Raw genomic sequence first — 105409 nt, 5'->3', positions numbered from 1 at the left:
CCCCCACGACTCAACGATGCCGTAGGCGGTGGCTTGGGATGCCGTGTTCGTTCTCCAGCGCAATCGTGGACTCCACCAAACGCGACCACACGATCAGGGACCCCAAGGAACTGCCCATGGACGCGTTCCTGCCCGTCACGTCCTGACCGGCGGCCATGCTCCCGGAGCGCCGACCCGGGCAGAGATGAAGATTGCCCTGCCCGCCACGGCGGCCGACGCCCGCGGCACGGCGAGCACGGCACCCGGTGACGGCGCCGCGTCGATACGTGACACGTCAGCGAGCACGCGCCTCCAGGACGTCGACGGCGAGGTCGCGCACGACCGTCTCGTCGACCTCGACGCCGAGCCCCGGGCCGTCGGGCACGTGGGCGACGCCGCCCTCGATCCGGACGGTGGGGCCGGCGTACGGGGACTCGATGAACTGCCGGCCGTTAAGGTCGACCGGGGTGTCGATCCCGAAGGCGGCGAACAGGTGGAGTGACGCGGCCAGCCCGAGGTCGGAGTCGGTGAGGCCGGAGCCCATGAGCTGCACGCCGCTGTCCTCCGCGAGCGCGCACAGCCGCCGCGACAGGGTCAGGCCGCCGCTCCGCTGCACCTTTGCGATCGCGATGTCGACCGCCTCGAGGCGGACGAAGGTCGCGAGGTCGCCGGGATGCCGCAGGCTCTCGTCGAGCGCGACCGGCACCGGCGAGGCGTCGCGCAGGCGGCGGAGCCCGGCGATGTCGTTGGCGGGCAGCGGCTGTTCGAACGCCGTGACCCCGAGCTCCTCCAACCGGCGGGCGACTCGCAGTGCCGCCGGGACCTGGTAGCCCTGGTTGGCGTCCACCCACAACGGGGCACCGGGCGCGTGGTCGCGCACCGCCGCGACCACGGCCAGGTCGGTCTCCTCGTCGTGCAGGCCGATCTTCACCTTGAAGGCGCGGTAGCCGAGCTCCCGGCCCTCGGCGACGCTGTCGCCCACCTCGGCCGGCGACTGGCCGGAGACGATCCAGCCGAGCTCGATCGTCTCGCTGCGGCGCCGTCCCCACAGCACCCCGAGGGGCACTCCGGCCGCGCGGCCGAGCAGGTCGTGCAGTGCGGTGTCCACCGCGCTCTTCGCCAGTGGCGCGCCGATGGTGAAACCACGGTTGATCGCCCGGTCGAAGGCCGCGTCGACGCCGTCGAGGTTCCACGCGGGCCGGCCGATGACCGCCGGAGCGAGGTAGCGGTCGATGGTCGTCACGATCGACTCGGCCGTCTCGTACGTCCAGGCGGGAATCGGGGTCGCCTCACCCCAGCCGTGGACGCCGTCGGCGCTGACCTTCACCAGCACGCGGACGCTGGGCCGGCCGGCCACCGCGACCGAGCCACCCGAGACACCGAAGGACCGGCGGGTGGGGAGTGCGACGGCGAACGTCTCGATTCGTTCGATGGTCAGGTCGGCGAGAGAGTACGTCATGCGGTGCGCTCCTGAGGGTTCATGAACCATCCAATCGTGATCATGCAGTTGTTCGCGCCCCGCCGCGCGAACAACTGCATGATCACGGCGGGGGCGGGGCCGGGGGTCAGGGTGGGCCGGTGCTGGCACGCAGCACCACCTCGCCGCCGAAGCGCGTGACGCGGGAACGCCGGCCACGCGGCTCCCGCAGCGCCAAGGCCATGACGGCCTGGCCCATCTCGGCGAGGGGCAGTGCGACCGTCGTCAGCGGAGGGCTGAGGTCGCGGACGATCGGGATGTCGTCAAAGCCGGCGAGGGACACGTCGGCGGGCACGCGCAGCCCTTGGTCGCGCAACGCCGCGAGTGCGCCGATCGCCATCACGTCGGTGATGGCGAACACGCACGTCGCCCGGAGCCCGCGCTGGAGCAGCTCGGCGCAGGCGTCGTAGCCGCCGTCGCGGGTGAACGCGCCCTCGACGACCTGGTCGGGGGAGAGTTCGACACCGGCCTCGGCCAGCGCGTCTCGGAAGCCGCCGAGCCGGTCCGAGACCGTGGTGAGCGCGCGCGGACCGCTCAGCACGGCGAAGTCGCGGTGGCCGAGGCCGAGCATGGCGCGCGCGAGCGCCGCCCCGCCCGCGCGGTTCTCCGGCAGGACCGTGTCGACCCGCAATGTGCGGTGCCGGCTGACGACGGCCACCCGGCCGCCGCCGCGCAGGTACGGTTCCAGCTCCGTGTTCATGGCGCGCTCCCACGCGCGGTCCTGGAAGCCCGAACTGATCAGCAGGATCGCACGGGCCTGCTGCGCGCGGAGCGCGGACACGTAGGCGATCTCGCGGGCCGGGTCGCGGAACGTACTGGCCAACATCATCAGCAGGTCGTGCTCGGCGGCCGCGCGCATGACGCCGCCGGCGATCGCGGCGAAGTAGGGGTCGGCGACGTCGTGGCAGATGACCCCCACGAGCCGGCTGGAGGCGCTGGCGAGGGCTTGCGCGTGGGCGTTCGGGATGTAGCCCAGCAGGTCCGCGGCGGCGACCACCCGCTGCCGCAGATCCTCGCGGACTCTCGCGGTTCCGTTGAGCACGCGCGAGGCCGTCGCCTGCGAGACTCCGGCGGAGCGCGCGACGACCTCCAACGTCACGTGGGCCGTCGCTTCGCGCTCGCTCACGGTGCGCCCCCGTTCAAGGCAGTGACACGTTGTCGAACCACGGGCTCGGGCTATTGACCTAACCAGAAGCGGTCTCTACGGTATCAGAAAGCGCTTTCAGAATGCGCTTTCCAACAACCGCCCAACAACCGTCCAACGGTGCGACCAGCAGGTGACCAGCAGTGTGACCCGAAGTGACCGGCCCGCTGGCGCGGAGCGGTTCCCGGACCCCGGAGGAGTCCATCGTGGAGCAGGGCAGCACATCGGCGACGCCGGCCACCTCAGCGGCGCCGTCCGCGGCCACCCCTCCGGGGGCGGCGCCCGCGGTCGCCGGGGTGGCCGAGCGGGCCCGGCCGGGCCTGGCCGAACGGACCACCGACACACTCGAACGCTCGTGGCGGCCGGTCGCGCTGCTCTTCGCCTGCTTCGCCGCCTGGTGGGCGATCTCGGCGACCAGGCTCGTGGAGCCCTATCTCGTGCCGTCGCCGGGAACGACCCTGCGGGTGATGGGGGACAAGGCCGGATACCTCTGGCAGCACACCTGGGTGACGACCTACGAGACGTTGCTGGGGTTCGTGATCGCCGTCGTCGTGGGCGTGTTCGCCGCCGTGGTGATGGTCTACTCGTCCACGGTCGAGAGGACGCTCTACCCCGTGCTCCTGTTCGCGCAGGTGGTCCCCAAGATAGCGATCGCCCCGCTGTTCGTCGTGTGGCTCGGCTTCGGCATCGCGCCGAAGATCGTGATCGCCGTGCTCATCGCCTTCTTCCCCGTGGTCATCTCGATGGTCACCGGCCTCAAGGCGGTCGACCCCGAGATGATCGAACTCTCCGCGACCATGGGAGCGGGGCCGCTGCAGACCTTCGCGAAGATCCGCTTCCCGGCGTCGCTGCCGCATTTGTTCGCCGGGCTCAAGGTCGCCGTCACGCTGGCGGTCACCGGCGCCGTGGTCGGTGAGTTCGTCGGCGCGAACAAGGGCCTCGGCTACGTGATCCTGCAGGCGAACGGCAACCTCGACACCCCGATGCTCTTCGCCGGGCTGCTCGTCATGTCGGTGATCGGGGTGGTCCTCTTCGTACTCGTGGAGATCGCCGAGAAGCTCCTGCTGCCCTGGCACGCCAGCCACCGGCGCGACGCCGCCACCACCACCTACTGACCCACCACCTACTGATCCCACCACCTACTGACCCCGCCCCCGCCTGCCGATTCCGCCCCCGACCGGCCCCCGTCCGCACTCCTTTCATCCCGACTCCTTCCACCCGACTCCTTCCACCCCCGCCCCACCCCTGCTCGAGGAGCGCCCCATCATGAAACTCCGGAGAGTCGCCGTCGGCCTCGTACCTCTGCTTCTGCTCACCGCGGCCTGCGGGGGAGGCGGCACGGACAAGAGCAAGAGCGCGTCGGGCAAGGAACTCGACAAGGTCACGCTCACCCTCAACTGGTACCCGTACGGTGAGCACGCGCCGTTCTACTACGGCAAGAAGCAGGGCATCTACGAAAAGCACGGCATCGACCTGCAGATCCAGGCCGGGCAGGGCTCGCAGAAGACCGTGCAGGCCACGGGCGCCGGCCAGACCGACTTCGGCTGGGCCGACACGCCGGCCGTTCTCTCGGCGGTGGGGCAGGGCATCCCGGTCAAGAGCCTCGGGGTCTTCCTGCAGACCACGCCGGCGTCCGTGCAGTTCTTCACCGAGAAGAACATCAAGGCGCCCGGCGACCTCAAGGGCAAGAAGATCGCGGGCACCGCGGGGGACGCGCTGTCGAAGACCTTCCCGGTCTTCCTCAAGAAGAACGGGATGAGCGAGTCGGACGTCCAGATCCAGAACACCGACCCCGCAGGCAAGATCGCGGCGGTGATGTCCGGGAAGACCGACGCGCTTCTCGGCTACGCCAGCGACCAGGGCCCGACCATGCAGAACAAGGCCGGCAAGCAGGTGTCCTACCTGCGGTTCTCCGAGCTCGGGTTGAACTTCTACTCGAACGGGCTGATCGTGGGCACCCGCCTCCTGAAGAGCGACCCTGATCTCGCCAAGCGGGTCGCCGCGGCGACCAGCGAGGCGTGGGCGGCGGCGGAGCAGAGCCCGCAGCCCGCCGTCGACAGCATGCAGGGCGCCTCGGCGCAGCTGCCGCCGGCCGAGGTGCTGTCCGACCAGTTCAAGACCACGGTGACCCTGCTGCACACCGACGCCACCAAGGGAAAGGCGCCCGGCGTCAACACCGAGGCCGACTGGAAGCAGACCATCGACGTCTTCGCCCAGGCCGGATTGGTCCCCGACCCCAAGCAGCCCGCGGACTACTGGGAGACCACCGCGGCGCCGAAGGGATGACGATGGCAGAGGAGACCCTCGCGGAGCCCGCCGCGGCCCGGAGCGGCCCCGGCGACGGCGCCGCGGTGGACCTGGACGACGTGGCCGTCCGCTTCCGTACGAAGAAGAAGGACGTCACGGCGTTGCGCCAGGTCTCGCTGAGCGTGGCGATGGGCGAGTTCGTGGCCATCGTGGGCCCGTCGGGCTGCGGCAAGTCGACCCTGCTCAAACTCGTGGCCGGCCTGCTCAGACCCTCAGCCGGCGACGTACGGCTACGCGGCGAGGCGGTCACCGGCCCCCGGCGTGACATCGGGTACGTCTTCCAGCGGGCCGCCTTGCTGGAGTGGCGCAGCGCCCGGCGGAACATCCTGCTCCAGGCGGAGATGCGCCGCATGCCGGGCGCCGAGGCGCGAAAGCGCGCCGACGAGCTCATCGACATGACCGGGCTGCGCGGCTTCGAGGACGCCTACCCGCATGAACTGTCGGGCGGTATGCAACAGCGGGTGGCACTCTGCCGCGCGCTCCTGCACCGGCCGCCGGTCCTGCTCATGGATGAGCCGTTCGGGGCGCTCGACGCGCTGACCCGGGAACAGATGAACATCGAGCTGAACCGGATCTGGCGGGAGACCGGCACGACCGTGCTGCTGGTCACCCACTCGATCGCGGAGGCGGTCTACCTGGCCGACCGGGTGGTCGTGATGAGCGCCCGCCCCGGAACCGTCGTGGAGATCATCGAGGTCGGGTTGCCCGCCGAACGCGACTACGCCGAGACGATGGCCAGGGAGGAGTTCTCCGCCGCCACGACGCGAATCCGCCGGTTGCTCGGTGCCGCGTCGGGCGCCGAATGACCGGACGCGGGACGGCCGCGTCGGCCGGGGTTCCACCGCGTACGTGGCGCGACTCGGCCGGCGCCTGGCTCGGACTCGGCGCCGCGCCCGGCGCGCTCGTCCTCGGCGCGCAGATCGGCGGGCGGCACGACGGTCACCTGCCCCTCCAGGTGCTCGTGGCCGGTGGCGTCGTGATGGCGCTGCTCCTCGCCGTGCAGGGACGGCTCGGGCTGCGCCCCCCGGCGGGCGAGGACGCGACGCTGTCGCAGCTGACCCCGCGCTACCTGCCGCGTACGGCCGACCGCGCGATCACCGTCCTGCTCGCGATGGCGATGGTCGGCTGGTTCGGCTTCAACGTCGGCCTCGGCGGCGGCGCGGTCGCCGCGCTGACCGGAGTGCCCGATCCGGCCGGCATCGTCCTGCTCGGCCTGCCGATCACGGCCGTGCTGCTCGCAGGCGCCGGCCGGTGGAACGGCGTGGCCGTGGCGACGACGCTGAGCGCGATCGCGTTGATCGCCATCGTGGCCGTCCGGCTGGCGCCACCGGAACCCGTGCTGACCACCGGACACGGCGGCGACGGCCGGTTCGCCGCAGACGTCGCCGGATATCTGGGGTACGTCGCGGTGTTCGCGGTCCGGGCGCCGGACTTCACCGTCGGCTTCGGCCGGCGCCGCGATCTCGCGTGGTGCGTGGCCCTGCTGGTCGGAGCGGCGCTCGCCGCGAGCACGGTGGGCGCCGGGCTGGCGGCCGCCAGCGGTTCCACCGACGTCGTGGCCGTTCTCGCCGGACCGGACGGGCTGGCCGTCGCCAACCTGTTCGTCGCGGCGTCCGTGGTGGCGCCCACGCTGACGACTATGCACTCGGGCGCCCTCGCCGTACGCCGGTTCGGCGCGGTGCCGCACCGTGCCGCCGTGCTCGCGATCGCCGGGCCCGGTCTCGTGCTGGCGCTCTTCCGCGTGGACCGGATGATGCTCGCCTGGCTCTCGCTGCTGGCCGCCGTGCTGCCCGCCCTCGTCGTGCCGATGGCCGTCGAAGCGGCACGGCGCCGCCGCGGTCGCGCCCCGCGTCCGGTGCCCACGTGGACCTGGGCGCCCGCCTCGGCGCTCGCGCTCGGTCTCACCGTGGTCGCGAGCCCGGTGGCCGCCCTCGCGGGCCTGGGCGCCGCCGTCGCCGCGACCGCCGCGCACACGTACGGGGCGCGAAGAGCGGACGGCGGCCGCGGCGAGCGGCCGTAGCGGCGGATGAGGGATCTCGGGGAGGCGGCCGCACGCTCGCACCTCCCCGAGATCCTGGTCCTCGCTCAGCCGAGGCCGTTCCTGACGGCGGTGATCAGTTCACCTCCGGTGGTGTCGCCGCTGAGCTCCCAGAAGAACGAGCCGGCCAGTCCCTGGTTCTTGGCGTAGCTCATCTTGCCGCCGATGGTGCTCGGGGTGTCGTAGCTCCACCACTGGTTGCCGCAGTAGGCGTAGGCGGTGCCGCCCACGGTGCCGGTGGAGGGACACCTGGTCTTGAGGACCTTGTAGTCCTCGATGCCCGCCTCGTAGGTGCCGGGCGCGGCGCCCGTGGCCGAACCGCCCGGCGCGCTCTGGCTCACGCCGGTCCAGCCTCGGCCGTAGAAGCCGACGCCGAGCAGCAGCTTGCTCGCCGGAATGCCCTTGCTCTTGAGCTTCTGGATCGCCGCGTCGGAGTAGAAGCCCGGAATCGGGATCCCGGAGTAGGACGTCAGCGGCGAGTGCGGAGCCGTGGGACCGTCGGCGTCGAAGGCGCCGAAGTAGTCGTAGGTCATCGGCAGGTACCAGTCGACGTACTGCGCCGCACCGGCGTAGTCCGCCGCGTCGATCTTCCCGCCGGACGTGCCGTCGGCGGTGATGGCCGCGGTCACCAGGTTGCCCGACCCGAAGCGGGTCCGCAGCGCCGACATCAGGTTCCGGAACGAGGAGAAACCGCTGGTGTCACAGGACAGGCCGCAGGCGTTCGGGTACTCCCAGTCGATGTCGATGCCGTCGAACACGTCCGCCCAGCGCGGGTCCTCGACCAGGTTGTAGCAGGAGTTCGCGAACGCGGCCGGGTTGGCCGCCGCCTGCCCGAAGCCGCCCGACCAGGTCCAGCCGCCGAACGACCAGATCACCTTGAGGTGCGGGTGCTTCTGCTTGAGCTTGCGCAGCTGGTTGAAGCTCCCGCGCAGCGCGCCGGCGTCCCAGGTGTCGGCGACCCCGTCGACGCTCTCGGCCGCGGTGTAGGCGCGGTCGTAGTCGGCGTAGCTGTCGCCGATCGTGCACTGGCCGTTCTGTACGTTGCCGAACGCGTAGTTGATGTGGGTGAGCTTGGCCGCCGAGCCGCTGGTGTCGATGTTCTTGACGTGGTAGGCGCGCTGGTAGACGCCCCACTGGGCGAAGTAGCCGATGACCTTGTTGCCGCCGGGTCCGCCACCGCCGCCCGGATCGGTGGTCACGCTCACCGCGTTGGAGGCGGCCGAGGTGTTCCCGGCGGCGTCCCGCGCCCGCACCGTGAACGTGTACGCGGTGCTCGCGGACAGGCCGGAGACCGTCGTGGCGGTGCCGGTCACCGAGGTGGTCCTGGTGGCGCCCTGGTAGACGTCGTACCCGGTGACGCCGACGTTGTCGGTCGCGGCGTTCCACGCCAGCGACACGCTGCTCGCGCTCTTGCCGGTGGAGCGCAGGTTCCCGGGGGTGCTCGGTGCCTGGGTGTCGCCGCCACCGCCGTCCGAGCCGTCGCAGGCCGCGCCGTTGACGCGGCAGCCGGAGATCCAGCCGCCGCCACTGCCATTGAACCCGAAGCTCGCGGTCGCTCCCGGATTCACCGTGCCGTTCCATCCGGCGTTGGTGAAGGTGTAGTGGTTGCCGGACGAGGTGCGCACCGCGTCCCAGGAGGAGCCGATGGTGGTTCCGGACGGCAGATCGAACTCGACCCTCCAGCCGTTGATGGCGGAGCCGGTCCCATTGGTGATCGTGCATTTGCCCTCGAAGCCGGTGCCCCAGTCCGAGGTCTTCACGCACGAGGCGGTGACGGCGGCGGCCGATGCCGGCGGCGCCGCGACGATGGTTCCGATGAGGGGCAGCAGCATCGCGCCGAGCAGCGCGACGCCTCTTCTTCGACGCTGGCCTCGCAGGCCTTTGCGCAGCTTGAACATCGTTCTCCCATGACTCGTACCCCCGAACCAATAGGAAACTTTCCTTAAAATAAGCCAAACACGCGCTTCTGACCAGATGTCAGCACGGACATGGCGCCGACGGTCTCCTCGGAAGACCCCGTTTCGCCGGAAGGCGCCGCCCCGTCCGTGTTGAGGCCGCCCGCCCGTGCTGACGCCGCCTGCCCGCATCGACACAACCCGACCCGCGTGATGGGCCAAGGCCGCGCGGCGGCCTCGCTGTGGGAGCAACCGGGGCCGATGCGCTCGCGGTATCTCGCTATGCGGAAATACGTTCTCAAAGTCTTGCGGACTCTGATGCCGGGTCGTAGGGTCGTTGATCACATCGTGAATCCGCAACCCACTATGCGGAGTGATGACTGGTGTTCCGGACGTCCGGTCCGGCGATCGGCGAGATCCACTCCGGCCACAGGCCGGCGCGGGGGTGCCACAGGCGGTCGCCGAGCCACCTGGAGGAGGCCGAATGACCGACGACAGCACAGCGCCGGCGGTTCAGTTGAAGGGCTGCACCCGCCGTTTCGACACCCCGTCCGGTGGCGAGTACGTGGCCGTGCGGGACGTGGACCTGACCATCGCGCCGGGGCGGTTCGTCTCCATCGTCGGACCCACCGGATGCGGGAAGTCCACGTTGCTCAACATGGCGGCGGGACTGCTCGAGCCGTCCAGTGGCGAGGTGTTCGGTTTCGGAGAGCCACTGCGCGGACTGAACCGGCGCGCGTCGTACATGTTCCAGCAGGACGCACTGCTGCCGTGGAAGACGGTCCGGGACAATGTCGCGCTGGGCCTGAAGATGCGCGGGGTGGCGTCGGCCGAGGCGAACGAGAGGGCCCTGCACTGGCTGCGCCGGGTGGGCTTGGAGGGTTTCGCCAACCGCTACCCGTACCAGCTCAGCGGCGGCATGCGGAAGCGCACGACGGTCGCGCAGACCTGGATCGTCGACCCGGACGTCCTGCTGATGGATGAGCCCTTCTCGGCACTCGACATCCAGACCCGCCAGCTCATGGAGAACGAACTGCTCCAGCTCTGGCAGGGCTCGAACAAGGCCGTGCTCTTCGTCACCCACGACCTCGACGAGGCGATCGCGCTGTCGGACGAGGTTGTCCTGCTGGGAGTGGGGCCGGGCAGCCGCGTCGTCGGGCGGTACGAGGTCGATCTCGACCGTCCCCGCGACCTGATGGACATCCGCTCACGACCGGAGTTCGTGCGCATCTACGAGGAGATCTGGTCGCAGCTGAAGGAAGAGGTGATGAAGACGTATGCCAAGGACTCACCCGCCCTCGCGAAGTGACGCCGAGGAGGTTCTCGTGGAGACAAGCCCCGCTCCCGCGGCCGGTCGGCCGGCGGACACATCCGGCACGGTCGTGGAACCGGGCGACGGTCTCCCCGGAACGAGGCGCAGGCGCCGCGGCCGTCGCGGAGCCGTGATCCGGGTCCTGCAGGTCGTCCTCGCCGTCGCGGTGCTGGGCGGCTGGGAGCTGCTCACCTCGCTCAGGGTGATCGATCCGTTCTTCTTCCCCCGGCCCAGCGACATCGCGGTGCGGATCTGGGAGTGGATCTCCACCGGCTACATCCTGGACGACCTGGCCGTGACGCTCGAGGAGGCGCTGCTCGCCTTCGTCATCGGTTCGGTGCTCGGACTGGTGGTCGGATTCCTGCTCGCCCGGGTGTCGCTGCTCGCGGGCGTGCTCGATCCGTACCTGAAGATGTTCAACGCGCTGCCCCGGGTCGTCCTCGCGCCGATCTTCCTACTCTGGTTCGGGCTGGGGATCTGGTCGAAGGTCGCCTTCGGCGTGACCCTGGTGTTCTTCATCGTCTTCTTCAACACCTTCCAGGGCGTACGGGACGTCGACCGGGTGCTCGTCGACAACGTCCGCATGCTGGGCGCGAGCGAGTACCACCTGGTCCGGCATGTGCTGCTGCCCAGCGCACTGACGTGGATCTTCTCCAGCCTGCACATCAGCGCGGGCTTCGCCATCACCGGCGCGGTCGTCGGGGAGTATCTCGGCGCTGCCAAGGGCGTCGGATATGTGATCGCCCAGTCGGAGGGCGTCTTCGACACCACGGGCGTGTTCGCCGGAATGATCATCCTGATGCTCGTGGTGCTCGTCATCGACCTGCTGGTCAACCGCCTCGAGGCGCTGCTGCTCCGCTGGCAGGACCCGGCCAAGACCGCCTGAAGACCCAACGCTCACAACCTCCGCCACATCGTTCGAAAGGTGCCTCCCATGCGCAGGATTCGGCGCATCCGACTGGCCGGGCTGGGTCTCGCCCTGGCCGGGCTGCTCGCCACGGCGGGCTGCAACTCGGCAGCGAAATCGACCTCGAGCGGATCCGACGGGTCCGGCAAGGTCACGATCGGAGTGGGCGGGCAGGTGCTGCTCAGCTACCTGCCGACCACCCTCGCCGCCCAGCTCGGCTACTACAAGGAGGAAGGGCTCAACGTCGAACTGCAGGACCTGCAGGCGGGGTCAAAGGCGCTGCAGGCCATGATCGGCGGCAGTACCAACGTGACCTCCGGGTTCTACGAGCACACGATCCAGATGCAGCAGAAGCGCCAGGAGATCAAGTCCTTCGTGACCATGCTGAAGCTGCCGGGCGTCGTGCTGGCGGTCTCGCCGAAGAACGCGTCGAGCATCGGCTCGCTGAAGGATCTCAAGGGCAAGGTGGTCGGGGTGACCGCGCCGGGATCCTCCACCGACTTCTTCCTCAAGTACGCGCTGTCGAAGAGCGGCATGGCCGCCGGCGACGTCAGCGTCACCGCGATCGGGGCCGGGTCGACAGCGGTGGCCGCGATGGAGGAGGGCAAGGTCGCGGCCGCCGTCATGCTCGACCCCGCCGTCTCACAGCTTGAGAAGCGCGCGGGCAAGTTGAAGACGCTCTACGACCTGCGCACCGTGGCGGGCGTCGAGTCGGTGTACGGCACCGGCTCCTATCCCGCGGCCGTCCTCTACGCCAAGTCGGCCTGGCTGCAGAACAACCCCGAGACGGCGCGGAAGCTGACCCGGGCGCTCACGCGGACTCTGGAGTGGATCGCGGCGCACGACGGCACCGAGATCGCGGCCAAGATGCCCGCCTCGTACGCCGGTGGCGACACCGCGCTCTACGCGCGGGCGATCGAGCACGCGAAGCCCATGTTCACCGCCGACGGGAAGATGCCGCAGGACGGCCCCGCGGCGGTCCTGGAGACGCAGCGCACCAGCAACCCGGAGATGAAGGGTGCCGACGTCGATCTGGCCAAGACCTACACCGACGAGTTCATCGGCTAGCGGTGGCGGCGTGCCGGCCGGCGACGTTCCCGACGAGCGGTCGCCGGCCGGCCCCGACGGCGTCGCCCGCGGCCCGCGGCGCGGCTCAGGGGGCGGGAGTGTCCACGATGCCCGGTTCGAAGCCCATGCGCCGTGAGGCGTCGGCCGCGGCCTCGACCACCAGCGGTGCCAGCCTCGGCACGTCGGCCGGGGTCAGCCGCTGGGAAGGCGCACCGATGCCGAGGGCGGCCACCGGTTCGCCGTGGAATCCGAACACCGGTGCGCTGATCGAGGCGGCCCCGAAGTCGCGCTCCTCGAACGAGGCGGCGTAGCCATCGCGCCGGATCTGCTCCATCTGGGCGGTGAGCACGTCGACGTCGGTCACCGTCATCGGCGTGAACCGGCTGAGGCCGTGCGCGACGGCATCGCGGAAGGCGGCCCGGTCATAGGAGAGGAACACCTTGCCCGCCGATCCGGCGTGCAGGGCCATGACCATTCCGACCCTGAACAGCCGCATGACGACGTGCCGCGTCTCGGCGAGCGCGACGATCGTACGGTAGGGCCCGTCTCGTACGTAGAGGCACGCCGTCTCACCGGTCTCGTCCCGCAGCCGCTGCAGCGCGGGCCGGGTGAGGCGCACCATGTCGAGCCCGTACGTTCCGGGTGCCGACCAGCGGACGAGGCCGAGACCGATGCGGTACTCGTCACCGTCGCGGTCGAGGAAGCCCTCGCGGACCAGGTTCTGCACGAGCCGCTGACAGGTGCTCGCTGGCAGTCCGCTGGCCTGGCGGATCTGCTGCAGCGTCAGCGTGGGCCGCTCGACGCTGAAGCACTCCAGAAGGGTGCGCACCTTCTTCAGCACCAGGATCGGCTGCAGGGCGCTCGCACCGGTCTCGCTCTTCGCCATGGGCTCTACCTCCAGCACGTGCCGCCGATCCTATCGCTCACGCTCCACGTCGTGGGCAGCGAAACCACATCCGGTCGGCCGCCCTCAGCAGGGCGATCATGGTTCGAGGCGCCGCACACCACTCGCGCACCGGAGTCCGACGGTCACCGTGGGGAGGCGGGTGTGGCCGGATGCCCGGGTTCCGCAACCTTGACCCCATCTTGTTCGACCTGCATCATGGGTTATAGATTCACATTATGGGTTCACGGAATTGATGCGGATGTGAAGCGGCATGTGAAGCGGTCAGAGCACGCCACCGCGAGCCGAGATCAGCGAACCCCCCGGCCAGGAGGTCAGCACATGGGCAAGGAGAGCGCCGCCCCACCAGGCGGCGTCGAAGCCGAGTCGGGCGGGTACGGACCGCTCCAGGGCGTCCGGGTGCTCGAACTGGGCAACTTCATCGCCGCCCCCACCGCGGGGCGGCTGTTGGCCGAGTTCGGAGCGGAGGTGATCAAGGTCGAACGCCCTCATACCGGGGACGAACTGCGGCGCTGGCGCCTGCACGGCGGCGACACCTCCCTGCTGTGGCGGGTGATGGGGCGCAACAAGAAATCGGTGACCCTGGACCTGCGGCATCCCCGGGGCCGCGAGATCGCCCTCGAACTGGCTCGGCGCAGTGACGTGGTCCTGGAGAACTTCCGGCCCGGGACGCTGGAGCTGTGGGGGCTCGGGCCCGACCGGCTGCGGACGGTGAACCCGGGGATCGTGCTGGTACGGATCTCCGGCTACGGCCAGACCGGCCCGTACCGCGACCTTCCCGGCTTCGGCGGTGTCGCGGAGGCGATCGGCGGCCTGCGGCATCTGACCGGAGAGCCGGACCGGCCACCGACCCGGGTCGGCGTGAGCCTGGCCGACTCGGTGGCCGGTCTCTACGCCGTCATCGGAGCGCTCATGGGGCTGCGGCAACGGGCTCGACGGGGAACCGGCGAGGTGGTCGACGTGGCGCTCTATGAGGCGGTCTACTCCCTGATGGAGTCGCTGACCCCCGACTTCGACGCCTTCGGCGTGGTGCGCGGGCCCACCGGCAGCTCGCTGCCGGGCATCGCGCCGTCCAACACCTACCGGTGCGCCGACGGCGGCCACGTCGTCATCAGCGGCAACAGCGACGCGATCTTCAAGCGGCTGATGCGGCTGATCGATCGGGACGACCTGGCGACGGACCCCCGCCTGTCCGACAACACCGGACGGGTCGCGCACGTCGACGAACTCGACGACGTGATCGGTCAGTGGGCCCGCGAGAACCGCCAGGAGGATGTGCTCCGGAAGCTGAAGGGCGCCGAGGTGCCCTGCGGGCCCATCTTCACCGCGGCGGACATCGCCAAGGACCCCCACTACCAGGCGCGCGGCATGCTCCAGCGGCAGAGCGTGCGCATCGACGCCGAGGAGGAGGCCGACGTCATGTTCCCCGGGATCGTCCCCAAGCTCGAGCGCGCCCCCGGTCGCACCGAGTGGCTCGGCCCGGAACTCGGCGCTCACACGGCCGCGGTGCTCGGCGAGATCGGCCTCGGCGCCGACGCCCTCACGGACCTGCGCGAAGAGGGAGTGATCTGACATGGATGGACTGCCCGACAGCGTCGTCATCACCGAGGTCATGCTCCGGGACGGCCTGCAGAACGAGGCCACGATGCTCCGTACGGCCGACAAGGCGCGGCTCGCGACCGGCCTCGTGGACGCCGGGCTGCGTTCCCTGGAGGTCGGCGCCTTCGTCAATCCGGCCCGCGTGCCACAGATGGCCGACACCGACGAGTTGCTGCGGCTACTCGGCGCCGACCTGCCCGCGCAGTTGCACACATTGGTGTTCAACGCGCGGGGTGCCCGGCGGGCCATCGACGCGGGAGCACGACAGGTCCGCTTCGTCGTCTCGGCGAGCGAGGGGCACAGCCGGTCCAACACGGGGGCAGGCGTGGCCGAGTCCCTCGACCGGATCGAAGAGTGCGCCGAGATCCTCACCGCGGCCGGCGTACGGCTGGAGGCGTCCATCGCGACCGCCTTCGTCTGCCCCTTCGACGGCGACACACCCGTCGAGCGCGTCACCAGGCTCGCGGCCAGGCTGGTGGCGATCGGAGCCGAGGTCGTCCACCTGGCCGACACCATCGGAGCCGCCAACCCCGGACAGGTCCGCCGCGCCGTGACGGCCGTCCAGGACCAGCACCCCGACATCCCCGTGGGCCTGCACCTGCACAACACCTACGGCATGGCGGCGGCGAACGCGTGGGAGGCGGTCCGCCTCGGCGTCCGGCGATTCGACGCCGCCCTCGGCGGCCTCGGCGGCTGTCCCTTCGCCCCGGGGGCCGCTGGCAACATCGCCACCGACGACCTGGTGCACCTGTTCCACCGAGAGGGCATCCGCACTGGCGTCGACGGCCCCAAGCTCCACCACCTCCGTGACCGACTCGCCGACCTGATCGGCCACCGACTCGGCTCCGCGCTGGCCTCCGTACCGGCCGTACCCTCCCCGCTCCGCGCGAGCTGACCCGGCCGACCCACGCGTGACCCCGGCCCGCACGGCCCCGGCCTGCACGGCCCCGGCTCTCGCACGGCCCGGCTCGCAAGGCACCGGTTCCGGCCGGCGGTCACCACGGCCGGCGTCGACCCCCTCCTGGCGAACAGCGTCCCGGCGTCCGCCTCGGCTTCGGCATCGGCGGCATCCTGGCCTACGGTGATCACGTGACAGAGGCGGAAGAGCTGGCGCGGCGCTGCGCAGAGGTGATGTACGAACGTGACGAGGCGTCGCGGCACCTCGGCATCGAGATCAGTGACGTGGGCCCCGGCCGGGCTCGGGCGCGGATGCGAGTGACGTCCTCGATGGTCAACGGCCACGACATCGCCCATGGCGGGTACGTGTTCCTGCTCGCCGACGACGCCTTCGCCTTCGCCTGCAACACCTATGGCCAGGTGACCGTCGCCGCGTCGGCCGAGGTCGTGTTCGTGGCCCCGGCCCGGCTGGGCGACGAGCTGATCGCCGAGGCCGTCGAACGCACTCGCTACGGACGCAGCGGGATCTACGACGTGACCGTACGCCGAAGCGGCGATGACGCGGTCATCGCGGAGTTCCGGGGGCACAGCCGCGGCCGTGCGGAATCGCTCTTGGACCCGCCCGCCTCACAGATCGGCTGATCCGGCGGACGCCGGGCGTGTTCAACGCCCGGAAGTCCGCGCCGCAGCGCTGAAAGACGGCTCGGCCGGCGGGGCGCCGGGTCTCGCCAGGCGGCAACCGTGGCCGTCCGATGCGTCTACGCCGGGGAACTGCAATGACTGCGGGTCGGTCGGTGCGCGCCATCAGGGCGATCAAGCGGCTCGGCGGGGTGGGTCGTGTTCGTTGAGGGTGCGCCCGTCCGGTGCGGTCGCCGTTGTCGTGCCGTCGGCGTTGAGCCTGATGTTCCAGCCCCAGGTATGCACGGCGATGAGGTGATGGAAGCTGCAGAGGGTGAGCAGGTTCCACAGCGCCGTCGGCCCGTTGCGGGATCTGGGCGTGATGTGGTGGACCTGGGACAGTGCGGCCGGGTGGTCGCAACCGGGGAACCGGCACTGTCGGTCTCTGCGGCGGACGAGCCGCTCGAGCGCGGCCGGGACGGTCCTGCCGTCGGCCCCGGCGTCGAGGACGATGCTCGGCGTGGCCAGCGGGCCGGCGAGCCGGCGGGTGCGGAGATAGGACGCAAGCCCGCCCGGTCCGGACAGCACCTGAATGGCCCAGCGGAGCATCCCTCGGTGCAACTCGGCGAGGTGCTCTTCACCGAGGACGTCCGTCACCGCGCCCGACGATCGGCCGGGGGGACCGCCGGATCCGCCGGCGGCGTGGTGTGCGGCTTCGCCGGGCGGGCGCTCGCAGCGGTGGTCGCGGTCGCCGTTCGGGCTCCAAGGCTCCTCCGAGGTGGGACCGGCCGGGTGCCGGGGTAAATAGTGCGCCAGCCATTGCTCGGTCATCTTCGCCAGCGCGTCGAGGTCGATGGCAGCCGTGACGACGGGCGTGATGACCGAATCACAGGCGAGCGCGCCCGCGAGACCATTTCCGATCGGCCCGACACCGTGCAGGCTCGCGCCGCTGCCGAGCCCGGGCAAGGGCGGTTGGGCCGTCCCGTGAGGCCCGTTCACCGATCCGCTGAGCGACGTATCCCAGGGGTCGCCGGCCGGCTGCCGGAGCGGCCCGTTCACAGTCCCGGTCACTGCTTCGTTCTGCGACCGGTTCACCGGATCGTGCGCAGGCTTCGGTAAACCGTCCGCCATCCGATTCCCCCGCCCGGCTCCGGACCCGTTCGCGATGTCGAACGCGAATGCGTTCGCCGGGTGGCGGGTGGGTGGGTGCTCGGGCTCGGGCGGGTTCGCCGGGTCGAGCGCTGCTGCGGGTGCGTTCGCGGGAAGGCGTGCGGGCGCGTTCCCGGCCCTGGACAAGTTCGCCGGGTCGGGTACGGCCGCGGGTTGGTTCTCGGCCGCGGACGTGTTCGCCGGGTCGAGCGCAGGTGGCTTTGGGGCGTGGGACGCGGGCGGGCCTTCGGTCCCGGATGTGTTTGCCGGGTGGGGCGCGGACGCATTCTCGATCTCGGAGCCGTGCGCTGGATCGGGCACGGTCGCGTTCTCGGTCCTGGCGTTCGCCTGGTCGGGCGCGGGCGCGGGCGCTGGTGCGTTCGCCTGATCGCTCGCGGACCCGTTCTCAGGTGCGTTCTCAGGTGCGTTCTCAGGTACGTAGTCACCGGGCGTCTCGTCGAGAAGTAGTAGTGCACGGACGTCCTCGTCCTCGTCCTCGTCCTCGGCTTGGGCGTCGGCGTTCGCACGGGTGCCGGTGCCGGTGCCGGTGTGCTTTAGGCGGTCGCGGGTCAGCTGGGCGGTGGCGTGCTCGATCCATTCCTCTTCGGCCTGCGCGGACCCCGGCAGGGACAGCAGGGTCGCCAGGTCCATGTCGACCTTCACCTGAGGTTTGGACCCGCCGCGCTCGGGCAGCAGACCCGAGTACGTCAGCCGGCGAAAGGCCTCGACCAACGCGTCATGGCGGCGTTGCGCCTTGGTACGGGTGTCCTCCGGGCCGGCCTTGACGGCCAGCGACTCGATCACCGTCTCGGTCAGCGCCGTGGCCTCGGCGGTCAGATCCCCGTTGATCCGGCCCGCGCCGCCCAGCGTCTTCGACACCGTCAGGTTCCGCTCGCCGTGCCGTCGCGCCGCCTCGTCCTCCAGCCCCGAGGGGCGCAGTCTGCGCAACGCCGCGGTGGCGATCGTGACCAGGTCGTCGAGCGTGGCACCCGAGCTGGCGGCCTCGACCAGGATGCCCTCGACCGCCTCCCGGTCCTCGGCCGGGAACCTCTCCACCGCCTCGGCGATCCACCGGCCGTATGACTCGGTCAGAGTCCCATCGGCCAGCGCCTGCCGCACATGCGGGTGACGACGGAACTTGAACGCCGCCGCGACCTGTCCCCGCCCCGCCGCCGGCGTGCACCGCGTGAACCGCGACAGCCACGCCCCCACCGATCGCTGCCCATCGGCCCGCGGGCCGGAACCGGCATGGAAGGCTCCCACCAGCCCGGCGTGCGCCGCGGCGCCCTTGGCCGCCACCCGCGCCCAGTGCTTCAACAGCTCCGCCAGCGTCGCCACCGGCAACGACGGCACATCCTCCTCGTTCAAGAAATCGAACGCAGCCTCGGCCATCGCCAATGCCTCCGCCGCACACGACGGCGAAGACACCGGAAATGGTTCCGACACGGCGGCCTCCAGCGCGAATAGGGATGGGCGGAGCGGGTCGGGAGCGGGGGTGAGCTGCTTGCCAGTATTAATTTATCGAACTGGAGTTCGAAAAGCAATGGTCCCGGCCAATCGGCGGCCCGGTTTTATGGCCACTCTTGTTTTTATTGATTTGTACTATATTTTGCGATTTGCCATAATTGCGAGAATGATGCTAAATGACGGTTTGGTTCAAGATCCGCGACGCGACGCCCTTCCGTTGCGGGGCCGGGTCGCGGTGGTGACCGGCGTCAGCCGCCGGGCGGGCATCGGATACGCGACCGCCCGCAGGCTGGCCGCGTACGGCGCGGACCTGATGCTGCACCATTACGCGCCGCATGACCGCGAGCAGCCCTGGGGAGCCGATCCCGGTGGGCCCGACGCCGTCGTCGCCGGGGTGGCCGAGGTGCTCGCCGACGGAGCGCGCGTCGAGCACGTGAGTCTCGACCTCGCCGATCCGGATGCTCCGCGACGGCTGCTCGGCGCGGCCGTACAGTCGTTCGGGCACGTCGACGTCCTCGTCTGCAACCACGCCCGCAGCGGCGGTGACGGCCCTCTGCACGCTCAGAACGCGGAGATGCTCGACGCGCATTGGGCGGTGAACGCCCGCTCTGTGATCCTGCTGACGAAGGCCTTCGCCGCTCACCACGACGGGCGGCCCGGCGGCCGCGTGGTGTTCATGACGTCGGGGCAGGATCTCGGCCCGATGCGCGACGAGGTCGCCTACGCCGCGAGCAAGGGCGCCCTCGCCTCGATCAGCCGCACCCTCGCCGACGAACTGGCCGACCAGCGGATCACCCTGAACACCGTCAATCCGGGCCCGGTCGACACCGGTTACGCGCCGCCCGAGTTCGTGCGGCGACTGGCCGAGGAGCACTTCCCGCAGCGCCGCTGGGGAGACCCGGACGACCCGGCCCGGCTCATCGCCTGGCTGGCCACCGACGAAGCCGAATGGATCACCGGGCAGGTCATCAACACGGAGGGAGGCTTCCGGCGCCACGGCGGGCACTGACCCACTCCGGTCAAGGCACAGTGGTTAAGGCACAGCGGCACGATGAAGTAACCGCATCGTCTTGTTCCGGGGTCTTTATCTGTTACCGCCCGTAGGTGATCCTTAGGCGGTGAACCGATTCGAGCGCCGTGATTTCCTCCGTGCCGCAGGTGCGGGAGTCGCGGGTGTCACCGCCGCGGGGTTGCTCGCGGGCCGGGCCGGCGCCTCGCAGACCGCGTACTTCCAGCATGGGGTCGCCTCCGGTGACCCGCTGCCGGACTCCGTGATCCTCTGGACCCGCGTGACCCCCACCCCTGACGCCCTGCCCGGCTCGGGACGCGGGCCGGCCGTCGACGTCGGCTGGCAGGTGGCGGCCGACGCCCGCTTCGAGCAGGTCGTCGCCTCGGGCTCGGTGCGGACCGGTGCCGACCGCGATCACACCCTCAAGGTGGACGTACGCGGGCTCAGCGCGGCCACCGGCTACCACTACAGGTTCACCGTCGACGGCGTGAGCTCACCGGCCGGACGGACCCTGACCGCTCCGGCGCAGGACGCCGATGTCGCGGGTCTGCGGTTCGGGGTCGCGTCGTGCTCGAACTGGGAGGCCGGGCACTTCGCCGCCTACCGCCACCTCGCCGCCCGCGACGATCTCTTCGGGATCATCCATCTCGGTGACTACATCTACGAGTACGGCACCGGTGAGTTCGCCGCCGGGGGCCGGGTGGTCCGCCCGAACGTGCCCGTCCACGAGATCCTCACGCTCGCCGACTACCGGATGCGGCACGGGCTCTACAAGTCCGATCCGGACCTGCGGGCGCTGCACGCCCGTCATCCGTGGATGATCGTCTGGGACGACCACGAGGTGGCCAACGACGCCTGGTCGGGCGGGGCGGAGAACCACGACCCGGCCACCGAAGGTCCGTGGGCGGCCCGGCTGGCGGCGTCCAGGCAGGCGTACTACGAGTGGATGCCCGTCCGGGTGCGCGCCGACGGCGCCATCCACCGGCGGCTCCGGTTCGGGCGGCTGGCCGAGCTGACCCTGCTCGACCTGCGCAGCCACCGCTCGCAGCAGGCGAGTGGCGTCGCGGTCGACGATCCCGCGCGGACCATCACCGGCGACGCCCAGATGGCCTGGCTGAAAGCGGGCCTGTCGGCGAGCCAGACCCGATGGCGGCTGGTCGGCAACTCGGTGATGATCAGCCCGGTCGCGCTCGGTGCGCTTCCCGCGTACCTGCTCGGGCCGCTCGCGAAGCTGCTCGGCATTCCGGACGGCGGCTACGCCGTCAACGCGGACCAGTGGGACGGGTACACGGCCGACCGCAGGGAGCTTCTCGGCCATCTGCGGGACGGCCGAATCGACAACACGGTCTTCCTCACCGGGGACATCCACACCTCGTGGGCGAACGACGTCCCGCTCACCGCCGCGACCTACCCGCTGTCGCCGTCGGTCGCTACCGAGTTCGTCGTCCCCTCGGTGACCAGCGACAACATCGACGACATCCTCAAGGTGCCGCCGAGGTCGCTGTCACCGGTCGCCGAGGGCGTGCTGCGGACCACCAACCGGCACGTCCGCGAGGTCGAGCTGGACTCGCACGGTTACGGCGTCCTGGACGTGCAGCAGGCTCGGGTGCGGATGGACTGGTACGCGCTTTCGGATCGCACCCGCGCGGACACCGATTCGTCCCTGCTCATGTCCTTCGCCACCACCAGCGGTTCGCAGCGGATCGTCCGAGTCTGACTCCCGCGGGCGATCTGACTCCCGCGGGCGGCCGGAACCATGTGAACGGTTCCAATGATGTGAAGGGCGAGCCCGGGGGCGCGAGGCCGCGCGAGCGTGTCTCGAGGTCCCCCGGGCTCGCGTCAGGCGGTGAGACCGCGATTGCCGATCGGCAGCACGTGGGTGGCCGCTCGCGTGATGAGCTCGACCTGTTCGGCCGAGTACGGGGCGTACTTCTGGCGGCGGATCCAGCGGGGGATCTGGAAGGCCCGGATCAGCGAGATGCCGTTCGCGGTGATCCTGCGCCGGAGCCGGCCGCAGTGCACGGCGATCACCGCGGTCGCGAGCACGTCCGTCTCGACGCGCTCTGACAGCAACTCGGCCACCGTGACGGCCATGCCGTGCAGCCCGTCGACCTTGGTCCGGCCGGACTTGCCGTCGATGAAGAGCTTGCCGCCGTACTCCTCGATCTCCGTCTCCGGATGCCACGCCTGGTTGTCGATCAGCCACACGCCGCTCGGGCCGATGACGAGCTGGTCGACCTTTCCGTGGCCCGGGATCGCCCGGGAGTGCAGCACGCGGTATCCCTGCCGCTCCAGAGTGAGGCGCAGCAGGCGGTTCATCCGCTCGTCGCCGGTCAGTCCCTTGCGCCACAGGCTCGCGGAGGTGCGCTTCCACGAGTGGTGTGCGACGTCCAGCCCCGCGACGATCAGGGCGAGCGCCACGCCGAAGACGGGCGTCACCAGATACCCGCCCAGAAGGAGGGCGGCGCCGGCCATGATGGCGCGCAACCGGAGCCGCTCACGGCGTCCTTGGGCCCACAGCTCCTCGTACACGGCCTGCGGCGATCCGCCGGTGAAGGCCGGCCGATCCCTCAGGTAGATGGACTTGCCAATCATTTCCGCTCCCAGGACGCCGAGGGTCATTACTTACCGCCATTCCGTTGGATACCACGTCTGGGCGGGATGTTGAACATCACGGATCAGGCAAAGATTCAAGACGGGGGGCACTGTCGGACTTACCCCGCGGTGAGTCGCCATCAATCACCAGATATCACTCCACATCGCTGCATCCGGCTACATATGGCATCAGCCGGTTGAGATCATCGGTTCGGTGGCGTCTCGTTGACTACGGTCGCCCGCGTTTCTAGGCTGGACGCATACCGACCAGTCGGTATGCTGCCGCCCCGCATCCATCCCGGCCCGGAAGGTCGCCATCGTGAGCGAATCCACCGCCGACGCGGACGACCTCCGCCGTCGCGTCCACGAGTTCCTCGACACCCACGATCCCGGGTCGACCGAGCCGCTGGAGTTCCTCCGCGCCCGGTTCGACGCCGGGTTCGCCTGGGTGCACTTTCCGTCCGGTCTCGGCGGCCTCGACGCGCCCCGGGCGCTGCAGTCCGTCGTCGACGACGCCTTCACCGCCGTCGGTGCACCGCGCAATCAGGCCGAGCGCAACGTCATCGGCCTCGGCATGGCCGCGCCCACCATCCTGCGCTTCGGCACCGACGAGCAGAAGAGCAGACTGCTGCGGCCGCTGTGGACCGGTGAGGACATCTGGTGCCAGCTGTTCAGCGAGCCGGGCGCCGGATCGGACCTGGCGGCGCTCGGCACCCGAGCGGTACGAGACGGCGACCACTGGATCGTCACCGGCCAGAAGGTGTGGACGTCCATCGCGCACGAGGCCCGCTGGGCGATCCTCGTCGCCCGGACCGACCCCGGCGTGCCCAAGCACCGCGGCATGACCTACTTCGTCTGTGACATGACCGCGCCGGGCGTCGAGGTGCGCCCGCTCCGCCAGATCACCGGCGAGGCCGAGTTCAACGAGGTCTTCCTCACCGACGTTCGCATTCCCGACACCGACCGGCTCGGCGACGTCGGCCAGGGGTGGGCCGTCGCGCAGACCACGCTGATGAACGAGCGCGTCGCCATCGGCGGCGGGGCCGCACCCCGCGAGAGCGGCATGATCGGCATGGTCACGGCGCTCTGGCGCGAGCACCCCGAGCTGCGCACCGCGGGCCTTCACGACACCCTGCTGCGGCTGTGGGTCGAGACCGAGGCGGCCCGGCTGACCGGGATGCGGCTGCGCCAGCAACTCGCCGCCGGGCAGCCCGGCCCCGAGGGCTCGGCGGTCAAGCTCGCGTACGCCCGCCTCAATCAGGAGGCCTCGGGCCTGGAGCTGGAACTGCTCGGTGAGGACGGCCTGCGCTACGACGACTGGACCATGCGCCGCCCGACCGGAGTGGACTTCACCCGCCGGTCACCCGGTTACCGCTACCTGCGGGCCAAGGGCAACTCCATCGAGGGCGGCACCTCCGAGATCTTGCGCAACATCGTCGCCGAGCGGGTACTCGGCCTGCCGGGGGAGATCCGGGTGGACAAGGACGTCGCGTGGAAGGACCTGCCGAAATGACGGACCTGCTCTATGGCGACATCGAGGAGGAGCTGCGGCGCGCCGTACGCTCCGTGCTCGACGACCTGGCCCCGTGGTCGCAGGTCCTGGCCGGCGTCGAGGGCGACGACCCGTACGACGCCAAGCTGTGGCGCACTATCTCGGCGGACCTGGGCTGTGCCGGTCTGGCCGTGCCCGAGGAGCTCGGCGGCGCCGGCGCGTCCTTCCGTGAGGCGGCGGTCGTGCTGGAGGAACTCGGCCGTGCGGTGGCGCCGGTCCCGTTCCTCGGCAGCGCCGTTGTCGCCACCGCCGCGCTGCTGGAGGCGGGAGAGACCGAGCTGCTCGCGCAGCTCGCGGCCGGCCGACGGACCGCGGCGCTCGCCGTGCCGTTCTCCACGCCGCCCGGTGCGTCCTTCGCGCCCACGGTACGCGCGGAGGACGTCGCCCCGGCCGGCGAGCGGCCGGTGGCGGGGGAGCCCGGCGGCAACGCGACCCTTACCGGCGTGGTGCGGAGCGTGGCGGACGGTCTCGCCGCCGACGTGCTGCTGGTGCCCGCCGACGGAGTGCTCTATGCGGTCGACGGAGCCGACGTGCGGCGCACCGCGGTGACGTCGCTCGACATGACGCGTCCGCTGTGCGACCTGGTGCTGGCCTCGGCACCGGCGTGGCCGGTGGCCACCGGTCACGCGGCCCGCCGTGCGCTGGAGGCCGCCCTCACCACCGGGGCCGCGCTTCTGGCGTCGGAACAGCTAGGTCTCGCCGAACGGTGCCTGGAGACCACGGTCGCCTACGTGAAGACCCGCTACCAGTTCGGTCGCCCCATCGGGTCGTTCCAGGGCCTCAAGCACCGCCTCGCGGACCTGTGGGTCTCGATCAGCCAGGCGCGGGCGGTGGCACGCTACGCGGCGGCCTGTGCCGCCGAGGGCGATCCGGACACCGCCGTGGCGGTGGCGGTGGCCCAGGCCCACTGCTCCACGGTGGCGGTCAGGGCGGCGGAGGAGTGCGTGCAACTGCACGGAGGCATCGGGTTCACCTGGGAGCACCCGGCGCACCTGTACCTGAAGCGGGCCAAGAGCACCTCCATCGCCTTCGGCACTCCAGACCGGCATCGTGCCGCTCTCGCGGGGCTGGTCGACCTGCCGCTCTAGCGGCCGGCTCACCCGACCACCAGCGGCAGGCTCACCCGATCACCACGCGGGTTCGCGGGCCCGGACGAGTCCGGGCCCGCGAACAACTGCATGATCACGGCGAGGAACGCATCCCGCAAGAGGAATGCCCCCCACCACAGGCGTGATCATGCAGTTGTTCGCGCCCCCTGGCCGGGGGTGCTGCGAACAACTGCATGATCACGGCGGATAGGGGCGATCTGGGGGGTGGGGGTCAGCCGGTCGGTACGCCGTTGGCGGGGGCCTGCGGCTGCTGGACGGTACTGGGCTGGATGGGCCCGTCTCCGGCGTCGGTCACGAGCGGCTGGCCCTCGACCACGACGCTGGTGCCCTTGATCCGGCCGATCTGCGCGCCGGTGTAGCCCGAGTGGGAGTCCTTGCTGTAGGCGAAGGGCACCAGGCCGGGGCCGGTGAACTTCGAGTTCTCGAGCGCGTCGACCAAGCCCTTGCGGGTCGGGTTCTGGCCGGCCGCCTTGAGCGCCTGCGCGAACGTGTACGCCGCCGACATCCCGTAGATGATATTGCCGTTGAAGGGCAGGTTCGGGATGTACTTGGCGTGGATCTTGCGGAAGAGCTCGGTCCAGGTGTTGTCCTTGGCGCCGGGGGCGGGCAGGTAGCTGTTGGTGATGATCCCCTGGATCAGCGGGTTGCCCTCGAGCTCGGTGCCGCCCTTCTTGGCGTAGCTCTCCAGGAGGCCGGTCAGGGTGATCGGGTCGGAGCCGACGTTGCTCACGATGATCTGCGGCTTGTAGTTGAGCTTGAGCGCCGCCAGCCGGAAGAGCGCGGTGTAGGTCGGGATGGTGAACAGCACCACCACGTCGGCCTTGGACTGGGCGATCGCCTGAGCCTGGGCGCCCACGTCGGTGCCGCCCGGCTGGTACGACTGGCGGGCGGCCACCTGGCTCGCGGGGACGTACTTGTCCAGGCCCTTCAGGCCGTCCTGGCCGAAGTCGTCGTTCTGGTAGAAGTAGGCGACCTTCTTGTCCGCGTACTTCTCCTTGATGAACTGGCCGAGGATCTTGCCCTCGCGGATGTAGTCGGGCTGCCAGCCGAAGGTGTACGGGTTCTTCTTCGGCTGATCCCAGCAACCACAGCCCGAGGCGACGAACAGGTCGGGCACTCGCTGGGCGTTGAGGTAGTCGAGGACCTTCGTGTGCGTGGGCGTACCGAGGCCGTTGAAGATGGCGAAGACCTTGTCCTGCAGCACGAGCCGGTGGACGACGTCGACGGTCTGGGTCGGGTTGTAGACGTCGTCGACGACCTTGTAGACGATCTTGCGCCCGTTGATGCCGCCGCTCTCGTTGATGTAGTCGAAGTAGGCCTTGGAGGCGGCGGAGTTGGCGCTGTAGCCGGGGGCCGCCGGCCCGGTCAGGGGCTGGTGGCTGCCGATGGTGACGGTCGTGGCCGTGACGCCCGGCGCCGATGAGCCGCCGGACTGGCCGCCGCCCTCGCCGTCGCCGCCACCGCAGGCGGTGGCCGTGAGTGCCGTCGCGACGAGGACCGCTAGGGTGCGCAGGACCCCGGGTCGTTTCATGTGCTCCTCCTCGGTATCGACCCCCGATGACGTGTTCCCTGTCAGCCGGTTCTCTGTCAGCCGGTTCTCTCTGTCAGCCGCCGCTTCACCTGTCGGCCGACCCACCGGAACCCGCCCTGCATCCCGCGCGGGAACAGCAGCGTGACGACGATGAGGACGGTCCCGAAGATCAACGCGGGCAGGTTCGAGGCGACGTTGTGCGGCAGGTGCGCGGACGCGTCCGGGTCGCTGGCCCAGTTGGGCACCAGGACGAGGACCACCGATCCCCACACCGCGCCCGCCAGGCTGCCGAGGCCGCCCAGTACCACCGCCGCGACGAGCTGCAGCGACAGCGTGAGCGGGAAGGCGCCCGGAGCGGCGAGCGTCGTGACCACGGCGAGCAGGCCCCCGCCGAGCCCGGCGCACGCGGCCGCGACCACGGAGGTGATGATCCGTACCCGGGCGACCCGGATCCCGCTCAGGGCGGCGGCGATCTCGTCGTCACGGGTCGCGGGCAGCGAACGGCCGAGGCGGCTGTGGGTCAGGTTGGCCAGCAGCCACATCACGATGACCGCGCAGAGGCAGGAGATCCAGGCCTGCCAGCGTTCCAGGGGGAAGGTCTCGCCGAGCGCGAGCGGCGGCGGGGAGGGCGAGACGCTCAGGCCGTTCTGGCCGCCGAGCAGCCCGGTGACCGGTTCGTAGCTCACCAGGCCCGGCAGCCCGACCGCCAGCGCGAGGGTGGCTCCCGCCAGGTAGGGGCCGTGCAGCCGGGCCGCCGCGACGCCGACGATGAAGCCGGCCACGGCGGTGACCGTCACCGCGGCGAGCAGCACCGCTGCGAGCGGCCACGCCCAGTGGTTCAGCACCAGCGCCGTCGTGTAGGCGCCGATGGCCATGAACGCGCCGTGGCCGAGGGAGATCTGCCCGCCCAGGCCGGTGAGCACGGTGAGCCCGGCGGCGGCGCAGACGATGTACGCCATGTGCGCGATCTGCAGATCGCGGTAGGGGCTGACCGCGCCCGTGAGGTAGGCCAGTGCCACGACCGCGACGACGGCGAGCAGCGTGTGCCGCAGGAGCGTGTGCCGCCGGAGCATGCGCAGTACGACGCCGGCCCACCCCCGGTCGAGCGGTGCGTGCGCACGGGCATTCTTCGGCTGGGGATTCGTCGTCTGGAGATTCACACTCGTCTCCCGGCGGAGGTGGCGAACAGGCCGTTCGGGCGGACCATGAGGACGGTGATGAGCGCCGCGAGCGCGCCGAGGGTGACGATGTCGGAGCTGATGTAGCCGGTCACGTAGCTGAGCGCGCAGCCCAGCACCAGGCCGCCCACCACGGCGCCGACGGGGCTGTCGAGCCCGCCGATGACGGCGGCGGTGAAGCCGAAGACCAGGACGGCGTCGAACTGGTTCGGGCCGACGAACACCGAAGGCGCGATGAGCACGCCCGCGAGCGAGCCGACGACGGCGGCGAGCGCCCACCCGAGCGTGAGCATCCGGCCGACCCGTACGCCGAGCAACCGGGCCACCTCGGGGGCGAACGCCGAAGCACGCAGCTTCAGCCCGAGGTCCGTGCGGCGGAACAGCAGGATCAGCGCCACCATGACGACCGCGACCGCGCCGATGACGAACAGGTCGAACGGTGACAGCAGCAGCCCCGTCTCGCCCAGCTTGAAGCCCTGGATGGTGAACGCCGGGGGATAGGAGCGCGGCTGGCCGCCCCAGATCATCCCCGCGACGGCCTGGAGCACCACGAGCAGGCCCAGGGTCACGATCACCGCGTTGAGCGGCGGTTTGTTCTCCACCGGACGGATGACGATCCGCTCGACGATCGCGCCCAGCGCGAGACCCGCGATGAGCGCGACGGCCAGCGCCACCCAGTACGAGCCGCCGCGGTCGATGACGCTCCAGGCCAGGAACGTCGTCAGCATCAGCATGCCGCCCTGGGCGAAGTTGACGATGCGCGTGGCCCGCCAGATCAGCACCAGGGCGAGGGCCACGGCGGCGTAGACCATGCCGCTGGTGATGCCGGAGAGCGTGAGGTTGACGAATTCGACCATTAGAACCCCAGGTAGGCGTGTCGGAGCCGGTCGTCGATGGCCTCTCCCTGCGCGATCTCGGCGGCGACCGAGCCGAGGCTCAGCACCACCGCGTGATCGGCGACGGACAGGGCACTGCGGGCGTTCTGCTCGACCAGGACGACGGTGAGGCCCTGCTCGTCGCGCTGCCGGCGTAGCACCGCCATGATCTGGGCGGCCACGCGCGGGGCGAGACCGAGGGACGGCTCGTCCATGAGCAGCAGCCGCGGCCGGCTGACCAGCGCACGTCCGAGCGCGAGCATCTGGCGCTCGCCCCCCGACAGCGTGGCCGCCACCCGGCCCTGCCGGACCCGCAACGGTGGGAACAGGTCGTAGATCTCCGAGATCTGGCGGCGCAGCGCGGCGTTCTCCCGCCGCCACAGCCCGCCGAGACGCAGGTTCTCCTCGACGGTCAGCTCGATGATGACTCCGCCGCTCTCCGGCACGTGCGCCACGCCGAGGCGGGTGATCTCCTCGGCCGGCAGCCGGCCGATGTCACGGCCGTCCAGCAGGACCTCACCTGAGCGGGGCCGTACGAGACCGCTGACGGCGCGCAGCAGCGTGGTCTTGCCGGCGCCGTTGGCACCGAGGACGGCGGTGATCCCGCCCTTCGCCGCCGTGAGCGACACCCCGTCGAGGGCGCGCACGGCGCCGTAGGCGACGACGAGCTCGCGGAGCTCAAGCACGGCGGGCCTCCGATCCGACCCCGCCGCCGTGGGACGGCTGGTCGTGCGTCTCGGTCCCGCCCTCGGTGAGCTCGTCCGCGGCGCTGTCGTCGACCTCGTCGCCGAGGTAGGCCGCGACGACGAGCGGGTCGTCGCGGACGTCGTCCGGGCTCCCTCGCGCGATGAGCCTGCCGAAGTCGAGGACCACGACGTCGTCGCAGACCTCCATCACCAGGTCCATGTGGTGCTCGACCAGCACAACGGAGACCTCGTCGCGCAGCCCGCGGATGAGCGCGGCGAGCTCGTCGATCTCGCCGGCGGACAGCCCGGCGGCCGGCTCGTCCAGCAGCACCAGGTCGGGCTCGGCGACCAGTGCCCGGGCCAGCGCCACCCGCTTCTGGACGCCGTACGGTAGCTCGCCGGGGAACCGGCCGGCGACCTCGGCGACGCCGAGTTCGGTCAGCAGGCGCATGGCGCGGTCGCGCAGGGCCGCCTCGTCCCGGTCCGAGCGCGGCAGCGCGAACAGCGCGGAGAGGAAACCGGCGCGGGCGTGCCGCTCGGCGCCCACCATCACGTTCTGCACGACGGTCAGGCCGGGGAACAGGCCGAGGCCCTGCAGAGTGCGGGCGATGCCGAGCCTGGTCAGGTCGTGTGGCCGGTGGCGGGTCAGCGGTTCACCGCGCCATCGGAGCCGGCCCTCGTCGGGTCGGACGAAGCCGCAGATCACGTTGAAGACGGTGGTCTTGCCGGCGCCGTTCGGCCCGATCACGCCCGTCACCCGGCCCTGCGGCACGTCGAAGGAGACGCCGTCGAGAGCCACCAGGCCACCGAAGCGAACCGTCACGTCACGAAGCTCGAGCAGGGCGGGAGGAGAGGTCATCGTTCCTCGTCTCGAAGGCGACACGTCCAGAACCGGCGATGCAGCGTGTGGAGGTGCAGGGCGTGGATACGTCTCGAAGCGAATGTGGTAGCGGATAGGGGTGTCGTAGCGGATAGGGGTGGATGCTGGAGGACGCGCCTTTATCGAGCGCATACCGTCCAGTCGGTATCGACACCATAGATTGCGTGTCTTACGCCGTCAATGGGGTCGGGTAATGTTCCTCGCCAGTAGAATTCTGGAACGGATTGCCAGGCATTAGGTAGCCTTTTTCCGGGCACAACCAGATCGTTGGGCGCCGGTGCGGCGGTCCACCCCGGCGCGTGCCGGGGTCACGGGTCGGTAGGGTGACCGGCTGGTGCGGACGGTGATCGTGAAGGCCGGCCCGGCCTGATCGCGGGAAGGCGGAGTCATGGCAGGTGTGTCGGAGCGACAGCCCCCGTCCGGTGCCGCCGTGCTCACGGGCCCGCTGCCGGAGCGGCTGCTCGCGGTCGCGACGCGGTTGTTCGCGGAGAAGGGCTTCGAAGGCACTTCGGTGCAGGAGATCGTGGCCGCGGCCGGCGTGACCAAGGGCGCGATGTACCACTATTTCGCCGCGAAGGACGACTTGCTGTACCAGATCTACCACCGGCTGCTCATGATGCAGACCGGCCGGCTGGAGCAGTTCGCCGATGGTCAGGGCACCGCCGAGGAGCGCCTGCGCGCAGCGGCCGTCGACGTCATCGAGACGAGCTTCCTGCATCTGGACGAGCTGACCGTCTTTTTCCGGTCGATGCACCTCTTGCCGAAGAACAAAAGAAGGGCGATAAGGGCCCAACGGCGGCGCTATCACGAGCGCTTCCGATCACTGGTCGAAGAAGGGCAGCAGGCCGGAATATTCCGCTCGGACGTGCCGGCGGATATCGTCACGCATTTCTTCTTCGGTGCCGTTCACCAGGTCAGTACGTGGTATCGCGCGGGCGGACCGCTCGGGGCGCACACGGTCAGTGAGTACTACGTCGGCCTGCTTCTCGACGGTCTGCGCCACACCCCCTCGTGAGCCCCGGCCGGGCGCCGCTCAGAGCCGCTCGACGGTGAGGTCGCCGCCGTGGTACAGCGCCCGCAGCGGCTTCTTGTCGTACTTGCCGACCGTGGTCTTGGGAACCTCGTCGATGAAGGTCCAGTTCTCCGGCACCTGCCACCTGGCCACCTTGCCGTCGAGGAAGGCGGCGAGCTCGGCGGCCGACACCGTCGCTCCGTCGCGCCGGACCACGCAGGCGAGCGGCCGCTCGTCCCAGCGGTCGTCGGGTACGCCGATGACGGCGGCCTCCAGTACTTCGGGATGGGCGACGAGGTGGTTCTCCAGCTCTACTGACGAGATCCACTCGCCGCCGGACTTGATGACGTCCTTGGCACGGTCGGTGATCTGGAAGTAGCCGCGCTCGTCGATCGTGCCGATGTCGCCGGTGCGCAGCCAGCCGTCGTGGAACTTCTCCGGCGCGGGGTCCCGGTAGTAGGACCCGGTGATCCAGGGGCCGCGGACCTCGATCTCGCCGACGCTGACGCCGTCCCACGGCAGGGACGCGCCGGAGTCGTCGACGATGCGCATCTCGACCCCGGCCGCGACCCGGCCCGACTTCATCCGCCAGTCGACGTCCTCGGCCGTGCCCGGCTGCACGTCGGGCGGGGGGAACGCCATGCCGCCCACCGGGCTGGTCTCGGTCATCCCCCAGCCCTGGATGATGCGCAGGCCGTACCGTGCCTCGAACCGCTCCAGCAGCGTACGGGGCGCGGCGGCGCCCCCGGAGGTACCGGCCCGCAGCGACGACAGGTCGAGGTCGTGCTCGGCGCCGTGGTTGAGGATGGCGCTCCAGATCGTCGGCACCGCGGACGCCACCGTCGAGCGTTCGGCGGCGATGAACGCGGTCAGGTGCTCGGGCTGCAGGAACGGGCCCGGCATGTGCAGCGTCGCGCCGGACAGGAACGCGCCGAACGGCAGGCCCCAGGCGTTGACGTGGAACATCGGCACGATGGCGAGCACCCGGTCGGCCTCGATGAGGCCCGCCAGGCTCGCCGACAGCATCGACTGGGCGTGCAGGAACGTCGACCGGTGGGAGTAGACCACGCCCTTCGGGTCGCCGGTGGTCCCGCTCGTGTAGCACATCGAGGCGGCGGCGCGCTCGTCGAGCTCGGGCCAGGCGAAGCCGGGCTCCTCGGCGGCCAGCAACTCCCGGTAGCGCAGCACCCGCGCGCCCCCCGCCTCGAGCGCGGTGGCGTCGCCGTCCCCGACCACGATGTACGCCTCGACCGTGCTGAGGCCGGCCGCGACGCGGGCCAGCAGCGGCACGATGGTGTCGTCCACGATGATGATCTTGTCTTCGGCGTGGCCGATGATGTGCGCGAGCTGGTCGGGGAACAGCCGGAGGTTCAGGGTGTGCAGCACGGCGCCCATGGCCGGGATCGCGAAGTAGGCCTCCAGATGCTCCTGGCCGTTCCAGGCGAAGGTCGCGACGCGGTCGCCCGTGCCCACGCCGAGCCGCCGCAGCGCCGCCGCGAGGCGTTCGGCGTTCTCGGCGATCTGGGCGTACGTCGCCCGCCGTGCTCCCGCACCCGTCCATGTCACGCACTCGCTGCCGCCGTACACCCGGGCACCGTGGCGAAGGATCGCGGTCACGGTGAGCGGGAAGTCCTGCATGGTGCTGGTGATCATGGACGACCTCATCTCCTACGGGGGGCGCGGGAGGTATCCCGGGTGTGAGCTGCGCTACATACCGACCAGTCGGTATTACCGTAGGGTTGCCGGGATATGTCCGTCAACGATGATCTTCTCGGGAGCGCGGAGATGAGCGCGGAGATGCGGAGATGACCGCCGGAGACGTGCCCGGTGTGGACCTGGAGCGGCTGCGCGGCCACCTCGGTCACCGGTCGCCCGATCTGGTGTCCGGCCCGCTGTCGGCGAAGCTGGTCGAAGGGGGGAAGTCCAACCTCACCTATGTCGTGACGGACGGCACCCGCGACTGGGTGCTGCGGCGCCCGCCGCTGGGCCACGTCCTGGCGACCGCGCACGACATGGCCAGGGAGCACCGGGTGATGAGCGCGCTCGCCGGCACGTCCGTGCCGGTCCCGGCGACGTACGGGCTGTGCGAGGACACCGGCGTGCTCGGCGCCCCCTTCTATCTGATGGAGCGCGTCGAGGGAACGGTCTACCGCTTCGAGGAGCAGACCCTCACCCTCGGCCCGGACCGCGCGCGGGCGATCTCACTGGACCTCGTCTCCGTGCTGGGCCGGCTGCACGCCATCGACCCGCAGGAGGTGGGGCTGGCCGGCTTTGGGCGGCCCGAGGGCTACCTGGAGCGGCAGGTCGCGCGGTGGCGCACCCAGCTCGCCGCGTCGCGCAGCCGGGAGATCGATGGTGCCGAGGAACTGAGCGCGGGACTTGCGGCGTCGATCCCGGTGACACAGCGACCCGCGATCGTGCATGGGGACTACAAGCTGGACAACGTCATCGTCGGCGCCGACGACTCGATCGCCGCGGTGGTCGACTGGGAGATGGCGACCCTCGGGGATCCGCTCAGTGACGCGGGGCTGCTGCTGCTCTACTGGGGCGGTTTCGAGGAACTGCCGAACCGGCCCGTACGCCCGGAGTTCGGCTTCCCGCCCGGTGAGGAACTGCTCGGCCTCTATGCCGCCGCGGCCGACCTGGATCTGGCCCCGCTGCCCTGGTACGAGGCGTTCGCCTGCTTCAAACTGGCCGTGATCAGCGAAGGGATCCACTTCCGGCATCTGCAGGGCAAGACCGTGGGGGAGGGGTTCACCGAGATCGGTGGCATGGTCGAGCCCCTCGTCGCGCGCGGGCTCGCCACGCTCAAGCGCCGTTAGCCCGCGCGGGCCGGTCCTACCGCGTCTCGCCGTCCTCGGGCCGCCGGATCACGTCCCCTCGCCGCCGGATCACGTCCCCTGGCCGCTGGACCGCGTCCCCTTGGCGCCCGGCCGCGTCCTCGGGCCGCCCGGTGGCGCCGAGCCTGATCGTGCGCAGCTCCCGTTCCACGGCCTCGGGCGGAGCACCGAGGTCGTGCGTGCTGAGCAGGTGCAGCGAGTCCCCGGTGTCGATCTCGAGCAGCCGGCTCGGCAGGCCGAGCCGGCGGCTCTTGTAGAGCCGGATGTGCTTGATCTCGGCCCAGGGGATCCGCCGCGTGCCCGCGATGCCGGTCACGACCGTGATGCCCTCCTGGTCGGCGGCCAGCCGTACGGGAACGAGGATGTCCCGTACGGCGAGGGCGGTCAGGGCGAGGGCGATGATCCCGCCGAGCAGGACGAAGCCCGCGTCGCCGCGCAGGGCGACCAGCGCGAAGACCACGGCGGCCGCGGCCTTCAGTGCCACCTGCTCGGGCCGGACCCGCCACCGTTTCTCTTCCTCGGCCACACTCCCAGCATGGCACGGCGGCCGCCCCCGAGAGCGTGCGGGCGCGAGCCGCCCGGCCCCCTTCCCCGCCGTGATCATGCAGTTGTTCGCGCCTCGGGGCACCCAAGTGTCGCCGGCCGAGAACAACTGGTCGCTGGCCGAGAACAACTGCATGATCACGGCCATGGGGTGGGAAAGGTGTCAGTTTCGTCCCCTACACGCTGGGTCCGGGTCCGGTCCGGGTCCGGGTCCGGGGGGTCGGGGCGGCGCCGGGTGAAGGGCGTGCGCACCTTCCTGCCGTGATCATGCAGTTAGGCGTGCCTGCGCTGGTCCGCTGGGGTGAACAAGTGCATGATCACGCTAGGGTGGCTGCCCCGGCTGGGGTGGGGCGGCGGCTCCCCTTCCGTGATCATGCAGTTGTGCGCGGGCGCTGCGAATCCTTACGGCGGTGGCGGCGGGCTCGGTCGGGCGTCGCCGAGGCACGTGGCGCGGGCGCGGTGCGTAGGGTGACGGGATGGCGATGATCAAGAGCAATGGCGTGCGGTTCGGCTGCGACGACGCGGGCGCCGGCCCCGTGGTGGTGCTGGTCCACGCCGGCTGCGCCGACCGGCGAATGTGGGAGCACCAGGTCACGGCGCTGTCCGGCCGCCACCGCGTGATCCGCTACGACTGGCGAGGACACGGCGAGTCGGCCGACGCGGTCGGCGACTTCGCTCACCATGAGGACCTGCTCGCGCTGCTGGACTCGCTCGAGGTACAGCAGGCCGCGCTGGTTGGGTGCTCCGACGGCGGCAAGATCGTCCTGGACGCCGCGCTCACGGCGCCCGAGCGGGTGAGCTCGCTGACGCTGGTGGCCGCCGGGCTGTCCGGGCACACGTGGCCGTCGTCGATGCTGGACCTCTACCGGGAGCGGGTGCACAGCGTCATCGGCCTCGACCGCCTTCGGCGCTACCGCGCCGGAGCGGCGGGGGCCGTCGAGACGGCCGACCTGGACGCCCACGCGGCGGCCGAGACAGAGTTCCTCGTCGCAGGCCCTGGCCGGAGCCGCGCCGACCTCGCGCCGGAGGTGTGGCGGCTCGCCCTGGACATGGACCGGCTGGTCAACGAGCGAATGTGGACAGTGCCGCAGGCGCCCGGCCGGCCGCCGACGTCGCCGGCCAAGGAGCGGCTCGCCGAGGTCGGCGTACCCGCGCTGGTGGTGATCGGGTCGGCGGACGTACCGGAGATCCAGGCGGCGTCGGACCTGCTGGCCGAGGGGATCAAGGGCGCGCGGAAGGTGGTGCTGCCCGACACCGGGCACCTGCCGCCGCTGGAACGCCCGGAGGAGTTCAACGCCGCCCTGATCGACTTTCTGGACGGATCTGTGACATAACGGATCTACAATGTAAAGGCGCTCGCCGGTCGCGCCGTACAACGCCGCCGGCTCAGCGCGAGTCGCGCCGGAGCGGGTGGTCGTCGGGTACCTCGACGAGGACGATGCGCACACCGTCCGGGTCTTCGATCCACATCTCGATCAGTCCCCAGTGCTCCCGCCTCGGCTCCCGGGTGACGGTGACGCCGGCGGCGTGCAACCGCGCGTGCTCCGCTCGCACGTCACGTACCTGCATGAAGATCGCGGGTGAGCCGCCAGGAGGTCGCGGGTCGTGCCCCGACACCTCGAGGAATCCGTTGCCGAGGAAGAACACCAGCCCCGGATCGTCCGGCGGGCCGAACTCCCGGTAGACCGCCAGGCCCAGGGTGTCCCGGTAGAAGCGGCGGCTGCGCTCGGCGTCGGTGGGGCGGAGCAGGATCCGGCTGCTGAGTACCTCCATGGTCAGATCCTGTCACCACCGGTCGTCGCCGTCCGGCCGTACGCTCGCGAACGCCGTGCCGGCGGCCGGCCAGGGGTCATCGGTCCGGGATCGCCGCTCTGGGGTCGCCGGTCAGGGTCAGTCGATGGAGGCGAACTCGCCCGAGTCGCCGTAGTCGAAGCCGAACGCGGTGTCGCGCCTGATCGGCAGGCACGAACCGCTGGGCGCCCGGCCGGCGTCGGTGAGCGTCAGCACCTGCTGCTGGTCCTCGCCCGTCTTGATCGACCACGAATACGCTCGTGGCGGGGCCGCGTCCAGGTTCGCGGTATAGCCGCCGCCGGGCAGAGAACGGTTCCGGACCTCAGTGTGGCAGGCGCCGGGCGTCAACTCGATCCGGCCGTCGGTCACTTTGAACGTTCCCGTCTCCAGCTCTTCGGTCCGGGGTGGGGTACCGGTGTTCGCGCCGGGCGCGACTATCGTCCCGAATTTCCACGTGTATTTACCGTTATGGGAGAATTTCCATTGGTAGAGCACGGCCTGGTTCGGCGATGCCCTTTGCCAGGTGCCCACGAGCCGGTCGATGTCGCCGGGCTGGAGGCTTCCCGGCCGCGCGTGCGCCGCGCTCGATGGTGGCGACTGTCGCGGGGTTCCGACCGGGGTGAGCAGGGACGAGACCGCGAGAGCACCGGCCGTGAGCAAGGGTGTGAACATGGCTCATCCGCCTCCATCGGCGACGTCTCGTCGCGATCGGGTCGTCGTGCCGTTCGCTCGTCCAGACGACGGACTCCACGTGTGTGCGGCTAGTGCCTACTGGCCGACCCTAAGGGTCCGTAGGCTCAGACTTCGACCTCGACCCCGCCAATTCGCGGTCAAAATCATGATATAGAGCCATTTTGTGGTATCACTGGCAATCGTCGTAAAGGCTGATATCGCCGGTCAGTGTGGCAGAATCCTGTTCTGCGGCCGGGGGAAAGGGCACACCGGTGCCGGGGACCGGCTCGACGCCTCAGTCCACCGGAGCCCGACGGCTGATCGTTAGAACACGTGTTCGCTCGGCCGCGTACACTCGTCGCATGACCAGTGCGTTCCAGGCGTCCCTGCTGGACTGCGACGACGACGTGGCGCCGGGTCTCCTCGGCTCCTCGGTGCGGCGCACCGAGCTCGATCGCGGGGCCTGGATCGACGTGCGGCCGGGCTGGATCTCCGGCGCCGACACCCTGTTCGACCGGCTGATCGACGCTGTGCCATGGCGGGCCGAGAGACGGCGGATGTACGAGCGGGTCGTCGACGTCCCTCGGCTCCTCGCCTTCTACGCCGAGGGGGAGGCGCTTCCCGACCCGGCTCTCGACGAGGCCAAGCGAGCCCTCGACGTCCACTACGCCGAGGAACTCGGCGAGTCGTTCCGCACCGCCGGCCTGTGCCTCTACCGCGACGGCAGGGACAGCGTGGCGTGGCACGGTGACACCATCGGGCGCGGCAGGAGCGAAGACACCATGGTCGCGATCGTCTCGATCGGCACGCCGCGTACTCTCCTGCTCCGCCCGCGCGGAGGCGGACCGACGCTCCGCCACGACCTCGGCCACGGTGACCTCATCGTGATGGGCGGCAGTTGCCAGCGCACGTGGGAACACGCCATCCCCAAGAGCGCACGCGTCACCGGGCTGCGGATCAGCATCCAGTTCCGCCCCCGTGGAGTGCGCTGAGCTCGCGGTCCGTTGTCGGTGACGGCGGCTGACCTAGGAGACCCTGCCGTCGTGAAGAGTCGTGAAGATAGGTAGGGGGTACTCATGTGCGCTCTGGCGCCGGCCGCTTACGTTGAGGCTCGCTCTTCGCGGGTGTGACGGCGGACGGCCGGCAGGGGGTGTGCACGGAGATGGTCGGCAACATGGGCGGTGCTCTCGCAGTTCTGGTACCCACGACCCCGCCGGACCAGCGGCCGGTGACACAGCCGGCGGGCAAGCCACCGGCTCAGGCCGAGGACCGCCCGGAATGCGCTCCCCGCCAGCGCGGGTGACGGTGGCCCGTACCGGTAAAGATTGTTCACCGAGTGGATCGCGTATGGCCATGGGCGGTACGGGCAACGGGTGATCGGCTCACGCTAGCTTCCTCGCACCATCGCCATGGAGGCTCGCATGCGCGTACGTTCCCTGCTGGCAGCGGGCACCCTCACCCTGGGAGCTCTCGGCACGCCCGCCCTCTCGGCGCCGGCCTGGGCGGACCCGCCCCGCCTCGATGTGCCCGCGTACCAGACCACCGTCCCGGGAGAGTCGGTCGAGGCCGACCGGGTGGACCGCCCGGTGGCACCGGGGATCGTCCGTACCACGTTCGACACCTTCGGCCGCGCCGGCTGGACACGGGTGCACGTGCTCGGCGCCGACCTCCGCGACCGGTCGGTCGGCGTCGACCTGGTCGCCGGCAAGGTCAGCGAGGTGCGGCCGCTGTCGCGGGCCGCCGACGCCCAGCGCTCCGTCGCCGCGGTCAACGGCGACTTCTTCAACATCACCGAGACCAACGCGGCCATCGGCCCGGAGATCCAGAACGGCACGCTGCGCAAGGGCACCACCCAGCCCACGACGGTCGCGGGCGTGGGCACGGACGGGCTCGCCCGGCTCGCCGACCTCATGATCAAAGGTACGGTCACGGTCGCCGGCGCCGAGCGGCCGCTCGGCGCGCTCAACTCCGCCACCGTCGGGGCCGACGGCATCACCGCCTTCACCCCGCAGTGGGGGCCTGCGCTGCGCACGCTCATTCACGATCCGGGCCCGTACACCGAGGTCGTGGTCAGCGGCGGCAAAGTCACCGCGGTCAGCGACCGCATCACCACGGCGCCCGTGCCCGACGACGGACTGGTCCTGCTCGGACGGGGCGCGGCCGCGGGCTGGCTCGCCGACGCCGCGCCCGGCGACGACGCCGCGCTCACCTTCGCGCCGCAGACCGCCACCCCGCTGCGCATGGCGCTCGGCAGCGGCGACGTGCTCGTACGCGATGGCCGCGCGATCGACTTCCCGCCCAGCACCGGCAACGACGCGCTCAAGCCCCGGACCGCCATCGGCTGGCGGGACGGCGGACGCCGCCTGCTCCTGGTCACCGTCGACGGCTCGGCGAGCTTCTCCCCGGGACTGAGCTTCGACGACACCGCGAAGCTCATGGCCCGGCTGGGCGCCACGGAGGCGTTCATGCTCGACGGCGGCGGCTCCAGCGAACTCGTCGCCCGGCGGACCGGCGACTCCGGCGTCAGCGTGGTCAACACTCCGTCCGATGGCGGTGAGCGGCCGGTGCCGAACGGCGTCGGCCTGTTCGGCCGCCGGGGGTCCGGCACTCTGCAGGGCTTGGACGTACGCCTGAACGCCGACCGGGTGTTCCCCGGGCTCACCCGCGATGTGGCGGTCGCCGGATACGACGAGACCTACGCGGCGGTGCCGGTCGGCGGGCGCCGGGTCGACTGGACGGCCGCTCCTGGCGGCCTCGGCCGGGTCAGCGGCGGGGTCTTCCGCGCGAAGTCCCCGGGGTCGGGCCGGCTGCGCGCCCGGTCCGGTCCGGCCGACGGTGCGCAGGAGCTGCGAGTGCTCGGCCCTCTGCACCACCTGGCGTTCACCACGCCGGCCGCCTCGATCGATCCGGGCGAGACGGCGAACGTCGGGCTGACCGGCTTCGACGCCGACGGGTTCGACGCCGCCGTGGCTCCGCGCGACGTGGCCCTGGACTACGACCGTGACGTGATCGACGTGGTTGCGGAGCCCGATGGCCGGCTCCGCGTCACCGGCCGCGCCGACGCCGGCGGCAAGGGCACCACGGTGACCGCCAAGGTGCGCGGGGTGACGGCGAAGCTCCCGGTGACGGTCGGCCTGGTCGACCGGTCGCTCGCCGAGTTCGAGACCGGCGAGAGGTGGACGGCGTCGTCGGCGCGGGCGACCGCGTCGGTCGCGATGGCCGAGGCCGCCGACCGGCCGGGCGCCGCGGTGGGCAACCACGCCCTGCGGCTCACGTACGACTTCACCGGCCAGTCCGGTACCTCGGCGGGATACGCGGTCGCCCAGCCGGCCCCGCTCACCCTGCCCGCCGGCGCGAAGGGACTCGCGCTGTGGGTCAAGGGCGACGGCCGCCGGCACTGGCTGCGCGCCACACTGCGCTCGCAGGGCACCACCAACGTGCCGTTCACCTTCGCGCAGACCGTCGACTGGACGGGCTGGCGGAGGGTCGTGGGTACTCTGCCCACCGGCTTCACCCAGCCCATCACGCTGACCAACATCTACGTCGTCGAGACGGCGCAGGACCGCAAGGACGCGGGCGAGCTGTGGTTCGACGGCCTCGCCGCCCAGGTCGGGCAGCAGACCGAGCCCGGTGAGGCCCCGCCGCCGGACCCCTTCGTGCTGCAGCAGCGCGGTGTCGGGCGCGATCGCTGGACGTTCGCGGTCCTGTCCGACCTGCACGTGAGCGCGGCGGCCGGCCCGGACTCCTTCGCCGCGCGGCAGGCCGCGACGGCGCTCGACCAGGCCGTCGCCGCCAAGCCCGACTTCCTGCTGGTCAACGGTGACTTCGTGGACACCGACAAGCCCGAGGACTTCGCTTTCGCGAACGGTCTGCTGCGCGACCACGTCCCGGCCGGCCTGCCGGTGCACTGGACTCCGGGCAACCACGAGTCCGGCACCTCGGCGAGCGGGACCCTCGACAACTTCGTCGCCGCGACCGGCCGCCCGACCCGCCAGGTGTTCGACCACAGGGGCACCCGCTTCATCCTGCTCGACTCGCACTCGGGCAGCCTGCGCACGTCCGACTGGGACCAGGTGCCCGTGCTGCGGGCCGAGCTGACGAAGGCGTCGTCGGACCGCGAGGTCACGGGCGTGGTGGTCGTCTTCCACCACCCGCCGCACGACCCGTCGGGCACCGGGGCCTCGCAGCTGTCCGACGGGCTCGAGGCAGGTCTTGTGGAGCGCTGGCTGGCGGACTTCCGCGAGGAGGCAGGCAAGCCGGCCGCGGTGTTCAGCGGCCACGCGCACACCGCCTCGGCCACCCGTGCCGACGGGGTGCTGGAGGTCAACACCCCCGCCGTGGGCAAGACGCCGTACAGCTCGGCCGAGAAGGGCGGGTTCTTCGGCTGGATGCGGGTCGGCGTCGACGCCACACCAGGACGCGTCCGGCCCGGCGTTCCCGACCCGGGCACCCGCGACTGGCTGGAGGCCGAGAGCCGGCCGGTCATCGACGGCATCGAGCTGTCGACGCCCGAACGACTCACGGAGGGCACGTCGGGGAACGTCTCGGCGACCGGTGTCACCAGCGGCTTCGGCCTCAGGTTCCCGCTGCGCCATCCGGCCAGCGTCACCTGGAGCGGAAGCGCCGGGCTCGTGGTCGCGGAGTCCGAGCACGAGGCGCGGGCGGCCCGCCTGCGCCACGACACCCGGGCAGTACTCGACCTGACCGCCGGCACGCTCACCGCGGTGCGCTCCGGGACGGTCACGCTCACCGTGGCGTCCGGTGGCCAGACCAGATCGGCGACGGTCACGCTCGACCGGCGGCCCTGACGGGGCCGATCCGCCGACCTGCCCGGCATCGCCGAGCGGGCCGCGAGGGTCGCCGCCCAGATCGCGGCCGCTCGCACTCCGGGCGGCGGCACCGCATCATGATCGTCCGGGAACGTCGGACCGGTCGGACCGGTCGGACCATCGCATGGTTGATCGAACGGGTGGCTGCCTGCGGATAACGATCTGGAGCGCCGAACGCCCCTTTACCGCCGGGCACGGGCAGAGGATGATCGCGGCACGTCGGCATGCGGTCGAAGGGCGTCATGACTCTGGACAGTGCGAAGCGACGGGGACTGCGGATCGACGTGCGGGGCGTCGGCCAGCGGGTGGCCGGCGGGCGCGCCACACTGCACGACGTGTCGCTGACGGTCGAGGCGGGGGAGCTCGTCGCGATCATCGGTGGCAGCGGCGCGGGCAAGACCACGCTGCTCGACGCCATGGCCGGCGTGCGCCCGCCGGCCGAGGGTCAGGTCACCGGCGACGGCGACCGGTCCGCCCCGGCTTACGTCCCCCAGGACGACATCGTGCACCTGGAGCTGTCGCTGCGGCGCACGCTGACGTACGCGGCGCGGCTGCGGCTGCCCGCCGCGACGACCGCCGATGAGATCGACCGGGCCGTACGGGACGTACTGCGCGATCTCGACCTCACCGAACGCGCCGGCCAGCGGGTGGGAACGCTCAGCGGCGGCGAGCGCAAGCGGGCGAGCATCGCCGTCGAACTGCTGACCAGGCCGCGCGTGCTCTTCCTGGACGAGCCGACCTCGGGCCTCGACCCGGCGATCGCGGCCGAGGTGATGCGGTTGCTGCGGCGCTTCGCCGATGGCGGGACGACCGTGGTGCTCACCACGCACAGCCCTTCGGATGTGGGCCACTGTGACAAGGTGACGGTGCTGGCGCGCGAAGGGCACCTTGCCTTCTTCGGCACGCCGGCGGAGGCGCTCTCGTACTTCGAGGCGGACCGGGTCGAGCAGATCTACGAGCGGCTGGCGGGTGAGATCTCGCCGGGGGAGTGGGCGCGGCGGTTCGCCGAGTCCCGTGGCGAGCGGCAGGAGCCGTCCGAGCCGCCGGAGCCTGTGGTCGTGGGGCGCGTGGTCGTGGAACCTGCGATCGCGGGGGAGCGGCGCGGGATTGGGGCGGTGCGCGAGTGGTGGCTGCTGACCAGGCGCGGCGCCGACATACTGACCCGCAACCGCCTGACGGTGGCGATCCTCGCGGGGTCGCCCGTGATGGTGCTGGCGATGTTCGCGGTGCTGTTCCGGCCGGGGGCGTTCTCGTTCGCGGACCCGAGCCCGAGCGCGACGGTGATGATCCTCTTCTGGATCGCGTTCGGCGGGTTCTTCTTCGGGCTGACCTACGGGCTGCTGCAGATCTGCACGGAGATCGCGGTGCTGCGGCGCGAGCGGCTGGCCGGGCTCGGCGTCGGGACGTACGTGCTGTCCAAGGTCGCGGTGCTGGTACCGCTGCTGGCGGCGGTCGACGCGGCCATGCTGGGGGTGCTGCGCGCACTCGACCGGTTGCCCGCGGCGGGGTGGAGCACCTACGGGTCGCTGTGGGTGTCGTTGCTGCTGTCGTCGGCCGCGGCGTTCGCGCTCGGCCTGCTGGTCTCGGCCGCGGTCACCGATCCGGCACAGGCGACGCTGGCGCTGCCGATGCTGTGCTTCCCGCAGGTGCTGTTCGTCGGCGCGATCCTGCCGGTGCCCATCATGGCCGCCGTCGGCCGGTGGCTCAGCCACGCCATGTCCAACCGGTGGGCGTTCGAGGCGCTCGGCCACACGCTGAACGTCGAGCGGCTGTGGGCGGAGGGCGGCTCCTCCCTGGGCCCGCCGCTACTGGCGTCCTACGGCGACACCTTCGGCCGGGCGGTCGCCGTGGACTGGGCCGTCCTCACCGGTTTCACCGCCGTCCTCCTCGGCGCCGCCTGCGTGGTCCTGGCCCGCAGAACCTGACCGGCGGCGTTCAGCAGAACCTGACCGGCGGCGTTCAGCGGACGCGTCGGCGCTGGGCCGCGTCGGCGGCCAGCACGGTGTCGAGCAGGCCGGGGAACAGCGCGTCGAGATCGCGGCGGCGCAGGGCGTTCATCTTGGCCGTGCCGCGGTAGACCTGGCTGATCACCCCGGCCTCGCGCAGCACTCGGAAGTGGTGGGTGACCGTCGACTTGCTGATCGCCAGGTCGATGGCCGAGCACGTGGCCGCCTCGCCTTCGCCCAGGGTGGCGAGGAAGCGCACCACCTGAAGGCGCATCGGGTCGGCCAGCGCGTGCAGCACGGCCTCCAGCCGGATCTCCTCGCGCGCTGGGTGTTCCAGAGGCCTGGCGGTTGCGATCGGCACGGTGTCCCCTCAGAGCAGGTTCCATGATTGTACGGCCGATATCGTAGTTCGATGGATTGCGTAGTACGGTGACTGTCGTACTATTGTGCTGACCTGTGCGTGAGCGCATGGACTGCCACCTTGAGGAGCGCGGCTGTGAGTGCCCTGTTCGAGCCTTTGACGCTGAGGAACCTGACGATTCCCAACCGGGTCTGGATGGCTCCGATGTGTCAGTACTCCGCAGCGGACGAGGGCCCGGAAGTGGGGATGCCGACCGACTGGCACCTCGTCCACCTGGGCACCCGGGCGGTCGGCGGCGCCGGCCTGATCCTGGTGGAGGCCACCGCGGTGACGCCGGAGGGCCGGATCAGCCCGGCCGACCTGGGCCTCTGGAACGACCGTCAGCAGCAGGCCTTCGCCCGCATTGCGGACTTCCTGCGGGAACAGGGCGCGGTGGCCGGCATCCAGCTCGCCCACGCCGGCCGCAAGGCCTCGACCGACCGGACGTGGCGCGGCGGCGGCCCCATCGGCCTCGATGAGGAGCTCGGCTGGCGGCCCGTCGCGCCCAGCGCGCTTCCGTTCACCGGCGCCCACACGACCCCCGCCGAGCTGAGCGTGGACCAGATCCGCGGGCTGGTCGAGGACTTCCGCGCCGCCGCCCGGCGGGCGCTCGCGGCCGGTTTCCAGGTGGTCGAGGTACACGGCGCGCACGGTTACCTCATCAACGAGTTCATGTCGCCGTTCACCAACCACCGCACCGACGCCTACGGCGGTTCGTTCGAGAACCGCATCCGGTTCGCGCTCGAGGTCGTCGACGCCGTACGGGAGGTGTGGCCGGACGACCTGCCGGTGTTCTTCCGCGTCTCCGCCACTGACTGGCTGACCGAGAACCCCGAGGACGGACGCGAGGGCTGGACGGCCGACGACACCGTACGGCTGGCCAAGGAACTGCTGGTGCACGGTGTCGACCTGCTCGACACCTCGTCGGGCGGCAACGCGCCCGGTGCGCGCATCGCCACCGGTCCCGGCTACCAGGTGCCGTTCGCGGCCCACGTCAAGGCCGAGACCGATCTGCCGACGGCCGCGGTCGGGCTGATCACCGAGCCCCGGCAGGCGGAGCGGATCATCGAGTCCGGGCAGGCCGACGCGGTCCTGCTCGCCCGCGAGCTGCTCCGGGATCCGTACTGGCCCAACCGCGCGGCAGACGAACTCGGAGCCACGCCGCGCCGGCCGGACCAGTACCACCGCGCGTTCTGAACCCGGCCGCCGCGCGTTCGCGGGCGGCGGCCGGTCCGCCGGGTCTTGCCCGCGCGGCTCGGGATCGCCGTCGCGAAGGACCTGTGACCCCGTGCGCACGAGACCGGACTCCGCCCCATCCCGCCTCGCCACGAGCCGGTGCTTCGAGGCTCAGACCTTGCGGGCGTACCCGAGGTAGGTGACCAGCGGGTGTTCGTCCGGCGTGAGTGCGAAGTCGACCATCGGCGGGATCTCCTCATCGGTGATCTCGCCGCGGCGGCGCGCGCGGGCGGCCTTCAGCAGGCTGCGCGGGTCCTTGGGCTTGAAGCCGCAGATGTCCTCGTTGCGCAGCCCATGGCGGCCCAGGACCTCGATGAGTTCGGCCGGCGGCCGCAGCCGCTTCGCCGTGTAGCGGCCGGGAGGCATGATCCGGGTCATGGGGATGCCCTGGAACGCGCCGAGGTAGACCAGGCGGGACAGCGGTGTGCGGTTGACGGTGTCGTACATGAGCACACCGCCGGGTCTGAGCACCCCGGCCGCAAGCTCGACCACGCGGTCGAGCCGCGCGGTGATCTCGAAGGTGTCGGCGTAGTAGGCGACGTCGAATACCGCGTCTCCGAGGTCGAGCTCCTCAGCGGACGCGGTCTTGTGCACGACGGCGAGGCGCTCGCGCTCGGCGGACTCCTGTGCCATCGCGGTCGCCGTGGCGGACGGATCGACGGCGACCACGTCGAATCCCAGCCCGGCCAGGCCGTGCGCCAGCAGTCCCCGGCCGCTGCCCACGACCAGGACCCGGCAGCCGGCCGCGGCGAGGCCGAGGCTCTCGAGGGTCCTCCGCACGTACTCGATGCGCACGTCCTGGAAGACGACGGCTCTGATCTGGCGGCCGTCGACCGCTTCGGGCGACCGGCTGTCGAGCTCGATGTGCGGGCCTGGCATCGGTTCTCCCTTGCTCGTACGACCGTCAGCGCTTTGAGTTTCCTCGGGGAACTTAACACGACGAGTTTCTTTGGGGAACTTGGGTAGGGTCATGCCGTGACCAGAACCCCGCTCGCCGATGTGGCCTGTTCGATCGCCCGCGCCACCGACCTGTTCGGTGACGCGTGGACGGCGCTGATCATGCGTGACGTGCTCGCCGGCGTGACGCGGTTCGACGACCTCGTCCACGACCTCGGTATCTCGCGCAAGGTGCTGGCGGCCCGGCTGGCGCGGCTGGTCGAGGAGGACGTCCTCGTCCGCGAGCGGTACCGGGAGCGGCCGGCCCGTGAGCACTACCGCGCGACCGAGAAGGGCAAGGACCTCTTCCCGGTGCTGCTCGCCCTGATGAACTGGGGCGACCGGTGGTGCGCCGGCCAGGCCGGCCCGCCCGCCACGGTCCGCCACCTCGACTGCGGCCGGGACACCACCGCGGTGCCCGCCTGCGCGCACTGCGGTGAGCCCCTCACCATCGACAACACCACCCAGCTCCCCGGCCCGGGCGGGCGAATCGGGCCGGGCACCCGCGTCCTCGGACCGCTGATCGCAGCCCGTCGGCCCGGCTAGCCCGATTTTGAGGTCTTGCCGTGGGGTTCGTGTCGTGTTACCCGATGAGTGTGCGTCGTCGTCTTCTGATCATCGCCGTGCTCGGGGCCCTGCTGGCCGGCTCGGGCACGCTCGCCGTCTGGTGGCCGCCGTCGCGCTCGGCGACGAACGGTGCGGTCGCGGCGCGGCCGCTCACCGCCGACGAGCAGCGCAGCCTGGCCACGCTACGGGTGGTCGACGCCGACCATCCGCTCTTCGCGATGACCCTGTACGGGTCGTACGACCCGATGCGCAAGATCGCAGCGCCGGTCGCGGCGACGGGGCCGTGGGCGTGTTCGCTCTTCCTCGCGGCGAAGGGGCCGAAGGGGCCGCTCTTCGCCCGCAACTTCGACTGGGATCCCAATCCGGCGCTGCTGCTCACCACCCGGCCCGACCGCGGGCCCGCCTCGATCTCCCTGGTGGACATCTCCTATCTCGGCATCGACCGGGCCGAGGCCCGCCGGCTCACCACCGATGCCGCCCTCCAACGGATCCTTCTGCAGGCGGTCGCGCTGCCCTTCGACGGCATGAATGAGCACGGCCTGGCGATCGGCATGGCGGCGGTGGACAGCGCCGAGGCGCCCAAGGCACCCGGCCTGCCGGTGGTGGGCAGCGTCCGGATCCAGCGTCTCGTGCTCGACCGGGCTCGTACGGTGGACGAGGCCCTCGCCCTCTTCCGCGGTCACGTGATCGACTTCTCGAGCGATCCGCCGCTGCACTACCTGCTCGCCGACGCGCGGGGGCGGTCGGCCGTCGTCGAGTTCGTCGACGGGGAGATGCGTGTCATCCCGGGCGCCGGTGACTGGCAGAACATGGTCAACTTCGTGCAGTACGGCGCGACCGAGCGGACCAGGCGGGACGACCGCCGGCACAGCACGATCGCGGAACGGATGGGCAGCACTGGCGGCCACCTCGACCCGGGCGCTGCGATGACACTGCTGTCCCAGGTCGCCCAACCCCACACGCAGTGGTCGGCGGTGTACGAGCTCGAGAACGGCACCGTCCATCTCACCGTCGACCGCGACTACGAGACCCGTCGCGAATTCGTACTCGGGCGACAGGCGTCTTGAACGAAGCGGGTGCCGGCCGGATCAGTGGCGGTGGCGAATGGCGCCCGCCTCCGGGTGATCACGGAGGCGGGCGATGCGGTCGCGGCTCTCGTCGTCGATCGGGATGTAGACGACCATCCGGGTGCCGGGGGCGGACGCGAGCTCCAGGCTGGTGGTGCGCGTCGCCACGTCGCCGACCGCCGGATAGCGGAAGATCTTGTCGCACGGGCGGGGCGGAGCGACGTCGTGGGTGGCCCACAGTCGGGCGAACTCGGGACTGGCCGTGCACAGCCGCTGGATGAACTCCTGCCATCCCGGCTCGCTCAGGTGTCGGCTGTACCGGTACCGGAAAATGGCCACCTGCTCGGGTGCCTGTTCCTCCAGGTTCAGGATCGGATTGCAGCAGGACGGCGTCGTGAACACGAACCAGACCGAGTTTCGCTCGGCGACAGGGGCGTTCACCAGAGCCGGAAAGAGCGCGGCGTAGGCCTGGTTCCAGGCGAGTACGTCGGAACGGGCGTTGACCAGTGCCGCCGGTAGCGGGTCCACACTGTCGAGGATCATGCGCATGTCCTGCGTCATGGTGTGGGTCTCGTCCGTCACCGGCGGCGGCTCCGGTACGTCGGCCAAGCGGTACAGGTGCTCGCGCTCGGCGGCGTCGAGCCGGAGCGTGCGGGCCACCGCGTCCAGTACCTGCGTGCTGACGTTGATGGGCCGTCCCTGCTCCAGCCACGTGTACCAGGTCACGCCGACGCCGGCGAGCTGGGCGACCTCCTCCCGGCGCAGCCCGGGGGTGCGGCGACGAGGCCCTGGCGGCATGCCCACGTCCTCGGGGGTGATGCGCTCACGGCGGCTGCGCAGGAACGACGCCAGCTCGGGCCGGCGCCGCCCGCTGCGCCGTCCGTTCAGGGCGGCCCTCGGCTGGGTGCCGGTCTTCGGCTGGGTCATCGTCACGGCTCCCACCCTGCACGACAGAGACCTCACATGCCAGGTGCTCTCGGTACCAGTATCAGCGGGCTCTCGTTACCAGTATCAATTCGCCCGCAAGCTGATCCACATGACCCAGATGACACAGACAACCCAGATGCGGCGGACTGTTCCCGCGTCCAGGGAACGGGGCGGGTCCGGCGGACTGATTCTCGCCATCGTCCTTCTCGGCCAGTTCATGGCCATCCTGGACGTCAACATAGTCAACGTCGCACTGCCGACCCTGCGAGCGGATCTGCACGCCTCCGGAGCCATGTTGCAGCTGGTCGTCGCCGGATACGTGATCTCCTACGCGGTGCTCCTGATCAGCGGGGCGCGGCTGGGCGACATCGCCGGGCATCGCCGGATGTTCCACCTCGGCCTCACAGTTTTCACCCTCGGCTCGCTGGCGTGCGGGCTGGCTCCGACGACCGGGACTCTGATCGTCTTCCGGTTCCTGCAGGGTGCCGGTGCCGCGCTGATGACACCGCAGGTGATGAGCATGATCCAGCGGAACTTCAGCGGCGCCGCACGGGCCAGGGCGCTGGGCGCCTACTCGACGGTGATCGCGGGTGGCGTCGTCGTCGGCCAGGTCGCGGGCGGGCTCCTCGTGAGCGCCGATCTGTTCGGCGCCGGATGGCGGACGGTGTTCCTGGTGAACGTGCCGATCGGCATACTGCTGCTGGCTGCCGGACCGCGCGTCCTGCCGGCCGACAAGGGACACCGGGGCGCGGGCCTGGATCTGCAGGGACTGCTCGTGTTCACCCCGGCGGTGCTGCTGTTCGTGCTGCCGCTGATCCTCGGACACGAGATGGGCTGGCCGGCCTGGACCCCGGCGTCCCTGGCCGCCGGCATCATGCTCTTCGGCGTCTTCATCACGGTGGAACGGCGCGTCGCGGCCCGCGGCGGGCGGCCCCTGATCTCGGGGCGGGTGTTGCGCGCGCCCGGACTGGCCCCCGCCACCGCCACACTCCTGCTCGGACCGGGCACGTGGGGTGCGTTCCTGTTCACCACGACCCTGCATCTGCAGGGCGACCTGCGGCTGAGCCCTCTTGAGTCCGGACTGGCGTTCATCCCGTGCGTCGCCGCGTTCGCGCTGGTCGGTCTGAACTGGCAACGGCTGCCGGCCCACTGGCACCCCCGGCTGATCCCGGCCGGATTCACGGTCGCCGCGGCGGCGTACCTGTGCGTCGGGCCGCTGGCCGGCGGCGGTGTGCCGTACGAACTCCTGACTGCGATGATCGGCCTGGGGCTCGGCGTGATGCCCATCATCATCACGGTCGCGCTGCAGCACGTGCCGGTCTCCGACGCCGCCGACGGCAGTGGCCTGCTGCTCACGGTGATGCAACTCGGCCAGGTCATCGGTGTGGCGACGGTGGGCACGCTGTTCCTCACCATCGCCCACGACAGCGGCTCGACCCGGCAGGCCGAGTACGGCACCGGCTGGGCGCTGGCGGCCGTCGCGCTCCTGGCGGCGGGCAGCGCCCTGTTCCTGGCCCTGCGGCGGACCAAACCCGCGGCGCCGGTAGCAGACTGCTTGACAAGCGTCCCCTGAACGCGCGCGTGCCGGAAGGCGCGGACGGCGCGCGCACTTCTCGTTCGGTAGGGGAAGACCGGACCAGCGGTGGCGGCACGGCCACACCCCCGGATCGTGCCGCCACCCAGCCAGCGGCCTGATCGCCGGAAGGCGTGGCAGGCCCCGGCGAGCGTCTGGCCGGTCAGCGGGCTCTGGCCGCGAGATGCTCGTCCAGGCGCCTGGTGAGCTTGTCCAGGGCGTACGGCGACATGGCCGGAGCGGCCGCTGCGGCCAGGCCGGCAAGGGCGTGGTGCTCTTCTGCGGTGAGCATGGGCAGCGGCTCCTCGAGATCGGCCTTGCGGAGTGCAGTCGCAGGCACGTGCTGGATCTCGTCGCGCCGGGCCCACCAGGTGGCGTCGACGAAGCCCCGGTGGGCGAGTTCGGGATCCGTGTCGGCGGCCGCGATGAGCGCGGCACGCAGCCGGGACCATCCCCGGGTCTCGCGCAGTACGGTGTAGGCGGCCCTCCGGACCTGGAATCGGCCGGCGTGGCGAAGCAGTTCCTCGAGCGGCTCGGGTGACAACCCGCTCGCCAGAGGGCGCAGCGTTGCGGCCGTCTCCCGTACGACCGCTGCGGATGGATCCGTCAGCAGCGCCACCGCCCGCTCCTTGGGCAGGCCACCGAGCCTGCCGAGCGCGCGTACGGCCTCACGGCGGCCGGCGGCCAGCGGGTGGTCCAGCCAGGCCGCCACTGCGCAGGCATCGGCGCGGGAACCGCACTCACCGAGTCCGGCAAGCAGACCCGGGGTCGGATCAGCACCGGCGGTGAGTCGGCCGCGGTAAAAGGCGGCGCAATTGCCGCCCTGCCGCTGGTGTACGGCCCGGGCGAAGGCGCGGACCAGCCCGGAGGCATCGGCGAGGTGCTCTTCGGCGGAGGCCGTCGGGTCGAGCCGGTCGAGGCCGGTCAGGCCCAGCACCCGTACCGGCGGCGTGGACGAGCGGGCGAGTTTCTCCAGCGGCATGGTGCGCCGGGTCCAGACCGCGTCCCGAGCGACGATCTCGGCGGCCTGGACCCGTATCCGCCACTCTGGATCACTGAGCGCGATCTTCAGCAACTCGGGCTGGGAGAGTGCGCCGGTGGTCACGGCGCAGTCGAACACGAGGCGGCGGGCCCGGCCGCGGACCGAATCCATGACGGCATGGAGCAGAGAAGGGGGAGCGGCCATCAGCACGGAGGTGACCTGACGATGTGCGAAGTGTCCGCGCAGCCGGTCCGCGAGGCGCAACGTCACCGGGATGAGGAGTTCCAGTGTGTTTGCCGACGGCTCGTCCAGGGCCAGGGCAAGCCCGGCCCGCGCGTGGTCGCGCACCTGGGGCACCCAGTCGGCGGCTCGCAGTGCCACGTACGGCAGCAGGTCGGGCCGGCGGAAGTCGAGCAGCGTGTCTACCGCGGCCTCACGGACCCGGCCGTCCCGGTGTGAAGACGCGAGGGCCATGGCGACGACGCCACCGGTCCGGCCCTGCAGCCTGTCGCGGGCGATGTCGGCCCACCCGGCCGAGGGCGTGGACAACGTGCCGCGGGCCGCTTGGTCGAGTGCCAGGAGCAGAGATGGGTTGCGCGCTATCAGCCGGAGCGCGGTACGGCCCGTGGCCGCGCCATCGGTCCGGTCATGACGCAAGAGGATCTCGGCCAGGTCGTTCACGCCGGTGCCGTCCTCCGGCCGAGTACCCGAGATGACCTGCTCGAGGTCGGTGGCGTGCTCTTCGCCGGAGCGGCGTCTGTCGAATCGGGATCTTAGCGACATGGTGAGCATCCTGGCGGTTCAGCCCGGGGGCGGTCACTTGGTCGGTGCGATCACGCCCATGGAGGAGGGCAAGGCGCCTCCAACAGCCACCAGGACACCGTTTCGTCGTTCCAGAGAGTCGTACCGCCCAAGCCGGCGCGGCCGCAGGGAGGGGGCCGGCACAGACACGACGATCGGCAGGTGCCGGCGGCCCATCGCGTTCGTGGCGACGTCGGGCTGCACGTGGCGGCAGATGCAACCGGTGTTCGACCTCACCAGATGAGACGTCCTCCTATGCCGGAGGCTCAACCGGTTCTGGCCAACCCTATTGATCCGATATGGACGCGAAGATACCTTTTGCTCCGATCGATCTTGGAGGAGGCTGGAGTGCCAGTCAGGAAGCACAGGAAGACGGCGCGGGTCGCGGCGCTGACGTTGGTAGTGGTGGTGCCCTGCGTCGTCGCGCAACCGGCGCTGGCGCGGTCGCCGGAGGCGCAGCCGCGCATCACGTCCTATGTGGGAGATCCCGGCCGCCTCGGCGACCCGGCGAGTTGGCGGACCGCTGAGTTCAACCGGGATGCCGGCCTGGTGTCGATCGGAGCGGAGTTCGCTTACGCCGACGGCTATGCCGGCACCGGGATGAACATCGGCATCGTCGACTCGGGCGTCTTCGCCGGGCACGTGCGAGAGCACGGAAGCCTCGACACGAACTACGCGACCGGAGATCGCTTCTTCTCGGTGACAGCCCAGGGCGGCGAGACCGGGCCCACATCGGGTTTCTACGACCCGGCGTTCAACGACAGTCATGGCACGCATGTCAGCGGGACTGTGGCCGCGAGCCGCGACGGCGTCGGCGAAACGCAGCCGGGCGGGCCTGAGGCCAACATGCATGGCGTCGCGTTCAACGCCAACGCGTACAGCGGCAACACCCACAAGACGGATGGCGTGTTCTACGGACTGGTGCCGCCGAACGCGACCGCCGCACAGACGCCGGACAACGCCTATCTGGCCAACGTGTACCGGTCGGTGAGCAAGGCGGAGACGGCGAACGGCAAGCCCATCCGGCTCATCACCAGCAGCTGGGGCAGCGCGCCATCCACGGAGAACTACAACACGCTGGAGCCGCCGCCTGGTAGCCCGAACACCTTTGGCCTGAACGCGGCGTGGCGTTACCTGTCGACTCCAGATGGCGTCGCCGATGCGAACGGCAACACCGTGCATTGGCTGAACGGCGCCATCGAGGTCGCGCGGACCGGCAAGATCCTCCAGTTCACCGCCGGTAACGCCGGCGTCGCGAACCCGACGGCGCGGGCCGCCACGCCGTACTTCCGGCCTGACCTGGAGGGTCGCTGGTACACCACGTCGGGAATCAATCCCAACATCGGGCGCACGTTCAACGCCGACGGTTCGGTGCTGGTCCCGGGGCAGCAGGAGTTCAACCAGTGCGGTGTCGCGAAGTGGTCCTGCGTCACTGCGCCGAGCAGGCTGATCAACAGCACGTGGGTGGAGCTCGTCGACGGCGTACCGCAGCCGCGTTACAGGGCCGCGTCGGGGACGTCGATGGCCGGGCCGCACTCGGCGGCCGCGCTGTCGTTGATCATGCAGCGCTTCCCGTACATGACCAACGAGCAGGCGCTCTACACGATGTTCACGACCGGCCGGCAGAACAACACGATCAGCGACGCGGGCGGCAACGCCGTTGCGAACCCCACCCGTGGCCAGGTCGTGCAGGTTCCCGACAAGCGCAACGGCTGGCACACGGTCAGCCTGCGGGAGGCCATGAACGGCCCGGGCCAGCTCGTGGGGCCGTTCCGGGTCGACACGCAGGGGCGCAGCGACGTGTGGTCCAACGACATCTCCGACGTCGCCATCCAGGCGCGCCGGCAGGAGGATGCCGCCGAGGCGGCCGCCTGGGAAGCGACCAAGGTCGAAAAGGGCTGGACACACGGGCTGCCCGCCAACGCGAGCGATGCCGACAAGTCGGACTACGCCACCGGTACCCGGCGTGAGAAGGCCCGCAACGCCCGCGTCTACGAGGGCAGCCTCACCAAGCGTGGCAACGGAACTCTCTTCCTCGCCGGCAACGAGACCTGGCACGGGACGAGCACGGTCCTCGACGGCAAGCTGTCCATCGTCGGCTCGCACGCCAGCCCCATCGATGTGCGCGGCGGGACGCTCGGTGGCAGCGGCAGCGTGGCCAACGACGTCAACATCGGCGACGGCGTACTGCAGCCCGGTGTCGCGCCCAGAGAAGCGCGGGACGCCGCCGATCAGCACGTCGTTCCCGGCAATGTCCTGAACGTTGGAGGGGACGTGCGCATCGGCCGGAAGGGTGACCTCGCCGTCACCATCTCCGGCGGCAACGACTACACGAGCGTGCGGGCCACCGGTGATCTGGTGTTGGACGGGAAGCTGGACATCGATGTGAACGGAACGCTGACCCGGGGCACCGTGCTGACGATCATGAGTGGCAAGTCGATCAGTGGCAGCTTCCACTCGCTGAGCGAAGGGGATGTCGTGCACGCGAAGGGCCACCAGTTCAGGGTGTCCTACAAGAACAACAGCGTGACGCTGACCGTCATGCGCTAGTGACCTGAGTCAGGATCCCGCTCATAAAGAGCCTTGCTCGTACGCCGTCCGATGCGTTTCCGCGGAAACGCATCGGACGGCGTACTGCCAGGAGGTCAGCTCAGACGTGCCGGCGCGGAGGACAGACCTCCGCGAACACTGACGGCCTTCACAGTGATCGTGTCGGCGTCCGCCTTGATCACCCGGAGCTTCACCTTCTCTGTCCTCCCACCATCCAGGTAGAACTCTGGAGCTCCACCGACGACCCTCGCGCCTTCGACCTCGACGGTGTCAGGGGCGACGATCTTGATTTCCTTCGCCTGCTCCAGCGCGGTGGGGATGCGGCCCGTGTTCGTGACCGTGGCCGCGATCTCGTGCGTCGCACCGTCACTCTGGCCGCCCCTGAGCGCCTTGACATTCACCTGCGAGAGCTTCACCTGCGGCAGCGACTCGGACAGGTAGAGGTTGAAACGCGCCTGGTTCGCAGCCCACTTACCGATCAGATCCGGTGACGGGTTCTGCGACCAGAACTTCGGGTTGATCCCGCCGATCTCGACTTTGCCGAGCTTCGGGTGCTGGAACGTGGTCCACGGCAGGAAGCAGTTGGTACGGCCGTTCTCGGCGCACCACCTTGATCGCTCCCAGTCGGCGAATCTGTCATCGCCGTCGTAGTCGGTGAAGTCGCCGCCGTTCCATAGTTCGTCGCCGTACCAGATCGCGCCGTACTGGAAGTATCCGAAGTCGGGCCCGTGACCGAACAGCGGCTCGGGGTCACCGCCGTTGCGGGTGGCGTAGTCGATATAGACACTGCCGGTATACCGGTAGCCAGTGAACCCGGCGCCTGCCTTGTCGAAGTGCTCGTACAGTTTGCGGTCGCCCGTGTACATGCACTCGGTCGGGTCACACGTTGAGGGGCCCCGCAGGTGCATGGGCACCCGCGTGTCCATGCTGTTCACCACCCCGATGTTGGTGTGCGACATCAGCCAGTTGTACACATGGCGGGTCTCCGGCTCCGACAACGGATACTCGCCGGCACCGCCCTGGGTCAGGTTCCGCCCCGTCTCGTCGGCCTCCGGCATCACGTGCCAGTTGTAGGGATAGTTGCGGTGCAGGTCGAGCCCGCCGACACCGTCCTCGTTGTAGCCACCGTTACCGTCGTTGTCCACCCCCTCGGAGAACATGAGGTGGTCACCCTTACCGGCGCCGACGTTCTGCATGGTGTTCTTGGCCGGGTCACGCTCGTCGATCACGTGCGTTCCCTTGCCTGCCCCGACGTACTGGCGCATCTGGCTCAGGTATCCGTCCCGGTTGAGATCCTCGCCGGGGTCCTCGTCGATCTTGCCGTCCCCGTCGTTGTCATACGGCCGCACCGTCGACCGGTTCGTCTGAGCGGTGTAGAGGTACAGGTCGTGCCCGTCCGGATTGTTGACCGGCCGTATGTAGAAGGCCTTTTCGGCGAGCAGTTTGTCGACCTTTTTGTCCTTGCCGGCCTGTGTGATCAAATGGTGAGCGAGCCACAGCGAACTCTCGGCTGAGGACACTTCGCCGGAATGCCGATTTCCTTCGAAGAAGGCGGCCGGCTTGTCGGTGTCGGCACCGGTGGACTTGTCCGTGATGGTCAGCTGGTAGATCGGCTGACCGCTGAAGCTCTCCCCGACGATGTACAGGTCGACGAGGTCAGGACGCTCATGGGCCCACTTGCGCAGCCACCACGGGATCTCGATGCCGGTGTGGAAGTGGTCGAAGTCCATTTGCCCAGGTGTCTTCGGCTGCACCTGGCTGTACCTGACGACGTCGAATTCGCTTTCACCGTCACGCACACCAGCGATCGTGATGGTGCGAGTCGTCGGTGTGACGCTCTCCGGGAAGGGTCCCGGGTCCTTCGCCGGCTGCAGGCCGATGGCGTACTTCGGGGCCGAGGACAGGACCGTGTCGTCAGTTCTGATGGTGCCGTTCGTTCCGCCCATGGGCGCATTCGCGATGACGACGGCGGCGCCCGCTACCAGGGCCACCAGCACCGAGACCCGGCGCCTTATGCGCCGCCGGGAGCGGTTAGTCGCCCGCTGTGAATGGATGACCGATGTTTCGTGAGAGGACGCTTGTCGTTGACCGGATGGGGATTGCATGTTCTCGGAGGAGCCCACGGCAAATCTCCTGTCGTCACTTCGATGAAAGCCTCACCCACCGGGGCAGGGCAATCACGTTCTGTGTCGGGGGCGCCACCCAACAGGTAATTCACGACGTGATGATCAAGGTAATCCACAGATTTCCACATGTAAAGATCACAGCTGTCCCAACTGGGTGACTTACCCTCGTCCTGGGTACGCCGGCCGGCGGCGCGGGCGATCCTCTCAGCACTCACGCGACTACTCCTCGGATCCGCCGCACCGCCACCTCGGGGTACGCCGGCCCGGCAAGGAGCACCGGCGGCTCCGGGCCGGAAGCTCCATTAGACGGCGGAACCGGCACTGCGGTTCGCCGGGCTACCGCTTCCGGTCACATCCCATTCCGCAATTGACGGGATATGGCGCCGATGCGTCTAATGATGTGCCGGTCCGATCAATCTTGGTCGGTGTTGTTTCGGCAGGGATTATGTTGCCCGCTCGACGTCGGCCATTTATCGAATGGCCATATGCGAGCGGAGCGGCGGGGGGAAAGGAAGCGGAAAGTGAAGCGTGAGAAAACCACGACACACGGCGGAATCGGCCGTGGCGTCGGCGTGCGCCGGGCGTTGGGCCGGGTGCTCGCGGCGTTGGCGGTGGCCGCGGGTGTGGTGGCCGTCGAGGCGCCGGCCGCCGTGGCGGCGCCGTATGGGCCGTACACCTGCAAGAACGGCTTCGTCTGGCGCGAGGCCGTGCCGGGTGACCAGGTCTGCGTGACCCCGCAGATCCGTGACCAGGCGGTGGACGAGAACGCATGGGCCCCGTACCGGCGGGAGCCGAACGGCGGCGCGTGGGGGCCGAACACCTGCAAGACCGGATTCGTGTGGCGCCTGGTCCGGCCGAACGATCTCGTCTGTGTCCCACCGGCCAGCCGAGACCAGGCATATTCCGACAACGTCAACTCGCCGTACCGGCTGCTGGAACCGGCGTCGGTTCCCCGCGGCACCGTGTGGGTGACGACGACCCAGGGCCCGTTCAACAGTGGCGGTCGCATGTTCGCGCGGGGGAGCGCCCTCTGGCCGAACGGTGTCGTACGGTTCTACACGATCCGGCCCGACGGGGCCGGACCGTACCCGGCGGGCAGGGCGTTGCAGGCCGATGCGAACGGCAACATCGTCAGCGCCGACCCCCGGGGTCAGGAGTTCGCCAACATGGGCTGCCTGGGCCACACCAGGGTCTCGACGGTGATCGCCGTGGAGCAGGCCACCGGAATGGTCACCGGAGCGGGCACCACGACCGCCTTCATCTGCTACTTCTGACCGCCGCGAGCGGGCGTTGATCGGCGGGATTCCTGATCCGCCCGCCGGGAACGCTCCCCGGCACCGCACCATCGACGAGCGCCCGGCCGCCCACGGCAGCCGGGCGCACGTTGCCGGCCTGTTGCCACCTACCGCCGTTCACGTTCTGCTGAACCGGCGGTCGGACCGGAGTCGCCGGCATCACCCCCGCTAATCGAAGGCGCGGCCGAGACGAGTCAGCCGATCGGCGTACTCGATGCGCGTCGCCCACTCGGCCGGCCAGGCGTCCATGCCCAGGTATGCGCCCGCGAACGCTCCCGCCAGGCACGCGATCGAGTCCGAATCGCCCGAGCTCGCCGCGCCCCGCCAGATCGCCGCCACCGGGTCATCGGGAAACATCAGGAAACAGAGCAGCGCCGTGGCCAGCGCCTCCTCGGCGATCCAGCCGCCGCCGGTCGCCAGGCAGGGGTCGGCGTTCCGATCGGCCACCGGCAACGCCGCGTCTAGACGGTCGAGGACCTCCAGGCACTCGTCCCAGCCGCGTGCGATGAACTCCGCCGGGGTGCTGACACCCGGACGCTGCCACAGCTCGCCCAGCCAGCGTTCGTGGTAGGTGGTGCGCTGCGAACGGCAGTGTTCGCGAAGCGCGCTCTGCAGTTCCGTGGGCGCCATGCCCTCGCGAAGCCACCACACCACGTACGCGGTGAGCTCGCTGGCGGCCAGACCCGTCGGGTGCCCGTGGGTGAGCGCCGCCTGAAGCTGAGCCGCCCCCGACCGCTCTTCACCGGTCAGGCCGGGCACCAGCCCCACCGGCGTCACGCGCATGTTCGCGCCGCAACCCTTGGAGCCCTGGATCGTCGCCTTGACCCACGGATGCCCTTCGGCCAGGCCGGCGATGGCCCGCATGCACGTGTTGCCCGGCGCCCGGTTGTTGTCCGGGCTCCGCGCCCAGTCGACGAACTTCCGCCGCCAGATCGGGGCCACCAGATCGGGGGTGAACGGCGGATGGGTCAGCGCGTAGACGAGTCCTTCCCCGACGGCGAGCGCCATCTGTGTGTCGTCGGTGACCAGCGCCGGCGCCCCCTCGAGCTCACGCGGGCCGTCGGGCCCGTACCTCTTGACGATCCGCCGCATGTCGAGGAACTCGGTCGGTTTCCCCAACGCGTCCCCGTACGCCAGCCCGAAGATGCTCCCGCTCGCCCGTCCGGTCACCATCTACTCCTGTTCGCCGCTTCCGCCCGGCATTCTCCCTCTCCATCGACGTCATGATCTCGGATCTTGATGAGCAGGGGTTGAGGGCGAGGTCCAGGCTGCTCGCCGCGGCCACGTGGGCCCCACCGACACCGAGGTGGTAGATCGTCCTGGTGGAGTCACGCGGCGACGGGGCAAAGGTTGACAACCCTTTGCATGTGATCTGTTTTGTGGTGGCAGAAGATTCCGGTCCGGCAAAGCCCCGAATTACTTTTTAAGAGATCGATCTTCGCATGGCATCCTCAGTATGCCTCCTTCTTTGCGCGAAGTTTCCGCAGAGGGATGACCGGGAGGATCGGTGCTTAACGCAGCAGCACACGCGGACAGGCGTGCCGGGGGAGAGCGCTTCTTGGTTTATCGATCGTGGGCGCGGGGATAGTCGTCGGCGTAATCGCTCATTTCGGGCGAAACGCAGGAATCCGGGAGGATATTATGAATGGATACCTGCCCTATAGTTCAACCGGTCCGGCTCCCCGCTCTGGAGGCATACGCCGCTGGCAGGAGGACATCCTTCGAGGCGAGTCATAGCTGAGTGAGTCGGGGTACTGCGGTCGGCCAACGCCGCAGTGCCCCGGCCCATGGCAAGCGGGAATACGTCGGAGGGGGCGTTCGTGGCGCGATTGTCCTACCCTGTCGCCCGCCGCGGTGATGTGGTGGAGGATCTGTTCGGTTTCCCGGTCGCCGATCCCTACCGGTGGCTGGAAGACGGGACTGATGCGCGTGTACGGGCCTGGGCCGCGGCTCAGGATCGGCTCTTCCGAGCGTTCCGCGCCGGATGGCGTGAGGAACTGCGATCGTGGGCGTACTTGGTAGATCAGGTGTCATCCTTCGGCGTGTCCGAGCCTCCCATGGTGCGTGGATCGGTCATGTTCCTCGCCGAACAGTTGCGCGGAGATGAGCAACGGCGCCTGCTCGTCATCGACGCCGAGGGGAACAGGCGCGCACTGGTCGATCCGGTGGAACTCGATCCGTCCGGCCATACCGGGCTGTACGCCTGGTGGCCGTCGCGTGAGGGCGAACGGGTGGCCGTCCAGATGGAGGTCGCCGAGCAGCCCGGCAGCGACATCGTGGTGCTGGACGTGCGTACCGGCGAAGTGGTGGACGGACCGTTGCCCCGCGCCCGCAACACCTCGCTCGCCTGGCTGCCGGGAGGAGATGCGTTCTACTACGTCAGCCGCGTTCCTGATGAGGAACTGCCTCCCGGCGACCGGCGTTTGCAGCGGCGGGTGAGGTTGCATCGAATCGGTACGCCGTGGCAGGCCGACACGGTGGTGTTCGGGGGCGACGATGCCCCGGACCACTATTACGGCCTCACGGTCAGCGCCGACGGCCGGTACCTGGCGATCACCGCGATGGCCGGGCCCGCCTCGCACAACGATGTGCACGTGGCCGAACTCATCGATCCGAAGGCCCCGCGTTTCGGCAAGCTCGTGGACGGGTCCGCCGTACGCGCCCGTGTTCTCCCACGCTTCCTCGCGGACGGCGATCTGCTGCTGGTCACCGACTACCAGGCCCCGTGCGGCCGCATCTGCACGGCGCGTCGAAACGATACCGACCCGGCCGCATGGCGCACGCTGGTGGCCGAAGATCCCGAGGCCCCGCTGGACGAGTGTCTGGTCCTGGACGACCCGGCCCTTCCGCGGCCGCTCCTCCTGGTGGCACGCACCCGCCACGGCACCTCCACCGTGACACTGCACGACCTGGCGGGCGGCCGGCAGCTCAGCCGTCTGCCCCTGCCCGGCGCGGGCGTCGTATCGACCCTGCGGACAAAGATCCCGCACGGACATCACGCATGGTTCAGCTACTGCGACGCGACCACTCCGCCCACCATCCATCGCTACGACGCCGTCAGCGGGGAGACGGAACAGGAAACCGGTGCCGCGATGGCCGGACACACTCCAAAGGTCCGCAGCCGCAGCGTTCGCTATCACGCGGGCGACGGCACCGAGGTCACGCTGTTCCTGTTCACCCCGGCCGAGGACCATCAGGGCCCCCGTCCCACCCTCCTGTACGGCTACGGCAGCTTCGGCATGCCCATGCGCCCATGGTTCTTCCCTCTGGCGGCCGCATGGGTCGGCGCCGGCGGCACCTACGCGGTCGCCTGCGTACGCGGAGGCGGCGAAGCGGGCCAATGCTGGCACGACGCCGGGCGCGGACCGCACAAGCACCGGGCGATCAGCGACTTCAACGACGCCGCGGCCTGGCTCATCGACACCGGCCGGACCACCCGTGACCAACTGGCGAGCTATGGCGTATCCGGTGGCGGCCTACTGGTCACCGCCGCCGCGATGCGGCGACCGGATCTGTACGCCGCGGTCATCGCCGCGGGACCGCTCTGCGACATGGTGCGCTACGAGCACTTCGGTCTGGGATGCACATGGACCGACGAATTCGGCACCGCCTCCGAACCCGAACAGCTCCCTTGGCTGCTCGAATACTCCCCGTACCACAACATCACGCCCGGAACCCACTATCCGGCATTCCTCTTCACCGGTGCGGTGACCGACCTGCAGACCGGAGAGGCCCACGTCACCAAAATGTGCGCTGCCCTCCAGCACGCCACCAGCGGTGACCGGCCGATCCTCATGCGCCGAGAACCCGACACCGCCCACGCCGCTTCCCCCGCAAGCAAGGAACGCGCCCTGACCGCGGACATCCTGACCTTCGCCGGAGAACACACCGGTCTATCGCCGGGCGAGGCGACCACGCGTCTGCACGAGTGTGCCGCAGAACCACACTGAGAGCGCCTGCCGCCCGTGACCAACTGGCCGAACCAACTGGCCGAACCCGTCGTCGCGCTCCTGGCATGCCACGTTGGTAAACCCCTGGTCAGACTGCCCAGGTCCACCGTTCATCCGTCGTTAAGCGCCGGTCGACACGCTCCCGAGAGGACAAGATCCACTCAGTCACATGGAGCCCGACCACATGCGCCACGCCATACGAATATTCCGCTCCGGCCCGGTCCGGCACCGGAAACGCTCCACCTCGATCCTGGGGATCATCGCCGGTCTGGCCTTGTCCCTTGCGGCCACCTCGGCGGCCGGCGCGGCCACGTCGACCGCCACCGGCGCGGTCTCGACCGCCGGGGCGCCGGTGCCGGTGCAGCTGATGTCGATCACCGATCTGCACGGCTACTTCGGCGACTACACCACCACCGTGCCCGGGGCGCGGGCCGGGGAACCCGCCCAGCAGGTCGGCGGCGGCGCGTACCTGACCACCCATCTCAAGCAGCTCCGCGCCGGCAAGCGGAACTCGATCCTCTTCTCCGCCGGAGACGACTTCACCGGCTGGCCGAATGAGACCGGCTGGTTCTGGAACGAGCCGACCATCGAGTACCTGAACTCGATCGGGCTGGACTTCTCGACGGTCGGCAACCACGAGATGGACCGGGGCTACGGGTTCCTGCGCCACATGATCGACGGCACCTGCGACGGGCGCCCCGACGACGACCTCTGCTTCGAAGACTCGACCGGGCGGCGGTTCCGCGGCGCGGACTTCGGCTACCACTCCGGCAACCTCGTCGACGAGCACACCCGCAAGCCGAAGCTGCCGCCGTACCACGTGGAGTACGTCGACGACGGGCGCGGCGGCCGGATCCCGGTCGGCTTCGTGTTCGCCACCACCAAGCTCCTCTCTGAGGAGCAGATGTCGTACACGCCGAAGGGGTTCGCCTTCCTCGACGAGGCCGACACGGTCAACAAGTACGCCGCGGTCCTGCGACAGCAGGGCGTCCGGGCCATCGTGGCGGTAGTCCACGAGGGCTTCTCCCAGCAGTCCGGTGCCGGTTACGACGAGTGCGTCAACCCGTTCGGCCCGGCGGTGGACTTCAACGCCCGGATCACCCCGGACGTCGACGCGATCGTCACCGGGCACTGGCACGCGCTGGTCAACTGCACGCTCCCCGACCCGGCGGGCAACCCACGGCCGGTGGTCGAGGCGGCCAACCACGGCCGGCTGATCAACGAGATCAACCTCCAGCTCGACCCGAAGACGGGTGAGGTGTTGCGCGACCGGACCACCTCGGTGAACCACGCCAACACCAAGGACGTGACACCCGACCCTGAGACGCTGCGGATCGCGGAGTACTGGCGGAAGCGGTCGGTGGAACGGGGCAACACCCCGGTGGCGAAAGTGACAGCCGATCTGACCCGGGCGCCGGGAGACGCCGCCGAGTCGACCATGTACAACGCGACCGCCGACGCCTTCCGCTGGGCGGCGAACCAGGACGGGCGAGCCGACCTCGCGGTCGCCATGCCGGGCATCCTTCGCAATGACCTCCGGTACGCCGCCAACCCGGCCAACCCGGCCGACGCTCCGGGCCAGGTGCTCTTCTCCGAAGTCGCCCTGGGCACCGTCTACGACAGCGGCATCGGCGTCGGTCTGGTCCGGGGCGACATCACCGGCGCCCAGCTCGACGCGCTGCTGGAGAGCCAGTGGCAGCAGGCCGCCGACGGGTCGGTGCGGTACCGGCAGATGGCGGTCTCCGGCAACGTCCGCTACACGTACGACCCCGCGAAGCCGGTCGGCCATCGCATCGACCAGGGTGACATCCGGATCGGCAACCGGCCGGTCCGGCCGCACGCCACGTACCGGATCGCCACCCTGGCGAACAACTTCTTCGCCAAGAACGCCACGCCCGGCTTCACCGCCCTCTTCGAGGCGACGAAGCAGGACCGCAGCCTCTACAACGGCGGCGACGCGCTCTGGCGCTACCTGGAGAAGATGTCCCCGGTCCGCCCGCCGGCGCTGGGCCGGGCGACGCCGGTCTCCGGAGACTGAACGGCTGCTCCGAGCGGTCTTCTCAGTGATGAGCGGCCCGTTCGCCGAGACGGCCCGGCCGGAAGCCACCGAGCCGGGCCGTCTCGGCGAAGAGGCTTGTCCGTCTCCGTCGGATCGACCCCATCTTTCCCGAGGCGTTCGCCGTGTTCCGCGGGCACGCGATCGACTTCACGGACGGCCCGGCGCTGCACTTGGGCAATTTCACACCAGAACCAGCTCGAGTTCGGCTGCAACCTCGGTGAACGCTCCTTGAACCGCTCGAAGGAAGCTGTTCTGCTTCGGCTCTGTGGCCGTGGGGATGGGAGCAGCGTGCGTGTATATGTCGTCGGCCATGATGTGGGCGCGCCGGATGGTCGACCCCTTGCCATCTCGTGAACCTCTTGGCGGAGGTCACAGAGCTGGTCCCGAAGGTACAGGCGGGATCAGGGCCCGGATTGCTGATGTCGATCGCCGAGCTTGCGCGGACTGGGGCACTGTCGGTCATCCAACCCCATCAGGTCCAGGCGTACGACGAGGCGGGCGAAGGACCGCCGGTGCTCACGGCCGGGGATGTCGTCCGCGGGACCCGGCCCTCGGCGCGTCTGAAAGACCCGCACGCCGACCTTCCGGTGACCCAGCCGGGGATGTGCTGGTTCCGACGTTCGTACGAGCCCCGATCGCTCGAGTGGAGGAGCAGGGCGGCCTCATGGCGGGACGCCACATCTTCGTCCTACGGCCGGACCCGGAACGGATCGATCCGTATTTTCTCGCCGGAATCCTTCGCGGCTCGCGCAACCTGCGGCACTACACCTCGATGTCGACCTCCTATCGGGTGGACGTTCGTCGGGCGGAGGTTCCGCTGCTGCCCATCGAGGAGCAACGAGCGTGCGGAGAGGCCTTCCGCCGGTTGGAGGCCTTCCAATCGGCCCTACGCCGTACGGCGGAACTCGGCGAAGAGATGACCCGCGTCGTCACGGGCGGACTTGCGGACGGGGGCCTCCGCCCCGCTCGATCCGGAGGCTGACGTCGACTGAGCGCATGGGATACCCGCCATCAGTAGGTGTTGCTCAGCGGCTCACAGCGGTCTCTTGCTCCACACGCGACAGCTTCTCGGGATTGCGCACGTAGTAGAACCCGGTGACCAGGCCGTCGTCGATCCGCATGGCGACGACACCGTCGATCTCCCCGTTGAGCCGGACGATCAGAGCCGGACCGCCATTGACCTGCACCGGTTCGACCGACATATCGGCGCCGAACATGGTGAGGCCGACTGTGAACAAGCGGGCCACCTTGTCCGCCCCCACGACGGGCCGCAGCACGGCCTGCTTGACTCCGCCACCGTCGCTAATCGCGACGACGTCCGGCGCGAGGATGTCGAGCAGGTGTTGCAGATCGCCCGTTTCGACCGTCCGCTGGAACGCCTCGAGCGCACGTCGGGTCTCGTTCGGAGAAGCAACCCCGCGCGGCTGGCGTGCAGCGACGTGTGACCGTGCCCGGTGGGCGATCTGGCGGACCGCGGCCGGGCTCTTGCCGACGGCTTCGGCGATCTCGCCGTACCCGAAGTCGAACACCTCGCGCAGCACGAACACCGCCCGCTCGGTCGGCGTGAGAGTCTCCAGCACCAGCAGCATCGCCATCGAGACGCTCTCGGCGAGCTCGACATCCTCGGCCACATCCGGTGCGGTCAGCAACGGCTCGGGCAACCAGGGCCCGACGTAGGACTCCCTGCGCCGGCGGAGCGTACGCAGCCGGGTGAGCGCCTGGCGGGTGGTGATCTTGACCAGGTACGCACGCTGATCCCGCACCGTGTCGAGATCGACGCCCACCCACCGCAACCAGGTCTCCTGCAAGACGTCTTCGGCGTCGGCGGCCGAGCCGAGCATCTCGTAGGCGACCGTGAACAGCAGGTTGCGGTGGGCGACGAACGCCTCGGTGGCGGAGTCCATCCGGTCGCCACGAGCAAGCGGCTCGGCTGTGTCCACTGTTCGCTCGCTGCGCTCGCTCATAGCCGGCTCCTGCCTGTTCGCCCTCGACCATGCCCCACACACAAGACGCCGGTCCCCACCGCTTTGTGACACCCACGATCGGTGGCGCACGCCACATGACCGCGCTGTCACAGGGATCGGGTCGCCGGCATCTCCATGTTCGTCAGGACGCCGCGAACGATCCGCGCGGCACGCAACTCCACGAGTGAGGACCAGGTCATGGAACCCCGTATCAACCTGATGACCAACGAGATCGGCGTCAAGATCGCCAAGCGGATCGCCAACGTCGGCCTGGTGATCCAGCAGTCGTCACTGCCGACGTCCACGCAGGAGCTGGTGGCACTGCGCGCCAGCCAGATCAACGGCTGCGGCCTCTGCGTCGACATGCACACCAAGGAGGCCGCGGCCGCCGGGGAGACCGCGGTCCGGCTCAACCTCGTCGCCGCCTGGCGCGAGTCCACCGTGTTCACCGAGGCCGAGCGGGCCGCGCTGGCGCTCACCGAGGAGGGCACCCGGCTCGCCGACGCCCACCACGGCGTGTCCGACGAGACCTGGGCCCAGGTGCGCAAGCACTACGACGACGACCAGATCGCCGCGCTGGTCTCCCTGGTCGCCATGATCAACGCGGCCAACCGGCTCAACGTGATCTTGCGCAACCCGGGGGGTATCTACGAGCCCGGCATGTTCACCAGCATGTCGAGCTGATCGGCAGGCGAATCCCGGCCCGGCCCAGATCATTCGATCCGGGCCGGGCCCGCGTATATCCGGGCGCGGCTACGGCGACCCTCGGAGCCGCCGACTCGGCCGCATGGTCAGCGGGCGCTCCGCTTCCGGGTGGCGGGAGGAAGACAGTAAGCGCACTGGTCGATGGCCAGTTCGTGGATGCAGCGGCCTTTACGCACATCGGTGGGGCGCCGAAGGGGGTTAGGCGTCACAGGTCCGCTTCGTGGATCGGCCGTGTCGGATGAGGCGCCCTTCTTGCCAGCCTTCTTTCTCGCGTCGAGCAAGCTCCGTTGGGCCGGTTTCCGGGTGGGAGATGTGGCCGCCGACGGGGCATTGCGCTGTCGTACTGGTTACCGACGTAGGTCAATCGACATCGCTTGGGCAGCTCAGGTGAAGTCGAGCTCCAGTGTGTCGAAGCCGCGCAGCACGATCGCGTGTTTCCAGTCGGCCTGCCGGGGTGTGATCTGACGGACGCCGGCCGCGATCAGGCTGTCCAGGAGAACGGTTGCCTCCAGTGGGGCGAGTTGGGCGCCGAGGCAGTAGTGGATCCCGGTGCCGAAGGTCAGCGGCACCGGTCCGTGGCGGGTGATGTCGAACCGGTCCGGGTCGGGGAACGCTGCCGGATCACGGTTGGCCGCGCCGAGCAGGGTCACCACGGCGTTGCCGGCGGGGATGGGCGTGCCTGCCAGGTCGAGGTCCCGGCCGGCGACCCGGGCGTTGGTCCGCACCGGGCTGTGGAAGCGGTGGCATTCCTGGGCCGCCGAGGCGGCGAGCTGTGGTGAGGCAGTCAGCAGCGCGTACTGGTCGGGGTGGGTGGCCATCAGGAACATGGTGATGGACAGCAGGTGGGCGACGGTTTCGAAGCCGGCGAAGAACAGGAAGGTGATGTTGGCGATCACGTCCTCGTCGGACACGTCGCCGGCGGCGCGGGCCTTGTGCAGCAGGTCGCGCAGCAGCCCTTCCTCGGTGTCGCCGAGGTCGGTGAGGTACTCGGTCATCGTCATGATCGCGGTGATGGCGTCGTAGGTCCGCTGCGGCGGCAGGGCCGGCTCGAAGATGACCGACGCGTCCCGCATGAGTGACCGGAAGTCGTTGCGGGTGTTGGCCGGCACGCCGACCAGGTCACAGATGACCTGCATGGCCAGGGGATAGGAGATCGCCTCGACCACGTCGATCGGCCCGGCCTCCGATAGGGCCTTACCGACGATCCCCGTGGCGAGCCTGTGCAGCCACGGTCGCCAGTCGTCCAGCCGTCGGCGGGTGAACCCGGAGTTCATCAGCTGGCGTACCGGGGTGTGCTCGGGCGGGTCGATAAACGCCAGCGGCAGGGTCAGCGAGGCCGGCGGTGGGGGTACCGCCTCGCCGGTCACGAAGTCCACCGCCATGTACTCGGTGTTCTTCAGGAAGTCGGGGTGGCGCAGCACCTGCCGGCAGTCCTGGTATCGGGTGGCGTACCAGACCGGGCTGCCGGACAGCTGGTGCAGCGGCGAGGTCTCGCGCAACTCGCGCAGCAGCGGGTACGGATCGTCGTTGTGTTCCGGAGCGAACATTACGTCCACCAGCAGTTGGTCACCGCGGCTGTGCACGGGCGGTCGCCGCGGGCCGCGGTAACCGATCGCCCGGCGCGGGGCGTCCGCCGCGACACCGGTCAGCGTGCGGATACGGGTGATGCCTTCCGGGCCGCCGCCGTCGACGACGGTCACGCCGAGGGTCCGGGCCGATTCGCAGTTGGCCGGCAGGTCGTCGACGAACAGGGTCTCGCGCGGGTCGGTGCCGAGCTGTTCCAGCGCGGTGCGCACCAAACGCACGTCGGGCTTGCGCGCGCCGATGTCGCAGGAGCGGATGATCACGTCGAACAGGTCCGCCCACGGGTACAGCGCCTGCCACAGCGGCGCGGACTCCCGGGGCGTGTTCGTGCACAGCGCGAGCTTCACGCCGGCCTCGGCCAGTTGCTCGGCAAGTTCCAGGTAGTCCTCGTCCAGCGTGTACGGCAGGGGTGGACGGGGCGGCCCGGGTGGCAGATCGAGCATCGGCATCGCCTGGGCCAGGGTCAGCTCGCCGCGTTCGAGGCGGTGCCACGGATGGTCGCCGTTCGCCAGATGACTGCCGAAGAACTCCTCCGAGAACTGGCCGGCACCCGGATGGGCCAGCACGCCGCCGACGTCGAAGATGACCGCGGTGACCGTCACCGGCCGGCCTCCCCGAGAACCCGCAGCACCTCCGGGTAGTCCTGCTTGTCCCAGGAGGCGACCATCGCGTCGAGCCGGGCGAGGATCTGCTGGTAGATCCCGGTGACCAGGGCGACGCCCTGCTGCGCGGTCTGCTCGCTGACCGGCAGCCGCCAGAACTCGATGGCCTCGGCCTCCGGATCCTCCTCCAGCTCCGGCGGGTCCGGGCGTAGCCGCAGCGTCATGTACGGCAGGTCCAGCCCGACCTCCTCGGCCACCCATTCGGCGAGCCGGCCGGTGGCCGTCGCGTACGTCTCGGTCAGGCCCTTGAGCGTGGCGATCGTCCAGTAGCGCAGTACGGGGTCGAGGGTGACGTCGATGTGGTGGGTGATGATGCCCCGGGTGTCGCGGTGCGCGTCGGTGGCCCTGTCCAGGTAGATGAAGTCCAGCGTGCGGCTGACCGACCAGTCCAGGTGCTCGTCGAGGTCCAGCGACTGCCAGTCGACGAACAGCATCGCGGCGCGGCGGCCGAACCGTTTGCTCAGCCGGTTGATCGCCCGCTGCTGCGCGTTGACCGGGATCGGGTACGGCAGCATGTACTTGTAGACCGTCGGCGTGCCGCAGGTGTCCGTGGCGCTGTAGAGCACCGCGAAGCGCAACTTGGCCTGGCTTCGGTCAGGGTGTCCGCGGTGAAGAAGCCCATGTGCTCCGAGTCGCGCAACGCCTGCCGGCACTGCCGCCAGGTCTGCTGGATGACGCGCTGGCTCGGGTGCGCGTCGGTGTCCGGCCAGAAGTTGAAGTCGAACACCTCAGGACCGGGAATCGTCGGTACCCAGGTCGGTGGCGCGGCGTGGATGCCGCGCCGGTACTCGAAGCCGCCCTGCGAGATCGTCTCCTGGGCGAGCCGCAGCATGTCGCTGTTCTGCTCGTCGATCAGCTCGAAGATCCGGATCGCCCGCCGCCGTGCCGCCTCGCGCTGCTCCTCGGTGAGCACCGCATCCTCGAACGCGTCGTCCTCCACGGCATGACCGGTCTCCCGCTCGAGGTGAAAGTCGCCCCAGTAGATGAGCTCCTTGCCGGTGCGGGCGGTGTACTCGTTGGCCAGCTTGTTGGTGTGCCGGAACAGGGCGTTGCCGCAGATCTCGATCGATTCCACGACGGCGAACCGGACCACCGGGTCCTCAGCCTCGATAACCAGCTTCGTGATCTGCGTGGTGCGCCGGCGCAACGGCTCGTTGACCTCACTGAGGAACAGCCAGTAGTACAACTCCGACGGGCGCCACCCCAGCATTTCGTCCCAGCCGAGCGTGCGCAGGTCCCGCATGAACATCCGGGAATGCGTCATGTCCTCGTCGGCGTGCGCGGAGATCGCCTCCCGCTGCCGGTCCAATGTGCGCTCTTGGCAATAGGAGATGTGGTAGAGGTTCAGCTCGCGGAAGTACATGATGAAGTTCGTGAAGTAGAGCGCGAACCACAGCTTCTGCTCTGGCCGCACGCCCTGCTCGTTGGTCACCAGCCAGGTGTGCAGCGGATGGTCCTCGATCCGGCGACGCCAGTACTCGATGACCGGCAGTACCTGCTTCATCCATCCTCCCGCTGGCACACCTTGTTGTGGTGACTTCCGCATCCGGGCAGCTTGCATGGTGCACTGCCCCGAACCGCGCTGAGAAGCGACTGCCCGGAACGTTCCCGGTCCGCGGCCGGCCGGTGACGTGCCGGCGCGCCATTTTCATCCCGCGACGGTAAGCGATCAATCGGCGTCATGTCCATGTTGCTCCCCGGTCACCCGTCGACCCTCGCTCTGACGGTATTGACCACATTCGGGTGGCGTGTTACATCGGCGTCGGACAGTCCGGCCGCCGAACCTACGCGGCGAGGGTGACGTGTTCTGAGCACGGGCTCACCGTGACCCCTGTGCCGTGGGCCCGCCACGACGCGGGCCACATGTATGCCTTCGATGATCAGGTGGCGTGGTTGGGGTGCACACGTTCAAGAGCGCGATCAGTGTCCGATCGCCTTCGGCGGGCGCTGCGCCGTGCGTCGCGGTCGTCAAAATCCAGGCATTTTGTGAACTTCGTACACAAATCTCCACGGTGTACTTTCCTCACAGATAAGGCATCTGTGGACATCGCCTGACATGCTGCACTACCGTGGCGGCGGATCTTTCCGTGGGGATTTAGTGGCCGATGCCGGTCGGGGCGGCGATTTCTCGCGCCATGACGTGTCCGCCAGCGAGTGGACGGGGCCGTCCGCGCACAACACCGCGTTGGTCAGCTCGAACAACGCATCCGCCCGCGCGGTCAGGCACTGGTAGAACTCCCGCCGGAACCATGACAGCTCCCCGAGCGCGCCGGCAACGCCAGCATCGTGCACACTGATCATCGAAGCCCTTGGTTGTGATCTTCCGTCTGTCGCAAGAAGGAATGATCAACCAAGGGCTTCCACCGTGATCAACCGGGGCCCCACCACCAACACCCCAGGTTAAAGATCAAGCTAGGCGTCGCGCGCGAGATACTCGTCGCGCAGCGATGCGAGAGTACGCAGACCGTCCGGCGTATCGGCGGACCAGTACTCCCAGCCGTTGACACTGCTCTCCGCAAGGGCCTTGCCGGCACCGGACGGAGTGTCGTACGTCTCGCCGTTGAGGAAGATGCGCCCGTCATCCAGGACGACCGCCACCGAGTCCCCGCCCTGTTGGGCGTCGATCAGCGTTGCGCCCGGTGAGAGGAGGCCGGTGTTGAGAAGGTCGGCGAGCTTGACCCCGACGTGCGTACGGCTCGGCCTCGGCGGTTCGCCTTCAGGCTTCGGATACGACGGCTTGTACGAGCTCTCGCTGAGCAGGCTGAAGGCGTCGCGGACGACCTGCGCCATGAGCTTGCGCCGACGCTCCAGGAACTCCCGGTAGTCCAAGTGCTCCCAGCCGTCGGGTAGCGCGTGGAGATAACACTGCCTGGCGAGGCGCGCGGGGGAGATCCCCCGTGCGGTGACCTCCGCGGGCCAGTATTCACTCGGCGCCTTGTCAGAGATCTTGATGTTGTCGCCGGAGACTTGGCCGCCGAGGTGCAGAGTTCATTCGGCAGCGTGATGGTCCAGTAATCGTTGGTGAACGTGCTTTCGACCACCTGGTCGATGCGGCGGCAGAACCCTTCGGCGTCTTCCGCGTCGCTTAGCCGGGCGAAGTCCTGTTCGCCCTGCGACTCGAACGTGCTGGTGTATCGACCCGTGGTGTGGGCCATGAAGAACCACCGTGCGATCACTTCGCGCAGCCGCTCGATCGGGGCGTTGAACTTGATCCGTCCGATGAGCCACATGGCATAGCTGAACAGGATCGCGTTCTCACTGGAGATCATCCGCTTCCGCGGAAGCTGGCGCGTTCGAGGCATTGCAGGAACGTGCCAGTTGGTGAGGTCGAGTACCTGTGCCTGGGCGCTCTGCAGGCGGGCGAATTGCTCATCGCGTCGTTCTGGATCCGGCCGTCCGGTCTCGACATCGCGCCCCCGAAGGAGCGTGTACACGTGTTTGAGCACCGTCGGGTGGAAGGCGACCGCGACGATGACGCGAAGGAGCTGAGCCGGCTGTGGCTGGATGTGCCAGCTGAACGGCGATGCGCCCGAGATCGTCGGCTGCTTCGACTGTCGGCAGAACTCCTCCAGCTCATGGCGTCCCTTCTCCTGTGCCGTCTCCGCCGGACCGAGCCGCTTCTCCCGACAGGGCCCACGGAGCCGGTCATTGCTGGCGGGGACATCGGTCGACAGCTGGCCAGGGCAGTTCCGGTGCTGCGTCCGGAAACCCGGCGGCGACAAGCTCGTGCTGGTATCAGCCACCTGCATTCCGTAGCGGAGGTTGTGGAGGAAGTACTGAGGGTCTAACGCAGACCGACCGGATCCGCGGCGCGTTTGCTGGGCACCGACGAACGGGAGGCGATGGTGCGCGATGTGAGCGCCTGCCTGCTCAGCCACGCGTGCACACTGTCGGCGCGTGTTAACACGATTAATGGGTCGCGACCCCTGAGCCATCACGAGCTTGCTCCGGCTGGTGGCTTTTCAGAAGCGAAGCGAGGAACGCCCGGGTCTCAGGATCTGTGGAATATATGCGAGTGGCTCGGGTGCTGCGGGTGAGTAGCACCCGGTAGATGTTGAGGGCGAGCGGCAGGTATTGATGCGGCGGCAGACCCTTGAGGGCATCGTCGTGGCTTTCGCCGGGCCGGGCCTGCCAGGTGCCGTCGCGGTAGACGAGGTCTGGGCCGATGATGACTCCGCCGTATTCATATTCCAGACCCTGGGCTGTATAAATGCAGCCGATCTGCCGGTGACCTCCCGGGTGAGTTGCCCAAAAGTTGCGGTGTGGTGCCAGCGGGGGAGTGCCCATGGCCTTGGCGGCGTTCCAGGGTGCTTCCCAAAGTCGTTGCTGTCCGGTTGCATCAATCCACCGAATCGCTACTTCCGGGCGGAGTGTGGACCTGTCGCGGTTCCAGGGCCAGCAGAAGCCGGCAGCGGTGCGTGCGCGGGCTCCTGCAACCGTGTGGTAATCGATCCAAGCTTGGAGTTGGGCAGGGTCGTCGGCCAAGGCAAAGTCGAAGTCGCCTCCTGCCCACTGTTGCGGGGTGTCGTAGAGCAACTGGTCAACCCAGTTCGCGTAGGCTCGCGACCCATTGCAGCGAAAGCAGCCGGCCAAAGTCAGGTGGTGTACGGCGGCACCGTAGGCGGATGCCATCTGTCGTATCTCTTCGACCGTAAAACCTTCGTTGGGGCGGATGATCTGCCGCTCGTCCAAGAACAGCAGAAGTATGGGTACCTTGGACATGATCTGTTGCAGCAGCCGTCCACCATCTGGTCTCGGAAACCGCTGGCCCTCATCCAAGACTGTGATCCTGGAACCACGAATGGCGTGTGTGATCATCTCTCGGGGAAGAAGGAAAAGATCCGCTGCTGCCCGGTCGCCTGCGGCTTCGCGTAGTTGCGCGATAAGCGTGCCAGAAGGGCTGACGTAACGAGGCTCCAACCCAGGCTGCCGCGCCAGATACGCCAGAAGCCGAGTCGCTATGACGGTCTTGCCGCTGCCGGGACCACCCATGACCGTGATAACAGCCCTTTCACGCCGCTGCTTGGCCTGGTTAACAGCTCGCTTAATACGCAGAAAGGCCTCCTGCTGGTCACCGATCAAGGTGAAGGACCGAGCAGACTCGAGCATGTCGGCCACGCTGTCCAGAAGGCGCCGGGTTGGAGCCCAGCGAGTGCGTTCGAACTTGGTGATCTGGTGGTCACCTGGGGCGTGCAGATCAGCGGCGAGCAGTCGTTGAGCCAACAACTTCCTAGGTACTCCTGCCCCTAGGTCTTCCCCGCTCAGAACCGGGATCTTGTTGGATGGGTCGGGCTGTGGACCTGCCTGCAGTTCTTTAACCTCGGCGCTGGTGGCGTTGTGAAGGAAGACCAGTCCACGAACGGTCACCGTTGCCGAGCCGGCCTCGAACCACTCTCTGATGAACGCCAGGTAGGCGGCTACCTGTACGACAGGATGAGAAACCTCCATACCGTCTGAGCGGCGAACCAGCCGGTCGGATAGGACCTGTGTCTCTGTCCACTGTTTAAGCTCAACCACGATAAGGGCGGGGGTGCCATGCTTGGTCTTTCCTAGTAGCAGGGCGTCGAAGCGACCAGCGCCACCGGGAGTTCCGTACTCCAGGTAGATCTGCATCTTTCCTAGACCCGCCCGCAACAGCACATCAACCAGCGGAGGCCAACTTCGATGCCAACTGTGGTGCTCGGCATCACTGATCGAGCCGAAATTAGCAGCCTCGTACCGCTGAACGCAGCTGGCGTAAAAAGAGGGCTGGCCCAGCAACTGCGCCAGCTCTCCAACCCGACCACGCCAGACACAACGGACCTGCTCGCCGGACGTTGAAGTCATGGGTGCGCTTTCCGCGCGACATGCTCGCGATGCCAGGCGAAATATGGGCGGCTGTCCTCATTGAATTCCGTGCAGTCCTGCCTTAGCGTTCTGGCGACGGCCTCTTCCAGGCCTGGCTCGCTCTCTGCTGCCGCGGATGCGTGAATCGTGCCGTCGTCACCCACGTAGAGGTATCCGTACTCGAAAAGCACGTCGCAACCGAGCACGCACGCGGCCATAATGTTGGCCAGGTCTCGCCGCTCGTCAAAACTGCAGTCCCGTCGCCTTTTGATATGAGCGGTGTGTATTACCTGCGACGGCAAGATCCGCCTGCACAGCGCACACTGCAAACGCTTCGCCTTGCCGAACTTTTTGGCGCGTAGCCGCTGTTGTTCCCTGCGAATGAATGTGCGGGCTCGCTGGTCCAGCGCACCGTCGATGTCCAGATAGCGGTCCGCTGGGTCGTCAAGCGTGTCGGAGTCCGCCGCCTCACCCGCGGTGGAGTCGATGAGTAGATCGACGGCGTCCAGAGCCTGCTGCAAGACTGGTGCGCCTTGTTTGTTCGCGGACAGTCGCAGAGCCTCCATGGCCCCGGGGCCGAGCATGTGGCCCTTGACGTTCTCCTGGATCTCGAGGATGTCCAGGCGTACCCGGTGTGGGTAGACGTCGTCCGGCCACACTGGGGCCGTGTCCTGGTACACCGCGCCGGAAAGGCGGGCCACCACCAGTTTCTCAAGACTGGCGTCAGCCCAGCGGCCCGGCAGGACGCGGGGATTGGGCCCCTGATGCCCCAACATCAGATAGTCACCCGCACGCAGGCTCTCCAGCACTTGCTTGGTGCCACCGCGGTCGACGGTCTCCGATCGCCAGCCCCAGATCGACTGCTGGATACCGATGTCCAAGTTCCCCTGCGAACGAGCAGGCACGTAGACCATGGCCGTAAGCAACTCCGGCCCCCTCGCCACGCGACGACCCCTCGAAGGAGTTCTGGTGGTGGCGCTCGGCTGCGATGAACTTGCGGTGGGGAGATCAGCGAGCGGAGGACCCATAGAGGGATTATCCGGCAATCAAATTAAATACCGCGAGTCGGACATATTAGACAGCAGGGGCGTGTTTGGGTCATTCGTCCTCGATCTCGCCCTGGCTCGACTCCTTCAACTCGACTGCCACGTAGGTTTCGCCACTGGTCCGGTGGTCCAGCCCGGCCGCTCGATGTCGGCGCGTCTTGCGGTGAGCGGTGCTTGGTACCCGAGGACCCCCATCTCGTGTGGTATAGGGGTGCGCCAAAGCGGCTGTACGACGGGCCGGCAGCCATGTGATCGGGTGCCTACTGCCAAGACGACGTCGTGTACATCACGCGGCATTGCATTCGCTGACGTATACGGACATGATCCCGGCAGCGTCGCGGTTCGCTGCCTATCGTCCGGCTATGACGATGTGGCCACGACGAATCGGTTGGGTTCGCGCAAGACGATCCCGGCGCCATCAAGATCGGCGATTCGGACGGACAAGGCGGGCCTCGGCGAGGCGGCCGGGAGGCATCGCTGAACTTCAGGCCGTCGAGGGCCTTGTCGTCGGGGTCGAGGAGGCAGAGACGTTCGCGTGCTTCGGCGAGGGCGGCTTGCCAGATCTCCGGGGTGAGATCGCTGCGGAGGCGGATGAAGAACTCCTCGACGCGGCAGAAGTTGCGGAGGTGCGGCTACGACCCAAACAGTTCCTTGGCGTGGTGCGGGCCAGGGGAGCTGTCGCGGCAACGAAGCAACTATTGGCCGACCCGCGGCACACCTCCTACGGGTTTGAGAAGCTCTGAAAGATGGGTGAGCTGCAGAGCAGCGTCGAATTCGCGGTATGCCTGCCGTGGTTCAGAGAGCTCTTCAGCGACGGCGTCGACCAAGGCGGCGCGCAGACCATGCCCCGGGTCATCCATGACCTGTATGCCGAGTCGGGCCGGGGGTTATTGCTGGTCAAGGCGGTTGCCGAGGAATGGGGCATGGAGCCGGATGGTGGCGGCGGCACCTGCACCTGGTTCGAGTTGGAGCTCTGAGGCGGGGGAGATGCGTCGCGGTCCTGGGATAGACGCTCCGATCCCCCCTCCGGACCCCCGAGGAAGGTACTCCAGGGCCGCGGCTTCACACCACCTGGGTTCTTAGCTCTTTAACGAACAAGCTCGGCAAGGAACTCCTGGGTCTCCTCATCCACCGAATAGAGCACTGTGCCGACCATGCCTCGGGTGAGCAGGACCTTGTAGGTGTTACGGATCAGACGATCGGCCTGCTCGTCTGTGATGCCGTTCTTCTTGAGCGCCGGGTCCTTGCTGGCGGAGCGGACAGTGATCAGACGTCCGTTCCGCCAGAGGAGGTCTGGGCCGATGATCACGCCGTTCCAGTCGTATTCGAAACCTTGCGCGGTGTAGACGCAGCCGATCTGCTCGAAGCCGCCATCGGCGGTGGCCCATAGCGCGCTGGGAGGGAAGTTGCCCACGCCCCGCTCACCCTTGACGTTCCACGGCCGAACCCAATCGCCCACCTCGACGTCCAGGACAAGCGTGTCGTCCTTACGCGGATTGCTCCACGGCCAGCAGAATCCGGCCGTCATCCGTGCGGAAAAGCCGGCTTGGAGCCGGGAGTGCAGCACCGCCTCCAGTTCGTACGGGGATTCCGCGGACGTGACCTCGAAATTCTCGTCACCGGTCCAACGCTGCGGACCGCCGTCACGCAGACCGAGCAGTCGCAGCACCCATTCCCCGTAGGTCCGGCTGCCGCCCGCCCGGAACTGACCGTCCAACGGCACTACTTCCACCTGGAGCCCCTTGGCCTCGGCGTACCTGCGGGATCTGCTCAACGGAGCCGATCTCGCCGGGACGTACGATCTGGTGCTCGTCCAGCAGGAACACCGGCACACGGGCCGCATCTATGAGCTCGTCGACCTGCGGACGTCCGGTGCGCAGCCGAGCGGGGGTGTACTGGTTGGCCGAGACCTCGCGGATGCGGTGGGCCTCGTCGCAGATGAGTACGTCGAGGCCATTCTTGCCAGCCTCCATGAAGTTGTTGAAGTACTTGAACAGGTTCGCCGCCCAATGGTCTCGATCCTGCCTCCCGCAGCCCGGGTCGGTGGGTCCGGCGCTCCTGCGGAGGCTGTTCGGCAGGTCCTACGGGAACTGACCGACCCGGATCACCCAGGGCTTGCGCGGCCGGACGACTCCGTACCGGAAGACCCATGGCGACCGAAATCGCCAGGCCACCACATCGAGTCGGAGAGGTCGCCGGTGAACCCACACAACGGGACGGTGTAGCTGTGGGCGTCAGCTGGGTCGACCCGATCGGTCCCCCAATCGTGGGCGCGTCGAGGCGCGGTGGCGGACATGGTCTTCCCGCGATTGTTCCGCCCGCTATTCGGTGACTGTGAAGGCGCACCAGGAAGACCAGGCCGAGACCGCGTTCCCGTCCTCGGCGCGGACGCGGAACTGGTAGGAGCCGGGTGTCAGCGTCCCTGGTGCGAGGCCGGCGCCGAACACCAGGCCGCTGGGCCAGACGGGTTCGGTTTTCCGAATCAGCGGCTCCTGCCCTGGGTGGCCGATCTCGAAGGTCGCGCTCAGGTTCGGGTAGGTGACGCCGATGATCGAGGGGGTCGGGTTGGCGGCGAAGCTCAGGCTGTTACCGGTTCTCACGGCAGGATCGCCGCTCTCGGCTCCGCACTGTTGGAATCCGGAGTAGGGGCCGGTGGAGATGCGCAGCGTGTCGGGGACGCTCGGGGTGGGCACCGCGTTGGAGGTGTCGACGGTGAACGCGCACCAGGGCAGCCACTCCGAGACCGCCGCCCCGTCCTCGGCCCGCGCTCGCACCCGGTAGGCACCGTCGGTCAGCACGCCGTCGGGTACCTGGAAGCGCGCCGATGAACCGACGAAGGTCACGCTCTGGGTGAGAAGGGGTTCTCCGCTCGAGCGCGACACCTCGAAGGTAGCCCGCAGGTTCGGCCGGTCGGCGTTGTAGGCCGGGGCGCCGCTGCTGACGCCGAAGACAGGGTGAGTGCTCCGCGCCAGTGGCGTGGTCATGCTCTGGCAGGACTGCGGGGCCAGTTCAGGAGAGGAGGCCACGTACAGACCGACCGGCGCGTGCGGCGCCAGCGGATTCGACGGCGTCGGTGTCGGTGTTGGGGTCGGTTTCGGCTTGTGGGACGGGTGCTTGGTCGACGACTGATTCGCCGGGTTGCGGAGAGTCGTGGACGGCTGCCGCATGTTGCTGTACTCGTGCGCGGTGGGGTGCGAGACGATCGACGTGCTCGTTGGAGTGGCGGCTGCGACGGACACCGCGGGCACGAGGACCATTCCGGTCACGAGCGCCGACACGACCGCGAGCCGGCACTGCCGTACCGCGCCCCATCGACAGGGCGGCATGGTGGTGGGGTGTTTCGTCTGGTGCATGGGCGTGCGTCTCCGTTCGCGGGCCGAGGGGAAGCCCGCGAAGGCAAGTAGACAACGCCGCCCGACCAAGGTCACCAGGTGGCGGGCAGCCGTAAGGAGTCGTTCATATCTTGGGTCCACGGAAACGCAGTGATTCCGGCCAACCCTCCCCATCTGCCCGGGGAATCCGGTGCCGGGACCGGCTACAACGCGACGCTCCGGCAGTGAACACCGCGCGCTCAATCCGCGGGTTCGGGATTCAAGTCCCTGATGGCGCACCCGCCTGACCCGGGCGTCCTCGATGTACCGAGAACGCCTGAACTCCTACTGTCTGCACGGCTCCGATGAGACCGCGAGGTGCCTACGCACAGGACGGCACCCTGTGCCCGCGTTCAGGTATACGCGGGGTGTTAGCCCGATTGACCTGCCGATAGGTTCACCGTCATGAGCACGCGATTGATCGCCGTGATGGCGCTGTTCTGGCTCGTGGCGGGCTGTGGCGTCGTGAACTCGGCGGTGCACGGATACCACCGCTACACCGACCCGTCCGTGGCGATGGCGCCGACCATCAAGCAGGGGCAGACCTTCGACGCTCGACCTGTCAGCGATGGCAGATACACGCCGAGGCGCGGAGAGATCGTCGTGTTCATGATGCCGAGCTGGGACGGCGGCCGCGGGAAGCCATTCGTCAAGCGGGTGATCGCCATCGGTGGAGATCGCATCGGCTGCTGTACGACCGGCGGGTCCTTCACGCTCAACGGCACCGCCCTGTCCGAGCCCTATCTCTCGCCGGGTACCCGGGCAGCGGAGCAGCCGTTCGGCCCCGTTACCGTCCCGGCGGGCCGGATGTGGGTGATGGGAGACAATCGGCTGGCCTCGGCGGACTCACGCTTCCACATCAGCGATGCCGATCACGGCACAATCCCCGCGGCCGGGGTCATCGCAATAGCCGTCCTCAAGTGACCAGAGGCAAGGCCTCCCCCCGGACATAGCGGAAGGTCACCCGTCACGCCCCGTACAGAGCCGATCGCCCGGGAACAGATCTTCGATGGCCTGCTCAACAGACTCGACGGGCAGGCCTCGTGAGCCAATTGATCAGGGAGGACACCGGCAGGGTGGTCAGAAGCTGCTGTCTTCCTTGCGGGCGCGTTGCCATGCCGCTTCGAAGTCGTCGCGGCTAATCTCCAAGTCCTTCAGCTCCGGGTCGAAGAGGTCCACTACCGGCGGGTTGAAGGGCCAATCATTCGGATCGCTCTTGACTGCGCCCCCATCCTCGGCGAGCTCCACCTGACGCAGCCGGCGCCCGTCAGATCCGATCTCCATCAAGTAGATCGCTGGATCCACATCGTCTTCGCCGTCCCAGCGGCGCCGCAGATAGACAACGCTTCGGTCTGCCAGCGCCCCGAACCCGGGCATGCTCCGTTGAGCCTCCCGCTTGGCGCGCAAGTCGTCCAGGCCCGCGGGCATGGTCGGCGCGTCGGCGTCGACCTCGTCCAGGTCCCAGCCTTTGGCCTGGTCGACCGCTTCCGAGCCGTCGACCACCTCGACCTCGGCGATAGCCGATCGCGCGTGGACCCACCACCACACACCGCCCATGCCATAGTCATGAAGGACCAGGAAACGCTGCCTGGACCCGGCCTCATCATTAGTCATGAGCGCCAGTCTCCTCCTCGCTGGATGGGTGGCGTTCCGGCTCGGGTTTGGGGCGTGGTGGCCCGAGGTGAACTCCCGTGCCGAATGGCGAGACGGCACCGCCCGGCAAGCCGGCCCTGGACGGCCGTCCTGGTGCTACGGCAACTTCAGGCAAGGCCCGTGCCTCACAGGTGGGCAGCCGCAATGTGGGAGCGTCTCGCCGAGCACCTGGACCGAGTCTGGCCGGACACCGATCCTGCAGGAAGTCTCTAAGTAGCCGCGATGTTCGTGGGAGTTGCTCGCCTGTTCAGCTCTCGCGCTTCAGTTTGCGCCAGCCACCGGCCCGGTTGTTGGCGATGATCTGCTTGAACATGGCGGTGAGGGCGGGCGCGTTGATGGGTTCGTCCTGGTGGAAGGCCACCGTGCGGGCAGTTTTGTTGTCATGTCCGCCGGTGATTATGCCTTGAGGGTCAGGGACGATGGCGCCGTCGTAGAGGAACACGTTGACGTGATTCTTCGCCGCCAATAGCGCGCAGATATTGCCCTGCAGCACGAAGTACGGGCGGTTGGTGCGCTTGATGCCAGGCCTATCTGGATGCCCCGCGCGATCACCGCGAACGTCCGCTCATGCCGCGGTGCGCTCAACGAACATCGACTCGGCTGTCAGCCGCTGCTGCCCAAAGTGCCTGCGCTGGCCTGTCCTGATAGTCGGCTGAGAACACGGTGAAGGCGGCACTTCCGACCTGGCCGGCGGCGTTGATAGGGGTAAGACGGCCAGCGCGGCCACAACGGGGGAGTTCGTCATGAGCCTCATCGGAACCCTGCTCGGGTATGCCTTGACGGCGTTCGTATTGCTGCTGATCGCCCGGTTGGTGCTGGACTGGGCGGGCGTACTGGCCAACAGCCCTCGGTGGGTGAGCCGGGCCCGCGCGCTGACTCATGCCTGGACGGAGCCGGTGATCTCGCCGGTGCGGCGGGTGCTGCGGCCGGTGCGAGCCGGCGGGCTGTCGATCGACCTGGCGTTCACAGCGGTATTCGTCGTTGTGCTGATCCTGCGCTCGATCGCCTTCAGCCTGTAGCCGCAGCCTCGCGAGCGGCCGGCAGCTGAGACCCACGCCAGTTGGCGACGTCCACTTATGCCGCTGGTCGAGTGGTGCCCGCTCGCCGGACCACGCCGTCCGACTCTGCCGAATAGCGGATGCGCCCGCTGCGGTGGTGCTGTGGCGGTTCGTGGAGGCGGGGTGCGCCGTGGACCTGCTCGGCGATGGCGCTCGCTCATCGGGTGGTCATTGCTCGTCGCCGCCTGGTCACCCATGCTGTCGACTGCTCTAGGCTACGTGGCCGTGGGTGAGGTGTCTGGGGCGGGGATCGTGCGGCATGAGCCGCGGTACGACGGGTTCGTGGCGGCGGCCGGGCAGCGGCAGGAGGTGGCCGAGGCCATCGACCGGCACGTTGCCGTGCACTTCGGGCCGGTCGCGTTCGTGCTGCACGAGATCGCCTCGCACCTCGTCGGTGTGCACGTCTACGTGGTCGGCCCCACCGCGGAGCGGCCGAACCAGACGCTCGTCACATTGGGGATGAGCGAGCGGCCGATGACTGTGCCCGAGGGGCATGGAATCAGTCCGTACGCGGAGCTGATGCTGTGCCTCCCCGCGGAGTGGCCGCTGACGCAAGCGGCCCTGCAGGACGAGCGGACGGGGTGGCCGGTACGGGTGTTGAAGCAGGTGGCGCGGTTGCCGCACGAGTACGGGACGTGGATCGGCGAGTGGCATTCGGTACCGAACGGAGATCCTGCGATGCCGTACGCACCTGGCACGCCGTTCGCCGGGGTGGTAGTCACGCCGATGCTCAATGTCCGACCGGAGGCGCGGACCATTGACGTCGGGGACGGGACGCAGATCGAACTGCTCGCGCTGGTACCGCTGCATCCGGCCGAGGTCGGGCTCAAGGTGTCGCAGGGCACGGACGCGCTTATCGCCGCACTCGACCATGGCGGAGTCAGCCAACTGCTGGACCCGACCCGACCGTCGCTCGTGTGACACCGAATGCACGCTGTCGGCAGGCCGGCGCGGCGGGCCGCTGCCTGTCCGGTGCGGGCAAGGTTGATCGCCATGGAGGGCTGCCCGAGGTAGATGCCTTGGTGACTGATCGCGGCCATGATCTCGCCGCACAGGGCGCTGTCGCCGGCCGATTCTGCGAGCGAGAGCGCCTGGAGGCGGTGCTGCTGGGCGAGGCCGTGCTGTTCGGCGTCATAGCTGAGCCATCCGGCAAGCTGTGCGAGTTCGGCGCCGGCGAGGCTCCGGCCGACCTGGTCGCTGTAGCGGCCGTGTTTGAGTAGCGGCGCGACCTCGGTGTCCAAATAGTCGACCACGGCTTTTCGGAGGCGGGCTCCGCCCAGCCGGTTATCCAGTTCGAGGTAGGTGCGGGTGACGCCCCGGATCGCTTGGACCTCGGCGGACCCGACGCCTCGGAGGCCCTTGCCGATGGGCGGCTCTGCGGGCGGGCTGGTCAGCCAGCGCAGCGCAGCGGTGGCACCGCGTCGACGCTCCAGCAGCCACTCGGGAAAGTAGGAGCCAGAGCGCCATCTCCGTGGACGCAACCGCCGGACTGCAACGGGGAGTGCAGCTGGAGGTCTCGCCAAGGATTCGCCTGCTGTGGTGTCATGGATCATGGCAGGCGAGATCGTGGCGGCCCGCCTCAGGCGGCAGGACGCGGCAGAGTTGATCGACGCGGTGGTGCTCGGTGCGGCGACCGCGCCGATCTGGGTGCCGATGGTGCGGGACGGAATACGCAAGCATCGGCAAGGCCAGGCCGACGCGTCGAAGGAGACGCATCCGCAGGCCGCCACCTGGACACCGCCGAGCCGCCAAGCGGTGCTGAAGTGGCTCTTCATGCCGCACAATCCGCTGCCCGAAACGGCCGCCGAGCGGTGGCTGGCCCTGATCGCCCTCGGTTATGAGACCGTCCCGCCGATGCTGTGGGGCCGGACCCCGGGGCAGCGGGCGATGGGGCTGCGAACGGTGACCGCGCGCGACGGCACCCGGCCCGGGCTGCGCATGCTCGCCGGGACGCTTGGGCTGCGGGTGCTGCGCCGCTCCCAGCCCGACGCACTGAGATTCGGGACCGCAATAGCGGACCTTGGCACCTGGATGATCACCCGCCCACGGCGGCCGTGGAGGCACCGGCTGATCGGGATTGTCGTAGTGGACGATCCCGGGAACAACCGTACGCCCGCATCTCCGGGGCTGCGCTGATCAGGTAGGTGGGCCGCGTGGCATAGGCAAGCCGTCCGATTGGTGATCTCCTACGAATGCGCGCCACATGCCGCGGGTCGCCAGACGCACGCGGCCGGGTGGAATGGGCAGGCGGGCTGGCCGAACGCGCTCCGGTCGGCCCGCGGCGTACGTAGGGCTAGTCCGGATCAGAGAGGCGTCTGGGAGCCACCGGTCATGCGGCTCGGCGAGCGAAGACGCACCGCCGTTCAGGCGTCACGGCGTTTGAGGACCGCGCCGCCGGCCAGCAGCGCCCCAAACGCCCACAGCGCTAGGACGCCGAGGCCTTTCCAGGGACCGATGACAAGATCGCCGGTTGTGGCCTGCGCCGCCAGCCCAGCGCTCGCCGGCCCGATCTGCTGCAGGTGCTTCTGCCACGCCGGGTCGGTGACCACGCCGGTGACGATCGGCAAGGCGTACAGGAGGGTGAGGACGACGCTGATCGCGGCGGCCGGGTTGCGGACCGCAGTGGCGGTGCCGAGGCTCAGCAGGCCGACGAGGACCAAGTACAGCACCGAGCCGACGGCCGGGCGCAGGACCAGGTCGTGGGTGGGCAGTAGGAGCCGGCCCACGATGAGAGACCCGGCGACGGCGACGGCCGCCGCGACCGCTACGACGGCGGCGACGACCACCGCCTTGGCGGCCAGGACCCGGCTCCGGCGTGGCACGGCGGTGAGCGTGACTTTGACCATGCCGCTGCTGTATTCGTTCCCCATCACCAGTACCGCGAGGATCGCCACGACCGCCTGACCGAGTTGCACCCCGGTGAGGCTCAGCTTCGGCAGGTCGGCGCCGCAGCCCGGCCCTGAGCAGGCGGCCGCGGCCGCGCTGACCCCGACCGTGCCGGCGACGACGACGACGAGTAGCGCCAGGGTGCCCGGCGACGTGCGCAGCTTGGTCCACTCGGCGTGCAGCGCGAACGTCATGCGTCCCTCCGGCGGAGCATCACCGCGGCGGCGCCGAGGGCGAGGGCGGTCCACCCGGCAAGGACTGCGAACCCGGCCCAGGGCGGGAGCGGGAAATACCCGTTGGGCGGCGTATAGAGGTTCGCCACCTGCGGGTACTCCGGGGCCGCCTGCTGCAGCGCGAACGCCGCCGCCGGGCTGACCCGCAGCAGCCACTGCGCCGCGTCGGTTGGCAGGACCGTCATGGCGAGCAGGTACGGCAGGACGATCACGACGACAGCGGTGGTGACGGCGGTGACGCTGCGCCGCAGCAGCGAGCCGAGGCCGAGCGCCAGGATCGCGGCGACGGCGAGCAGGGCGGCGGTGCCCGCCACGATCCGCAGCTCGGCCGGCGTCGACGCCGGGTGGACGTACACGCCGTTGCTGCGCAGCACCCGCTGCCCGAGGACGACCACGACGGCCGCCGCGATGAGGCCGGCCGCGAACGTGACGGCGCCGACGACGACCGCCTTCGCGGCGAGCACTCGGATCCGGCCGGGGCTGGCGGTGAGGGTCGTTCTGATGAGCCCGCGACGGTACTCCGCAGTGACGAACATGGCGCCGACGACGACCACGACGATCAGGCCGACGAAGGTGCCGACGAGCGTCTGGGTGACGGACGCGCCGGTGCCGGCGGCGCCGGGCACGGCCGGGGCGATGTCGCCGGAGCCGGTCACTCGGAAGACGTCGCCGTCCCGCACGAAGCCGCTGTCGCGGATCGCCGGCCCGTTGCTGGACGCGCCGATGCTGTCGCGTTGCCAGGCCGCGCCGGTCCAGCCGCCCTGCGGCGCGAGGTGATCGAAGGTGCCGGTCGCCTGGCTCGGTCCGCCCATGGCGCCGGACATCAGCGATTCGTTGACCTCCTCGGCGTACTGCGGGGACGTGACGAACAGCCCGACCTCGACGGTCGCCGGCAGGCCGGCCGGCCGGGCGATGCCAACGGTGGTCCAGCTGCTGCCGTCGACGGACTCGGCGCCGGTGACGGTGTCGCCGGTGCGGGTGAGCCGCAGCCAGCGCGGCGCGGTGGCGGTGACGGCGCTGGGGCTGCCGGCGATGTCGTGGGTGTAGTCGTGCTGCATCCGCACTCCATGGTCACCGGTGACCATGACCGCGGCGTAGCTGGAGCCCTGACCGGTGCCGGCCTTGACGATGAGGCCGGCCTTGGCCCACGGCACGACGCCGGGCCGTGGCTCGTCCGGGTTCGGGCCCGGCAGCAGGCCGGTCAGTGCGGTGACCCGCACGGTGATGCTGCCGTCCCCGGCGAGCGGCTGGTGGACGAATGCGAAGCTGTCGGTGACCTCCTCGCCGCCGGGGCCGACCGGCAGCACGCACTCGGAGCCGGGGCCGTGCTTCCCGCAGGAGCCCTGCAGGCCCGGCAGGAGCCCGAGCGCCATGATGACCCCGGCAGCGGTGACGGTGCCGATCACCCAGCCGCGTACGGTGCGGAACTTCGTCCATTCGGCGCGTAGCGTCTTCGCGAACGCGTTCACCGCACCTCCCCCGGGGTCGCGGCGCGGTACTCGACGGAGTCGCGGGTGAGCTCCAGGTAGGCGTCCTCCAGCGTCGCCCGGTGGGCGGCAAGCTCGGAGAACGGCACGCCGTGGCGGTTGAGCAGCGCGACGACCGTCTCGGCGGGCAGGCCGGCGACGGTGAGCGTGCCGTCGCCGGCGGGCGTGACGGACGCGCCGGCCTCAGCCAGTACCACTGCCGCATCCGCCGTGGAAGAACGCACCGTGATCCGGCCGCCCGACACGGTCGCCAGCAGTTCGGCGACGCTCGCGTCGGCGATGACCTTCCCGCGGCCGGCCACCACCACGTGGTCGGCGGTGTCCTGCAGTTCGCTCATCAGGTGGCTGGACACCAGGACCGCGCGCCCCTCCGCAGCGAGGGCCCGCAGGAAGCGGCGCATCCAGATGATGCCTTCGGGGTCCATGCCGTTGAACGGCTCGTCGAGCATGAGCGCCGGCGGGTCGCCGAGCAGCGCGGCGGCGATCCCGAGCCGCTGCCGCATGCCGAGCGAGAACCCGCCGGCCCGGCGTCGGGCGACGGACAGCAGCCCCGCCTGGTCGAGGACCTCGTCGACCCGGCGCGCGCCGAGACCCTGGGAGTGGGCGAGCCACAGGAGGTGGTTGCGGGCGGTGCGGCCGGGCTGCAGGGCGGCGGCGTCGAGGAGCGAGCCGATGTGCCGCAGCGGGTTGCGGAGGGTGCGGTACGGCCGCCCGGCGACGAGGGCCTCGCCGGCGTCGGCGGCGTCGAGGTCGAGGACGACCCGCATGGTGGTCGACTTGCCGGCGCCATTCGGCCCGACGAAGCCGGTGACCTGCCCGGGTCGGACGGTGAACGTCATCCCGTCGAGGGCGCTGGTCGCGCCGAACCGTTTCCGTAGTCCGTTCACAGTAATCATGGGTCAGGTTCTACGCGGGCGGTGGTGTCAGCCCGGTGCCGCCGGACGACACCTGGATGCCACCGTCGACCTGGCATCGTTGTGGGATGCGCGTGCTGGTGGTGGAGGACTTCGAGATTCTGGCCCGCACGATCGGGACCGGGCTGCGCCGCGAGGGGATGGCGGTCGACGTGGTCCTCGACGGCGACGACGCGCTGGAACACCTGGCCGTCACACGGTACGACGTGGTGGTGCTCGACCGGGACCTGCCCGGCACGCACGGCGACGACGTGTGCCGGCGGATCGTCGCCGCGCACCAAGGTAGCCGGGTCCTCATGCTGACCGCGTCGAGTACGGTCAAGGACCGGGTCGACGGGCTGGGCCTGGGCGCCGACGACTACCTGCCGAAGCCGTTCGACTTCGCCGAGCTGGTCGCCCGGATCCGCGCGCTGGCCCGCCGCCCCACCACGCTGGTACCGCCGGTGCTGGAATGCGCGGACCTGACCCTCGACGCCGGCCGGCGGGTCGCGTCGCGGGGCGGGCGGCGGCTGGACCTCAGCCCGAAGGAGTTCGCGGTGCTGGAGTGCCTGCTAGCCGCGGCCGGGCGGCCGGTGCCGACGGAGGAGCTGCTGGAGCGGGTGTGGGACGAGGCCGCAGACCCCTTCACCACGGCGGTGAAGACGACGATCCGCCGGCTGCGGGCCAAGCTCGGCGATCCCCCAGTGGTGCACACGGTACGTGAGGGCGGCTACCGGATCGGCGAGCCATGATCCTCCGCCGGCGGACGCTGCGCACGCAGCTCATGCTGCTCTACGCCGGCCCGTTCTTCGTATCGGGCGCGGCGCTACTGACCGTGCCGCTGCTCGGATTCAACGAGACCGAGCCGGCCGGCACCGTGCCCGCGCCGGAGCCGGCCCAGGTGGCGCAGTTCCCGTTCGTCACCTGGTCGGTGTCCCTGGCCGCGCTGGTGTTGGTGTCGATCGGGCTGGGCTGGCTGGTGGCGGGCCGGTTCCTGCGGCCGCTGCGCACGATCACAGCGACTGCGCAGGATATCTCGGCGAGCAACCTGCACCGCAGGCTGGAGCCCACCGGGCGTACCGACGAGTTCGCCGAGCTGGCGGTAACCCTCGACGAGCTGTTCGAGCGCCTGGAGGCGGCGTTCGCATCACAGCGGCACTTCGTGGCGAACGCGTCGCACGAGCTGCGCACGCCGCTCACCGCGGAGCGGACCCTGCTGCAGGTCGCCCTCGCCGACCCGGACGCGACGGTCGAGTCGCTGCGGGCCGCATGCCGGGAGGTGCTCGCGCTGGGCGCGGTGCAGGAGCGGCTGATTGAGGCGCTGCTCACCCTGGCCAGCGGCGAGCAGGGGGTGGAGCGGCGAGAGCCGTTCGACCTGGCCGAAGTCACCCGAGGGGTCCTGCTGTCCCGCCAGTCCGCTGGTGTGACGGTCGAGACGGCGCTCGAAGCGGCGCCGGCATCGGGGGATCCGCGGCTGGTAGAGAGCCTGGTGGCGAACCTGGTCGACAACGCGTTGCGGTACAACGTGCCGTGCGGCGGGGTCGAGGTGGCGACCGCGACCGTCGAGGGCGGGGCCCGGATCGTTGTCCGCAACTCGGGCCCGGTCGTTCCGCCAGAGGAGGTCGACCGGCTGTTCGAGCCGTTCCAGCAGCTTCACGGCCGGCGGATCCGGCATGGCGAAGGGCACGGTCTAGGCCTGGCGATCGTCCGGGCGATCGCCGACGCGCACGGCGCGGCGCTGGTCGCACGGGCCCGGTCGGGCGGGGGGCTGGACATCGCGGTCACGTTTCCCTGAAGATCGCCAGGACGTGGGTCAGGACGACTCACGCGAAGACTCGGTAGCGGTGTAATCCGGGTCCATGTCTGAGGCGGACCCGCCGCGGCCCGGTCCGCCGGCGGACCGGCGTGGTGTTGAACCTGGTTTTCCGCTCACCTTGAAGGTCGCGTGCGGGCCAAGAGCGTCAACGAGCAGGTTCCGCTCAGCCGCCGGATACCCGATTCCCAAGTCCAAATCACTGGTCTCGAGGTTGGTCTGGACCCCAGCGACCCGACGTCACGCGGCGTACGACCGGTCCACTCCTGGATCTGCTGTGCCGCCTTATCGCGGGTCGCCAGCAACCGCTCGTCCTGCCGACGCCGCGACTCCCAGAATGTCTCGGCCCGCGCGAATTACTCCGGTGAGAAGTCCCCCGGATCGGCCCAGCCGACGGCCAGGACAGCGTCTAGATCCAACTGCGTCTCGGTCACTAATCCGTGGTCAGCCATCCCGCCAGCGTAGCCACCCACTTCCCACCAGCCCCACAAGTTCACTGAACCAGTCGCGCCATGGTCGCCAGCGAGGGCGTCAACATCCTGCTGCCTGACTCCGCGACGCACGATGCCGAATTCCGCGCCGTGCAGGTGCGGCAAGCCCCTGTGGACCGACCCGACAGTCCTACCGTCAAACACCATCGAATACCCCGCCGAGGGCATCCGCGCCTACCTCACCGGCAGCGCCCTGTCCATGGCTGGTGACCCCCGGCCTGAATCCGGTAGGGGGCGGCCCGGATGTACTTGCATGGGGGCGGGCGGTTGCCGGCACGCGGCAGAGAATGCCACACGGATCAACGCTGCTGATCCCTGTGGAACGCCCCGTCATCGCCACCACCGCTGGCGGCCTGGCCGAACTCGTCACCGATCAGACCGGCTACTCCGCCCGCCCGGCCGACCCCGCATCTTTGGCCGACGCGCTCGCCCGGGCACTGGCTGCCGACACCGCCGACCGGGCCCGGCTCCGTGCGGCAGGCCGACACCTGGCCGCCACCTACGACTACGACCGCATCGTCCACCGCTTCCTGTGCGACATCGCGCCTTGGACGATGCGCACCGGGCCTGCCCACTACCGCACGGGTCATGTCACGGATCAGTCCACATAACCGGGTGGTTCCGGCGAACCGACTGCCAGCCCCCACACTTCCTCGGCGACCCGGGCAGCCGCCTTGGCCTGGGCCACCGCGGGCTCACCCCAGCCCAGCACCCTCGGGGCCTCATCCAATGAGCGGGTCTTCGCCTCTGTCGATCCGATGACCGAGATTGCTCGGCACCGGTCGGAGCCGCCCGTGCCGGTGACCCGGACTCGCGCGGACGTACCTGCCGGACTTGAGGGGCTCGTCATCGAACTCCTGGCCAAGGAGCCGGCGCGACGACCTGTGGACGCGATTTCGGTCGGCGATCGGTTGATGACCTACGTGGATAAGTTGCCACCGCTGCCGGGCCTCATCGACCGCTTCAGCACTCCGCTCCACCTGTACGCAACGGCCCTTGAGCGCATAACGCGCCAGAGGAGCCGAACGTGAGCGCCTGGGGCGGCACTGCCGCCGCCGGTTCAGGCGGCGGCAGTGCCTGGCGATCTCCTTGTCAGCGGCAGACGCCGGTATAGCTGCGAGGCCCGCTCATGACGTGGGGCGCGCGCTCGCGCCGAATTGCTCGATGCCGATCACGGGGCGGAGGACGCGCTTCATGTCCGGGGTGGCGAACGCCTTGCGGAGCACGTCGTCTCCGAGCGCGTTGCCGATCGCGGCCATGATCATGCCCTGGTCGAGCGAGAGGTAGAAGGGCGAGACCGCGCCGGTTTCGACGTTCACTGAGTCCGCGAACCCCCACTTTGTATAGACACGAGTGTTCTGCATGAGCTTCGTCAGATTGGAGATGGTCTCGGCTGGACGGTTGCGCAGCGCCAGGAAGACGGCGTGCGGTGTCACGACGCCGTTGGTGTACGCGCTCGGCGAGGGATCAGGCTGCGCCGGCCGCCCGGGGCAGCCGGAGAAGCCATGGTCGACAAGTGTCCTGTCCTTGTTTGACGGGTAGCCGTTCGGGTCCATCCCAATGGCGTCGACCCCGTACGCGGAGTAGTCGCCCTCGACAGAGCCTGCGGGAACCTCGGGAACGTTCGCGGGCGAGAAGCCCCAATAGCCGTACCGCGCCTCGTGCTGCCCGTGGTAGATATGCGCGTCGATGGTGAGCGGATGGTTGATTCCCCAGCTGCGCGGTGCCCACTGCTCCTCGGGCACGAACAGCGATGGCATCAGGGCTTCGAACATGCTGCCGCCCCAGGACGGCGTCACGCGCATGCCGGCATACGGGTAAGCGCCCTCGAAGACGTCCACGCCGAGGTACCTGCGCCAGACGCCGATCGGGCGGGTCTCCTGCCAGCTCCAGTCACAGGTGTCCGGGAAACTACGCCAGGCGCCGTAGTACTCCTTGGGCGGCAGTTCGCCCTTCGCGATGCCGATGTAGCTGGCGATCCGGCTCTCGCTGACGATCGTGTCGTAGCAGCACGCCGACTTTCCCGTGTCGGGCTCGTAGTGGAAGAGGATCCGGTTGACGTCCGGGCGGTAGTAGAAACCGAAATTCATGGAGTCGTAGATCGCCTCGGCGCGGGAGGCGAGCTCTGGGACGCTGTTGCGCAGGATCCGCAGGCCGGTGGCCAGCCACCCGTTGTCCACCGACGAGAGGATCGGGGTGAGGGGCGCGCCGCTGGGCGGCCAGGTGGTGAGCTTCGTTCCCGTGCTGTAGTCGTACCAGTTGTAGAACTGGCCGCTGGGCTGGTGGCGCTCCATCCGCTCCAGCGTGCTGATCGTCTTCGACATACGGGCGACGGTTTCGGCGTGACTGATGATGCCGAGCCGCTCGGCGGCGACCGCACTCCACATGTAGGCGCCGATGTTGGTCGTCGAGGTCTGGCGGCTGCGCGTGCCGTCGTCGCGAAGCCTGTCGGTCGGCAGGCCGGTCTTGGCGTCCGTCATGGCGACGAAGGACGCCCACGTGTCACGCGCGTAGCGGTCCAGCGTCGCCGCCGTGGGCTTCGCCGACCCCACCGCGGCCGTCGCCGGCGCCTGCACCGCAGGCATGAGCAGGAGGAGCAGCGCGGCGAAACCCGCCAGGCTGACGATGTGACGTAGAGATGTGATCTTCATGAGCCCTCTCTTGGGGACGGGCGCTTGATCTGCGGGCTTCTACCGCCGTGCCGCACTTAATTCGAGGCGACCTGGAAGGTGTCGTGCAGGCCGCCTGCTCAAGCGCCGCCGTGCGACCTCTTTGTCTTGTTCATCCCATTCGTCTCTCCCGCTTGTGGACCGCGGCCCGAGGGCGCCCCCACCTTTGATTCCGGCTCGTAAACCCGGTAACGGCCCGAAATCACCCAAATCGCCCAAAGTAAACGGGACTCGTTTGTTTTCGTCAAGGCCCAATAAGGCCGCCGCGCTGGACAGCGTGTGAGACCGCGAGGAGCGTCTGGTTGAACGCCTTACCGTGTACGTAGCGTCCGTCCATGTTCAGGGACCTGCGGGCGTATCCCTCGACCTTGCCGCCTTCGCCAAGGTCGCGGAAGCATTGGTCGAACTTCGCGGACAAGTAAACGGCCGGATTTCGATCGGGATTCGCGGGGCGTTACCCCAGCTGGTTGCGGCGGCGTGTCAGGGAGGCGGTCTCGGCGGTGTTGCCTGCCAGTTCGATGGCTTTGTCGTAGGCCGTGCGTGACTGCTGGCTGCGGCCCAGTCGGCGGAGTAGGTCGGCGCGGGTCGCGTGGTAGGCGTGATAGCCGGCCAATTTGTCCTCGAGATGGTCGACGGCTGCCAGTGCGACCTGCGGGCCGGCGAGTTCGGCGACTGCGATGGCCCGGTTGAGGGCGATGATCGGCGAGGGGTCGAGGTGGGTGAGCTGGTCGTAGAGGGCGACGACTTGCGACCAGTCGGTGTCGCGTACGTCGCGGGCGCAGGTGTGCACGGCGTTGATCGCTGCGAGGATCTGGTAGCGACCCGGGGCCGCCCCGGTGGCCAGGCGTTCGCGTACCAGCCGGTGGCCCGCGGTGATCAGCGCCGCGTCCCAGGTCCCACGGTCCTGTTCGTCGAGGGTGACCAGTTCGCCGCTTGCCGAAACGCGGGCGGTGCGGCGGGCTTCGGTGAGGAGCATCAGCGCCAGCAGCCCGGCCACCTCACCGTCTTGTGGCATGAGGGCACGGATCAGGCGGGTGAGCCGGATCGCTTCGGCGGTCAGGTCGTGACGTACGGGATCGGTGTCGGGGCCGGTCGCCAGGTAGCCCTCGTTGAAGACGAAGAACAGGACGGCGAGTACGCCGGAGACGCGGTCCGGAAGATCCTCGGCGGACGGCACCCGGTAGGGGATGCGAGTCGCTTTGATCTTGGCCTTCGCGCGGGTGATCCGCTGCCCCATGGCGCTCTCCTGCACCAGGAAGGCACGGGCGATCTCGGGCACGGTCAGACCGGCGACCATGCGCAGCGTCAGCGCCACGCGGGTCTGCATCGCCAGCGCCGGGTGACAGCAGGTGAAGATCAGCCGGAGCCGCTCATCATCGATGGCGTCGAGGGGCTCGGGCGGGTCGTCGTCGTACAACAGCTGAGCCTCCTTGTGCTTGTCGTCACGCTTGTTCTCACGCCGAATCCGGTCGATGGCCTTGCGGTTGGCGGTGGTGGTCAGCCAGGCGCCGGGGTTGGGGGGCACGCCGTCAGCCGGCCACCGCCCGACAGCGGTCGCGAACGCCTCGGCCGCCGCCTCCTCGGCGATGTCGAGATCACCGAAACGCCTGGTCAGGGAGGCGACCACCCGCGCCCACTCCTCATGGTGCGCGCGGGTGATCGCCTCCCGGACATCGACCACGCTCACAGAAACGGCCGCACCTCGACCTCCGGTTGCACGCCTTCGACCCCTCGGCGGCCAGCTTGAGCGCCACGTCGAGATCGGCCGCCCGGCGCGGGCAGTCCCAGATCCGAACAGAACACCTGCTCTTCTGCCTCGCCCTCGACCCCGGCTCCTCGGCACGCCGCGTTCTCAACGACCTCGGCGTCGACCCCGACCACATCAAGAAGGCACTCGAGGAATGGATCGCCCCGGTCCAACGCCGCCACCGCCGCATCGGCAGGGCCAAGGGCACCGACCGGGCCTGCTCGTTCTGCGGCTGCAAGGACCTCGGCCCTCTCGTCGCCGGCCCCGGCGTCTGGATCTGCGGCAATTGCGTCCAGACCGCCGTGGAGATCCTGCGCGCCGAATCACGCGGCCTGCGCACCGGATGACACAGTGATCACCTGTCCAGCAGTTGTGACAGCTTGGCGACGAAGCGCGCCATGCCGGGATCGAACTGGTCGGTTGCCCAGCCAGAGCGATCCAGCCGGAACCACTGGACCGCAGAGAACTCCACAGGATCAGGACTGATCGGCGTCCGCTGATCCGCCTGGAAGACGAACCAAAGGGTGACGTCTGTGTGCGAGTCAGCGCCCCTCGTCTGGGTGACCGTCAGGAATAGCGGGTCGCTGCCCGTCACAGGGTGAAAGGGCGGGGCGATGTCGAGCTCTTCCCGCAGTTCCCGTACGACCGCCCGGCGGGGATCCTCGTCCGGATCCACATGACCGCCGGGCATCAGCCACGCCTTCGCCTTAGCGTGGTCGACGAGCATGACGGAATGGGATCCCTGGTCGATCAATGCGGCGTAGATGACGAGATGCTGCGGCGGGTTCGCCGGCTTTTCCAGCCGGAATAGTTGCGCGCCTGAGTCGATCCAGTCGAGCATCCACCGCTGGTCCTCGGCTTCCCGCTCGTCAAAGGGGCGAACCTCACTGACGAGATCCCTGATCAGGCTGCGTGGTTCTGTCGAGGACATCGCCGATCCTCCCGGTATGTGACTGTCATGGGTGCGTGCACCATTTCGTGTGCGATGGGCAGTAAGGAAGAGGTGGATGACATTCTCGTGCGTGCCGAGACAGCAGGAGGATCGGTTTCCCGACCCGCCGATGACTACGACGGGTCATGCATAGGTTACTTCAGTGACCCCGACGGGCACCTTTGGGAACTGGTATTCAATGCTCGCACCGAAGCAGCCGGGCCGTCATAAGCCATCTTTGCGGTGCAACACAGCCTCTGCCGGACGACGACGGCCAGCGGCTGCCCTTTCTTGCGGTTCTGCCCCGCATTTTGGCGTGGCTGCAAGGCGTCAGCCCGCACGAACCCTGGGATCTGCCTGGTCGAGCGCTGACCCGCGACGGCCGACTGCCGGAAAGTCAGAATTTGATTGCCGTAATTAATTCCTGCAAGTACGTTCGACCGCAAGTGCGGCCCCGGTTGACTGCAGAAGCAACATAAATCGCCTGCCGTGTCAATGGCAAACAATGCCAAAATCGTCAAACAAGTCAGCTACTCCCCAGTGTGGAATTTCAGTGTATAAGTAAGTCGGTACACTCCAATTCCCCCCTTGGAGGGCTGATGCGCGTCCCCCGCCCTATCGCGCTTGCCGCTTCTGCACTAACCCTCATCGTCGGCATCGCCGCCACCGCCCAACCCGCATCCGCCGCCACCGTGAACTACGTGGCACTCGGTGATTCGTACGCGTCCGGCCTGGGTGCGGGGAGCTACGACTCCGCGAGCGGCGACTGTAAGCGCAGTAACAATGCCTATCCGAAGCTGTGGGCGAACGCCAACGCGCCCACATCGTTCAAATTCGTCGCCTGTTCCGGCGCGACGACCACGACCGTGATGAACAGCCAGCTCAGCGCTGTCAGTTCCAGCACCACGCGAGTGACCCTCACGATCGGTGGCAATGACGCCGGATTCTCCAGTGTCATGGAGACCTGCGTGCTCGGCTCCGACTCCGAGTGCATCGCCGCGGTCGAGAACGCGAAGACCTTCATGCGGAACCAACTCCCCGGTCGGCTCGACTCACTGTACGGCGCCATCCGGAGCAGGGCTGCGACGGCGCGCGTCATCGTGCTCGACTACCCCCGGCTCTACATCCCCAATCCGAGCTTCTGTGCCGGGCTCAGCAACACCAAGCGGAGCGCCCTCAACGGTGCGGCGGATGTGCTCGATGGCGTCATCGCGAGCGCGGTCTCACGGGCGGCATTCGTCCTCTCCGGCGTACGTGACGAGTTCAACGGGCACGAATTGTGCAGCGCCCAGGGATGGCTGAACTCGGTCACCTATCCGATCAACGAATCTTATCACCCGACCGCCACGGGCCAGCGCTATGGATACTTCGCGGCGCTGAACTCGGTCGGCTGACCATTGCCGAATCCTTTCGGTGTTCGCTGACCCTTCATCGGAATACGGCGCTTGACGAGGACGAGCGGGCGGAACGATGGGTTCCGCCCGCTCAATTGTCCATTCAGGCATGCAGCCGGGTTCGGAGTTACGCCAGGGCTGGCCGACCGTCACCCAGACGCCGCATTCCTCCCACTCGGCGGTGGGATCCGCGAGCACGGTCTCAGCCGCGGCCTTCAGCCCGGCTGCGGAGTCGGCGGCGAGCCAGCGCAGAAAGGCCCGGTGCTCGGGCAGGTAGCAACTGGTGGCGGGCTCGTCCGCCAACACCAGCGCCTGCGCGCCGTCCTCGCCCACGGTGATCACCCCGGCCAGGTCCTCCACCGCACAGGCCCGGTCGTAGTCGTCCAGAGCGGTTGCGTCTCCCACGACCATTCCTGGTTCCGTGCAGCCGCCCCATGCGGCCAGTACGGAAACAGGGACAACGGCCAACGGGCCGCCCATCGATGCCACCCAGACAGGAGAGGTATGGGAAGCATCGGCTGCCATGGACCAGGAGACCCTCATGCCGCCAGTGTGCCCTCGGCCACTGACAATGCCTGGCCGGGGCACATGGGCAGCCTACGACCAGGAACAGCTCAATACCCGCAACAACCAGCGGTTACGGGACAGCCTTTAGGGAGAGGTCGCGCCAGTACTGGCCGGTGGGGCGATCGCTGCCGCATCCCCTCTTTCGTCGAGACTTACCACCGAGTGACCAGGGCTGAGATAGCGCGAGACCTGACGACAACGGTGACGACAACGTCAGCCACCATGAGCGCACGACGACAGTCGTGGACCACCGCTGACCTCGGTGCGTCCCACCGCCACGAGGGCACTCGGTCCGCCTGAAAGCGGAAGGTCGGCAGTTCGCCCCCGATCAAGGACGGGGCATTCGATCTTGAGTGACAGCAACACTGACAGCTTCGGCGGAACGACAAGCTGATCCACAGCGATGTCCTCGTGGACGGTCCTACCCCAAGGCACTCCTTCCGGAGAAGATTCATGGTCGAACTCGGCTTCGTGGCTCCCAGCCGCCCCGCTCAGGACTACAAGTCCCTCTCCTCACCGACGCGGAAATCCCTAATATCGCGATGGCCATTCGAGTGGTTTTTAACCCTGTGTGCTCAAGTATTGGAGGGGACGTGAAATCTGAGAATGCGCTACGCACGTTGGCTGAAGGCTTCGGTGGCGAGGTAATCCTGCCCGAGGCCGCCGGCTACGAATCGGCCCGCCGCGTTTGGAACCAGCTGATCGACCGCAAACCCGTTGCCATCGCACGCTGCCGAACCCGGGACGATGCCGTCTCGGCACTGGCGGTCGCACGTGATACCGGCCTCGAAGTCGCCGTCCGCGGCGGCGGGCACAGCTTCCCCGGCTTCTCGACGACCGAGGGCGGGCTGGTCCTGGACCTGGGCCCGATGAAGCAGATCATCGTCGACGTGGAGCAGCGGACGGCCAAGGTCGGCCCCGGTGTTCGGTGGGGTGATCTCACCGCGGCGACCGCGCATCACGGCCTCGTGCCAGTCGGTGGGCACGTAGCCGATGTTGGTGTCGCCGGGCTGGCACTTGGAGGGGGCAACGGGTGGTTTGCGCGGGTCTTCGGGCTTGCCTGCGACAACCTCGTCGCTGCCGACGTCCTCACCGCTTCGGGGGAGATCGTCCGGGCGAGTGCCGACGAGAAACAGGACCTGTACTGGGGCCTGCGCGGGGGCGGCGGCAATCTCGGGGTCGTCCTCGAGTTCACCTTGCGCCTGCACCCGGTCGACCGGGTGCTCGGCGGGCTGGTCATGCACCGGTTGGACGACGCCGCTGAGGTGCTCCGCTTCCTCGCCCAGTACGGCCAGAGCGCTCCCGATGAGGTCAATGTGGCGCCTGCGATCCTCGCCGCTCCGCCGGCGCCGTTCGTTCCCCAGGAACTGCACGGAAAGCCTGTGCTTGCGCTGGCGACGTGTTACGTCGGACCCATCTCTGATGGGGAGCGTGAGCTCGCGCCGGTGCGTGGTTTCGGCAAGCCGTTCGCCGACCTGGTCGAACCGACCTCGTTCGAGGTCCTCCAGCACATGTTCGACGCACAGGGGCAGTCCACGCCCTATCACATGCGCTCTCATCTGGGCGGTCCGATAACCGAGGAACTGATCGAAGCCGTGATTGATTTCGGCGGTAGGCTGAGCTCGCCGGAGAACGGTGTGCTTCTACTGCCGATGGGTGGTGCCGTGGCCGGAGTCGCGGCCGACGCTACCGCCTTCCGGCACCGGGAAGCGTCCTACTGTCTGGAAATCGGGGCGGCCTGGTCGGCGGACGACGAGAACCCGCAGAGGCACATCGACTGGGCTGACCAGCTATGGGCGGCGACACGGTCATGGGCGACTGGCGTGGAGGTCAACCACCTCGCCGACGAGGGGCCCGAGGGGGTCCGCAGAGCCTACGGCGACAACTACGACCGGCTGGCCGAAATCAAGCGGGCCTGGGATCCCGATAACCTCTTTCGACTCAACCAGAACGTCCCCCCAGCCGTCGCGAACTGAACCATTCTGCGGCCTTATTTCGTTTGACGGACATCCGAGAGGGCCGGTGGTGGAAGTCGCTCCAGTCCACGCCAAGATCCGGGGTGGGTACTGCGGCTAGGAAACCGCGGGTGACGGCAGCAAGCCGGATGTCAGAGGTCCTTCGTCGCCGGCGGGCGATCCCGTCCAGCTCGATCAGCCCGCGGCCGAGCCGGTCCAGTTCGCCGCCACGTGGCCGAGGCGCACGCGCTGCGGGTGGTCACCGACCGGCACGGACACGACCTTTCTGCCGGTTGCGAAGCTGATCGCAGTGACCTGGTCCGCGCCGCTCTCGGAGATGACGCAGGACTTCCCGTCACCGCTCACGGTCGCCCAGTAGGGCTTGGAGACCGACACCAGCGGCCCCTCCCGGAGCGAGGCCCGGTCGACGACCGTCGTGTAGTCGTCCATCGTTCCGGCGATGCACAGTTTGTCGCCCCGGGGGCTCATCGATATGCCGTGGTGTCGGGAGTCGTTGACCCAGGTTGTACGGTCCTCGCTGGTGGCGGGGTTCTTCGGGAGCGTCTTCATCCGGGTGATCTTGTCGGAGGCGACGTCGTACTCGAAGAATCCGTTGAAGAACGAGACCTGGAAGTAGAGCTTGGACTCGTCGGGCGTGAAGGCGACCGGCCGGACCGCGTCGGACATGTCCTGACGGCCGAAGGCGTCGAGCCGGTCGCGCATGTCGATGACCTTGACCTGTGTGAAGGTGCTCGCGTCGACGATGGTGATGCGGCGGTCGCCCTTCGTCGCGTCCAGCTCCGGGGCGTCGAGGGGCGTGTTGACGTCGCCGATCGACATGTTCCAGATGTACGTGCCGCCGTCTGTGAAGACGTTCTCGTGGGGCTTGTCGCCGGTCTTGAACGAACCGGCTTCCCGGCCGGTCTTGATGTCCAGGACGTGGACGGTGTTCGAGGTGGAGGCCGACACCGCGACGCGCTGCCCGTCCGGCGAGACCGCCATGTGGTCTGAGCGGTAACCCGAGACGGGGAAGCGCCAGTTGATCTTTCCTGTGGCCAGGTCGATCGAGACCACGTCGGCGAAGCTGGGGCGGGAGACGACGACGGCCGATCCGTCGGGGGTGGAGTACATGTCGTCGACGAACTGGTCGTGTCCCTCGCCGACGGTCTGCCGAATGCCCAGGAAATAGCCGAGCTTCACCGGGTCGCTGTAGATCTCCGCGAGGCGCTGGTCCTTGTCCGGGATGACATTGAGGCGGCCGATCTTGGCGAAGTCACCGGTGGACTTGATGACGTCGGCCGTGCCGTCCCAGTTGTTGCCCACGAACAACACCTCCCGCAGGCCGGCGCCGCTTTGGGGTACGGCGGCCGCGGACGCCGTGCCGGGAACTGCGACGAGCGTGAGGGCTGCGGCGATGCTGCCAAGGATTCGTGGGGACCTACGGCACCGGGGGGCGCTCGCAAGGGCGGTCCGCCGTGAACGACTGGTTCTGGAGAAGGACATCGTCCTGCCTTTCGAGCGAGTCGGTCATCGTCGTGCGGGACACCGTGACGGCCAGTAATCGCACAACCTGGAACGTGTTCTAGATCCGTTTTGGCTACTGGAGGGTAACGAGGAGTAGTGCTCCTCGCAAGACTCCGTTAGCGGAAATGAGCCTCAGCGCTATGCGGACGGATCGAGGCCGCATTGACTTCACCGGCGTGTCACCGCTGTCCGGCTTACGCGGGATCGTCCTGTCCGAGCCGAGAGATCCCGGCGATCCCGGCTGGGGTCGCGTAGCGCTCCAGGTAACCGGTGACCAGCTCGATGCCTTCGGCGATGATCCGCTGGTCGCCGCGCAGATCGTTTTCGAACGCCAGCTGGAACACCCGATCGCCGACCTCCACCGCGAGCTCGGCGACCTGCGGATCGGTGTCGGGCCGCACCAGCCCCATGTCCTGCGCGAAGGTGAAGAGGTCGGCTGCGATCTGCTTGTTGTGCACGCGGCAGAAGTCGTACACCGCACGACTGGTCCGGCCTCGCCACCAGATCACCACGAAAGCGGGCCGCTGATGATAGATCGTCACGAACGCCCGCATGGTCGCGGTCACCGTCATCCGCACAGAGACGGTCTCCAGCGCGCCCACCGCCGCTGCCACTGCCGCGTCCATCTCGGCGGTGTCCCGCTCCACGAGCGCTAGGAGGATGTCGTCCTTGTCCGCGAAGTACTGATACAGCGAGGCGACCGGAACACTCGCCCGTTCCGCGATCGTCCGGGTGCCCAAGGCGCTCACGCCGCGCTCAACGATCAGGTCCGATGCCGCGTCGAGGATCCGCTGGACGCGTTCCTTGCTGCGGCGCTGCACCGGCGCCCGGCGCACCCCCGTATTGCCCCTTGCCGCTGCCACGTGACGAGTGTACAAATGATGAATCTGACTCGGGTTCACTTTTACCCACCCACTCGCCATCCGTATGGCCTTGCGAGGAATCCCGATGGCCGACGACTCAGTGCGCCACCCGGTAGCCGTGATCGGCGCGGGGCCCGCCGGGCTGGCGACCGCGGCCGCACTCCGAGCTCGCGGGGTGCCCAGCATGGTCCTCGAACGCGAAACCGAACTGGCGGCGAGCTGGCGCGGTCATTACGATCGGCTGCACCTGCACACCGTACGGTGGCTGTCCCACCTACCCGGCTACCGCATCCCACGGCAGGAAGGCCCGTGGGTGTCACGGGACGGCGTGATCCGCTACCTGGAGCGTTACGCCGCCCACCACGAGCTCGAGGTCCGTACCGGCGTACGGGTGGACCGGGTCGAACGCGATGACCGCGGCTGGACGCTGCGCTCGCCGACCGGCGACGTACGGGCCACGGCGGTGGTGGTGGCGACGGGGTACAACCACAGCCCGCTGCAGCCGAACTGGCCGGGCCGTGAGCACTTCACCGGACAACTGCTGCATGCCAGGGACTACCGTAACGGCGGACCGTACCGCGGGCGGGACGTGCTGGTCGTCGGGGCCGGCAACACCGGTGCGGAGATCGCGGTCGACCTGGCCGAGCACGGCGCCTCCAGGGTGCGGCTTGCCTTCCGCACGCCGCCGTACATCCTGCGCCGCTCCCAGTTCGGGATTCCAACCCAGCTCACCGCTGTGCTGCTGCGGCATGTCCCGGCGGTCGTCGCCGATCGACTCGCCGAGCCGGTGCGCAAGATGTCAGTACCTCGCCTGCACCACAAGGGCCTGCCCGATCCGGGTCCGGGCGTGTACAGCAGGGCGGCCCGAGGCGAGATCCCGGTGCTCGACGTCGGGGTGGTCGACGCGATCCTCGCCGGCCGGGTGGAGCCGGTCCCGGCGCTGATCGGGTTCGACGGTGCGAAGGTGTGCCTCGTGGACGGCACCGCGATCGACCCCGACGTGGTCGTGGTCGCCACCGGGTACCGGCGCGGACTGGAGCCGCTGGTCGGGCATCTCGGCGTACTCGACGGCTTGGGACTCCCGCTCGCGCATGGCGCACGAACCCACCACGCGGCCCCCCACCTGCACTTCCTCGGCTACACGAATCCGGCCAGCGGCATGTTCCGCGAAATTGCCATCGACGCTCGCCGGATCGCGGCGGCACTGAGGCGCAGCCTCACGAGGAGGACACCGTGATCCCGCCCACGTTCACCCGCCGCCGCCTGCTCGGCGGTCTGGCCGGGACCGGCGCGATCGCCGTGGGCGGCACGGTGCCCATCTCCTCCGGTACGGCATCGGCCGCCCCCGCCGGCCGCCTGCCCTCCACCGTGGACGTCGTGGTGGTAGGCGGCGGCATCTCCGGGCTCGTGGCCGCCCGCGAGGTCGCCCGGGCGGGCCGTTCGGTGCTGCTGCTCGAGGCGCGCGACCGAGTAGGCGGCCGCGTCCTCAACCACAAGCTCGCGAACGGCTCGGTGGTGGAGCTCGGCGGGGCGTACGTCGGCCCGACCCAAAACCACGTTCTCGCCCTGGCCGAGGAGTTGGGCGTTGCCACGTTCAAGGCCTACGACCAGGGACAGAACGTCTACGTCGCGGGCGGCACCACGACCCGCTACACCGGGACGGTCCCCCCTGATCCGGCGATCCTGCCCGATGCCGCCGCACTGCAACTGAAGATCGACCAGATGTCACGGGACGTGCCCGTGGACGCACCGTGGAAGGCACCGAAGGCCGCCGCATGGGATGCCACGTCGCTGCACGACTGGATCGAGGCCAACACCGTCAACCCCGCCACCGCCAACCTGCTCAGGTCCTACCTGGAACCGCTGGTGGGCGGGAACGCGCGGGACGTGTCCCTGCTGTTCTTCCTCTGGTACATCGCCACCGCGGGCGACAAGGACAATCCCGGCACGTTCGAGCGGTCCGCCGGCACGTCCGGGGGTGCGCAGGACTCACGGTTCGTCGGCGGCTCGCAGCTGATCCCGCTGCGGCTGGCCGACCGGCTGGGCGACATCGTGGCGCTGCGGGCGCCGGTCCGGCGGATCGCGCAGACCGGCTCCCGGGTCGTGGTGACCAGCGATCGTGGGCAGGTGACCGCGTCCCGCGCCATCGTCGCGGTGCCGCCGCCGCTCGCCCTGGCGATCGAGTGGGACCCCCTGCCGCCACCGATCCAGATGCAGCTGCTGCAGCGGATGTCGATGGGCGCCCTGATGAAGGTCGACGCGGTCTACCCGACACCGTTCTGGCGCGCCGCGGGACTGTCCGGGATGAGCGTGCAGGACAGCGGCCCGGTCCGGGTCAGCTTCGACAACAGCCCACCCGACGCCGGCGTCGGTGTGCTGATGGCCTTCGTCGGAGGCGCCACCTGGAGGGACTGGGGCAACCGTCCCGCCGGCGAGCGCCGTAACGCGGTGCTGCGGGCCTTCGCGACCGCCTTTGGCCCCCAGGCGCTGAGCCCGAGCGACTACGTCGAGCATGACTGGACGCATGAACGGTGGTCGCTCGGCGGTCCGGTCGCGATCGCGGGCGTCGGCACCGTCTACGGCGACGGCTCTACTATCCGGACACCGCACGGCCTGGTGCACTGGGCCGGTACGGAAACCGCGACCTACTGGTCCGGCTACATGGACGGCGCGGTCAGCGCCGGCCGACGCGCGGCCTCGGAGGTACTGGCGTGAGGCCCCCCACCCCGCCACTCCGGGATCGACATCGACTGCGCCGCATGCCGCGCGTCGGCCGGCCGCGTCCCTCCATGCGCAAGGGTCGGCTCACGGCGACGGTCGCCGTGCTCCCGGGCAACGACCTGCACCAGAACTCGACCTACCTCGACGTGCAGTTCTGGGACGGCTCCACATGGCACCGCATCGCCGACGACGGCGACTGGTCGACCACGTTCCGCTGGGCGCGCGACGGGATAGCCGCATCAACGATCACCATCACCTGGGACATCCCCGACGACGTCGCCACCGGTCGCTACCGGATTCGCTACCACGGCGACGCCAAGGACCCGCTCGGCCGGATCGCCCCGTTCACCGGCGTGACCCGCACGTTCACCGTCAGGAGCTGAGGATGCCATTCCTCATGTCGCGAAAGGAATGCCACTCCCTTGGCGCTCATCCGTAACACCCTCACGCGGCTCATCGCCTGCCTTGCGGTCGCGTTGATGCTCACGAGTCTGTCCCCGGTCGCCGCGTCCGCGGCTCCGGCACAGGCGTTCGACTACACCAAGATCAAGGGCCTGTCGCAACCGACGTACGACTATCAGACCCAGGTGGTCCGGGAGACCCTGCTGCTGCCCATGGCGGACGGGGTAGCCGTCTACCTGGAGATCACCCGGCCCAACGACAAGACGCAACACCCAGTGATCCTGGAGGCGAGCCCGTACCACGGCACGCTCGCGGATCGCGACGGCACCCGGATCCTGCCGGAGCCGCGTGACGCCGACTCGAAACCGCTCGGGCTCACCCGATACTTCGCACCACGTGGCTACGCGGTGGTGATGATGGACCTGCGCGGAACCGGCAAGTCACAGGGCTGCCTCGATCACCTGGGCCCCAAGGACGCCAAGGACCTCAAGGCGGTCGTCGAATGGGCGGCCGGGCAGCCGTGGTCGAACGGCCGGGTGGGCATGACCGGCCACTCCTACGTCGGATCGACGCCCTCCCTCGCGGCCGCCATGAAGCCACGGGGCCTGACGACCATCGTGCCGAGCGCCGGCTTGGCAACGATGTACGACCACCAGTTCCAGGCCGGTGTCCCGTACTTCCTGCAG

Annotated in this window: 88 protein-coding genes and 3 pseudogenes (1 of these 91 running past the window's edge); 48 read left to right on the top strand and 43 right to left on the bottom strand. The window is 69.2% G+C overall.

Annotated elements, in window-relative coordinates; genetic code table 11:
* Positions 1–274 precede the first annotated feature (274 nt).
* Positions 275–1438, bottom strand: a complete 1164-nt coding sequence (locus HKK74_RS24975) for a mandelate racemase/muconate lactonizing enzyme family protein (RefSeq protein ID WP_187245764.1) — start codon at positions 1436–1438, stop codon at positions 275–277.
* A 106-nt stretch (positions 1439–1544) separates the two neighbouring features.
* On the bottom strand, positions 1545–2582 hold the full coding sequence (locus HKK74_RS24970; RefSeq protein ID WP_312881732.1) for a LacI family DNA-binding transcriptional regulator: 1038 nt from the start codon (positions 2580–2582) through the stop codon (positions 1545–1547).
* A 224-nt stretch (positions 2583–2806) separates the two neighbouring features.
* On the opposite strand from HKK74_RS24970, the gene HKK74_RS24965 reads away from it, so the two are divergent.
* The 4 genes from HKK74_RS24965 to HKK74_RS24950 all read left to right on the top strand — a co-directional run bounded on the left by HKK74_RS24965 (position 2807) and on the right by HKK74_RS24950 (position 6927).
* Entirely contained in the window at positions 2807–3715 is a 909-nt protein-coding gene (locus HKK74_RS24965; RefSeq protein WP_312881730.1) for an ABC transporter permease, read from the top strand.
* A 151-nt stretch (positions 3716–3866) separates the two neighbouring features.
* Positions 3867–4886 carry an ABC transporter substrate-binding protein gene (locus HKK74_RS24960; protein ID WP_187245763.1) on the top strand — a complete coding sequence of 340 codons (1020 nt, stop codon included), beginning with the start codon at positions 3867–3869 and terminating at the stop codon, positions 4884–4886.
* 2 nt (positions 4887–4888) lie between these two features.
* Positions 4889–5713, top strand: a complete 825-nt coding sequence (locus tag HKK74_RS24955) for an ABC transporter ATP-binding protein (RefSeq protein ID WP_187245762.1) — start codon at positions 4889–4891, stop codon at positions 5711–5713.
* Positions 5710–6927, top strand: coding sequence for a purine-cytosine permease family protein (locus tag HKK74_RS24950; protein WP_187245761.1), 1218 nt, complete (start codon positions 5710–5712; stop codon positions 6925–6927). Before HKK74_RS24955 ends, HKK74_RS24950 begins: the two co-directional genes overlap by 4 nt.
* 65 nt (positions 6928–6992) lie before the next feature.
* Here HKK74_RS24950 and HKK74_RS24945 read toward each other — a convergent pair whose 3' ends face one another.
* Positions 6993–8843, bottom strand: a complete 1851-nt coding sequence (locus tag HKK74_RS24945) for a glycosyl hydrolase family 18 protein (protein WP_187245760.1) — start codon at positions 8841–8843, stop codon at positions 6993–6995.
* Positions 8844–9324: 481 nt separating this feature from the next.
* On the opposite strand from HKK74_RS24945, the gene HKK74_RS24940 reads away from it, so the two are divergent.
* From HKK74_RS24940 to HKK74_RS24930, 3 genes are read left to right on the top strand one after another with little or no spacing between them, the layout of a single operon-like run.
* On the top strand, positions 9325–10149 hold the full coding sequence (locus HKK74_RS24940) for an ABC transporter ATP-binding protein (RefSeq protein WP_187245759.1): 825 nt from the start codon (positions 9325–9327) through the stop codon (positions 10147–10149).
* Between the two features lie 16 nt (positions 10150–10165).
* Positions 10166–11038, top strand: coding sequence for an ABC transporter permease (locus HKK74_RS24935; RefSeq protein WP_222722700.1), 873 nt, complete (start codon positions 10166–10168; stop codon positions 11036–11038).
* 48 nt (positions 11039–11086) lie between these two features.
* Entirely contained in the window at positions 11087–12127 is a 1041-nt protein-coding gene (locus tag HKK74_RS24930) for an ABC transporter substrate-binding protein (protein WP_187245757.1), read from the top strand.
* Positions 12128–12212: 85 nt separating this feature from the next.
* Here the strand turns inward: HKK74_RS24930 and HKK74_RS24925 are convergent, their stop codons facing one another.
* Positions 12213–13013 carry an IclR family transcriptional regulator gene (locus tag HKK74_RS24925; protein WP_187245756.1) on the bottom strand — a complete coding sequence of 267 codons (801 nt, stop codon included), beginning with the start codon at positions 13011–13013 and terminating at the stop codon, positions 12213–12215.
* Positions 13014–13352: 339 nt separating this feature from the next.
* Here HKK74_RS24925 and HKK74_RS24920 point away from each other — a divergent pair, with 339 nt between their 5' ends.
* The 3 genes from HKK74_RS24920 (at position 13353) to paaI (ending at position 16169) form a co-directional block, all read left to right on the top strand.
* The gene (locus HKK74_RS24920; protein WP_187245755.1) at positions 13353–14603 is read left to right on the top strand and encodes a CaiB/BaiF CoA transferase family protein; all 1251 of its coding nucleotides are present in this window, start codon (positions 13353–13355) and stop codon (positions 14601–14603) included.
* Between the two features lies 1 nt (position 14604).
* Positions 14605–15525: a hydroxymethylglutaryl-CoA lyase gene (locus HKK74_RS24915; protein ID WP_187245754.1), complete on the top strand. Its 921-nt coding sequence runs from the start codon at positions 14605–14607 to the stop codon at positions 15523–15525.
* A 236-nt stretch (positions 15526–15761) separates the two neighbouring features.
* Positions 15762–16169, top strand: coding sequence for a hydroxyphenylacetyl-CoA thioesterase PaaI (gene paaI / locus HKK74_RS24910; protein WP_187245781.1), 408 nt, complete (start codon positions 15762–15764; stop codon positions 16167–16169).
* Positions 16170–16340: 171 nt separating this feature from the next.
* Here the strand turns inward: paaI and HKK74_RS24905 are convergent, their stop codons facing one another.
* On the bottom strand, positions 16341–18662 hold the full coding sequence (locus HKK74_RS24905; RefSeq protein ID WP_187245753.1) for an HNH endonuclease signature motif containing protein: 2322 nt from the start codon (positions 18660–18662) through the stop codon (positions 16341–16343).
* Positions 18663–18927: 265 nt separating this feature from the next.
* On the opposite strand from HKK74_RS24905, the gene HKK74_RS24900 reads away from it, so the two are divergent.
* Both HKK74_RS24900 and HKK74_RS24895 read left to right on the top strand, forming a co-directional pair.
* Positions 18928–19770 carry an SDR family oxidoreductase gene (locus HKK74_RS24900; RefSeq protein WP_187245752.1) on the top strand — a complete coding sequence of 281 codons (843 nt, stop codon included), beginning with the start codon at positions 18928–18930 and terminating at the stop codon, positions 19768–19770.
* Between the two features lie 109 nt (positions 19771–19879).
* Positions 19880–21487, top strand: a complete 1608-nt coding sequence (locus tag HKK74_RS24895) for an alkaline phosphatase D family protein (RefSeq protein WP_187245751.1) — start codon at positions 19880–19882, stop codon at positions 21485–21487.
* A gap of 122 nt (positions 21488–21609) precedes the next feature.
* Here HKK74_RS24895 and HKK74_RS24890 read toward each other — a convergent pair whose 3' ends face one another.
* A complete protein-coding gene (locus HKK74_RS24890; RefSeq protein WP_187245750.1) occupies positions 21610–22365 on the bottom strand; it encodes a nuclease-related domain-containing protein in 756 nt (251 codons plus the stop codon).
* A 319-nt stretch (positions 22366–22684) separates the two neighbouring features.
* Between HKK74_RS24890 and HKK74_RS24885 the strand changes: the two genes are divergently transcribed.
* Positions 22685–23878 carry an acyl-CoA dehydrogenase family protein gene (locus HKK74_RS24885; protein ID WP_187245749.1) on the top strand — a complete coding sequence of 398 codons (1194 nt, stop codon included), beginning with the start codon at positions 22685–22687 and terminating at the stop codon, positions 23876–23878.
* The gene (locus HKK74_RS24880) at positions 23875–25005 is read left to right on the top strand and encodes an acyl-CoA dehydrogenase family protein (protein WP_187245748.1); all 1131 of its coding nucleotides are present in this window, start codon (positions 23875–23877) and stop codon (positions 25003–25005) included. Before HKK74_RS24885 ends, HKK74_RS24880 begins: the two co-directional genes overlap by 4 nt.
* A 232-nt stretch (positions 25006–25237) precedes the next feature.
* Here HKK74_RS24880 and HKK74_RS24875 read toward each other — a convergent pair whose 3' ends face one another.
* From HKK74_RS24875 to HKK74_RS24855, 5 genes are read right to left on the bottom strand one after another with little or no spacing between them, the layout of a single operon-like run.
* On the bottom strand, positions 25238–26557 hold the full coding sequence (locus HKK74_RS24875) for an ABC transporter substrate-binding protein (RefSeq protein WP_187245747.1): 1320 nt from the start codon (positions 26555–26557) through the stop codon (positions 25238–25240).
* A gap of 56 nt (positions 26558–26613) precedes the next feature.
* Complete coding sequence (locus tag HKK74_RS24870) at positions 26614–27717, bottom strand: branched-chain amino acid ABC transporter permease (protein WP_222722699.1); 1104 nt, start codon at positions 27715–27717, stop codon at positions 26614–26616.
* Positions 27714–28592 (bottom strand): branched-chain amino acid ABC transporter permease, encoded by an 879-nt coding sequence (locus HKK74_RS24865; protein WP_187245746.1) that lies wholly within the window; start codon positions 28590–28592, stop codon positions 27714–27716. The genes HKK74_RS24870 and HKK74_RS24865 overlap by 4 nt, the downstream gene beginning before the upstream one ends.
* Positions 28592–29296, bottom strand: a complete 705-nt coding sequence (locus tag HKK74_RS24860; RefSeq protein ID WP_187245745.1) for an ABC transporter ATP-binding protein — start codon at positions 29294–29296, stop codon at positions 28592–28594. The genes HKK74_RS24865 and HKK74_RS24860 overlap by 1 nt, the downstream gene beginning before the upstream one ends.
* Positions 29289–30155 carry an ABC transporter ATP-binding protein gene (locus tag HKK74_RS24855; RefSeq protein ID WP_187245744.1) on the bottom strand — a complete coding sequence of 289 codons (867 nt, stop codon included), beginning with the start codon at positions 30153–30155 and terminating at the stop codon, positions 29289–29291. The genes HKK74_RS24860 and HKK74_RS24855 overlap by 8 nt, the downstream gene beginning before the upstream one ends.
* A gap of 451 nt (positions 30156–30606) precedes the next feature.
* Here HKK74_RS24855 and HKK74_RS24850 point away from each other — a divergent pair, with 451 nt between their 5' ends.
* On the top strand, positions 30607–31191 hold the full coding sequence (locus tag HKK74_RS24850; protein ID WP_312881728.1) for a TetR/AcrR family transcriptional regulator: 585 nt from the start codon (positions 30607–30609) through the stop codon (positions 31189–31191).
* 18 nt (positions 31192–31209) lie between these two features.
* Here HKK74_RS24850 and HKK74_RS24845 read toward each other — a convergent pair whose 3' ends face one another.
* Positions 31210–32841 carry a long-chain fatty acid--CoA ligase gene (locus HKK74_RS24845; RefSeq protein ID WP_222722698.1) on the bottom strand — a complete coding sequence of 544 codons (1632 nt, stop codon included), beginning with the start codon at positions 32839–32841 and terminating at the stop codon, positions 31210–31212.
* Between the two features lie 152 nt (positions 32842–32993).
* On the opposite strand from HKK74_RS24845, the gene HKK74_RS24840 reads away from it, so the two are divergent.
* A complete protein-coding gene (locus HKK74_RS24840; RefSeq protein WP_187245742.1) occupies positions 32994–34010 on the top strand; it encodes a phosphotransferase family protein in 1017 nt (338 codons plus the stop codon).
* Positions 34011–34026: 16 nt separating this feature from the next.
* On the opposite strand, the gene HKK74_RS24835 is transcribed toward HKK74_RS24840, so the two are convergent.
* Positions 34027–34554, bottom strand: a complete 528-nt coding sequence (locus HKK74_RS24835; RefSeq protein WP_312881727.1) for a PH domain-containing protein — start codon at positions 34552–34554, stop codon at positions 34027–34029.
* Positions 34555–35047: 493 nt separating this feature from the next.
* Here HKK74_RS24835 and HKK74_RS24830 point away from each other — a divergent pair, with 493 nt between their 5' ends.
* Positions 35048–35905, top strand: a complete 858-nt coding sequence (locus HKK74_RS24830) for an alpha/beta fold hydrolase (protein WP_187245741.1) — start codon at positions 35048–35050, stop codon at positions 35903–35905.
* A gap of 52 nt (positions 35906–35957) precedes the next feature.
* Here the strand turns inward: HKK74_RS24830 and HKK74_RS24825 are convergent, their stop codons facing one another.
* A complete protein-coding gene (locus tag HKK74_RS24825) occupies positions 35958–36344 on the bottom strand; it encodes a VOC family protein (protein WP_187245740.1) in 387 nt (128 codons plus the stop codon).
* A 117-nt stretch (positions 36345–36461) separates the two neighbouring features.
* Positions 36462–37034 carry a hypothetical protein gene (locus HKK74_RS24820; RefSeq protein ID WP_187245739.1) on the bottom strand — a complete coding sequence of 191 codons (573 nt, stop codon included), beginning with the start codon at positions 37032–37034 and terminating at the stop codon, positions 36462–36464.
* Between the two features lie 362 nt (positions 37035–37396).
* On the opposite strand from HKK74_RS24820, the gene HKK74_RS24815 reads away from it, so the two are divergent.
* The 3 genes from HKK74_RS24815 to HKK74_RS24805 all read left to right on the top strand — a co-directional run bounded on the left by HKK74_RS24815 (position 37397) and on the right by HKK74_RS24805 (position 43788).
* Positions 37397–38026, top strand: a complete 630-nt coding sequence (locus HKK74_RS24815) for an alpha-ketoglutarate-dependent dioxygenase AlkB (protein WP_187245738.1) — start codon at positions 37397–37399, stop codon at positions 38024–38026.
* A gap of 429 nt (positions 38027–38455) precedes the next feature.
* Positions 38456–41842: a phosphodiester glycosidase family protein gene (locus HKK74_RS24810; protein WP_187245737.1), complete on the top strand. Its 3387-nt coding sequence runs from the start codon at positions 38456–38458 to the stop codon at positions 41840–41842.
* A 263-nt stretch (positions 41843–42105) separates the two neighbouring features.
* Entirely contained in the window at positions 42106–43788 is a 1683-nt protein-coding gene (locus tag HKK74_RS24805) for an ATP-binding cassette domain-containing protein (RefSeq protein ID WP_187245736.1), read from the top strand.
* Positions 43789–43822: 34 nt separating this feature from the next.
* On the opposite strand, the gene HKK74_RS24800 is transcribed toward HKK74_RS24805, so the two are convergent.
* Positions 43823–44170, bottom strand: coding sequence for an ArsR/SmtB family transcription factor (locus tag HKK74_RS24800; protein ID WP_187245735.1), 348 nt, complete (start codon positions 44168–44170; stop codon positions 43823–43825).
* Between the two features lie 135 nt (positions 44171–44305).
* Between HKK74_RS24800 and HKK74_RS24795 the strand changes: the two genes are divergently transcribed.
* On the top strand, positions 44306–45406 hold the full coding sequence (locus HKK74_RS24795; RefSeq protein ID WP_187245734.1) for an NADH:flavin oxidoreductase/NADH oxidase: 1101 nt from the start codon (positions 44306–44308) through the stop codon (positions 45404–45406).
* 150 nt (positions 45407–45556) lie between these two features.
* On the opposite strand, the gene HKK74_RS24790 is transcribed toward HKK74_RS24795, so the two are convergent.
* Complete coding sequence (locus HKK74_RS24790; RefSeq protein ID WP_187245733.1) at positions 45557–46324, bottom strand: methyltransferase domain-containing protein; 768 nt, start codon at positions 46322–46324, stop codon at positions 45557–45559.
* Between the two features lie 96 nt (positions 46325–46420).
* Between HKK74_RS24790 and HKK74_RS24785 the strand changes: the two genes are divergently transcribed.
* Together HKK74_RS24785 and HKK74_RS24780 are read left to right on the top strand one after the other, a co-directional pair.
* Positions 46421–46927: a winged helix-turn-helix transcriptional regulator gene (locus HKK74_RS24785; protein ID WP_222722696.1), complete on the top strand. Its 507-nt coding sequence runs from the start codon at positions 46421–46423 to the stop codon at positions 46925–46927.
* A 50-nt stretch (positions 46928–46977) separates the two neighbouring features.
* Positions 46978–48015 (top strand): carcinine hydrolase/isopenicillin-N N-acyltransferase family protein, encoded by a 1038-nt coding sequence (locus HKK74_RS24780; protein WP_187245732.1) that lies wholly within the window; start codon positions 46978–46980, stop codon positions 48013–48015.
* A 21-nt stretch (positions 48016–48036) separates the two neighbouring features.
* Here HKK74_RS24780 and HKK74_RS24775 read toward each other — a convergent pair whose 3' ends face one another.
* Positions 48037–48942, bottom strand: a complete 906-nt coding sequence (locus HKK74_RS24775; RefSeq protein ID WP_187245731.1) for a helix-turn-helix transcriptional regulator — start codon at positions 48940–48942, stop codon at positions 48037–48039.
* Positions 48943–49051: 109 nt separating this feature from the next.
* Here HKK74_RS24775 and HKK74_RS24770 point away from each other — a divergent pair, with 109 nt between their 5' ends.
* Complete coding sequence (locus HKK74_RS24770) at positions 49052–50515, top strand: MFS transporter (protein WP_187245730.1); 1464 nt, start codon at positions 49052–49054, stop codon at positions 50513–50515.
* A gap of 163 nt (positions 50516–50678) precedes the next feature.
* Here HKK74_RS24770 and HKK74_RS24765 read toward each other — a convergent pair whose 3' ends face one another.
* A complete protein-coding gene (locus HKK74_RS24765; protein WP_187245729.1) occupies positions 50679–52280 on the bottom strand; it encodes a hypothetical protein in 1602 nt (533 codons plus the stop codon).
* Between the two features lie 108 nt (positions 52281–52388).
* On the opposite strand from HKK74_RS24765, the pseudogene HKK74_RS39255 reads away from it, so the two are divergent.
* A pseudogene (locus HKK74_RS39255) lies at positions 52389–52527 on the top strand (transposase); the annotation flags it as partial.
* A gap of 119 nt (positions 52528–52646) precedes the next feature.
* Entirely contained in the window at positions 52647–54848 is a 2202-nt protein-coding gene (locus HKK74_RS24760; RefSeq protein ID WP_187245728.1) for a S8 family serine peptidase, read from the top strand.
* Positions 54849–54943: 95 nt separating this feature from the next.
* On the opposite strand, the gene HKK74_RS24755 is transcribed toward HKK74_RS24760, so the two are convergent.
* Positions 54944–56845, bottom strand: a complete 1902-nt coding sequence (locus tag HKK74_RS24755) for a M14 family metallopeptidase (protein WP_222722695.1) — start codon at positions 56843–56845, stop codon at positions 54944–54946.
* A 650-nt stretch (positions 56846–57495) separates the two neighbouring features.
* Here HKK74_RS24755 and HKK74_RS24750 point away from each other — a divergent pair.
* On the top strand, positions 57496–58248 hold the full coding sequence (locus HKK74_RS24750) for a hypothetical protein (RefSeq protein ID WP_187245727.1): 753 nt from the start codon (positions 57496–57498) through the stop codon (positions 58246–58248).
* 189 nt (positions 58249–58437) lie between these two features.
* On the opposite strand, the gene HKK74_RS24745 is transcribed toward HKK74_RS24750, so the two are convergent.
* Positions 58438–59442, bottom strand: a complete 1005-nt coding sequence (locus tag HKK74_RS24745) for an ADP-ribosylglycohydrolase family protein (protein ID WP_187245726.1) — start codon at positions 59440–59442, stop codon at positions 58438–58440.
* Between the two features lie 614 nt (positions 59443–60056).
* On the opposite strand from HKK74_RS24745, the gene HKK74_RS24740 reads away from it, so the two are divergent.
* The 3 genes from HKK74_RS24740 (at position 60057) to HKK74_RS24730 (ending at position 65260) form a co-directional block, all read left to right on the top strand.
* On the top strand, positions 60057–62219 hold the full coding sequence (locus tag HKK74_RS24740) for a prolyl oligopeptidase family serine peptidase (protein ID WP_246491943.1): 2163 nt from the start codon (positions 60057–60059) through the stop codon (positions 62217–62219).
* A 184-nt stretch (positions 62220–62403) separates the two neighbouring features.
* Complete coding sequence (locus HKK74_RS24735) at positions 62404–64257, top strand: bifunctional metallophosphatase/5'-nucleotidase (protein WP_187245724.1); 1854 nt, start codon at positions 62404–62406, stop codon at positions 64255–64257.
* A gap of 685 nt (positions 64258–64942) precedes the next feature.
* Positions 64943–65260, top strand: coding sequence for a restriction endonuclease subunit S domain-containing protein (locus tag HKK74_RS24730; RefSeq protein WP_187245723.1), 318 nt, complete (start codon positions 64943–64945; stop codon positions 65258–65260).
* A gap of 43 nt (positions 65261–65303) precedes the next feature.
* On the opposite strand, the gene HKK74_RS24725 is transcribed toward HKK74_RS24730, so the two are convergent.
* Positions 65304–66242 carry an RNA polymerase sigma-70 factor gene (locus HKK74_RS24725; protein WP_187245722.1) on the bottom strand — a complete coding sequence of 313 codons (939 nt, stop codon included), beginning with the start codon at positions 66240–66242 and terminating at the stop codon, positions 65304–65306.
* A gap of 198 nt (positions 66243–66440) precedes the next feature.
* On the opposite strand from HKK74_RS24725, the gene HKK74_RS24720 reads away from it, so the two are divergent.
* Entirely contained in the window at positions 66441–66926 is a 486-nt protein-coding gene (locus tag HKK74_RS24720) for a carboxymuconolactone decarboxylase family protein (protein WP_187245721.1), read from the top strand.
* Between the two features lie 404 nt (positions 66927–67330).
* Here the strand turns inward: HKK74_RS24720 and HKK74_RS24715 are convergent, their stop codons facing one another.
* The 6 genes from HKK74_RS24715 to HKK74_RS24690 form a co-directional block, all read right to left on the bottom strand.
* A complete protein-coding gene (locus HKK74_RS24715) occupies positions 67331–69133 on the bottom strand; it encodes a cytochrome P450 (RefSeq protein ID WP_187245720.1) in 1803 nt (600 codons plus the stop codon).
* Positions 69130–69708: a hypothetical protein gene (locus tag HKK74_RS24710; RefSeq protein ID WP_187245719.1), complete on the bottom strand. Its 579-nt coding sequence runs from the start codon at positions 69706–69708 to the stop codon at positions 69130–69132. The genes HKK74_RS24715 and HKK74_RS24710 overlap by 4 nt, the downstream gene beginning before the upstream one ends.
* Positions 69654–70697 carry a hypothetical protein gene (locus HKK74_RS24705; protein ID WP_187245718.1) on the bottom strand — a complete coding sequence of 348 codons (1044 nt, stop codon included), beginning with the start codon at positions 70695–70697 and terminating at the stop codon, positions 69654–69656. The genes HKK74_RS24710 and HKK74_RS24705 overlap by 55 nt, the downstream gene beginning before the upstream one ends.
* A 908-nt stretch (positions 70698–71605) precedes the next feature.
* Positions 71606–72022, bottom strand: a complete 417-nt coding sequence (locus HKK74_RS24700) for a restriction system modified-DNA reader domain-containing protein (RefSeq protein ID WP_187245717.1) — start codon at positions 72020–72022, stop codon at positions 71606–71608.
* Between the two features lie 1080 nt (positions 72023–73102).
* Positions 73103–75019: a DNA/RNA helicase domain-containing protein gene (locus tag HKK74_RS24695; RefSeq protein WP_187245716.1), complete on the bottom strand. Its 1917-nt coding sequence runs from the start codon at positions 75017–75019 to the stop codon at positions 73103–73105.
* Positions 75016–75933: a hypothetical protein gene (locus HKK74_RS24690; RefSeq protein WP_187245715.1), complete on the bottom strand. Its 918-nt coding sequence runs from the start codon at positions 75931–75933 to the stop codon at positions 75016–75018. The genes HKK74_RS24695 and HKK74_RS24690 overlap by 4 nt, the downstream gene beginning before the upstream one ends.
* Before the next feature lie 494 nt (positions 75934–76427).
* On the opposite strand from HKK74_RS24690, the gene HKK74_RS24685 reads away from it, so the two are divergent.
* Together HKK74_RS24685 and HKK74_RS24680 are read left to right on the top strand one after the other, a co-directional pair.
* The gene (locus HKK74_RS24685) at positions 76428–76808 is read left to right on the top strand and encodes a hypothetical protein (RefSeq protein ID WP_187245714.1); all 381 of its coding nucleotides are present in this window, start codon (positions 76428–76430) and stop codon (positions 76806–76808) included.
* Between the two features lie 3 nt (positions 76809–76811).
* Positions 76812–77042, top strand: a complete 231-nt coding sequence (locus HKK74_RS24680; RefSeq protein WP_187245713.1) for an ATP-binding protein — start codon at positions 76812–76814, stop codon at positions 77040–77042.
* A gap of 110 nt (positions 77043–77152) precedes the next feature.
* On the opposite strand, the gene HKK74_RS24675 is transcribed toward HKK74_RS24680, so the two are convergent.
* From HKK74_RS24675 to HKK74_RS24670, 3 genes are all read right to left on the bottom strand, one after another.
* On the bottom strand, positions 77153–77797 hold the full coding sequence (locus HKK74_RS24675; RefSeq protein ID WP_312881724.1) for a DNA/RNA helicase domain-containing protein: 645 nt from the start codon (positions 77795–77797) through the stop codon (positions 77153–77155).
* Positions 77709–78038, bottom strand: a complete 330-nt coding sequence (locus tag HKK74_RS41030; protein WP_281397997.1) for a DNA/RNA helicase domain-containing protein — start codon at positions 78036–78038, stop codon at positions 77709–77711. Before HKK74_RS41030 ends, HKK74_RS24675 begins: the two co-directional genes overlap by 89 nt.
* A 348-nt stretch (positions 78039–78386) precedes the next feature.
* Positions 78387–79418 carry a hypothetical protein gene (locus tag HKK74_RS24670; RefSeq protein ID WP_187245712.1) on the bottom strand — a complete coding sequence of 344 codons (1032 nt, stop codon included), beginning with the start codon at positions 79416–79418 and terminating at the stop codon, positions 78387–78389.
* A gap of 423 nt (positions 79419–79841) precedes the next feature.
* Between HKK74_RS24670 and lepB the strand changes: the two genes are divergently transcribed.
* Complete coding sequence (gene lepB, locus HKK74_RS24665) at positions 79842–80360, top strand: signal peptidase I (protein ID WP_187245711.1); 519 nt, start codon at positions 79842–79844, stop codon at positions 80358–80360.
* 156 nt (positions 80361–80516) lie between these two features.
* Here lepB and HKK74_RS24660 read toward each other — a convergent pair whose 3' ends face one another.
* Positions 80517–81050 carry a hypothetical protein gene (locus tag HKK74_RS24660; protein ID WP_222722694.1) on the bottom strand — a complete coding sequence of 178 codons (534 nt, stop codon included), beginning with the start codon at positions 81048–81050 and terminating at the stop codon, positions 80517–80519.
* 286 nt (positions 81051–81336) lie between these two features.
* Entirely contained in the window at positions 81337–81609 is a 273-nt protein-coding gene (locus HKK74_RS24655) for a DUF1801 domain-containing protein (RefSeq protein WP_187245774.1), read from the bottom strand.
* A gap of 223 nt (positions 81610–81832) precedes the next feature.
* On the opposite strand from HKK74_RS24655, the gene HKK74_RS24650 reads away from it, so the two are divergent.
* Both HKK74_RS24650 and HKK74_RS24645 read left to right on the top strand, forming a co-directional pair.
* The gene (locus tag HKK74_RS24650) at positions 81833–82108 is read left to right on the top strand and encodes a YggT family protein (protein WP_187245710.1); all 276 of its coding nucleotides are present in this window, start codon (positions 81833–81835) and stop codon (positions 82106–82108) included.
* Between the two features lie 264 nt (positions 82109–82372).
* The gene (locus tag HKK74_RS24645; protein ID WP_222722692.1) at positions 82373–83068 is read left to right on the top strand and encodes a suppressor of fused domain protein; all 696 of its coding nucleotides are present in this window, start codon (positions 82373–82375) and stop codon (positions 83066–83068) included.
* Between the two features lie 65 nt (positions 83069–83133).
* Here the strand turns inward: HKK74_RS24645 and HKK74_RS42180 are convergent.
* Positions 83134–83700 (bottom strand): annotated as a pseudogene (locus tag HKK74_RS42180) (NsdA family TPR-like regulatory protein); the annotation flags it as partial.
* Here HKK74_RS42180 and HKK74_RS24635 point away from each other — a divergent pair.
* Positions 83699–84283, top strand: coding sequence for an RDD family protein (locus HKK74_RS24635; RefSeq protein ID WP_187245708.1), 585 nt, complete (start codon positions 83699–83701; stop codon positions 84281–84283). The pseudogene HKK74_RS42180 and the gene HKK74_RS24635 sit on opposite strands and share 2 nt — an antisense overlap.
* A 227-nt stretch (positions 84284–84510) precedes the next feature.
* Here HKK74_RS24635 and HKK74_RS24630 read toward each other — a convergent pair whose 3' ends face one another.
* Genes HKK74_RS24630 through HKK74_RS24620 form a run of 3 tightly spaced genes read right to left on the bottom strand, consistent with a single transcriptional unit; the run spans position 84511 to position 87649 of the window.
* Complete coding sequence (locus HKK74_RS24630; RefSeq protein WP_187245707.1) at positions 84511–85227, bottom strand: ABC transporter permease; 717 nt, start codon at positions 85225–85227, stop codon at positions 84511–84513.
* Positions 85224–86735, bottom strand: coding sequence for an ABC transporter permease subunit (locus tag HKK74_RS41560; RefSeq protein WP_187245706.1), 1512 nt, complete (start codon positions 86733–86735; stop codon positions 85224–85226). The genes HKK74_RS24630 and HKK74_RS41560 overlap by 4 nt, the downstream gene beginning before the upstream one ends.
* Entirely contained in the window at positions 86732–87649 is a 918-nt protein-coding gene (locus HKK74_RS24620) for an ABC transporter ATP-binding protein (protein WP_187245705.1), read from the bottom strand. Before HKK74_RS24620 ends, HKK74_RS41560 begins: the two co-directional genes overlap by 4 nt.
* 86 nt (positions 87650–87735) lie before the next feature.
* Here HKK74_RS24620 and HKK74_RS24615 point away from each other — a divergent pair, with 86 nt between their 5' ends.
* From HKK74_RS24615 to HKK74_RS24605, 3 genes are all read left to right on the top strand, one after another.
* Positions 87736–88398, top strand: a complete 663-nt coding sequence (locus HKK74_RS24615; RefSeq protein WP_187245704.1) for a response regulator transcription factor — start codon at positions 87736–87738, stop codon at positions 88396–88398.
* The gene (locus HKK74_RS24610; RefSeq protein WP_187245703.1) at positions 88395–89441 is read left to right on the top strand and encodes a sensor histidine kinase; all 1047 of its coding nucleotides are present in this window, start codon (positions 88395–88397) and stop codon (positions 89439–89441) included. Before HKK74_RS24615 ends, HKK74_RS24610 begins: the two co-directional genes overlap by 4 nt.
* Positions 89442–90237: 796 nt before the next feature.
* The gene (locus HKK74_RS24605; RefSeq protein WP_187245702.1) at positions 90238–90561 is read left to right on the top strand and encodes a glycosyltransferase; all 324 of its coding nucleotides are present in this window, start codon (positions 90238–90240) and stop codon (positions 90559–90561) included.
* 516 nt (positions 90562–91077) lie between these two features.
* Here HKK74_RS24605 and HKK74_RS24600 read toward each other — a convergent pair.
* Both HKK74_RS24600 and HKK74_RS24595 read right to left on the bottom strand, forming a co-directional pair.
* Positions 91078–92601 (bottom strand): glucoamylase family protein, encoded by a 1524-nt coding sequence (locus tag HKK74_RS24600; RefSeq protein WP_187245701.1) that lies wholly within the window; start codon positions 92599–92601, stop codon positions 91078–91080.
* Between the two features lie 472 nt (positions 92602–93073).
* Positions 93074–94306 carry an RNA polymerase sigma factor gene (locus HKK74_RS24595; RefSeq protein ID WP_312881722.1) on the bottom strand — a complete coding sequence of 411 codons (1233 nt, stop codon included), beginning with the start codon at positions 94304–94306 and terminating at the stop codon, positions 93074–93076.
* 56 nt (positions 94307–94362) lie between these two features.
* Between HKK74_RS24595 and HKK74_RS24590 the strand changes: the two genes are divergently transcribed.
* Positions 94363–94713: a Clp protease N-terminal domain-containing protein gene (locus HKK74_RS24590; RefSeq protein WP_187245700.1), complete on the top strand. Its 351-nt coding sequence runs from the start codon at positions 94363–94365 to the stop codon at positions 94711–94713.
* 8 nt (positions 94714–94721) lie between these two features.
* On the opposite strand, the gene HKK74_RS24585 is transcribed toward HKK74_RS24590, so the two are convergent.
* On the bottom strand, positions 94722–95207 hold the full coding sequence (locus HKK74_RS24585) for an NUDIX domain-containing protein (RefSeq protein WP_222722691.1): 486 nt from the start codon (positions 95205–95207) through the stop codon (positions 94722–94724).
* Positions 95208–95324: 117 nt separating this feature from the next.
* Between HKK74_RS24585 and HKK74_RS41985 the strand changes: the two genes are divergently transcribed.
* Positions 95325–95528, top strand: a complete 204-nt coding sequence (locus HKK74_RS41985; RefSeq protein ID WP_187245698.1) for a VOC family protein — start codon at positions 95325–95327, stop codon at positions 95526–95528.
* A gap of 368 nt (positions 95529–95896) precedes the next feature.
* The gene (locus HKK74_RS24575) at positions 95897–96691 is read left to right on the top strand and encodes an SGNH/GDSL hydrolase family protein (protein ID WP_187245697.1); all 795 of its coding nucleotides are present in this window, start codon (positions 95897–95899) and stop codon (positions 96689–96691) included.
* 153 nt (positions 96692–96844) lie between these two features.
* Here the strand turns inward: HKK74_RS24575 and HKK74_RS24570 are convergent.
* Positions 96845–97171 (bottom strand): annotated as a pseudogene (locus tag HKK74_RS24570) (Imm21 family immunity protein); the annotation flags it as partial.
* Between the two features lie 629 nt (positions 97172–97800).
* Here HKK74_RS24570 and HKK74_RS24565 point away from each other — a divergent pair.
* Positions 97801–99234, top strand: a complete 1434-nt coding sequence (locus tag HKK74_RS24565; protein WP_187245696.1) for an FAD-binding oxidoreductase — start codon at positions 97801–97803, stop codon at positions 99232–99234.
* A 174-nt stretch (positions 99235–99408) separates the two neighbouring features.
* Here HKK74_RS24565 and HKK74_RS24560 read toward each other — a convergent pair whose 3' ends face one another.
* Both HKK74_RS24560 and HKK74_RS24555 read right to left on the bottom strand, forming a co-directional pair.
* A complete protein-coding gene (locus HKK74_RS24560; RefSeq protein WP_222722689.1) occupies positions 99409–100536 on the bottom strand; it encodes a YncE family protein in 1128 nt (375 codons plus the stop codon).
* A 395-nt stretch (positions 100537–100931) separates the two neighbouring features.
* Entirely contained in the window at positions 100932–101600 is a 669-nt protein-coding gene (locus HKK74_RS24555; RefSeq protein WP_187245694.1) for a TetR/AcrR family transcriptional regulator, read from the bottom strand.
* An 85-nt stretch (positions 101601–101685) separates the two neighbouring features.
* Between HKK74_RS24555 and HKK74_RS24550 the strand changes: the two genes are divergently transcribed.
* From HKK74_RS24550 to HKK74_RS24535, 4 genes are all read left to right on the top strand, one after another.
* Entirely contained in the window at positions 101686–102837 is a 1152-nt protein-coding gene (locus HKK74_RS24550) for a flavin-containing monooxygenase (protein WP_187245693.1), read from the top strand.
* Positions 102834–104315, top strand: coding sequence for a flavin monoamine oxidase family protein (locus HKK74_RS24545; RefSeq protein WP_312881721.1), 1482 nt, complete (start codon positions 102834–102836; stop codon positions 104313–104315). The genes HKK74_RS24550 and HKK74_RS24545 overlap by 4 nt, the downstream gene beginning before the upstream one ends.
* A 74-nt stretch (positions 104316–104389) precedes the next feature.
* On the top strand, positions 104390–104704 hold the full coding sequence (locus HKK74_RS24540; RefSeq protein WP_222722688.1) for a neutral/alkaline non-lysosomal ceramidase C-terminal domain-containing protein: 315 nt from the start codon (positions 104390–104392) through the stop codon (positions 104702–104704).
* A gap of 39 nt (positions 104705–104743) precedes the next feature.
* Positions 104744–105409: the start of a CocE/NonD family hydrolase gene (locus HKK74_RS24535; RefSeq protein ID WP_187245691.1), read on the top strand. It continues 1476 nt past the right edge of the window; the window shows 666 of its 2142 coding nt (coding positions 1–666); the start codon lies at positions 104744–104746; its stop codon lies beyond the right edge, outside the window.

It is taken from the genome of Actinomadura alba (genome assembly GCF_014323705.1).
GTDB classification, from domain to species: domain Bacteria; phylum Actinomycetota; class Actinomycetes; order Streptosporangiales; family Streptosporangiaceae; genus Actinomadura_C; species Actinomadura_C alba.
Note: the sequence above shows the minus strand (reverse complement) of the source record. Positions and strands in the feature narration are given on the sequence as shown.

What these genes read in the sequence shown, in the direction of transcription:
- HKK74_RS24975 (WP_187245764.1), bottom strand. Translation starts at nt 1,438, where the DNA reads ATGACGTACTCTCTCGCCGACCTGACCATCGAACGAATCGAGACGTTC.
- HKK74_RS24960 (WP_187245763.1), top strand. Translation starts at nt 3,867, where the DNA reads ATGAAACTCCGGAGAGTCGCCGTCGGCCTCGTACCTCTGCTTCTGCTC.
- HKK74_RS24955 (WP_187245762.1), top strand. Translation starts at nt 4,889, where the DNA reads ATGGCAGAGGAGACCCTCGCGGAGCCCGCCGCGGCCCGGAGCGGCCCC.
- HKK74_RS24950 (WP_187245761.1), top strand. Translation starts at nt 5,710, where the DNA reads ATGACCGGACGCGGGACGGCCGCGTCGGCCGGGGTTCCACCGCGTACG.
- HKK74_RS24945 (WP_187245760.1), bottom strand. Translation starts at nt 8,843, where the DNA reads ATGTTCAAGCTGCGCAAAGGCCTGCGAGGCCAGCGTCGAAGAAGAGGC.
- HKK74_RS24940 (WP_187245759.1), top strand. Translation starts at nt 9,325, where the DNA reads ATGACCGACGACAGCACAGCGCCGGCGGTTCAGTTGAAGGGCTGCACC.
- HKK74_RS24930 (WP_187245757.1), top strand. Translation starts at nt 11,087, where the DNA reads ATGCGCAGGATTCGGCGCATCCGACTGGCCGGGCTGGGTCTCGCCCTG.
- HKK74_RS24925 (WP_187245756.1), bottom strand. Translation starts at nt 13,013, where the DNA reads ATGGCGAAGAGCGAGACCGGTGCGAGCGCCCTGCAGCCGATCCTGGTG.
- HKK74_RS24920 (WP_187245755.1), top strand. Translation starts at nt 13,353, where the DNA reads ATGGGCAAGGAGAGCGCCGCCCCACCAGGCGGCGTCGAAGCCGAGTCG.
- HKK74_RS24915 (WP_187245754.1), top strand. Translation starts at nt 14,605, where the DNA reads ATGGATGGACTGCCCGACAGCGTCGTCATCACCGAGGTCATGCTCCGG.
- paaI (WP_187245781.1), top strand. Translation starts at nt 15,762, where the DNA reads ATGTACGAACGTGACGAGGCGTCGCGGCACCTCGGCATCGAGATCAGT.
- HKK74_RS24900 (WP_187245752.1), top strand. Translation starts at nt 18,928, where the DNA reads ATGATGCTAAATGACGGTTTGGTTCAAGATCCGCGACGCGACGCCCTT.
- HKK74_RS24890 (WP_187245750.1), bottom strand. Translation starts at nt 22,365, where the DNA reads ATGATTGGCAAGTCCATCTACCTGAGGGATCGGCCGGCCTTCACCGGC.
- HKK74_RS24880 (WP_187245748.1), top strand. Translation starts at nt 23,875, where the DNA reads ATGACGGACCTGCTCTATGGCGACATCGAGGAGGAGCTGCGGCGCGCC.
- HKK74_RS24875 (WP_187245747.1), bottom strand. Translation starts at nt 26,557, where the DNA reads ATGAAACGACCCGGGGTCCTGCGCACCCTAGCGGTCCTCGTCGCGACG.
- HKK74_RS24865 (WP_187245746.1), bottom strand. Translation starts at nt 28,592, where the DNA reads ATGGTCGAATTCGTCAACCTCACGCTCTCCGGCATCACCAGCGGCATG.
- HKK74_RS24855 (WP_187245744.1), bottom strand. Translation starts at nt 30,155, where the DNA reads ATGACCTCTCCTCCCGCCCTGCTCGAGCTTCGTGACGTGACGGTTCGC.
- HKK74_RS24845 (WP_222722698.1), bottom strand. Translation starts at nt 32,841, where the DNA reads ATGATCACCAGCACCATGCAGGACTTCCCGCTCACCGTGACCGCGATC.
- HKK74_RS24840 (WP_187245742.1), top strand. Translation starts at nt 32,994, where the DNA reads ATGACCGCCGGAGACGTGCCCGGTGTGGACCTGGAGCGGCTGCGCGGC.
- HKK74_RS24830 (WP_187245741.1), top strand. Translation starts at nt 35,048, where the DNA reads ATGGCGATGATCAAGAGCAATGGCGTGCGGTTCGGCTGCGACGACGCG.
- HKK74_RS24825 (WP_187245740.1), bottom strand. Translation starts at nt 36,344, where the DNA reads ATGGAGGTACTCAGCAGCCGGATCCTGCTCCGCCCCACCGACGCCGAG.
- HKK74_RS24820 (WP_187245739.1), bottom strand. Translation starts at nt 37,034, where the DNA reads ATGTTCACACCCTTGCTCACGGCCGGTGCTCTCGCGGTCTCGTCCCTG.
- HKK74_RS24815 (WP_187245738.1), top strand. Translation starts at nt 37,397, where the DNA reads ATGACCAGTGCGTTCCAGGCGTCCCTGCTGGACTGCGACGACGACGTG.
- HKK74_RS24810 (WP_187245737.1), top strand. Translation starts at nt 38,456, where the DNA reads ATGCGCGTACGTTCCCTGCTGGCAGCGGGCACCCTCACCCTGGGAGCT.
- HKK74_RS24805 (WP_187245736.1), top strand. Translation starts at nt 42,106, where the DNA reads ATGACTCTGGACAGTGCGAAGCGACGGGGACTGCGGATCGACGTGCGG.
- HKK74_RS24790 (WP_187245733.1), bottom strand. Translation starts at nt 46,324, where the DNA reads ATGCCAGGCCCGCACATCGAGCTCGACAGCCGGTCGCCCGAAGCGGTC.
- HKK74_RS24775 (WP_187245731.1), bottom strand. Translation starts at nt 48,942, where the DNA reads ATGACCCAGCCGAAGACCGGCACCCAGCCGAGGGCCGCCCTGAACGGA.
- HKK74_RS24770 (WP_187245730.1), top strand. Translation starts at nt 49,052, where the DNA reads ATGACCCAGATGACACAGACAACCCAGATGCGGCGGACTGTTCCCGCG.
- HKK74_RS24765 (WP_187245729.1), bottom strand. Translation starts at nt 52,280, where the DNA reads ATGTCGCTAAGATCCCGATTCGACAGACGCCGCTCCGGCGAAGAGCAC.
- HKK74_RS24745 (WP_187245726.1), bottom strand. Translation starts at nt 59,442, where the DNA reads ATGGTGACCGGACGGGCGAGCGGGAGCATCTTCGGGCTGGCGTACGGG.
- HKK74_RS24740 (WP_246491943.1), top strand. Translation starts at nt 60,057, where the DNA reads ATGGCAAGCGGGAATACGTCGGAGGGGGCGTTCGTGGCGCGATTGTCC.
- HKK74_RS24735 (WP_187245724.1), top strand. Translation starts at nt 62,404, where the DNA reads ATGCGCCACGCCATACGAATATTCCGCTCCGGCCCGGTCCGGCACCGG.
- HKK74_RS24730 (WP_187245723.1), top strand. Translation starts at nt 64,943, where the DNA reads ATGGCGGGACGCCACATCTTCGTCCTACGGCCGGACCCGGAACGGATC.
- HKK74_RS24725 (WP_187245722.1), bottom strand. Translation starts at nt 66,242, where the DNA reads ATGAGCGAGCGCAGCGAGCGAACAGTGGACACAGCCGAGCCGCTTGCT.
- HKK74_RS24720 (WP_187245721.1), top strand. Translation starts at nt 66,441, where the DNA reads ATGGAACCCCGTATCAACCTGATGACCAACGAGATCGGCGTCAAGATC.
- HKK74_RS24710 (WP_187245719.1), bottom strand. Translation starts at nt 69,708, where the DNA reads ATGCTGCCGTACCCGATCCCGGTCAACGCGCAGCAGCGGGCGATCAAC.
- HKK74_RS24705 (WP_187245718.1), bottom strand. Translation starts at nt 70,697, where the DNA reads ATGAAGCAGGTACTGCCGGTCATCGAGTACTGGCGTCGCCGGATCGAG.
- HKK74_RS24695 (WP_187245716.1), bottom strand. Translation starts at nt 75,019, where the DNA reads ATGACTTCAACGTCCGGCGAGCAGGTCCGTTGTGTCTGGCGTGGTCGG.
- HKK74_RS24690 (WP_187245715.1), bottom strand. Translation starts at nt 75,933, where the DNA reads ATGGTCTACGTGCCTGCTCGTTCGCAGGGGAACTTGGACATCGGTATC.
- HKK74_RS24685 (WP_187245714.1), top strand. Translation starts at nt 76,428, where the DNA reads ATGACGATGTGGCCACGACGAATCGGTTGGGTTCGCGCAAGACGATCC.
- HKK74_RS24680 (WP_187245713.1), top strand. Translation starts at nt 76,812, where the DNA reads ATGGGTGAGCTGCAGAGCAGCGTCGAATTCGCGGTATGCCTGCCGTGG.
- HKK74_RS41030 (WP_281397997.1), bottom strand. Translation starts at nt 78,038, where the DNA reads ATGGAGGCTGGCAAGAATGGCCTCGACGTACTCATCTGCGACGAGGCC.
- HKK74_RS24670 (WP_187245712.1), bottom strand. Translation starts at nt 79,418, where the DNA reads ATGCACCAGACGAAACACCCCACCACCATGCCGCCCTGTCGATGGGGC.
- lepB (WP_187245711.1), top strand. Translation starts at nt 79,842, where the DNA reads ATGAGCACGCGATTGATCGCCGTGATGGCGCTGTTCTGGCTCGTGGCG.
- HKK74_RS24660 (WP_222722694.1), bottom strand. Translation starts at nt 81,050, where the DNA reads ATGACTAATGATGAGGCCGGGTCCAGGCAGCGTTTCCTGGTCCTTCAT.
- HKK74_RS24650 (WP_187245710.1), top strand. Translation starts at nt 81,833, where the DNA reads ATGAGCCTCATCGGAACCCTGCTCGGGTATGCCTTGACGGCGTTCGTA.
- HKK74_RS24635 (WP_187245708.1), top strand. Translation starts at nt 83,699, where the DNA reads ATGGCAGGCGAGATCGTGGCGGCCCGCCTCAGGCGGCAGGACGCGGCA.
- HKK74_RS24630 (WP_187245707.1), bottom strand. Translation starts at nt 85,227, where the DNA reads ATGACGTTCGCGCTGCACGCCGAGTGGACCAAGCTGCGCACGTCGCCG.
- HKK74_RS24620 (WP_187245705.1), bottom strand. Translation starts at nt 87,649, where the DNA reads ATGATTACTGTGAACGGACTACGGAAACGGTTCGGCGCGACCAGCGCC.
- HKK74_RS24615 (WP_187245704.1), top strand. Translation starts at nt 87,736, where the DNA reads ATGCGCGTGCTGGTGGTGGAGGACTTCGAGATTCTGGCCCGCACGATC.
- HKK74_RS24610 (WP_187245703.1), top strand. Translation starts at nt 88,395, where the DNA reads ATGATCCTCCGCCGGCGGACGCTGCGCACGCAGCTCATGCTGCTCTAC.
- HKK74_RS24605 (WP_187245702.1), top strand. Translation starts at nt 90,238, where the DNA reads ATGCCACACGGATCAACGCTGCTGATCCCTGTGGAACGCCCCGTCATC.
- HKK74_RS24600 (WP_187245701.1), bottom strand. Translation starts at nt 92,601, where the DNA reads ATGAAGATCACATCTCTACGTCACATCGTCAGCCTGGCGGGTTTCGCC.
- HKK74_RS24585 (WP_222722691.1), bottom strand. Translation starts at nt 95,207, where the DNA reads ATGCTCGACTGGATCGACTCAGGCGCGCAACTATTCCGGCTGGAAAAG.
- HKK74_RS41985 (WP_187245698.1), top strand. Translation starts at nt 95,325, where the DNA reads ATGGGTGCGTGCACCATTTCGTGTGCGATGGGCAGTAAGGAAGAGGTG.
- HKK74_RS24575 (WP_187245697.1), top strand. Translation starts at nt 95,897, where the DNA reads ATGCGCGTCCCCCGCCCTATCGCGCTTGCCGCTTCTGCACTAACCCTC.
- HKK74_RS24565 (WP_187245696.1), top strand. Translation starts at nt 97,801, where the DNA reads ATGGCCATTCGAGTGGTTTTTAACCCTGTGTGCTCAAGTATTGGAGGG.
- HKK74_RS24550 (WP_187245693.1), top strand. Translation starts at nt 101,686, where the DNA reads ATGGCCGACGACTCAGTGCGCCACCCGGTAGCCGTGATCGGCGCGGGG.
- HKK74_RS24540 (WP_222722688.1), top strand. Translation starts at nt 104,390, where the DNA reads ATGCGCAAGGGTCGGCTCACGGCGACGGTCGCCGTGCTCCCGGGCAAC.